The sequence below is a fragment of the Intrasporangium mesophilum genome (genome assembly GCF_054783095.1).
In genome coordinates this window covers 57,672-170,776 of the sequence record NZ_BAAGRF010000003.1, presented here as the reverse complement: position 1 = coordinate 170,776, position 113,105 = coordinate 57,672, and the positions used below count along the sequence as shown (strand labels likewise).

Annotated in this window: 106 protein-coding genes, 2 pseudogenes and 2 riboswitches (2 of these 110 cut by a window edge); of the genes and pseudogenes, 62 read left to right on the top strand and 46 right to left on the bottom strand. The window is 70.4% G+C overall.

Translation table 11 applies throughout. The annotated features are described in order from the left end of the window. Window positions 1–685, top strand: partial view of a metallophosphoesterase family protein gene (locus ACYVLP_RS02130; protein WP_460625690.1) — the 3' portion only. Its footprint begins 101 nt before the window's first position; only the last 685 of its 786 coding nucleotides appear in the window; its start codon lies beyond the left edge, outside the window; it ends in the stop codon at window positions 683–685. 60 nt (window positions 686–745) lie between these two features. On the opposite strand, the gene ACYVLP_RS02125 is transcribed toward ACYVLP_RS02130, so the two are convergent. Continuing rightward, entirely contained in the window at window positions 746–2,110 is a 1,365-nt protein-coding gene (locus ACYVLP_RS02125) for a M20/M25/M40 family metallo-hydrolase (RefSeq protein ID WP_460625689.1), read from the bottom strand. A 74-nt stretch (window positions 2,111–2,184) separates the two neighbouring features. Here ACYVLP_RS02125 and ACYVLP_RS02120 point away from each other — a divergent pair, with 74 nt between their 5' ends. From ACYVLP_RS02120 to ACYVLP_RS02110, 3 genes are all read left to right on the top strand, one after another. Further along, a complete protein-coding gene (locus tag ACYVLP_RS02120; protein WP_460625688.1) occupies window positions 2,185–2,997 on the top strand; it encodes a class I SAM-dependent methyltransferase in 813 nt (270 codons plus the stop codon). Window positions 2,998–3,037: 40 nt separating this feature from the next. Next, a complete protein-coding gene (locus ACYVLP_RS02115; RefSeq protein ID WP_460625687.1) occupies window positions 3,038–3,607 on the top strand; it encodes a protein-L-isoaspartate O-methyltransferase family protein in 570 nt (189 codons plus the stop codon). 98 nt (window positions 3,608–3,705) lie between these two features. Continuing rightward, the gene (locus ACYVLP_RS02110) at window positions 3,706–4,284 is read left to right on the top strand and encodes a DUF3043 domain-containing protein (protein WP_460625686.1); all 579 of its coding nucleotides are present in this window, start codon (window positions 3,706–3,708) and stop codon (window positions 4,282–4,284) included. 136 nt (window positions 4,285–4,420) lie between these two features. Here the strand turns inward: ACYVLP_RS02110 and ACYVLP_RS02105 are convergent, their stop codons facing one another. Both ACYVLP_RS02105 and ACYVLP_RS02100 read right to left on the bottom strand, forming a co-directional pair. Further along, complete coding sequence (locus ACYVLP_RS02105; protein WP_460625685.1) at window positions 4,421–5,785, bottom strand: serine hydrolase domain-containing protein; 1,365 nt, start codon at window positions 5,783–5,785, stop codon at window positions 4,421–4,423. Beyond that, a complete protein-coding gene (locus ACYVLP_RS02100) occupies window positions 5,782–5,997 on the bottom strand; it encodes a hypothetical protein (RefSeq protein ID WP_460625684.1) in 216 nt (71 codons plus the stop codon). The genes ACYVLP_RS02105 and ACYVLP_RS02100 overlap by 4 nt, the downstream gene beginning before the upstream one ends. 47 nt (window positions 5,998–6,044) lie before the next feature. Next, a riboswitch (cobalamin riboswitch) is annotated at window positions 6,045–6,204 on the top strand. Window positions 6,205–6,297: 93 nt separating this feature from the next. Between ACYVLP_RS02100 and ACYVLP_RS02095 the strand changes: the two genes are divergently transcribed. The 6 genes from ACYVLP_RS02095 to ACYVLP_RS02070 are packed head-to-tail and all read left to right on the top strand — an operon-like array spanning window position 6,298 to window position 12,062. Beyond that, window positions 6,298–7,035, top strand: a complete 738-nt coding sequence (locus tag ACYVLP_RS02095; protein WP_460625683.1) for an SCO2322 family protein — start codon at window positions 6,298–6,300, stop codon at window positions 7,033–7,035. 19 nt (window positions 7,036–7,054) lie between these two features. Beyond that, window positions 7,055–8,131 (top strand): energy-coupling factor transporter transmembrane component T, encoded by a 1,077-nt coding sequence (locus tag ACYVLP_RS02090; RefSeq protein WP_460625682.1) that lies wholly within the window; start codon window positions 7,055–7,057, stop codon window positions 8,129–8,131. Beyond that, window positions 8,128–9,750: an ABC transporter ATP-binding protein gene (locus tag ACYVLP_RS02085; RefSeq protein ID WP_460625681.1), complete on the top strand. Its 1,623-nt coding sequence runs from the start codon at window positions 8,128–8,130 to the stop codon at window positions 9,748–9,750. Before ACYVLP_RS02090 ends, ACYVLP_RS02085 begins: the two co-directional genes overlap by 4 nt. After that, window positions 9,747–10,616 (top strand): ECF transporter S component, encoded by an 870-nt coding sequence (locus tag ACYVLP_RS02080; protein WP_460625680.1) that lies wholly within the window; start codon window positions 9,747–9,749, stop codon window positions 10,614–10,616. The genes ACYVLP_RS02085 and ACYVLP_RS02080 overlap by 4 nt, the downstream gene beginning before the upstream one ends. Further along, window positions 10,613–11,209, top strand: a complete 597-nt coding sequence (cobU, locus tag ACYVLP_RS02075; protein ID WP_460625679.1) for a bifunctional adenosylcobinamide kinase/adenosylcobinamide-phosphate guanylyltransferase — start codon at window positions 10,613–10,615, stop codon at window positions 11,207–11,209. The genes ACYVLP_RS02080 and cobU overlap by 4 nt, the downstream gene beginning before the upstream one ends. Window positions 11,210–11,213: 4 nt before the next feature. Further along, window positions 11,214–12,062, top strand: a complete 849-nt coding sequence (locus ACYVLP_RS02070; protein WP_460625678.1) for an adenosylcobinamide-GDP ribazoletransferase — start codon at window positions 11,214–11,216, stop codon at window positions 12,060–12,062. Between the two features lie 46 nt (window positions 12,063–12,108). On the opposite strand, the gene gcvT is transcribed toward ACYVLP_RS02070, so the two are convergent. Beyond that, complete coding sequence (gcvT, locus tag ACYVLP_RS02065; RefSeq protein ID WP_460625677.1) at window positions 12,109–13,227, bottom strand: glycine cleavage system aminomethyltransferase GcvT; 1,119 nt, start codon at window positions 13,225–13,227, stop codon at window positions 12,109–12,111. A 153-nt stretch (window positions 13,228–13,380) separates the two neighbouring features. On the opposite strand from gcvT, the gene ACYVLP_RS02060 reads away from it, so the two are divergent. Beyond that, window positions 13,381–14,856, top strand: a complete 1,476-nt coding sequence (locus ACYVLP_RS02060; protein WP_460625676.1) for a leucyl aminopeptidase — start codon at window positions 13,381–13,383, stop codon at window positions 14,854–14,856. A 261-nt stretch (window positions 14,857–15,117) separates the two neighbouring features. On the opposite strand, the gene ACYVLP_RS02055 is transcribed toward ACYVLP_RS02060, so the two are convergent. Beyond that, window positions 15,118–15,306 carry a DUF5302 domain-containing protein gene (locus ACYVLP_RS02055; protein ID WP_460625675.1) on the bottom strand — a complete coding sequence of 63 codons (189 nt, stop codon included), beginning with the start codon at window positions 15,304–15,306 and terminating at the stop codon, window positions 15,118–15,120. A 142-nt stretch (window positions 15,307–15,448) separates the two neighbouring features. Continuing rightward, complete coding sequence (locus ACYVLP_RS02050) at window positions 15,449–15,796, bottom strand: hypothetical protein (RefSeq protein WP_460625674.1); 348 nt, start codon at window positions 15,794–15,796, stop codon at window positions 15,449–15,451. A 148-nt stretch (window positions 15,797–15,944) separates the two neighbouring features. On the opposite strand from ACYVLP_RS02050, the gene lpdA reads away from it, so the two are divergent. Genes lpdA through ACYVLP_RS02035 form a run of 3 tightly spaced genes read left to right on the top strand, consistent with a single transcriptional unit; the run spans window position 15,945 to window position 20,187 of the window. After that, the gene (gene lpdA, locus ACYVLP_RS02045; RefSeq protein ID WP_460625673.1) at window positions 15,945–17,324 is read left to right on the top strand and encodes a dihydrolipoyl dehydrogenase; all 1,380 of its coding nucleotides are present in this window, start codon (window positions 15,945–15,947) and stop codon (window positions 17,322–17,324) included. 31 nt (window positions 17,325–17,355) lie between these two features. Then, window positions 17,356–19,254, top strand: coding sequence for a 2-oxoglutarate dehydrogenase, E2 component, dihydrolipoamide succinyltransferase (sucB, locus tag ACYVLP_RS02040; RefSeq protein ID WP_460625672.1), 1,899 nt, complete (start codon window positions 17,356–17,358; stop codon window positions 19,252–19,254). A 24-nt stretch (window positions 19,255–19,278) separates the two neighbouring features. After that, on the top strand, window positions 19,279–20,187 hold the full coding sequence (locus ACYVLP_RS02035; protein WP_460625671.1) for a TIGR01777 family oxidoreductase: 909 nt from the start codon (window positions 19,279–19,281) through the stop codon (window positions 20,185–20,187). On the opposite strand, the gene ACYVLP_RS02030 is transcribed toward ACYVLP_RS02035, so the two are convergent. Both ACYVLP_RS02030 and ACYVLP_RS02025 read right to left on the bottom strand, forming a co-directional pair. Beyond that, window positions 20,165–21,667 carry a protein kinase domain-containing protein gene (locus ACYVLP_RS02030; protein WP_460625670.1) on the bottom strand — a complete coding sequence of 501 codons (1,503 nt, stop codon included), beginning with the start codon at window positions 21,665–21,667 and terminating at the stop codon, window positions 20,165–20,167. The genes ACYVLP_RS02035 and ACYVLP_RS02030 overlap by 23 nt on opposite strands. A gap of 63 nt (window positions 21,668–21,730) precedes the next feature. Beyond that, the gene (locus ACYVLP_RS02025; RefSeq protein WP_460625669.1) at window positions 21,731–22,801 is read right to left on the bottom strand and encodes a Gfo/Idh/MocA family protein; all 1,071 of its coding nucleotides are present in this window, start codon (window positions 22,799–22,801) and stop codon (window positions 21,731–21,733) included. Window positions 22,802–22,920: 119 nt separating this feature from the next. On the opposite strand from ACYVLP_RS02025, the gene lipB reads away from it, so the two are divergent. The 5 genes from lipB (at window position 22,921) to ACYVLP_RS02000 (ending at window position 27,608) form a co-directional block, all read left to right on the top strand. Next, window positions 22,921–23,580, top strand: a complete 660-nt coding sequence (gene lipB, locus ACYVLP_RS02020; RefSeq protein ID WP_460625668.1) for a lipoyl(octanoyl) transferase LipB — start codon at window positions 22,921–22,923, stop codon at window positions 23,578–23,580. Between the two features lie 70 nt (window positions 23,581–23,650). Beyond that, the gene (locus ACYVLP_RS02015) at window positions 23,651–24,613 is read left to right on the top strand and encodes an ABC transporter ATP-binding protein (RefSeq protein WP_460625667.1); all 963 of its coding nucleotides are present in this window, start codon (window positions 23,651–23,653) and stop codon (window positions 24,611–24,613) included. Then, window positions 24,610–25,686 (top strand): ABC transporter permease subunit, encoded by a 1,077-nt coding sequence (locus ACYVLP_RS02010; RefSeq protein WP_460625666.1) that lies wholly within the window; start codon window positions 24,610–24,612, stop codon window positions 25,684–25,686. The genes ACYVLP_RS02015 and ACYVLP_RS02010 overlap by 4 nt, the downstream gene beginning before the upstream one ends. A 162-nt stretch (window positions 25,687–25,848) precedes the next feature. Continuing rightward, window positions 25,849–26,874 carry a lipoyl synthase gene (gene lipA, locus ACYVLP_RS02005; RefSeq protein WP_460625665.1) on the top strand — a complete coding sequence of 342 codons (1,026 nt, stop codon included), beginning with the start codon at window positions 25,849–25,851 and terminating at the stop codon, window positions 26,872–26,874. A gap of 5 nt (window positions 26,875–26,879) precedes the next feature. Beyond that, window positions 26,880–27,608, top strand: coding sequence for a DUF4191 domain-containing protein (locus tag ACYVLP_RS02000; protein ID WP_460625664.1), 729 nt, complete (start codon window positions 26,880–26,882; stop codon window positions 27,606–27,608). A gap of 22 nt (window positions 27,609–27,630) precedes the next feature. Here the strand turns inward: ACYVLP_RS02000 and ACYVLP_RS01995 are convergent, their stop codons facing one another. Next, window positions 27,631–28,113 (bottom strand): RDD family protein, encoded by a 483-nt coding sequence (locus ACYVLP_RS01995; protein WP_460625663.1) that lies wholly within the window; start codon window positions 28,111–28,113, stop codon window positions 27,631–27,633. Between the two features lie 177 nt (window positions 28,114–28,290). Between ACYVLP_RS01995 and glnA (ACYVLP_RS01990) the strand changes: the two genes are divergently transcribed. Further along, window positions 28,291–29,715 carry a type I glutamate--ammonia ligase gene (gene glnA, locus ACYVLP_RS01990; protein WP_460625662.1) on the top strand — a complete coding sequence of 475 codons (1,425 nt, stop codon included), beginning with the start codon at window positions 28,291–28,293 and terminating at the stop codon, window positions 29,713–29,715. A 29-nt stretch (window positions 29,716–29,744) separates the two neighbouring features. Here the strand turns inward: glnA (ACYVLP_RS01990) and ACYVLP_RS01985 are convergent, their stop codons facing one another. Together ACYVLP_RS01985 and ACYVLP_RS01980 are read right to left on the bottom strand one after the other, a co-directional pair. Further along, window positions 29,745–30,821: a site-specific integrase gene (locus ACYVLP_RS01985; RefSeq protein ID WP_460625661.1), complete on the bottom strand. Its 1,077-nt coding sequence runs from the start codon at window positions 30,819–30,821 to the stop codon at window positions 29,745–29,747. A 2-nt stretch (window positions 30,822–30,823) separates the two neighbouring features. Continuing rightward, a complete protein-coding gene (locus ACYVLP_RS01980) occupies window positions 30,824–31,333 on the bottom strand; it encodes a hypothetical protein (protein WP_460625660.1) in 510 nt (169 codons plus the stop codon). Between the two features lie 218 nt (window positions 31,334–31,551). On the opposite strand from ACYVLP_RS01980, the gene ACYVLP_RS01975 reads away from it, so the two are divergent. The 9 genes from ACYVLP_RS01975 (at window position 31,552) to ACYVLP_RS01935 (ending at window position 37,364) form a co-directional block, all read left to right on the top strand. Then, window positions 31,552–31,746, top strand: a complete 195-nt coding sequence (locus tag ACYVLP_RS01975; protein ID WP_460625659.1) for a helix-turn-helix transcriptional regulator — start codon at window positions 31,552–31,554, stop codon at window positions 31,744–31,746. A 28-nt stretch (window positions 31,747–31,774) separates the two neighbouring features. Beyond that, window positions 31,775–32,668, top strand: coding sequence for a hypothetical protein (locus ACYVLP_RS01970; RefSeq protein WP_460625658.1), 894 nt, complete (start codon window positions 31,775–31,777; stop codon window positions 32,666–32,668). A 434-nt stretch (window positions 32,669–33,102) separates the two neighbouring features. Continuing rightward, a complete protein-coding gene (locus tag ACYVLP_RS01965) occupies window positions 33,103–33,378 on the top strand; it encodes a hypothetical protein (protein ID WP_460625657.1) in 276 nt (91 codons plus the stop codon). A gap of 1 nt (window position 33,379) precedes the next feature. Then, complete coding sequence (locus ACYVLP_RS01960) at window positions 33,380–33,907, top strand: hypothetical protein (protein ID WP_460625656.1); 528 nt, start codon at window positions 33,380–33,382, stop codon at window positions 33,905–33,907. A gap of 26 nt (window positions 33,908–33,933) precedes the next feature. Beyond that, complete coding sequence (locus ACYVLP_RS01955; RefSeq protein WP_460625655.1) at window positions 33,934–34,365, top strand: hypothetical protein; 432 nt, start codon at window positions 33,934–33,936, stop codon at window positions 34,363–34,365. 176 nt (window positions 34,366–34,541) lie between these two features. Further along, window positions 34,542–34,802: a hypothetical protein gene (locus ACYVLP_RS01950; RefSeq protein ID WP_460625654.1), complete on the top strand. Its 261-nt coding sequence runs from the start codon at window positions 34,542–34,544 to the stop codon at window positions 34,800–34,802. After that, on the top strand, window positions 34,799–35,638 hold the full coding sequence (locus ACYVLP_RS01945) for a hypothetical protein (RefSeq protein ID WP_460625653.1): 840 nt from the start codon (window positions 34,799–34,801) through the stop codon (window positions 35,636–35,638). Before ACYVLP_RS01950 ends, ACYVLP_RS01945 begins: the two co-directional genes overlap by 4 nt. Further along, a complete protein-coding gene (locus ACYVLP_RS01940) occupies window positions 35,635–35,964 on the top strand; it encodes a hypothetical protein (RefSeq protein WP_460625652.1) in 330 nt (109 codons plus the stop codon). The genes ACYVLP_RS01945 and ACYVLP_RS01940 overlap by 4 nt, the downstream gene beginning before the upstream one ends. Window positions 35,965–35,966: 2 nt before the next feature. Then, window positions 35,967–37,364: a hypothetical protein gene (locus tag ACYVLP_RS01935; protein ID WP_460625651.1), complete on the top strand. Its 1,398-nt coding sequence runs from the start codon at window positions 35,967–35,969 to the stop codon at window positions 37,362–37,364. Window positions 37,365–37,389: 25 nt separating this feature from the next. Here ACYVLP_RS01935 and ACYVLP_RS01930 read toward each other — a convergent pair whose 3' ends face one another. After that, window positions 37,390–37,581, bottom strand: a complete 192-nt coding sequence (locus ACYVLP_RS01930) for a helix-turn-helix domain-containing protein (RefSeq protein ID WP_460625650.1) — start codon at window positions 37,579–37,581, stop codon at window positions 37,390–37,392. Between the two features lie 42 nt (window positions 37,582–37,623). Between ACYVLP_RS01930 and ACYVLP_RS01925 the strand changes: the two genes are divergently transcribed. After that, window positions 37,624–37,950 (top strand): hypothetical protein, encoded by a 327-nt coding sequence (locus tag ACYVLP_RS01925; protein WP_460625649.1) that lies wholly within the window; start codon window positions 37,624–37,626, stop codon window positions 37,948–37,950. A 15-nt stretch (window positions 37,951–37,965) separates the two neighbouring features. Here ACYVLP_RS01925 and ACYVLP_RS01920 read toward each other — a convergent pair whose 3' ends face one another. Both ACYVLP_RS01920 and ACYVLP_RS01915 read right to left on the bottom strand, forming a co-directional pair. Then, window positions 37,966–38,607 carry a hypothetical protein gene (locus ACYVLP_RS01920; protein WP_460625648.1) on the bottom strand — a complete coding sequence of 214 codons (642 nt, stop codon included), beginning with the start codon at window positions 38,605–38,607 and terminating at the stop codon, window positions 37,966–37,968. A 69-nt stretch (window positions 38,608–38,676) separates the two neighbouring features. Continuing rightward, window positions 38,677–38,862 carry a hypothetical protein gene (locus tag ACYVLP_RS01915; RefSeq protein ID WP_460625647.1) on the bottom strand — a complete coding sequence of 62 codons (186 nt, stop codon included), beginning with the start codon at window positions 38,860–38,862 and terminating at the stop codon, window positions 38,677–38,679. A gap of 486 nt (window positions 38,863–39,348) precedes the next feature. On the opposite strand from ACYVLP_RS01915, the gene ACYVLP_RS01910 reads away from it, so the two are divergent. Genes ACYVLP_RS01910 through ACYVLP_RS01900 form a run of 3 tightly spaced genes read left to right on the top strand, consistent with a single transcriptional unit; the run spans window position 39,349 to window position 41,470 of the window. Further along, a complete protein-coding gene (locus tag ACYVLP_RS01910; protein ID WP_460625646.1) occupies window positions 39,349–40,953 on the top strand; it encodes a hypothetical protein in 1,605 nt (534 codons plus the stop codon). Continuing rightward, on the top strand, window positions 40,950–41,099 hold the full coding sequence (locus ACYVLP_RS01905; protein WP_460625645.1) for a hypothetical protein: 150 nt from the start codon (window positions 40,950–40,952) through the stop codon (window positions 41,097–41,099). Before ACYVLP_RS01910 ends, ACYVLP_RS01905 begins: the two co-directional genes overlap by 4 nt. After that, a complete protein-coding gene (locus ACYVLP_RS01900) occupies window positions 41,063–41,470 on the top strand; it encodes a hypothetical protein (protein ID WP_460625644.1) in 408 nt (135 codons plus the stop codon). Before ACYVLP_RS01905 ends, ACYVLP_RS01900 begins: the two co-directional genes overlap by 37 nt. Before the next feature lie 98 nt (window positions 41,471–41,568). On the opposite strand, the gene ACYVLP_RS01895 is transcribed toward ACYVLP_RS01900, so the two are convergent. The 5 genes from ACYVLP_RS01895 to ACYVLP_RS01875 form a co-directional block, all read right to left on the bottom strand. After that, window positions 41,569–42,675, bottom strand: a complete 1,107-nt coding sequence (locus ACYVLP_RS01895; protein ID WP_460625643.1) for a Wadjet anti-phage system protein JetD domain-containing protein — start codon at window positions 42,673–42,675, stop codon at window positions 41,569–41,571. Beyond that, complete coding sequence (locus ACYVLP_RS01890) at window positions 42,672–47,162, bottom strand: coiled-coil domain-containing protein (RefSeq protein WP_460625642.1); 4,491 nt, start codon at window positions 47,160–47,162, stop codon at window positions 42,672–42,674. Before ACYVLP_RS01890 ends, ACYVLP_RS01895 begins: the two co-directional genes overlap by 4 nt. 101 nt (window positions 47,163–47,263) lie before the next feature. Next, on the bottom strand, window positions 47,264–48,097 hold the full coding sequence (locus tag ACYVLP_RS01885; RefSeq protein WP_460625641.1) for a hypothetical protein: 834 nt from the start codon (window positions 48,095–48,097) through the stop codon (window positions 47,264–47,266). After that, on the bottom strand, window positions 48,094–49,740 hold the full coding sequence (locus tag ACYVLP_RS01880; protein WP_460625640.1) for a hypothetical protein: 1,647 nt from the start codon (window positions 49,738–49,740) through the stop codon (window positions 48,094–48,096). Before ACYVLP_RS01880 ends, ACYVLP_RS01885 begins: the two co-directional genes overlap by 4 nt. Before the next feature lie 360 nt (window positions 49,741–50,100). Then, the gene (locus ACYVLP_RS01875; protein ID WP_460625639.1) at window positions 50,101–50,235 is read right to left on the bottom strand and encodes a hypothetical protein; all 135 of its coding nucleotides are present in this window, start codon (window positions 50,233–50,235) and stop codon (window positions 50,101–50,103) included. Between the two features lie 374 nt (window positions 50,236–50,609). Here ACYVLP_RS01875 and ACYVLP_RS01870 point away from each other — a divergent pair, with 374 nt between their 5' ends. The 8 genes from ACYVLP_RS01870 to ACYVLP_RS01835 all read left to right on the top strand — a co-directional run bounded on the left by ACYVLP_RS01870 (window position 50,610) and on the right by ACYVLP_RS01835 (window position 64,133). Further along, window positions 50,610–57,581, top strand: a complete 6,972-nt coding sequence (locus ACYVLP_RS01870; protein WP_460625638.1) for a hypothetical protein — start codon at window positions 50,610–50,612, stop codon at window positions 57,579–57,581. Next, complete coding sequence (locus ACYVLP_RS01865) at window positions 57,578–59,824, top strand: MBL fold metallo-hydrolase (RefSeq protein WP_460625637.1); 2,247 nt, start codon at window positions 57,578–57,580, stop codon at window positions 59,822–59,824. Before ACYVLP_RS01870 ends, ACYVLP_RS01865 begins: the two co-directional genes overlap by 4 nt. Window positions 59,825–60,672: 848 nt before the next feature. Further along, on the top strand, window positions 60,673–60,846 hold the full coding sequence (locus ACYVLP_RS01860; protein WP_460625636.1) for a hypothetical protein: 174 nt from the start codon (window positions 60,673–60,675) through the stop codon (window positions 60,844–60,846). Between the two features lie 49 nt (window positions 60,847–60,895). After that, entirely contained in the window at window positions 60,896–61,228 is a 333-nt protein-coding gene (locus tag ACYVLP_RS01855) for a hypothetical protein (RefSeq protein ID WP_460625635.1), read from the top strand. Window positions 61,229–61,379: 151 nt separating this feature from the next. Further along, a complete protein-coding gene (locus ACYVLP_RS01850) occupies window positions 61,380–61,535 on the top strand; it encodes a hypothetical protein (protein WP_460625634.1) in 156 nt (51 codons plus the stop codon). Further along, a complete protein-coding gene (locus tag ACYVLP_RS01845; RefSeq protein WP_460625633.1) occupies window positions 61,516–61,689 on the top strand; it encodes a hypothetical protein in 174 nt (57 codons plus the stop codon). The genes ACYVLP_RS01850 and ACYVLP_RS01845 overlap by 20 nt, the downstream gene beginning before the upstream one ends. A 320-nt stretch (window positions 61,690–62,009) precedes the next feature. Then, on the top strand, window positions 62,010–63,554 hold the full coding sequence (locus tag ACYVLP_RS01840; protein ID WP_460625632.1) for a hypothetical protein: 1,545 nt from the start codon (window positions 62,010–62,012) through the stop codon (window positions 63,552–63,554). Between the two features lie 279 nt (window positions 63,555–63,833). Beyond that, window positions 63,834–64,133: an ANTAR domain-containing protein gene (locus tag ACYVLP_RS01835; protein WP_460625631.1), complete on the top strand. Its 300-nt coding sequence runs from the start codon at window positions 63,834–63,836 to the stop codon at window positions 64,131–64,133. Between the two features lie 75 nt (window positions 64,134–64,208). Here ACYVLP_RS01835 and ACYVLP_RS01830 read toward each other — a convergent pair whose 3' ends face one another. The 3 genes from ACYVLP_RS01830 to ACYVLP_RS01820 all read right to left on the bottom strand — a co-directional run bounded on the left by ACYVLP_RS01830 (window position 64,209) and on the right by ACYVLP_RS01820 (window position 66,084). Beyond that, window positions 64,209–64,580, bottom strand: coding sequence for a hypothetical protein (locus ACYVLP_RS01830; protein ID WP_460625630.1), 372 nt, complete (start codon window positions 64,578–64,580; stop codon window positions 64,209–64,211). Between the two features lie 117 nt (window positions 64,581–64,697). Next, the gene (locus tag ACYVLP_RS01825; RefSeq protein WP_460625629.1) at window positions 64,698–65,282 is read right to left on the bottom strand and encodes a cytochrome c biogenesis CcdA family protein; all 585 of its coding nucleotides are present in this window, start codon (window positions 65,280–65,282) and stop codon (window positions 64,698–64,700) included. Window positions 65,283–65,586: 304 nt separating this feature from the next. Further along, complete coding sequence (locus ACYVLP_RS01820) at window positions 65,587–66,084, bottom strand: C40 family peptidase (protein ID WP_460625628.1); 498 nt, start codon at window positions 66,082–66,084, stop codon at window positions 65,587–65,589. A 45-nt stretch (window positions 66,085–66,129) separates the two neighbouring features. Next, a riboswitch (cyclic di-AMP (ydaO/yuaA leader) is annotated at window positions 66,130–66,308 on the bottom strand. A gap of 118 nt (window positions 66,309–66,426) precedes the next feature. Here ACYVLP_RS01820 and ACYVLP_RS01815 point away from each other — a divergent pair. Next, window positions 66,427–66,870, top strand: a complete 444-nt coding sequence (locus tag ACYVLP_RS01815) for a DUF1810 domain-containing protein (RefSeq protein WP_460625627.1) — start codon at window positions 66,427–66,429, stop codon at window positions 66,868–66,870. Window positions 66,871–66,963: 93 nt separating this feature from the next. Here the strand turns inward: ACYVLP_RS01815 and ACYVLP_RS01810 are convergent, their stop codons facing one another. From ACYVLP_RS01810 to ACYVLP_RS01795, 4 genes are all read right to left on the bottom strand, one after another. Next, window positions 66,964–68,238, bottom strand: a complete 1,275-nt coding sequence (locus ACYVLP_RS01810) for an MFS transporter (protein ID WP_460625626.1) — start codon at window positions 68,236–68,238, stop codon at window positions 66,964–66,966. After that, window positions 68,235–71,267, bottom strand: coding sequence for a bifunctional [glutamine synthetase] adenylyltransferase/[glutamine synthetase]-adenylyl-L-tyrosine phosphorylase (locus ACYVLP_RS01805; RefSeq protein WP_460625625.1), 3,033 nt, complete (start codon window positions 71,265–71,267; stop codon window positions 68,235–68,237). Before ACYVLP_RS01805 ends, ACYVLP_RS01810 begins: the two co-directional genes overlap by 4 nt. A 6-nt stretch (window positions 71,268–71,273) precedes the next feature. After that, the gene (glnA, locus tag ACYVLP_RS01800) at window positions 71,274–72,611 is read right to left on the bottom strand and encodes a type I glutamate--ammonia ligase (RefSeq protein WP_460625624.1); all 1,338 of its coding nucleotides are present in this window, start codon (window positions 72,609–72,611) and stop codon (window positions 71,274–71,276) included. A 183-nt stretch (window positions 72,612–72,794) separates the two neighbouring features. Beyond that, entirely contained in the window at window positions 72,795–75,083 is a 2,289-nt protein-coding gene (locus ACYVLP_RS01795; RefSeq protein ID WP_460625623.1) for an immune inhibitor A domain-containing protein, read from the bottom strand. 251 nt (window positions 75,084–75,334) lie between these two features. Here ACYVLP_RS01795 and panB point away from each other — a divergent pair, with 251 nt between their 5' ends. Next, window positions 75,335–76,255, top strand: a complete 921-nt coding sequence (gene panB / locus ACYVLP_RS01790) for a 3-methyl-2-oxobutanoate hydroxymethyltransferase (RefSeq protein ID WP_460625622.1) — start codon at window positions 75,335–75,337, stop codon at window positions 76,253–76,255. 44 nt (window positions 76,256–76,299) lie between these two features. Here the strand turns inward: panB and ACYVLP_RS01785 are convergent, their stop codons facing one another. Then, window positions 76,300–76,518, bottom strand: a complete 219-nt coding sequence (locus tag ACYVLP_RS01785; protein ID WP_460625621.1) for a methionine aminopeptidase — start codon at window positions 76,516–76,518, stop codon at window positions 76,300–76,302. 77 nt (window positions 76,519–76,595) lie between these two features. Between ACYVLP_RS01785 and map the strand changes: the two genes are divergently transcribed. Together map and ppgK are read left to right on the top strand one after the other, a co-directional pair. After that, window positions 76,596–77,477: a type I methionyl aminopeptidase gene (gene map, locus ACYVLP_RS01780; protein WP_460625620.1), complete on the top strand. Its 882-nt coding sequence runs from the start codon at window positions 76,596–76,598 to the stop codon at window positions 77,475–77,477. A 50-nt stretch (window positions 77,478–77,527) separates the two neighbouring features. Then, a complete protein-coding gene (gene ppgK, locus ACYVLP_RS01775) occupies window positions 77,528–78,289 on the top strand; it encodes a polyphosphate--glucose phosphotransferase (protein ID WP_460625619.1) in 762 nt (253 codons plus the stop codon). A gap of 118 nt (window positions 78,290–78,407) precedes the next feature. Here the strand turns inward: ppgK and ACYVLP_RS01770 are convergent, their stop codons facing one another. The 6 genes from ACYVLP_RS01770 to ACYVLP_RS01745 form a co-directional block, all read right to left on the bottom strand. Beyond that, window positions 78,408–78,782: a DoxX family protein gene (locus ACYVLP_RS01770; RefSeq protein ID WP_460625618.1), complete on the bottom strand. Its 375-nt coding sequence runs from the start codon at window positions 78,780–78,782 to the stop codon at window positions 78,408–78,410. 170 nt (window positions 78,783–78,952) lie between these two features. Then, a complete protein-coding gene (locus tag ACYVLP_RS01765; protein ID WP_460625617.1) occupies window positions 78,953–80,524 on the bottom strand; it encodes a hypothetical protein in 1,572 nt (523 codons plus the stop codon). Further along, window positions 80,500–81,306: an ABC transporter ATP-binding protein gene (locus tag ACYVLP_RS01760; RefSeq protein WP_460625616.1), complete on the bottom strand. Its 807-nt coding sequence runs from the start codon at window positions 81,304–81,306 to the stop codon at window positions 80,500–80,502. Before ACYVLP_RS01760 ends, ACYVLP_RS01765 begins: the two co-directional genes overlap by 25 nt. Before the next feature lie 25 nt (window positions 81,307–81,331). Beyond that, entirely contained in the window at window positions 81,332–81,982 is a 651-nt protein-coding gene (locus ACYVLP_RS01755; RefSeq protein WP_460625615.1) for an MBL fold metallo-hydrolase, read from the bottom strand. Window positions 81,983–82,061: 79 nt separating this feature from the next. Next, entirely contained in the window at window positions 82,062–82,943 is an 882-nt protein-coding gene (locus tag ACYVLP_RS01750) for a hypothetical protein (protein WP_460625614.1), read from the bottom strand. Further along, window positions 82,940–83,530: a hypothetical protein gene (locus ACYVLP_RS01745; protein ID WP_460625613.1), complete on the bottom strand. Its 591-nt coding sequence runs from the start codon at window positions 83,528–83,530 to the stop codon at window positions 82,940–82,942. Before ACYVLP_RS01745 ends, ACYVLP_RS01750 begins: the two co-directional genes overlap by 4 nt. Window positions 83,531–83,641: 111 nt before the next feature. Here ACYVLP_RS01745 and ACYVLP_RS01740 point away from each other — a divergent pair, with 111 nt between their 5' ends. Then, window positions 83,642–84,430 (top strand): DUF5995 family protein, encoded by a 789-nt coding sequence (locus ACYVLP_RS01740; protein ID WP_460625612.1) that lies wholly within the window; start codon window positions 83,642–83,644, stop codon window positions 84,428–84,430. 121 nt (window positions 84,431–84,551) lie between these two features. Here the strand turns inward: ACYVLP_RS01740 and ACYVLP_RS01735 are convergent, their stop codons facing one another. The 5 genes from ACYVLP_RS01735 to ACYVLP_RS01715 all read right to left on the bottom strand — a co-directional run bounded on the left by ACYVLP_RS01735 (window position 84,552) and on the right by ACYVLP_RS01715 (window position 88,459). Then, a complete protein-coding gene (locus ACYVLP_RS01735; RefSeq protein ID WP_460625611.1) occupies window positions 84,552–85,565 on the bottom strand; it encodes an aldo/keto reductase in 1,014 nt (337 codons plus the stop codon). A 99-nt stretch (window positions 85,566–85,664) separates the two neighbouring features. Further along, window positions 85,665–86,060, bottom strand: a complete 396-nt coding sequence (locus tag ACYVLP_RS01730; RefSeq protein ID WP_460625610.1) for a MerR family transcriptional regulator — start codon at window positions 86,058–86,060, stop codon at window positions 85,665–85,667. A gap of 33 nt (window positions 86,061–86,093) precedes the next feature. Beyond that, window positions 86,094–87,506: a pyridoxal phosphate-dependent decarboxylase family protein gene (locus ACYVLP_RS01725; protein ID WP_460625609.1), complete on the bottom strand. Its 1,413-nt coding sequence runs from the start codon at window positions 87,504–87,506 to the stop codon at window positions 86,094–86,096. Window positions 87,507–87,572: 66 nt separating this feature from the next. Next, window positions 87,573–88,112, bottom strand: a complete 540-nt coding sequence (locus ACYVLP_RS01720) for a hypothetical protein (RefSeq protein ID WP_460625608.1) — start codon at window positions 88,110–88,112, stop codon at window positions 87,573–87,575. Continuing rightward, a complete protein-coding gene (locus ACYVLP_RS01715; RefSeq protein ID WP_460625607.1) occupies window positions 88,109–88,459 on the bottom strand; it encodes an SHOCT domain-containing protein in 351 nt (116 codons plus the stop codon). The genes ACYVLP_RS01720 and ACYVLP_RS01715 overlap by 4 nt, the downstream gene beginning before the upstream one ends. Before the next feature lie 571 nt (window positions 88,460–89,030). On the opposite strand from ACYVLP_RS01715, the pseudogene ACYVLP_RS01710 reads away from it, so the two are divergent. The 3 genes and pseudogenes from ACYVLP_RS01710 to ACYVLP_RS01700 form a co-directional block, all read left to right on the top strand. Beyond that, window positions 89,031–89,192 (top strand): annotated as a pseudogene (locus tag ACYVLP_RS01710) (acyl-CoA dehydrogenase family protein); the annotation flags it as partial. A gap of 106 nt (window positions 89,193–89,298) precedes the next feature. Further along, entirely contained in the window at window positions 89,299–90,789 is a 1,491-nt protein-coding gene (locus ACYVLP_RS01705; protein WP_460625606.1) for a hypothetical protein, read from the top strand. 190 nt (window positions 90,790–90,979) lie between these two features. Then, window positions 90,980–92,467: a vWA domain-containing protein gene (locus ACYVLP_RS01700; protein WP_460625605.1), complete on the top strand. Its 1,488-nt coding sequence runs from the start codon at window positions 90,980–90,982 to the stop codon at window positions 92,465–92,467. A 19-nt stretch (window positions 92,468–92,486) separates the two neighbouring features. On the opposite strand, the gene ACYVLP_RS01695 is transcribed toward ACYVLP_RS01700, so the two are convergent. After that, window positions 92,487–93,935 carry a M1 family metallopeptidase gene (locus ACYVLP_RS01695; RefSeq protein ID WP_460625604.1) on the bottom strand — a complete coding sequence of 483 codons (1,449 nt, stop codon included), beginning with the start codon at window positions 93,933–93,935 and terminating at the stop codon, window positions 92,487–92,489. Window positions 93,936–94,146: 211 nt separating this feature from the next. Here ACYVLP_RS01695 and ACYVLP_RS01690 point away from each other — a divergent pair, with 211 nt between their 5' ends. Both ACYVLP_RS01690 and ACYVLP_RS01685 read left to right on the top strand, forming a co-directional pair. After that, window positions 94,147–94,956, top strand: a complete 810-nt coding sequence (locus tag ACYVLP_RS01690) for an LLM class flavin-dependent oxidoreductase (protein ID WP_460625603.1) — start codon at window positions 94,147–94,149, stop codon at window positions 94,954–94,956. 173 nt (window positions 94,957–95,129) lie between these two features. Continuing rightward, window positions 95,130–96,179 carry a hypothetical protein gene (locus ACYVLP_RS01685; protein WP_460625602.1) on the top strand — a complete coding sequence of 350 codons (1,050 nt, stop codon included), beginning with the start codon at window positions 95,130–95,132 and terminating at the stop codon, window positions 96,177–96,179. A 148-nt stretch (window positions 96,180–96,327) separates the two neighbouring features. On the opposite strand, the gene ACYVLP_RS01680 is transcribed toward ACYVLP_RS01685, so the two are convergent. Further along, on the bottom strand, window positions 96,328–97,479 hold the full coding sequence (locus ACYVLP_RS01680) for an acyltransferase family protein (protein ID WP_460625601.1): 1,152 nt from the start codon (window positions 97,477–97,479) through the stop codon (window positions 96,328–96,330). A gap of 263 nt (window positions 97,480–97,742) precedes the next feature. Between ACYVLP_RS01680 and ACYVLP_RS01675 the strand changes: the two genes are divergently transcribed. Next, on the top strand, window positions 97,743–98,630 hold the full coding sequence (locus ACYVLP_RS01675) for a glycosyltransferase (RefSeq protein WP_460625600.1): 888 nt from the start codon (window positions 97,743–97,745) through the stop codon (window positions 98,628–98,630). A 20-nt stretch (window positions 98,631–98,650) separates the two neighbouring features. Here the strand turns inward: ACYVLP_RS01675 and ACYVLP_RS01670 are convergent, their stop codons facing one another. The 4 genes from ACYVLP_RS01670 to ACYVLP_RS01655 are packed head-to-tail and all read right to left on the bottom strand — an operon-like array spanning window position 98,651 to window position 102,943. After that, window positions 98,651–100,330 (bottom strand): GMC oxidoreductase, encoded by a 1,680-nt coding sequence (locus tag ACYVLP_RS01670; RefSeq protein WP_460625599.1) that lies wholly within the window; start codon window positions 100,328–100,330, stop codon window positions 98,651–98,653. Further along, window positions 100,327–101,217 carry a glycosyltransferase family 2 protein gene (locus ACYVLP_RS01665; RefSeq protein WP_460625598.1) on the bottom strand — a complete coding sequence of 297 codons (891 nt, stop codon included), beginning with the start codon at window positions 101,215–101,217 and terminating at the stop codon, window positions 100,327–100,329. Before ACYVLP_RS01665 ends, ACYVLP_RS01670 begins: the two co-directional genes overlap by 4 nt. A 44-nt stretch (window positions 101,218–101,261) precedes the next feature. Further along, window positions 101,262–102,380: an acyltransferase family protein gene (locus ACYVLP_RS01660; protein WP_460625597.1), complete on the bottom strand. Its 1,119-nt coding sequence runs from the start codon at window positions 102,378–102,380 to the stop codon at window positions 101,262–101,264. Beyond that, window positions 102,377–102,943: a dTDP-4-dehydrorhamnose 3,5-epimerase family protein gene (locus ACYVLP_RS01655; RefSeq protein ID WP_460625596.1), complete on the bottom strand. Its 567-nt coding sequence runs from the start codon at window positions 102,941–102,943 to the stop codon at window positions 102,377–102,379. Before ACYVLP_RS01655 ends, ACYVLP_RS01660 begins: the two co-directional genes overlap by 4 nt. A 128-nt stretch (window positions 102,944–103,071) precedes the next feature. On the opposite strand from ACYVLP_RS01655, the gene ACYVLP_RS01650 reads away from it, so the two are divergent. The 4 genes from ACYVLP_RS01650 to ACYVLP_RS01635 are packed head-to-tail and all read left to right on the top strand — an operon-like array spanning window position 103,072 to window position 106,846. Then, window positions 103,072–104,103: an NAD-dependent epimerase/dehydratase family protein gene (locus ACYVLP_RS01650; protein WP_460625595.1), complete on the top strand. Its 1,032-nt coding sequence runs from the start codon at window positions 103,072–103,074 to the stop codon at window positions 104,101–104,103. After that, the gene (locus ACYVLP_RS01645) at window positions 104,100–105,329 is read left to right on the top strand and encodes a class I SAM-dependent methyltransferase (protein ID WP_460625594.1); all 1,230 of its coding nucleotides are present in this window, start codon (window positions 104,100–104,102) and stop codon (window positions 105,327–105,329) included. Before ACYVLP_RS01650 ends, ACYVLP_RS01645 begins: the two co-directional genes overlap by 4 nt. Before the next feature lie 30 nt (window positions 105,330–105,359). Next, window positions 105,360–106,208: a sugar phosphate nucleotidyltransferase gene (locus ACYVLP_RS01640; protein WP_460625593.1), complete on the top strand. Its 849-nt coding sequence runs from the start codon at window positions 105,360–105,362 to the stop codon at window positions 106,206–106,208. Next, window positions 106,208–106,846, top strand: a complete 639-nt coding sequence (locus tag ACYVLP_RS01635; RefSeq protein WP_460625592.1) for a PIG-L deacetylase family protein — start codon at window positions 106,208–106,210, stop codon at window positions 106,844–106,846. The genes ACYVLP_RS01640 and ACYVLP_RS01635 overlap by 1 nt, the downstream gene beginning before the upstream one ends. Here the strand turns inward: ACYVLP_RS01635 and ACYVLP_RS01630 are convergent. Beyond that, complete coding sequence (locus tag ACYVLP_RS01630; protein ID WP_460625591.1) at window positions 106,795–108,198, bottom strand: apiosidase-like domain-containing protein; 1,404 nt, start codon at window positions 108,196–108,198, stop codon at window positions 106,795–106,797. The genes ACYVLP_RS01635 and ACYVLP_RS01630 overlap by 52 nt on opposite strands. Before the next feature lie 176 nt (window positions 108,199–108,374). On the opposite strand from ACYVLP_RS01630, the gene ACYVLP_RS01625 reads away from it, so the two are divergent. Continuing rightward, window positions 108,375–109,094: an SDR family NAD(P)-dependent oxidoreductase gene (locus tag ACYVLP_RS01625; RefSeq protein WP_460625590.1), complete on the top strand. Its 720-nt coding sequence runs from the start codon at window positions 108,375–108,377 to the stop codon at window positions 109,092–109,094. 56 nt (window positions 109,095–109,150) lie between these two features. Beyond that, window positions 109,151–109,276 (top strand): annotated as a pseudogene (locus ACYVLP_RS01620) (hypothetical protein); the annotation flags it as partial. On the opposite strand, the gene ACYVLP_RS01615 reads toward ACYVLP_RS01620, so the two are convergent. Continuing rightward, window positions 109,241–109,579 carry a hypothetical protein gene (locus ACYVLP_RS01615; RefSeq protein WP_460625935.1) on the bottom strand — a complete coding sequence of 113 codons (339 nt, stop codon included), beginning with the start codon at window positions 109,577–109,579 and terminating at the stop codon, window positions 109,241–109,243. The pseudogene ACYVLP_RS01620 and the gene ACYVLP_RS01615 sit on opposite strands and share 36 nt — an antisense overlap. 63 nt (window positions 109,580–109,642) lie before the next feature. On the opposite strand from ACYVLP_RS01615, the gene ACYVLP_RS01610 reads away from it, so the two are divergent. The 4 genes in view from ACYVLP_RS01610 to ACYVLP_RS01595 are tightly spaced (at most 54 nt apart) and all read left to right on the top strand, a layout consistent with a single transcriptional unit that may run on beyond the window. Then, complete coding sequence (locus ACYVLP_RS01610) at window positions 109,643–110,302, top strand: methyltransferase C-terminal domain-containing protein (RefSeq protein WP_460625920.1); 660 nt, start codon at window positions 109,643–109,645, stop codon at window positions 110,300–110,302. A gap of 54 nt (window positions 110,303–110,356) precedes the next feature. Then, window positions 110,357–111,457: a hypothetical protein gene (locus tag ACYVLP_RS01605; RefSeq protein ID WP_460625589.1), complete on the top strand. Its 1,101-nt coding sequence runs from the start codon at window positions 110,357–110,359 to the stop codon at window positions 111,455–111,457. A gap of 6 nt (window positions 111,458–111,463) precedes the next feature. Continuing rightward, a complete protein-coding gene (locus ACYVLP_RS01600; RefSeq protein ID WP_460625588.1) occupies window positions 111,464–112,951 on the top strand; it encodes a lipopolysaccharide biosynthesis protein in 1,488 nt (495 codons plus the stop codon). After that, on the top strand, window positions 112,948–113,105 hold the start of the coding sequence (locus ACYVLP_RS01595; RefSeq protein ID WP_460625587.1) for a glycosyltransferase family 2 protein. 733 nt of this gene lie beyond the right edge of the window; only the first 158 of its 891 coding nucleotides appear in the window; it begins with the start codon at window positions 112,948–112,950; the stop codon falls past the right edge of the window. The genes ACYVLP_RS01600 and ACYVLP_RS01595 overlap by 4 nt, the downstream gene beginning before the upstream one ends.

Below are 113,105 nucleotides of genomic sequence, written 5' to 3'. Positions count from 1 at the left end.
CGGTATCGAGCCGGTCTTCAACCTCGGTGACGTCGTCGGCAAGGGTCCGCGCGGGTCTGAGTGCATTCGCCTGACGCAGGACCGATGCGCCGTCACCGTTCGCGGCAACTGGGACGCGTTCATCGCCCGCGACACTGTCCAGCCTTGGCAGCACGCGCAGTGGGTCCGCGACGGGCTGTCACCGTCGGAGCTCAGCTGGCTCGGAGCGCTGCCGAACGTCCATGAGCTCACGCTGAGCCGACAGCCGATCCGGCTCTTCCATGCCTCGCCCGTCAGCGAGTTCACCCGCGTCTTCACGCCGACGGAGGAGGCGGAGTTCCGCGCGTTCGTCGCCCAGACCGGCTTCACCGGCGACGGCCCCGTGCCGACGATCGTCGGATATGGCGACATCCACGGCGCCTACCTGGCCGTCGACTACGGCATCACGGTCTTCAATGCCGGGTCGGTGGGCAACGCCCTGGACGCCCCCGGCGCGCCCTACGTCATCCTCGAGGGCGAGCCCGACGACCCGGACGACCCGGATCCCGGGGCGGCTGGCCACGTGACGATCGGGTTCGTGCGGGTGCCCTACGACGTCGAGGCGGAGATCGCCGTCGCCGCCGAGCTCGGTATGCCGGGGGTGGAGGCATACGCCCTGGAGCTGCGTGAGCAGCTGTACCGCGGGTCGTCGCTGCCCGTCAGCTGAGGCGCCCCCTGCTGGTGAGGTATGCCGTGGGTGACTCGGGCACGCTGCTTGAGTGGCCGGTCAGCGGGGCAGCGCGCCCAGACGCGCCAGGAGGACGGCCTCGGCGGTGCACACCTTCGCGAACTCGCCGAGGTGCAGCGACTCGTTCGCCCCGTGGGCCCGGGTGTCGGGGTCCTCGACCCCGGTGACGAGGATCGCGGCGTTCGGGAAACGCTCGGCGAACGACGCGACGAAGGGGATCGACCCACCGACGCCGATGTCGACCGGGTCGGCGCCCCACGCGTCGGCGAAGGCGGCGCGTGCCTGGTCATACACGGGGCCGTCGGCATCGGCGGCAAACCCGCTGCCGTGCTCGTCGAGCGCGACCTCGACCCTGGCGCCCCACGACGCGTGCTGCTCGAGGTGGCCCTTGAGCAGCTGGAAGGCATGGGCCGGGTCCGCATCCGGCGGGATGCGCATCGACACCTTCGCCGACGCGGCAGCCACCAGGGTGTTCGACGCCGTCTCGACGGACGGGGCGTTGATCCCGATCGTCGTGATGGCGGGCTTGGTCCAGATGCGGCTGAGGATCGAGCCGGAGCCGATCACGTCGACCCCGTCCAGCAGCCCGGACTCCGAACGCAGCCGGGCCTCGTCGTAGTCGAGGTCAGCGGCCTCCGTCGGCTCGAAGCCCGCGACCGCGACGTTGCCCGCGTCGTCGTGCATCGTGGCCAGCAGCCGCATGAGCGCCATGATCGCGTCGGGTGCCGCGCCACCGAACATGCCGGAGTGCACAGAGTGGTCCAGCGTCCGCACGGTGACGACCACGCGCACCATGCCGCGCAGCGTCGTCGTGAGGGCGGGGGTGCCGATGTCCCAGTTCGTCGAGTCGGCCAGCACGATCGCGTCGGCCTCGAGCTTGTGGCCATGCCGTTCGAGGATCGTCGCGAGCGAGTCCGAGCCGATCTCCTCCTCCCCCTCGACGAAGACCGTGACGCCGACCGGGAGGTTGCCGGCGTGGGCGCGCAGTGCGGCCACGTGAGCCATGACGCCGGCCTTGTCGTCAGCCGCGCCGCGCCCGTAGAGCCGCCCGTCGCGCTCGGTCGGCTCGAAGGGCTTGCTGGCCCAGTCCGCATCGTCTCCAGGCGGTTGGACGTCATGGTGCGCGTAGAGCGTGACCGTCGGTGCGCCCTCCGGGCCGTCGATGTGCGCGATCACGGCGGGGCGGCCGCCTTCACGCACGATCTCGACGTCGAGACCCTCCGCGCGCAGGAGGGCGGCGACGGCCTCTGCGCTCTCGTCGACGTGCTGCTGCGGGAACGACCCGAGCGAGACGCTCGGGATGCGGGTCAGCGCCTCGAGGTCGGCCTGGACCTGCGGCATCAGCTGGGCCACGCGGTCGCGGATGGACTGGATCTGGTCGGGAGCGAGCACGTCTTCGGTCACCCGCCGACTCTATCCAGCCGCCCGTCATCCACTCGAAGGGCGTTGTCGGCGCCTGGCGGTAGGTTCTGCAGGGCATGGGAGAGAACGCGTTCGCGGCAGGTCAGGAGCCCTGGCTGGAGCGGCTGGGCAACCTGCGCAACGTCGTCCGGCAGGAGCTCGTGAGCCGGCAGCTCGACAGGCACCTGCCCCCGGGACCACTCCGGGTGCTCGACGTCGGCGCGGGCCAGGGCACCCAGGCCCTGCGACTCGCCGCCCGCGACCACGTTGTCACCGCGGTCGAGCCCGACCCACGGATGCGCAGCGAGTTCGAGCGGGCCGCCGCCGCGCTGACCGAGGAGCAGCGCGCCCGCGTGACCCTCCTCGCCGCCGACCTGACCGGGCTCGCGACGGTGGCGCGCCCGACGGCATACGACGTCGTCATGTGCCACGGCGTGCTCATGTACCTCCCGGAGAGCGCAGCCGCGATCAGGGCTCTGGCGCGCCACGCGGCGCCGGGAGGCGTCGTCTCCGTCGTTGCGCGCAACGGCGACGCCATGGCCTGGCGACCTGCCGCGCGGCACGACTGGGCGGGGGCCATCTCGATGCTCGACGAGATCGCGCGGGCGGCAGCCGAGGGCCGGGATGCGCGCTACCGCAACGAGATCGGCGTCGACGCTCGGGCCGACACGCTCACGTCTCTCGAATCTGCCTGCGCGGCAGCCGGTCTCACCATGGAAGCGTGGTACGGCATTCGCGTCGCGACCGACGGCGTCGCCGTCGACACCCCGGCCCCGGGTGAGCCAGAGCTGTCGGCCCTCCTCGACGTCGAGGACCGCCTCGGCGCAACCGAGCCGTATCGCCGCCTCGGCACCCTCCTGCACCTCATCGCCCGGCCCCGTCCCAGCTGACAGCCGCCGCAGGACGGGCGAGTGGTGCTTGACTCGGAGCATGGACCCGGTCGACGAGGCCTTCATCGCGGTTCCGCGGGCGCGCTTCCTGCCGCGAGGAGCGCGCTGGCGCGCCGGCCACGACGGTCCGATCCACATCGGCCACGGCCAGACCAACTCCCAGCCCCGCACCGTGGCCGACATGCTCAGGCTGCTGGACGTGCAGCCGGGCCAGCGAGTGCTGGACGTCGGCTCGGGCTCGGGATGGACGACCGCCCTGCTTGCTCACCTCACCGGCCCCGAGGGCGAGGTGGTCGGGGTCGAGCTCGAGCCGGACCTGGTCAGCTGGGGCGCGTCCAACCTCGCCGGGTGCGGTATGCCGTGGGCCACGATCCACGAGGCCGCGCCGGACGTGCTCGGCGACCCCGAGCACGCACCCTTCGACCGGGTGCTCGTGTCGGCTGAGGCGACCTCGCTACCGCAGCCGCTGGTCGACCAGCTGGCCGACCCCGGCCGGATGGTCCTGCCGATCCAGAGCCGGATGACGCTCGTGGAGCTCGACCGGGACGAGCTGACGACGAGCACGCACGGTCTCTACCGCTTCGTCCCGTTGCGGCAGAGGCGGGAGTGACGGTCGTGGCGCGTGCCACGAGTGCCCGTTGGGGCACCGAATGGGCGTGGATTCGGGCGGATTCAGGCTCAGGGGCCCGCGCGGCTTAGAGTGTCCCCGTGTTCGGACGCAAAAAGACCCTCAACGACGAGCTCGCACCCCAGGTCGAGACGCAGACCGACCGATCCGGCGCCAAGGGTCGGCCGACGCCCAAGCGGCGCGACCAGGAGGCGCTCAACAAGCGTCCGCTCATCGTGACCGACCGCAAGGCCGCTCGTTCCACCGACAAGACGGCCCGCCGCGAGGCGATGGCCAAGCAGCGTGCCGGCATGATGACCGGCGACGAGCGCTACCTGCCCGTTCGAGACAAGGGGCCCCGCCGTCGCTTCATCCGCGACAGCGTCGATGCCCGGTGGAACATCGGCGAGTTCATGCTCCCGATCATGCTGATCGTGCTGCTGCTCAGCTTCGTGAAGACCAGCTGGGCCCTGCTCGCGGTGTTCGTCCTCGTCTACGGCCTGATCCTCGTCGCGATCGGCGACGCCATGCTCATGTGGCGGCGGATCCGCAGGCGCGTCGACGACAAGTTCGGCCACTCGGAGAAGGGCGACGCGTGGTACGCCATCATGCGCGCCTTCCAGATGCGCCGCACCCGGATGCCCAAGCCGCAGGTCGCCCGCGGCGAGAGTCCCCGCTGACCGGCGAGCCCGTGTAATGGTTCGGCGCGCGTCGCGCCTGGACCGACGAGCAAAGCGAGCGCAGCGAGCCAGCCGAGGAGGGAAGGCGCGACGTGAAGGCGCGCCGAACACGGCGAGCGGAGCGAGCCCAGACAACTCACAGCAGGTCGGCGAAAGCGAGCGGCTGCCGCGTGACGGCATACGTCGCGAAGTACAGCTTCTCGACCGACCCGTCGGACGCGCGGACGACCTCGAGCACCTCGCCGCGCTCGCGCCCGGCGACGGCGCGGTAGCGATCCGGGCCGTCAGCCGCATACCGCGTCTCGGAGAGCGGTTCGTCCTCGCTGAGGCGCGACCAGAGCTCGCCCTCGCGCACGAAGAAGGTCAGCGGCGACCCTTCGGACCACCACAGCCCGAGCAGCTCGTCGAGCTCAGGGTGGGCCGACTCGGGAACCCACGCCGGGGCCAGGGTCGGCTCCGCCTCGAGGACCGAGTCGACGAGGTCGGTCGCGAGCGTCAGCGGCAGCGCGCCTGAGGTCGTGTTGGCGAAGACGACGGCCGCGAGTCCCTCCTTGCGGCGCACTCGCAGGCCGGCGAGGTAGCCGGGCATGGCGCCGCCATGCCCGACATAGACACGGTCGCCGCGGCGGCCCATGCCGAAGCCGAGGCCGTATGCCCCGCTCCAGCCGTCGACATCGGTCATGATCAGCGGCCGGCACATCTCCTCGACCGTCTCCGGCCGCACGACCCGGTCGTCTGGGTCGGCGACGTACGCGGCGTACCTGGCCAGGTCGGCCACGGTGGACCACAGGCCGCCGAGCGGTGCCGTGGCGTTCAGTGTGAACAGCGGCTCTTCGCGGGCGGTCCCCGCGTACGGGTCGATCTGGTAGCCGAGGGCGCGGTCGTCGGCCGGCTCGAGGCCGGTGCGGGTCATCCCCAGGGGCTCGAGGACCCGCGCTCGCACGACGTCCTCCCAGTCCTGCCCGGTGACCTGCTCGATCACCTGGCCCAGAAGTCCGTAGGCGAGGTTGGAGTAGTGGAACGCGTGGTGCGCAGGAAGGACCTGCTCGGCCTCCTCGACGCCGTCGAGGAACGCGGCACGGTCAGGGGCCTCGAGAATCTCCCAGATATTGCCCACCGGCTCGCGCTGCAGTCCCGAGGCATGAGCCAGCATCTGCCGCAGCGGCACCTGAGCGTGCCTGGTGCCGGGCAGGAACGTCCCCAGCTGGTCGTCGAGGCTCAGGCGGCCCTCGTCGCGCAAGGACATCACGGCCAGCGCCGTGAAGGTCTTGGTGACCGAACCGATCATGAACTGGGTGTCGTCGTCGGCAGCGACCGGCGTCTCGCCGAGACGAGCTGATCCGACGTGTGCCGACCACACGAGCCGGCCGTCCCGCACCACTCCGACGCTGACCCCTGGCGACCGCCACTCCTTCTGCGCGGCGACCACCTGACGGAGCAGCGAGCGCTCCAGCCCGTCGGAGAGCGACCCCGAAGCGGCCGCGGCGTCCACGGCGCTCATTCGGCCGCTCGCAGGCTCATCGGGCCATAGACGACGGCGTCGTTCTGACGGAGCGTGACCGCCTCGACACCCGCAGCGAGCAGCTCACGCCACGACTCTCCGAGGTAGCTCTCGGCATCGCTCTGGGTCGGGAAGCCGCTGGTGGCCAGGCCCTCCCCGGCCATGCTGTTGCCGTGGTTGTCGAGATACAGCCAGGTCCAGTCACCGCTCATGGCGTCACCCTAGTTGGCGCGTCCACCGAGGCCGCATGGGGCGTGTTTGACGGACCCCCCACGGGCGTGCCACGGTTCGCAGTACCGAAGGACGACGGGGCAAGCCGGTGAGAATCCGGCGCTGACCCGCAACCGTGATGCCGCTCGCACGAGGCCCTGCCCCGCCAGGCGACCAGCCGGAAAACCCGCGCCCTTACCGGCTCCTTTGTCAGTCTGTCGTGGAATGCGGACCGGAGTCACCCTGCCGGGCCGACCCGATGGTCGAGGTCCGACACGGTGTCCGACCGCGAGGAGGTAACCGTGTCCCCTGTTCGTCGCGGCCCGCTCCGGGTCGTCCTTGCCCTGCTCGTCGCAGCCTTCCTGGGCGCGCTCACCGTCGCGCCCGCCCAGGCAGCGGCCTACCGGTTCTGGGGCTTCTACCAGCTCGAGAACGGCGCGTGGGTGTTCGCCCAGAAGGGTCCCGACCAGACCGTCCCCGCCGACGGGTCCATCGACGGCTGGCGGTATGCCGTCGGTGACGAGAGCTCGAGCCGCTTTCCCCGCGCGGTCATGACCTTCGAGCAGGTGTGTGGCTCGACGGCGCCGCAGGCCGGCAGCAAGCGGGTCGCGGTCGTCGTGGACTTCGGGCGCCCTGCCGACTCCGAGAACGCCGCGACCCCGCCCGAGCCGAAGGCGGTCTGCGCCGTGGTCCCGGAGAAGGGGACGAGCACCGAGGTGCTCAAGGCCGCGGGCGAGCTGCGGGTCGAGAAGGGACTCATCTGCTCGGTCGCCGGCTATCCGGCCTCGGGCTGCGGCGGCGAGGTCAAGGAGGTCAGCGCCGAGGCGAAGGCCGCTGACACGGCGGTCACCATCGCTGCACCGGCCGCCAGCACGTCAGCCACACCGTCGACGACCGCTCCCGCCGACGCGGCCGCCCAGCCGGCGTCGAGCAGCAGCGGAGGGTCGACGGCGGCATACCTCATCGTCGGCTTGGCCTTGCTCGCGCTCATCGCCTACCTGGTCTACCGGGCGCGGTCTCGCGCCGGCAGCGACGCCTGAGAAGGAGGACCGGCCTCTGATGCAGCTCCGTCCCCGACTCCAGCACCCCGCAGCCTGGTGGCTGTGGGGGCTGGGGCTCGCGACAGCTGCGTCCCGCACCACGAACCCGGTCCTGCTCCTGCTCGTCATCGGGGTGTGCGTGCTCGTCGTGAGCGAGCGCCGCGACCCGGCGACTCCGAACGTGCTCCTGGCGTTCCTCGTCGTCGGGGTGACCGTCGTCGCCTTCCGTGTCGTCATGACGGCCGTGCTGGGCAACGGCATCCGCGGCGACACACCACTGTTCACGATCCCGCAGGTGCCGCTGCCCGACTGGGCCTCGAGCATCCGCATCGGCGGTGAGGTCACGCTCGAGTCGCTGCTGTATGCCGCATACGACGCCCTTCGGCTCGCGGCGATCCTCGCGTGCCTCGGTGCGGCCAACGCTCTGGCGAGCCCGCGACGCCTGCTGCGCTACCTGCCTGCCACGCTCTACGACATAGGCACGGCGGTGGTCGTCGGGCTCACGTTCGCGCCCCAGCTGGTGACGGACGCCCGCAACGTCCGTGCCGCCCGCACGCTGCGCGGGAGGGACGGACGCGGGCTGCGCGAGCTGGCGCGCCTCGCCGTGCCGGTGCTCGAGACGGCGTTCGAGCGCTCGCTGGCTCTCGCCGCGTCGATGGAGTCCCGCGGCTACGGGCGGGCCGTCACGATGACGTCCTCGAGCCGCAAGCTGGCCACCGGCCTCGCGCTGGCCGGCCTCGCGGGCGTCCTCGCCGGCCTCTACGGCCTGCTGGACTCCTCGGCGGGCGGCGTGCTCGGCCTGCCCCTGCTGCTCGCCGGCGCTGCCCTGGCCGCGGCGAGCCTGCTCGTCGGCGCATCGCGCGACCACCGGTCCGGACACCGCCGCGACCGCTGGGCGTGGACCGAGACCCTGACCGTCCTCGCGGGGGCGGTCCCGGGGGCTGTGCTCGTCGTCGCCTCCGCCCAAGGCTGGCCGGGCATCGTGCCGGGCCAGCAGGCCGAGCTCCCGGCAGTTCCGCTGCTTGCCGTGGTCGCGATCCTGGTCGCCGCGCTGCCGGCCTGGCTCACGCCCAGACCCCGGGAGGTGACCCCGTGATCGTCTTCGAACAGGTGTCCGTGGAGTATGCCGGCGCGCCGGGTCCCAGCCTTCGTGACGTCACGCTGGAGATCCCGGAAGGCGAGCTGGTGCTCGTCGTGGGCCCCACCGGCAGCGGCAAGTCGACCCTGCTGCGCACGGTGAACGGCCTCGTCCCGCATTTCAGCGGTGGCACCCTGCGTGGGCGGGTCACCGTCGACGGTCTGGACACGGCGCAGCACCGGCCGCGCGACCTGGCCACGGTCGTCGGGCTCGTCGAGCAGAACCCCTCCTCCACGTTCGTCACTGACGTCGTCGAGGACGAGGTCGCCTACGGGATGGAGACGTTGGGCCTGGACTCCACCACCATCCGGCGGCGGGTCGAGGAGACGCTCGACCTGTTCGGGCTGACGCCGCTGCGCTCGCGGCCCCTGGCCGCGCTCTCCGGCGGGCAGCAGCAGCGGGTCGCCATCGCGGCGCTCTTCGCCGCCGGCCCGCGGATCCTCGTGCTCGACGAGCCGACCTCGGCGCTCGACCCGGTAGCGGCCGAAGAGGTCCTCGCGTCCCTGCATCGCATCGTGCACGATCTCGGAGTGACGGTGGTCCTCGCCGAGCACCGGCTCGAGCGGGTGGTGCATCACGCCGACCGTGTCGTCCTCGTCGACGACGGCACTGTGTCGGCTCTGCTCGATCCGGCCGAGGCGATGAGCCGGTCCCGCATCTTCCCACCCGTCGTGGGACTCTCGCGCCTTGCCGGTTGGTCGCCCACTCCCCTGTCCATCCGTGACGCGCGCCGACGAGCCGCGGCTCTGCGCGAGACTCTCGGCGCGAGCCCTCCCGAAGTGACCGCGACACTCCGCAGTGCCGGTCCGCGTGACGCGATCAGCGTCTCCGGCGCGCGAGTCACCCGCGCGGGCAGGATCGTCATCGACGATCTCGACCTGGTGGTGGCGCAGGGGTCTGTCACGGCCCTGATGGGCCGTAACGGTGCCGGCAAGTCCACGCTTCTCGGAGCCCTCGCAGCGCAGCACCGGCTGGCCTCAGGGCGCGTCCGGCTGGGCCTTTCCGCGATGGACCCGCACGGCGTGCCCGCTCGTGAGCGAGTCCGCACCGTAGGCCTCGTGCCCCAGCAGCCCGAGCTGCTCCTCTACGCTGACTCCGTCTCGGCCGAGTGTGCAGCGGCCGACGCCGACTTCGGCGCCGCTGCCGGCACGACCCGCGGGCTGCTCGACCGGATCTCGTCGGGAATCGACGGCTCCACCCATCCGCGTGACCTGTCCGAAGGCCAGCGCCTCGAGGTCGCGCTGGCCGTCATCCTGGCCGCGTCGCCCGAGGTGCTCCTGCTCGACGAGCCGACGCGCGGGCTCGACTACGGCGCCAAGAAGCGGCTGGGGAAGGTCCTCGCGGGCCTCGCGTCCGAAGGTACGGCCGTCCTCGTCGCCACTCACGACGTGGAGCTGGCGGCGGAGATCGCCGATCGCGTCGTGATCCTGGCCGACGGGGAGATCGTCACAGACGGCCCGGCTCGCGAGATCCTCTCGTCCTCACCGGCGTTCGCGCCGCAGGTGACCAAGGTGCTGCTGCCCCAGACCTGGCTCACGGTCGACGAGGTCGCCGAAGCCCTCGGGAGGACGGCATGACCGGACACCGTGTCATCCCGCTGCGCTGGCCGGCCGTTGCGGCCGTCGCCATCGTCGGCGTCGTCGGCCTGGTCGCCTTCTTCTGGCCGTTCTTCGTCTCTGCCGGGTTCGCGCGCGACCACGGGAACGACGCACCGTGGCTGTTCGCCCTGCTGCTCGGCCTGCTCGTCGTGGTCTGCCTGGCCGAGGTGACTGCCGGACGCCTGGACGCGAAGACGATCGCGGTGCTCGGCGTAGCGGCTGCGGCTGGGGGCATGCTGCGCCTGCTCAGCGCGGGGACGGCCGGACTAGAGCCGATGTTCTTCATCGTCATCGTCGCCGGGCGGGTGCTCGGTCCGGGGGTTGGCTTCGTCTCGGGTGCGCTGGCTGTCACGACCGGCGCCCTGCTCACGGGCGGGATCGGGCCCTGGCTGCCGTTCCAGATGATCTGTGCGGGCGGCATCGGGCTCGGCGCCGGGCTGCTGCCGGGGCATGCCGGGGCGCGCTCCGAGCGCTGGGTCCTTGCCGGGTACGCCCTCGTGACCGGGCTCGCCTACGGCGTCGTCATGAACCTATGGTTCTGGCCCTTCCTCGGCGCCAACGCCCCGACCGGGATGGGCTTCGTGCCGGGAGCACCCCTGTCCGACAACCTTGCTCACTACGTGCTCTTCTACCTGTCCACGTCTCTGGCCTGGGACCTGCCCCGCGGAGCCCTCAACGCGGCGCTCGTCCTTGCAGCCGGACCGGCGCTGCTGCGGGTGTTCCGCCGGGGCGCGCGGCGCGCGGCGTTCGGGGCACCGGTCGAGTTCGCTCCCCCGCCGGTCCCGGTTGCCGTTGGCGGCAGGTCGGAGCCCGAGGCGCCTGGCAGTGAGGAAGGCGCCCGGTGAGTCCCGCCCGGCGAGCAGCGACGACGACCCTGGTGACCGGCCCGGTGCGTAGCGGAAAGAGCCGGCACGCCGAAGAGCTGCTCCGCGGGTCGGCTGCGGTCACCTACGTCGCGACCGGACAGCCCGCCGACCGGTCGGACCCGGAGTGGGCGCGGCGCGTCGAGGCCCACCAGGCCCGGCGACCCGAGACGTGGCGCACGGTCGAGTCGACCGAGCTCGCCGCGGTGATCGACCGTGCGACCGGACCGCTGCTCATCGACTGCCTCGGCACCTGGGTGACCGCTGTCGTGGACCAGACGGGCTGGGACGACCTGGAGAAGGCGGCTGCGGCGCTTCGCACCCGGTCAGCCCAGCTGGTCGAGTCGCTGTGCGCGACCACCCAACCGGTCGTCGTCGTGACGAACGAGGTCGGTTGGTCCCTCGTCGCGACCACAGCATCCGGACGGCTCTTCCAGGACGAGCTGGGCCGGCTCAACGCAGCGGTGGCGGAGGTGGCCGCACGTGTCCACCTCGTCGTCGCGGGTCGCGTCCTCGACCTCACTAATGTCCCTGTCGTCGGGGCCAGCGGCACACCCCGCTCCGCCGGTGGCTGACGCCGTGTCTGCGAACGACGCGCCCGGCGACCAGCCTGGGCGGCTGCTCACGAACGGCTGCCGCCTGGCCTTCGGCACCTTCACGGCCCTGCCTGTGGGCCATCCCCGGCGCGCCGATGTCAGAACGTTCGGCACGGCGATGCTCCTTGCACCCGCGACCACCGGGCCGGCGCTCGTGTCCTGGGTCGCGCTCGGGCTGCTCGCGACGCATGGCGTGCTGCCCGGACTGGTGGCCGGTGCGCTGGCCTTGGCGATCATTGCCCTGCTGTCCCGGGCGCTCCACCTCGACGGCCTCGCCGATCTCGCGGACGGGCTGACGGCCGGCCACGACCCCGAGCGCTCGCTGGCCGTCATGCGCAAAGGCGATGTCGGTCCCGCGGGGATGGCGGTCCTCGTCCTGGTGCTCCTCCTGGACGCCGCCTGTCTCTCAGGGCTTCTCGTCGACCATGCCGGGATCACGCTGGCCGGGTCGGCGCTCCTCGCGAGCCGGCTGGCTCCCGCGATCTGCGCGCGCAGCGGCATACCGGCAGCTCGACCTGAGGGTCTCGGTCAGGCGGTCGCGGGGTCGGTGTCACGCAAGGCCGTCGTGACCCAGGTCGTCGTCGTCTGCCTGCTGGCCGGGGCGGTGGGCTGGCTCACCGTGCCGGCCGCGAACCCGGCCGGACATCTTCGGGCGGCGGCCGCTGGCGTCATCGTGGTGCTCGCGGGGGTCGTCGGCGCAGTCGCCGTCCGCCGCCGCGCCGTGCGCCGGCTTCGCGGGATCACCGGCGACGTCATCGGCGCGGCGATGGAGATCGCCCTGGCCGTGGCCTTGGTGACAGCCACCGTCGTGAACGGCCTTTGGGGCCAGTGAGACTGAGCGCTCACTCGACGAAAGGGCGGGCCACTCGAAGTGACCGTCAGGCTTCGCGGACCTGAACCTCCACGAAGGGCGGCTTGACCACTGTGGCCGCGACCGGCCGGCCGCGGACGTCGATCTCGACGGCGGTGCCGTCGGCCACATCAGGTGCTAGCAGTGCCAGTGCGATGCCCTGCTTCAGGGTGGGTGAGAACGTCCCGGAGGTGACCTCGCCGACCGGCTCGCCGTCTCGGCTCACCGTGCAGTGCGCTCGCGGGATGCCGCGGCCGGTCACAAGCAGCCCACGGGACAGGCGCGCCGGCGCGGCCTTCTCCGCCTCGAGTGCGGCCTTGCCCCAGAACGTGTCCTTCTTCCACCCGACCGCCCAGCCCGCGCGCGCCTGCACTGGAGAGATCTCGAGCGAAAGGTCCTGTCCGTGAAGGGGATAGCCCATCTCAGTGCGCAAGGTGTCGCGCGCGCCGAGGCCACACGGCATACCGTCGTAGGGCTGGACGGCCTCGATGAGGGCGTCCCACAGTGACGGCGCGTCGTCCCACAGCGGGACCAGCTCGTAGCCGCGCTCGCCGGTGTAGCCCGTCCGGCAGACGATGACCGGCCGGCCGTTCCACTCGGCCTCGACGAACGACATGTAGCCGTGGCCCGCGGGCAGTCCGAGCGCTTCGAGGGTCTCGTCCGACTTGGTCCCCTGCACAGCGATGACGGCGTAGTCGCGGTGCAGGTTGGTCACCTCGATGCCCTCGGGCGCGGCGGCCTGAAGACGACGCACGACTTCCGCCGTGTTCGCGGCGTTGGGGATGAGGAAGACGTCGTCGTCTGCCTTGAGATAGACGATGAGGTCGTCGACGACGCCGCCGGACTCGTCGCAGCAGAGGGTGTACTGCGCCTGGCCCGGTTGGATCCGTCGCACGTCGTTGGTGAGACACGCGTTGACGAAATCGGCGGCGCCCGGCCCCTTGACCGAGGCCTTGCCCAGGTGGCTCACGTCGAAGACACCGACCCGCTCGCGCACCGCCGTGTGCTCGGCCACGACACCACCGCCGGGGTACTCGATCGGCATGTCCCAGCCTCCGAAGTCGGCCATCTTGGCGCCGAGGGCGACGTGGCGGTCGTGCAGGGGCGAGGTGAGCGGGGAGGTCGTCCCCGACGTCTCTGTCGTCATGGCCGCCAACCTACCGCCACAGGCATGCACGGCTGGGCTCGTTATCATCGAGCGCCGCCTGCGGCAGACCGTGCCCCACGGTGACACACCATCTGCCCCCTCCGGACGCGCCCACACTCGTGCGCCCGCGAGCACACGACGAAGGAGTCCGACGTGCCCAACCTGACCCTCTCCACCCGATCGGCCGCAGAGACGGCCGGCGATGCGCTCGTCGTCGCCCTCGTCTCCGGTGAGGGCGGAGCGACCCTCGCGGCCGGGCACGGGCTGCCCCGCAAGACGGCATCGCACCTGAAGTCGGTCGTCGCCGACCTCGAGCTCGCCGGCAAGGTCGGCGAGGTGACGACCCTCGCCGCCGTGCCGGAGGTCGCCGCCAAGCTCGTCGTCCTCGCCGGTGTCGGCGAGCTGACGTCCAAGCCCGACTCGACGTCCCTCGAGGATGTTCGCAAGGGCGTCGGCGCCGCAGTCCGCTCGCTGAGCAAGAAGAAGAAGGCGGTCGTCGTGGTCCCGGGCAGCTCGGCGGAGCTGGTCGCCGCTGTCGCCGAGGGCTGCGCCCTGGGTGGGTATGCCGTGTCGAAGGCGGGGACGACGAGCACCGACGCTGTGGCCGCCGTCGCCATCGTCGGCCCGGCCGACGCCGCGTCGCGTCGCGCTGTCAAGCGCGCCGCCGCCCTCGGCGAGGCGGTCGCCTACGTGCGCGACCTGGTCAACCTGGCGCCCAACCTGCTCTACCCGGAGACCTTCGTCGACTCCCTGGCCGAGCGGATCAAGGGCACGAAGGTCAGGCTCAAGTCGTACGACATGAAGCAGCTGCGGGCCGGTGGCTTCGGCGGGACGGTCGGCGTTGGCCAGGGCTCGGCGAACGAGCCGCGGATCGCCGTGCTCAGCTACGCTCCTGCTCGCCCGAAGGCCTCGATCGCCTTCGTGGGCAAGGGAATCACGTTCGACTCGGGTGGCCTGTGCATCAAGCCCGCCACCGGCATGCTCACGATGAAGTGCGACATGGCGGGTGCGGCGGCGGTCGCCGGTGCGGTGCTGGCCGTCGCCGAGCTGGGGCTGCCCGTTGCCGTGACCGGCTACCTCGGGCTCGCCGAGAACATGCCGAGCGCTACCGCGCAGCGCCCCAGCGATGTCGTCACGATGCGCGGTGGCAAGACGGTCGAGGTCCTCAACACCGACGCCGAGGGCCGGATGGTGCTCGGCGACTGCATCGCGCTCGCGTCGGAGACCAACCCCGATGCCATCGTCGATGTGGCGACGCTGACTGGGGCCCAGGTCGTCGCCCTCGCCAACACCGCAGCCGTCATGGCCAACGACGACACCTTCCGCGGGAGGGTGCTCGAGGCCGCCGACCAGGTGGGCGAGGCCATGTGGCCGATGCCGCTGTCGAAGGACCTCCGGCCGGCGCTCGACTCGATCAACGCCGACCTCGCGCACAAGGGTGGTTCCGAGGGCGGCATGCTCACTGCGGGAATCTTCCTGAGCGAGTTCGTCGGCGAGGGCATCCCGTGGAGCCACATCGACATCGCCGGACCAGCGTTCAACGACAAGGCACCGACGGGCTACTGGCCCAAGGGCGGTACCGGCTTCGGGGTCCGGACGCTCGTCGGCCTCGCCGAGTCCTACGCGTAGCTTTTGGGCTCGCTCCGCTCGCCGTGTCCGGCGCGCCTTGACGTCACGCCTTCCCTCCTCGACTGGCTCGCTGGCGCTCGCTTCGCTCGTCAGTCCAGGCGCGACGCGCGCCGAACCACTACATGGGCTCGCTCCGCTCGCCGTGTCCGGCGCGCCTTGACGTCACGCCTTCCCTCCTCGACTGGCTCGCTGGCGCTCGCTTCGCTCGTCAGTCCAGGCGCGACGCGCGCCGAACGCAGTGGGCGCTTGCCTAGGTCTTCCTCAGCCGCCGGACTTGCGCCGGAACATCTGCTGCTGCTTGGCCGGTCCGTGCGCACCGTGGACCTTCGACCGGTCGCCGTCGTCGGAGACGTCCTTGCCGCCGTGGGCGTGCTTCTTGTCCAGGGCTGCCCTGAATTTCGCCTTCATCTCCTCGCTCGGGCCGGCGGCCGCCGCATCCTTGTTCGTCATTCGAAGTACTCCTCGGTGTGGTGGCGCGCCGCTCGCGGCACGGTGGGACGCCTCCCACCCTGCCAACCGACCGGCATACGCGCCAGTACTTTTGCCTTGACAGAGGTTCGACAGGCGCTGGACGAGGGCCGGTCCGCCCCGTTCAGGCGTCCCCGCTGCGCTTGCGGGAGTTCCACTCGCGCATGCGGCTGGGATACCCAGTGTGGTTCACGTCGTAGACGGGGATGCCGAGCTTCTGGCTGATCTCGAAGGCGTCCTTCGGTGACCCGACCGCTCGACGGGTCCACTCGCCGTCCCAGGCGATGAGCACGATGGTCGTCTTCGTGACGCTCGTGGCGGGCTCCACATAGGCCTCGACACCGAGGTGCGACTCCGCGAACGAACGGAGGTGGCTGTCCACGGCCTTGCGGTCGATGTCCATCTGGGGCCCGTCGGAGCGACCTTGGCGGTCGTCGCCCTTGCGACCTCCGCGGCGTGAGAACCAGCCCATGGCGGCACTGTACGTGCTCGACCCGTGGTCGGGCCGTCACTGCGCGGGCAGGCGTGACCTGCCTGTGACGTCGCCCTCGATCAATGACAAGATGCTGTGCAGTTCGAACCCTGAGCTACGCACCCATTCCCAAAAGGAGCGCAACCATATGTCGGCTGGTGCCGCGGACGACTACGACGTCGTCATCCTCGGCGGGGGGTCCGGCGGCTACGCCTGCGCCCTTCGCTCCGCAGAGCTGGGCCTCTCGGTGGCCCTGGTCGAGAAGGGGAAGCTGGGCGGCACCTGCCTCCACGTCGGCTGCATCCCGACCAAGGCCCTGCTGCACGCGGCCGAGGTCGCCGACGTGGCACGCGAGGGCGCCCAGTTCGGCATCAAGTCGACGTTCGAGGCCGTGGACATGTCGGGGGTGCACCGCTACAAGGACGGCGTGGTCACCCGGCTGCACAAGGGCCTGCAAGGCCTGGTCAAGGCGGCCAAGATCACCTATGTCGAAGGCACAGGCGCGCTCGACGGCCCCGACACCGTGGTCGTGGGCGACCGGCGGCTGACTGGACGCAACGTCGTCCTCGCCACCGGCAGCTACCCGAAGTCGCTGCCCGGGCTCGAGATCGGTGGCCGCATCATGACGAGTGAGCAGGCCCTGCAGATCGACCATGTGCCCGCCCGCGTCGTGGTCCTCGGCGGTGGCGTCATCGGCGTCGAGTTCGCGTCGGTCTTCAAGAGCTTCGGCTCTGAAGTGACCGTCATCGAGGCACTCCCCCGGCTCGTCGCGGCCGAGGACGAGGCGATCAGCAAGCAGCTCGAGCGCGCCTTCCGCAAACGCAAGATCGCCTTCAAGACGGGGGTGTCGTTCACCGGCGCCACGCAGACCGGCGACGTCGTGAGCATCTCGCTCGACTCCGGCGAGACCATCGAGGCCGACCTGCTGCTCGTCGCCGTCGGGCGCGGCCCCGTCACCGACGGGCTCGGTTTCGAAGCAGCCGGCGTCACCGTCGACCGCGGCTTCGTGCCGACGGACGAGCGGCTGCGCACCAACGTCCCCACCGTGTATGCCGTGGGTGACATCGTTCCGGGCCTTCAGCTCGCGCACCGCGGGTTCGCCCAGGGGATCTTCGTGGCCGAGGAGATCGCCGGCCTCTCCCCTGCCGTCATCGAGGAGACCGGCATCCCGCGGGTCACCTACTGCGACCCCGAGATCGGCAGCGTCGGCCTCACCGAGGCCCAGGCCCGCGAGCAGTACGACGAGGTCGAGACCTACGAGTACAACCTCGGCGGCAACGGCAAGTCGCAGATCCTGGCCACCCAGGGCTTCGTCAAGCTCGTGCGCCAGAAGGACGGACCCGTCGTCGGCGTCCACATGATCGGTGCCCGCATGGGCGAGCAGATCGGCGAGGCCCAGCTCATCGTCAACTGGGAGGCACACCCCGAGGATGTCGCCGGTCTCATCCACGCGCACCCGACACAGAACGAGTCGCTCGGCGAGGCACACTTGGCCTTGGCGGGCAAGCCCCTGCACGCACACGCTTGAGCCAGTCACTGGGAAGAGGAGAAAACACGTCATGTCAGATCGCGTGACCATGCCGGCCCTGGGTGAGTCCGTCACCGAGGGGACCGTCACCCGCTGGCTGAAGAACGTCGGTGACCGCGTGGAGGTGGACGAGCCGCTGCTCGAGGTCTCGACCGACAAGGTCGACACCGAGATCCCCTCACCTGTCGCGGGCACCCTGCAGGAGATCCTCGTGCAGGAGGACGACACGGTGCCCGTCGGCGCCGACCTCGCCGTGATCGGCGACGGAGCAGCAGCGCCGGGCGGTGGCGACGCTCCTGCCGCCACCGAGGCACCCGCCCCAGAAGCCGCACCCGCGCAGGAGCCGGCACCGGCCGCCGAGGCACCGAGCACCGAGCAGGAGCCTGCCCCGGCCACGAGCGAGCCCGAGGCCGCGGCCGCCGCGCCGGCCCCGGCAGCCGAGGCCCCTGCGGCACCGGCGCAGTCGGGTGGCGGTGGCGGCCAGACGGTGACGATGCCTGCCCTCGGGGAGTCGGTCACCGAGGGCACCGTGACTCGCTGGCTCAAGTCCGAGGGCGAGGAGGTCGCCGTCGACGAGCCGCTCCTCGAGGTCTCGACCGACAAGGTCGACACCGAGATCCCGTCTCCGTTCGCGGGCACCCTGACCAAGATCCTCGTCGGCGAGGACGAGACGGTGCCCGTGGGTGGCGACCTGGCCATCATCGGCGGTGGCGCACCGGCAGCCGCCGCTTCCGCTGCGCCGCAGGCGTCGAGCGCTCCGGCCCCGCAGGCCCCGGCTCCCGCGCCCGCTGCACCCGCTGCACCCGCCCCGGCTCCCGCTCCGCCGGCAGCGCCTGCGCCCGCTCCGCCGGCAGCGCCTGCGCCCGCCGCGGCTCCCGAGGCGGCGGACGCAGCTCCCGCGCCCGCCGGGCTTCCGGCCGACGCCGAGCGTCCCGCTGCGCAGCAGTCGCCGGAGGGCGATGGGTCCGGTGACGCCGCCTCGCGCGACGAGGCTGCGGCATACGTCACGCCACTCGTGCGCAAGCTGGCCAGCCAGCACGGCGTCGACCTCGCGAGCATCAAGGGCACCGGCGTCGGCGGCCGTATCCGCAAGCAGGATGTCCTCGATGCTGCCGAGGCGGCCAAGGCCCCCGCAGCTCCGGCCCCGGAGCAGCCCGTCGCCCCGGCCGCCCAGGCTGCTCCGGCCGCTCCGGCGGCCGCTGCACCGTCGGCGACCGTCTCCCCCAAGCGCGGCACGCGCGAGAAGATGAGCCGGCTTCGCAAGGTCATCGCCACGCGCATGGTCGAGTCGCTGCAGGTGTCAGCGCAGCTGACGACGGTCGTCGAGGTCGACCTGACGAAGGTGGCCCGGATCCGCGACCGCTCCAAGCGCGACTTCGAGGCGCGAGAGGGCGTCAAGCTCAGCTTCCTGCCGTTCCTTGCGCTCGCCGCGACCGAGGCGCTCAAGGCGCACCCGATGGTCAACGCGAGCGTCGAGGGCGACGAGATCGTCTACCACGGCTCGGAGAACCTCTCGATCGCCGTCGACACCGACAAGGGCCTCATCGTCCCGGTCGTCAAGAACGCCGGTGACCTCAACATCGCTGGGCTCGCCCGGGCGATCGCCGATGTGGCCGAGCGCACCCGCAACAGCAAGATCACGCCCGACGACCTGGCCGGTGGCACCTTCACCATCACCAACACCGGCAGCCGGGGCGCGCTGTTCGACACCCCGATCATCAACCAGCCGCAGGTCGCGATCCTCGGCACGGGCGCGATCGTCAAGCGCCCGGTCGTCGTCACCGACCCCGACGGCGGCGAGACCATCGCGATCCGCTCGATGATGTACCTCGCGCTGTCGTACGACCACCGCATCGTCGACGGCGCGGACGCCGCCCGCTTCCTGGGCACGATGAAGACCCGCCTCGAGGAGGGTCGCTTCGAGGCCTGAGCACGGGCCTCCAGGGTTGTGATCATGACGAAGCGCGTCGCCATCACCGGCTCGTCCGGTCTGATCGGCGACGCGCTTCGTCATCATCTGACCGACCGAGGTGACAGCGTGCTGCGGGTCGTGCGCCGGGACACCTCTGCACCTGACGAGGTCGGGTGGGACCCAGAGCGGGGCCAGCTCGAGGAGAGCGCCTTGGACGGCGTCGACGCGGTGGTCAACCTGGCCGGGGTCGGGATCGGCGACCGGCGCTGGACGCCGGAGCACAAGCGCGAGGTCGAGCGCTCGCGCACCGACGCGACCGGCACGATCGCACAGGCCGTGGTCGCGCACCGTGCTCGGACGGGGCGGACGGTCCGCCTCGTCAACGCCTCGGCGGTCGGCTACTACGGCGACCGCGGCGACGAGGTCCTGACGGAGGAGAGCGAGGCGGGGCACGACTTCCTCGCCGGCGTGGTCACCCGCTGGGAGGCCGCCGCCGAGCCGGCGGTGAGTGCCGGCATACCCGTGGCCTGGGTCCGGAGCGGGCTCGTCATGTCGCGCCGGGGCGGCGCCTTCGAGCCGCTGCTGCGTCTGGCGCGTCTCGGGCTGGGCGGCCCGTTGGGGTCGGGAACAGAGTGGTGGCCGTGGGTCACGCTCGTCGACGAGGTCCGGGCGATCGCGCACCTGCTTGACCGGCCGGAGCTGACCGGTCCTTTCAACCTCGTGGCACCGCAGCCGGCTCGACAGAAGGACATCGCCCGGGCCATCGGCTCGGCGCTGTCGCGTCCCGCCGTCCTGCCCGCGCCGCGGCTGGCGCTGCGGGTGGTCGTCGGCGAGTTCGCCGACTCCATCCTGGCCAGCCAGTGCGTCGAGCCGGCAGCCCTGCGCAGCTCGGGCTTCGAGTTCGAGCACCGCGACCTCGACACTGCGGTCAGCTGGCTCGTGCAGCGCTGATCGAGACGATCCGCCAGCCCGCTGCGCCTCGCTCGAGGCGGAACTCCAGCAGGTCACCGCGCTCGGCCGCCCGCTGACGGCGCATGCCGTCTGGGTCGACGACGACGTATGCCGCCCAGCTCACTCGGGCGCGGACGACGGCCACGCGGCCTGCGCCGGACACGAACTTCGCGTCGGCGACCTGGGACCGCAGGCCCTCCCAGCGAGTCCCCGACGCGCGCATCGACGCCACGAGCTGCTGGTCCGCGAGGGCGCTCGGCGACCCGGCGGCATGCACGGCGGCGAGCGCCCCCGTGTCGCGCTGGACGAGCGCGCGGCCACGACGGTCGCTCAGCGCCTGCAGGAGGGCGAATGGCCGGGCCGACGGGGACCCGGGCGCCGACAGCACCGGGTCCGCGCGCGGCGCACCCGACCTGGACGATGCGGTGCCCGAACCGCCCACGGTGGCGGCGGCCCGTGCGACCGGCACGCTCGTCGGCACGCTGCCGGGTGTCGCCGCGCCGGGCGGCACCCTCGCCGCCAGGGCCCAGCCGGCGGCGGCGAGCGTGAGGGCGGCAGCGGCGGCGATGCCTGAACGGCGGGGCCATCGCCACGAGCCCCGGTCTCGCGCCGCCTCGGCGTCCAGACCGGCGGCGTCGTGGCCGGCCGTCTCGGGCAGCCGGTGGGTCAGGGCCGCGGCCGGGTCCAGGTCGAGGACGACCTCGACCGGCTCGGGCACAGTGGCGTCGAAGAAGCGCCGCGGCAGCTCGGCCGAGGTCGGGCGGCAGGCAGGATTCGGGTCGATGCAGGCGCTGATCAGCCCGGCGAGCGCTGGGCCGACATGGCTCTCGATCACCTCCGGGTCGAGGCGCAGCGGCGTGTCCGGGGCCCCGTTGCCCGTGGCGCAGAACCAGGCGAGCGCCCCGAGGGAGTAGACATCGCCGGCCATCGAGGGCTCGTCGCCCGCGCGAATCTCCGGCGCGACGAATCCGGGCGTGCCGTGCACGATCCCGTGCTCCGCGCCGACCACGCGCGTCGAGCCGAGGTCGAGCAGGACGGGCCGGCCAGCAGGCGTGACCATGACGTTGCCTGGAGAGACGTCGCCGTGGAGTCCGCCGGCGGAATGGATCGCCGCGACCGCCTCGCAGATCGGCGTCAGGACCGTGACGGTCTCGCCCGCGCGTAGACGCCCGCGCGATCGCACCATGCCCGCGAGCGCCTGGCCCGGGACGAGGTCGAACACGAGGGCGGTGCGGCCGTCCTGGAGACCGACGGCGTCGCGCAGCGGAACCAGATGCCCGTGTCGGACCGCACGGAGGACATGCTCCTCGACGCGTGCCTGCGCGAGGTCCGCTGCATCCGCCCGCAGATGCGGCACCTTCACGGCGACCGGTCGACCGCCGGGACCGGTCCCGGACCACACGACGCCGCTCGCCCCTTCGCCAATCACCCGCCCGAGGGCATAGCCCGGCACCGTCAAGGGTTGCTGTCGCTCCGTCACCCGTCCATGCAAGCAGCGCCGCGCACAGCCGCGTGGGCGTCATCCACAGGCAGTGGCGTTCGGTCAGTCGGGCACTTCGCCCGGCGTCACGACGTCCACGACCCGGCAGCCGCGGGCGCTGATGCGTGCCGCGTCGATCACAGCCAGCACGTGCACCGCGTCGCGCGGGTCCACCGGCATAGCGGCCTGGGGGTCGTCGGTCGCCAGGGCTGCTGCGACCGCACGGTAGAAGTCCGCCTGGTCGGCGCCCGTCACGACCGGACCGGGCTCACGCTCGTCTCCGCGGACCACCCACCCGACCGCATCCCCCTGGTTGAAGAACTCCGTGAACGAGCTGACGTCGTCGAACTGCTTGCCGATGACGTAGGAGCCAGCCGACCCCAGCACGCGTGCGCGAGGGCCGGGAGCGCCGTTGACCGAGCTCGCCAGGAGGTGGCTGACCACGCCGGAGGTGTGGTGGCACGCCAGGAACGTGTCGTCCTCTGCGACCGTGGTTCGCGAGTCGGCCTCGGCGTAGACCGCCTCGACCTCGCCGTGCAGGAGCACCGCCTGGTCGACGAGGTGCGTGTGCAGGTCGAGCAGAAGCCCGCCTCCCTCCTCCGGGCCGACCTGCTCGCGCCACCGCTGTTTCGGCACGGGCCGCCAACGGTCCCAGCGATACTCGGCCCGCCAGATCTCGCCGACGAGCTCGTCGTCCCGGACGCGGGTGAGGGCCGCCAGCTCGGGGTCGAACCGCCGGTTGTTGAAGACGGTCAGGGGCACACCGTGGTGCGCTGCGAGGTCGACGACATCGAGTGCGCTCTTCGCGTCCACCCCCAGCGGCTTGTCGACCACGAGGGGCAGACCGGCGCCGATGACACGCTCGGCCTGCTCTGCATGAACGCCGCTCGGCGACGCGAGCACGACCACGTCGACTCCGTCGAGCGCAAGCAGCGTGTCGAGGTCGGGCACGACGACCGCATCCGGGTGCTCGGCGTGCACCTCCTCGGCACGGGTCGGGTTGGACGTCGACACGGCCGCGACCGTGAGCCCGGCGCGGACGATCAGTGGAGCGTGGATCCCGCGGCCGGCCGAGCCGTAGCCCACGAGGCCGACGCGAAGGGACGGAGCGGACGTGACGTCGGAAGGCGGCATACCGAGGTTGTATGCCGTCCGAGGCGCTCGCGCAAACGAACCGCCGCCGGGAGGACGCCTGAGTCGGCGCACCCTCGGACGGGTGCGGACCCGTCGCGCGGCGCGCGTACGCTGACGCCATGCGTTTCGTGCACCTCGGGCTCGACCCTGACTTCGTCGACTACGAGCAGGCGTGGCAGGTCCAGCGCGACACCCACGCGAAGGTCGTAGCCGGTGAGGAGCCCGACACCATCTACCTGCTCGAGCACGCGGCGGTGTACACCGCCGGCAAGCGCACCGAGCCGCAGGAGCGTCCCAAGGACGGCACGCCGGTCATCGACGTCGACAGAGGCGGCAAGATCACCTGGCACGGACCGGGCCAGGTCACCGGCTACCCGATCGTCCGGCTCCCGGCCCCGATCGACGTCGTCGGATATGTCCGGACGCTCGAGGAGATGATGATCCGGGTGTGCGCGGACTTCGGGGTCGAGGCCGGGCGGGTCGAGGGCGAGAGCGGGACGTGGATCGCCGCCGACGAGCGGGGTCCGCGTCGCAAGATCGGCGCCATCGGCATCCGGGTGAGCCGCCAGGTCGCCATGCACGGCTTCGCATTCAACTGCAACCCAGACCTGTCGTGGGGAGAGGTCATCATCCCGTGCGGCATTGTCGGCGCGGGTGTCACGTCATTGTCCTTCGAGCTGGGACGGGACGTGCCGGTGCTCGAGGTGCTGCCGCACGTCGAGAAGCACCTGTCCGACCTGATTCCGGATCTCCGGCCGAACGGGCGTGTCTCCGCCTGACGCATCCCGTGCCGACCGCCTAGGGTGTGCCTGACCCAGACCGAACTCATGGGCGCCCAAGGGGGACTCGATGGACGTCGCCGTCCGCACCGTCAATCTGCGCAAGACCTACCTGAGCCGTGGTGGCCGCCGCGTCGCCGTCGCCGGGCTCACGATGACCGTCCCGCACGGCGGGGTGCACGGCTTCCTCGGCCCCAACGGCTCGGGCAAGACCACGACGATCCGAATGCTGCTCGGCCTGGCCAGGGCCGACTCGGGAACCGCTGAGATCTTCGGTCACGAGGTGCCGCGGACCCTTCCTGCGGTCATCGACCGGGTCGGGGCCATCGTCGAGTCCCCGAAGTTCTTCCCGGCCTTCTCGGCGCACCAGAACCTCACGCTCCTCGCGGGTGCCATCGGCACCCCGCGGCACCGGGTCGACGAGGTGCTCGAGGCCACCCACCTTCACGACCGTGCCCGCGACCGGTATGCCGGCTTCTCCCTGGGCATGAAGCAGCGCCTCGCGATCGCGGCCACCCTGCTCAAGGATCCCGACCTGCTCATCTTCGACGAGCCGACGAACGGTCTCGACCCAGCAGGTATCAGGGAGGTGCGGGACACGATGAAATCGCTTGGTGCACAAGGGAAGACGGTGCTTGTGAGCTCACACATCCTGGCCGAGGTCGAGCAGGTCGCCGACACCGTGTCGATCATCGGGCACGGCTCGCTCCTGGCCGAGGGCGTCGTCAGCGACATCCTCGGTGGACAGGGTGTCGCTCAGGTCAAGGTGGGCGTCGCGTCGCCCGACCGCGCACACGAGGTCCTCGAGGCCGAGGGTCTCACCGTCACTCGCGAAGGCCGGCACCTGCTCGTCACTACGGACGACCCATCGGCCGTGACGCGGGCGCTGGCCGGACATGGCCTGTTCGTCAGCGAGCTCGTGCCGATCCGCCCCGACCTCGAGTCGGCGTTCTTGGCGCTCACGGCAGAGGAAGGCCTGGGCAGCGCAGCGGACCGGGCCGCCGGCGGGCGACTCATGGGAGGTGCGGCATGACCAGCATGCTGGCCAGCTCGGACTCACGGCCGCGCTCGGACGTACGGCCGACCGGCACCTCGTTCGTCGGTCTCGTCGGCGTCGAGCTGCGGCGGCTCTGGTGGCGTCGGCTCACCAAGGCCGTCATCGTCGCGGTCTTCGCCGTCGTCGGCATGGCGACGTTCTCGATCTATCAGGAGACGACGCCCGAGAACATCGCCCAGCGCGTGGACGAGTTCCACTCGATGGTCGAGCAGATGCAGCGCGACCAGGCACAGCTCGACCCGGCCCAGAAGGCCCAGCAGATCGCCGAGTGCAAGAAGAGCGAAGCACAGTCGCAACAGGACGGCGCACCCGCGGACTTCGGCTGCGACCACATGTTCGACCCCCCGACGCTGCAGCAGTTCGGGCTTACAAACCTGGCCAAGGACGAGATCATCCGGTCGATCGCGGTCGAGGGCTTCTACGTGTTCGCGTTCCTGGCGTTCGTCCTCGGCGCGAGCTTCGTCGCGGCCGAGTACGCGACCGGGTCCCTCGGCAACTGGCTGACTTTCGTGCCCCGGAGGGTCCGGGTTGCAACCTCCAAGCTCGTCGCGGCGACGCTCGCCGGCGTCGGCATCGCGACGGTCGCCATCGGCCTGGCCTTCCTCAGCGCCACCATGATCACGACCATCAACCGCCCCGACTCGGACCTGGCCCTCCCCGACGGCCCGAGCACCGGGACGATCACGCAGGAGCTCCTGCGTGTCGGGGTGGTGGTCGCACTCGGTGGGCTGGGTGGCGCCGTGATCGGCATCCTGCTCCGCTCGACGGCCGGCGTGATCGGAACCGTGCTGGCCTGGACCGTCGTGGCGGAGGGACTCATCGCCTCGGAGCTGTCAGGAGGGCGCTGGCAGCCGTGGTTCATGCGCACCAACGTGGAGTCGTTCGTCCACGACGGCTCGACGTACTACGCCATGGTCTGCAAGCCGACCGAGTGCATGTCCGTACAGCTGACGAACAGCTACACCCACGGCTGGGTGTATCTCGTCATCGTCAGCGCCCTCGGGGTCGCCGCCGCACTGCTTGCGTTCCGTCGCCGCGACGTCAGCTGAGCATCAGCTGCGCGTTCGGCCCCGACCCCTTCAGCGACAGGCCCGCCACGCGAGGCGCCGGTCGGTGCGCCGGGCCTCGCCGGCCGGCATAGCTCGGTGGTCAGCGGCTCCCCGGCGGGGGCGTAGCCTGTGGGTGCAGCATCACCCGACCAAGGAGAGCCAGTGACTGTCGTCCCCGACGGCCGCCGTCTGCTGCGCGTCGAGGCGCGCAACGCCGAGACCCCGATCGAGCGCAAACCGTCCTGGATCCGGACGACGGCCAAGATGGGGCCGGAGTACGCCGCACTGCACTCCATGGTGAAGACCGAGGGTCTGCACACCGTGTGCCAGGAGGCCGGCTGCCCCAACATCTTCGAGTGCTGGGAGGACAGGGAGGCCACCTTCCTCATCGGCGGCGACATCTGCACCCGGCGCTGTGACTTCTGCGACATCGCAACCGGACGCCCGCGTGACCTCGACCTGGACGAGCCGCGGCGCGTGGCCGAGTCGGTGCGCCAGATGGGGCTGCGATACTCCACGGTCACCGGCGTCGCCCGCGACGACCAGCCCGACGGTGCCGCCGGGCTCTACGCCGAGACGATCCGGCAGATCCACCTGCTCAACCCCAACACCGGGGTCGAGATCCTGCCCCCCGACTTCGGCGCCAAGCCGGAGCTGGTCGGGCAGGTGTTCGACGCCCGTCCCGAGGTGTTCGCGCACAACCTCGAGACGGTCCCGCGCATCTTCCGCCGGATCCGTCCGGCGTTCACCTACGAGAAGTCGCTCAAGGTGCTGTCGATGGCCCGCGAGGCGGGTCTCGTGACGAAGTCAAACCTCATCCTCGGCATGGGCGAGACCGACGCAGAGATCGACGAGGCGATCCGCGACCTGCACGACGCAGGGTGCGACATCCTCACGATCACGCAGTACCTCCGCCCGTCCAAGCTGCACCACCCGATCGACCGCTGGGTCAAGCCGGAGGAGTTCGTGCACTGGTCGGAGCTGGCCGAGCAGGTCGGCTTCAAGGGCGTCATGGCCGGTCCGCTCGTGCGGTCCTCCTACCGCGCCGGGCGCCTCTGGGCGACGGCCATGCGCAAGTGGGGCCGTGAGATCCCCGCCCACCTGGCCCACCTGGCCGAGGCCGCCGAGTCGCCGGCCCGCCAAGAGGCGACGTCATTGGTGGCTCGCGCACAGGCAGCCGTATCCTGAGCACCATGGCACGCAAGAAGGACGGCGACACCGCGCCCGAGGACAAGAAGCAGGGCCGGCTGGCCCAGATCCGCGACGTCTACCGGATCACCAAGCAAAGTGACCCCAATATCGGGTGGTACATGCTGCTGGCGTTCCTGGCGGTGTTCGCCGTGTTCCTCGTCATCGGCCTCATCTTCAAGATGCCGGTGTTCCTCGGCATCTTCGGTGTGCTGTTCGGGATCCTCGCGGCGACGATCCTGATGAGCCGTCGTGCCGAGCGTGCCGCCTACTCTCAGATCGAGGGCCAGGCCGGCGCCGCAGGTGCCGCGCTCACCTCGATCCGCCGCGGCTGGTACACCGACCGCGAGCCCGTCGCCGCCGACGTGGCCCGTGCGGGCGACATCAGCTCTGCCGCGATGGTCTACCGCGCGCTCGGCCGTCCGGGCGTCGTGCTCGTCGGCGAAGGCCCCACGGGCCGCGTGCAGAAGCTGCTCGCCGCGGAGAAGAAGCGGGTCGAGCGCGTCGCACCCGGCGTCCCGGTGACGACGTTGCGCGTCGGCAACGGCGACGACGAGATCCCCCTGTCGAAGATCGCCAGCAAGGTGCAGCGCCTCAAGCCGCAGATCACCAAGGACGAGATGGCGATGGTCAACAAGCGCCTCAAGGCCCTTGGCGGGCTGCGTGCGCCGCTGCCGCCGGGCGTCGACCCGACGAAGGCGCGGATGGACCGCCGCGCCCTCCGCGGGAAGTAGACGACGCGAGCTTTCCGGCCGGTCAGCGGGTGCGCACGATGACCGTGTTGGGCACCTTGTCGTGCAGGCCGCGGCCGTCGCGGTCCCACACGATCGCCGGCAGGAAGAGGCAGAGCAGCACGGTGCGGGTCAGCACCTGCAGCGGCATCGCCCGGCCACCGTCGACCGAGTGCACCTGAAGCCCCATGATCCGGTGCCCGATCGTGTTGCCCAGCGTGCCGACGAGCAGCAGGGTCATCACCGCGAAGACGCCCAGCACCACGAAGTTCTGCCCGCCGGTGGCCGGTGGTTGCGAGAACGGCAGCGGGACGCCGAACAGGCCCTTGGCGATGAGCGAGGCGATCGCCCAGTCGATGAGCACGCCGACGAAGCGGACGCCGAAGCCCGCGATCGAGCCCGGCCCGCGCTCCGGCATACCGATCGCCTGGCCGCGGTACTCACCTGGTTGCTGCGTGCGCGCTCGGGGCCCCTCGAGCCACGAGCCGAAGTCCTTGCGGTCCACCACGGGACCAGCGTAACGAGACGTCAACCGTGGGCTTTGCCTGGGCCTGCCCATCCGTAACACCGGCGAAACATCCGGGTCATGGACGAGAAATCGGCCCTGAGTAGGGTCGGACCCGACAGCACGAGGCCGTCGCCTGTTTTTGCATGCGACGACCTCGACCCACATTCAGGAGGTTGGATGTTCAGCTCAGCTGACGAGGTCCTCAAGTTCATCAAGGACGAGGACGTCAAGTTCGTCGACATTCGGTTCTGCGATCTGCCCGGTGTCATGCAGCACTTCAACGTGCCGGCTGAGACGGTCGACGAGGACTTCTTCACCACGGGCCAGATGTTCGACGGCTCCTCGATCCGCGGCTTCCAGGCCATCCACGAGTCGGACATGAAGCTCGTCCCGGACCCCGCCACGGCGTTCATCGACCCCTTCCGGACCGAGAAGACGCTGGTCATGAACTTCTCGATCCTCGACCCGTTCACCGACGAGCGCTACGCCCGCGACCCGCGCAACATCGCGATCAAGGCGCAGGAGTACCTCAAGTCGACGGGCATCGCCGACACCGCCTACTTCGGCGCCGAGGCCGAGTTCTACGTCTTCGACGACGTCCGGTTCGAGACGAAGCAGAACGCCGGCTACTACTTCATCGACTCGATCGAGGCGGCGTGGAACACCGGCCGCGAGGAGGAGGGCGGCAACAAGGGGTACAAGACTCGCTACAAGGGCGGCTACTTCCCCGTCTCCCCCGTCGACCACTTCGCGGACTTCCGCGACAAGGTGTGCCTCAACCTCGCGAAGGTCGATGTCGCCGTCGAGCGCAGCCACCACGAGGTCGGTACCGCCGGCCAGATGGAGATCAACTACCGCTTCAACACGTTGCTGCACGCCGGCGACGACATGATGAAGTTCAAGTACGTCGTCAAGAACACCGCCTGGGAGGCGGGCAAGACCGCGACGTTCATGCCGAAGCCGATCTTCGGTGACAACGGCTCGGGCATGCACACGCACCAGTCCCTGTGGAAGGACGGCGAGCCGCTGTTCTACGACGAGCGCGGCTACGGCGGCCTGTCGGACCTCGCGCGCTGGTACATCGGCGGCCTGCTCAAGCACGCCCCGTCGCTGCTCGCCTTCACCAACCCGACGATCAACTCGTACCACCGCCTCGTGCCGGGCTACGAGGCCCCCGTGAACCTCGTCTACTCGGCTCGTAACCGCTCGGCGTGCGTCCGCATCCCGATCACGGGCACCTCGGCGAAGGCCAAGCGCATCGAGTTCCGCGTGCCCGACCCGTCGTCGAACCCGTACCTGTCCTTCGCCGCTCAGTTGATGGCTGGTCTCGACGGCATCAAGAACCGCATCGAGCCGCCGGAGCCGGTTGACAAGGACCTGTACGAGCTGCCGCCCGAGGAGCACGCCGCCATCGCCCAGGTGCCGGGCTCGCTTCCCGAGGTGCTCGACGCGCTCGAGGCGGACCACGAGTACCTCGTCCAGGGCGACGTCTTCACCGAGGACCTCATCGCCGCGTGGATCGACTACAAGCGCAAGAACGAGGTCGACCCGATCCGCTTCCGTCCGCACCCGCACGAGTTCGAGATGTACTTCGACATCTGACCCCCGCAGGGCTCTGACCTGCGGAAACGTCAGGTCATCACCCCCTCTGTGCACACTTTGTCCTCACGAGCCGCCAGAACCGCAGCGACGGCGGCTCGTGAGGACTCGTCTGCGTCGGGCCACATGTGCCCGTACGTGTTGAGCGTCGTCATCGCGCTCGCGTGCCGCAGCCGCTTCTGCACGACCTTGACGTCCGCGCCGCTCGCGATGAGCAGCGACGCGAAGTAGTGCCTCAGGTCGTGGAACCGGAAGCCCGCCGGCATACCCTCGACCTTGGTCCGGGCCGCACGCACCTCGCGCTCGAGCACCCATGGACCGATGGGCCGGCCGATCTCGTCCGTGACGATCGTCGAGCCACCCGACCGCGCCACCGCGGCCGATAGCTCCAGCGCGAGCTCGTGCGGGATCGGGATTGGCGTCTTGCTCGTCTCCGACTTGAGGTCGACGTCTGGGTACTGGATCACTGGCGCGATGATGCCGCGCATGAAGTCGACGTCGTCGACGCGCAACGCGACGGCCTCGGACGTCCGCAGGCCCGCGAACGCACCCAAGAGCACCGCGGGACGCACACCCTCGGGCAGTGCGTCGTGCAGTTCCCATACCTGCCCCGTCGTCGCGACGTAGGGCCGTTGCGTGCCCTGCCGCGGTGCCGTCCGTCGGGAGCAGGGCGACCTCGGGATGATCCCGTCGTGCACGGCGTCCGCCATGATCTGCGCCAGGCGTCGGTACGTCGCGTAGATGTAGCTGTCCGCGAGGCCCTGCGCCTTGAGCTGGGCCGTCCACGCCTTCACCTGCGACGGCCGCACGTCACCGAGCCGCATCGGCCCGAACGCCTTGTTGATCTGCCGGACATGCACGCCCGCCTGGCGCACCGTCGACGGCCGCCGAGTCGCGTATCCCTCGAGCCACGTCACGGTCCACTGCTCGACCGTCGTCCGGGCCGTCTTCTGGTCGACGTGTGTCCCGGTCACGAGGGCCGCGGCCTGCTCGTCGAGCCAGTGTTGGGCGTCGATCTTCCGGTCGAACCGCTTGGCATGCTGCCTGCCCGCGTTGTCGCGGTAGCGCGCCTGCCAGCGACCGCCCGGCTGCCTCTTGATCGACGCCATGACTAGCTCCGTCTCCTGGCCGGCGGCAGGTAGCCAGCGTCCCGGGCCCGGCGTATCCGGGTATTGGCGCCATCCCTAGACAGCCCGAAGTGCCTCGCCACGCGCACTGTCGACGTCGCGACTGGCGCCCGGCACGCGTCCCTGCCGCACGTGCGGTAGTGGTCAGGGTCGCCGTGCACCTCTGCGACCTCGCGCAACACGTCAGGCGTGAGCTCAGAGCGTCGCGCACGCTTGACCGCGAAGTCGGCCGCCTTGACGACGTTCGGCCCCTGACCGAACGGCCCACCACCGGGCTCGGTCGCTGCATGGAAGCTCTGCTGCACGAGGTAGGGCACGAGGTGACGGTCCCAACGGCTGGCGATGAAGCGCAGGTGCTCCCCACGCACGGATCCGCCTGCGGTCGCATGGATCGCGAGCACAGCTGCACACGGCGTCGTGCCGTCCTCGCTGAGGTCTACCTCGACATCGAGGAAGTCGAGGCCGTCGGGCACATCTTCGTCGGACTCATTCACGCGGAGACGGAACCGCGAATTGCGTTGTATCTCAACGCCGTTCGGCATGCGCACGACACCATCGCCTGCCTCCGACGTCATCCATTCGACCTGCATCGTCACTTCCTCCTGGCTGTGTCGCGAAACCCACTGGACTACACAGTGCCAAGACTAACCCATGGTTGTCAACGTCTGTCACGCTGTGTTTGGGAAAACACACTTGAGAGGAGCTCCCCATCGTGACGGAGTACATGACAACGGCCGAGGTCGCAGACCTTGTCCGTTCCCCCATCGAGACCGTGAGGTACTGGCGGCACATCGGCACCGGGCCCGAGTCGTTCAAGGTCGGACGGCGCGTGCTCTACAAGCGCGAGGTCGTCGAGGCCTGGCTGGACCAGCTCGCCAACGCGGGGCGGGACAGCAGGCCGGCATGAACGGGGCCGCGGCTGCGGGGGTGCCCGCATGAGCGGCTACGTCAAGGTGGAGCATCGTTCGCTCGGTGATGCCCGATGGCTCGACGCCACGCCCGAGGCGTTCACCGTGCACCTTTACGCGCTGGACTACTGCAACGAGCAGGCCACCGATGGGCACATCCCTGAGAAGGTAGCCCGCCGGCTCTCATGCCCGGTCGACCCGGCCGACATCCCGAGCGCGCTCGGGGAGCTGCTCGAGCTCGAGCTGTGGGAGCGGACCGAGGAAGGCTACTTCTGTCCCGAGTGGCAGGCGTACATCCTCGCTGCCGAGGAGCAGTCCACGACGCGCACGAAGTGGGCCGCGGACAAGCGCCGGCAGCGACTCCACAGTGTCGGCAATCACAGCCTGTGCACGCCGAACTCGAAGTGCCCGGCAGCGAAGTCCACTGGTGGACAAGTGGACTCAAGTCCACCAGTCCACCCCAAGACAAGTGGACGACTAGACCAGACCAGACCAGACCCCGCTAGGGGTCTGGGGTCTGGGGGCGCTGGCGCGCGCTCCGCTGGGGCTACGCGCGCCGCCGCGCCAGAAGCAACGGCCCGCGTGGCTGAGACCGAGTGGGACAGCGAGGACTGGGACACCCACCCGTTCCGGGACAGGGGCGACGGCAAGTGCGCCGGGTGCTGGGACGACGAGGGCGAGTGCTGGACCGGCTGCGGCGCCGGGCCCGAGCGCCACGCCAGCATCGGAGAGCCGATGCCGCACCACGACTACGTGCCGAGCGGATTCGATCCCAAGAAGTGCGACGCGTGCGGCATGCACAAGATGCTCGGCCCGCACCCGGTGACGCAGGAGGAGTCCGAGCGGTGGGAGCGCGCGCAGGCAATGGCAGCAGAGCGCGAGGACGACGAGGACGACGACGAGAGCGAGGCGGCGCCATGAGCTCGAGTTTTTCTGGCCGGCGAGGCGCCGATCAACCCATATTGAAACGCGCACACACACGGTCGGACGTCCGGGTGGTGACCCATGCGTCTCGTCGTTGACTGCCTCAGGTGCGGGAAGACCTTCCAGACGGCCTCTCCGATCGCCAAATGGTGCTCTGAGGCATGCCGCAAGGCCGCCTCGCGGGCCGCGCCTCAGGCGCCGGCCGAGCCCATGCGCCAGGCCTACACGCCCGAGGACGAGGCGCGCATCCGTGAGGTGTGCAGCTGTCCGGGGATCGTCGAGCCTCACCGCACCCGTACCGAGGCCGCGCTGCTGCGCGTGTGGGGCCTCGAGCCTTTGGGCCATGTAGCGCTACACGAACCGCCCGGAGGGAGCGCGCCAACGAGGTGGGTTGATCCGCCCGACGGCCAGCCAAAAAACGCGAGCTCATCGTGACTCCCGAGCGGCTGTCCGCCACGGTCCGCGTGCTGCGGTGGCTGTCCGGCGAGCTGGCGGCCGAGCATCACGCCCTGGCGCACGTGCCGGCACAGCTGGCGAGCGCGCTGCTCGAGGAGCCTGCCGCGGGTGAGTGCCGGACGTGCGGCGGCCCGATGCCGCCACCGTCGCGGACCGGCCGTCCGCGCTCGATGTGCCTGTCGTGCAGTCCTGCTCGCGGAAAAGTCGCGGAAAAGTCCACGGTGACGACGTACCCCAACCAAGGAGAGTGAAGTGGCACGAACCCCCGAGCCCGTCGTGGCGGTCCGCGACTTGATCGGCGATATGTTCCGCGGTCGAGTCGTCACGGACGACGAGGCGCGGATAGTCGCTGACCTGTACCGGGTCGACCTCACGCGCGACTACCGCAACGAGTGGGCCGTCTCGTTGAGCGACGCCTACGTGATCCGCGACCGGGTGCTCGCTGAGCAGGCCGAGCTCGCGGCGAAGGTGGCCGAGCAGGACGCCTTCAACGAGCAGGTCGTCGCGTGGCAGCGAGCCCGCGACGCGTTCTGGCATGACAACTGGATCTCGTTCCTGCGTCAGCAGCCACCGCGGAACGGCGCGCAGGGCGGCCATGAGGCGCAGGTCAACGCCGCCCGGGCAGAGATGTCCAAGATCACCCTTGCGGCCGAGCAGTCCGCGGGCATCCCCAAGGACGTCCTGCTGTGGATGCGCTGGCCGGAGTGGACGTTCGTCTACCGCTACCCGGACCCGAACGACCGGCCCGGCGATCTCGCCTACAAGCCGCCGACGCTCTGAACCACGGCACGATCGGAGAACAGACCATGTCCACCAGCCCTCTCGACCTCATCACAGCGCACGCCGCGGCCAAGGCGGACGACGGCTACTACCTCGCCCGGGCCGAGCGGTCCGAGGTGACCAACCACATGTTGGCCGGCCGCGCGATGGATGACCCGGCCTCGCCTGCGTGGGCGCTGCGCAACATCACGGCCGGCCGCCCGCCCGAGCTGCTGCGCCAGCTGGCGCGCCTGGCCGACGTCGCCTCCGGTCGGTCCGCCACCCCGAGCCCTCAGAAGCGCGCTCAGTCCAACCGCATCGTGACGCCATACCCAGACGAGCCTGCGGAGCGCCGCAGCGTCTGCACACGATGCGGCACTCTCGCGCCGGATGACGCGCTGGTCAATGGGGCCCACAAGTACGAGGGGTGCCGCGGCCCTAGCGGCACCTGGCCGATCGTCCGCACGGACATCCACTAGACCGCTCGACCGGGGGTGGCGCGTCAACCTCACCCGCCCGACCTTGACCGCTCTGCGTCGTTCATGGGGTCGGTGCCCGGGATGGATGGACGGAGAGGCTGTCTCCTAATCCGGCCAGTGACCCGCCCAGCGCGCCGCCCCGGTCGAGCAACCCACAGACAGAAGGGAATCCGCACGTGAACCTCAGCCTCATGCACTACGTCGCCGGCAGCCAGAAGCAGGCCGACGCGCTGGCCGAGCTCAAGCCGTTCGTCGAGGGCCTCCCCGAGGACCACATCGACGTGCGCCTGGCCTTCAACAAGCTCTACGACGCGCTCAACGCGGCCGGCGACGCCTTCGGGGAGCTGTGCCTCCAGATCGACCTGTCGTGCCTGCGCACCGGCCTTGACCTCTACGGCAAGGACATCGAGCCCGACGACGGAAAAGCGTCGTCATGAACCTTCCCAACGGGCTCCAGATGGTGCCCCGCCCGGCATCGAAGGTCGCGTTCTACCCGTCCGTCATCCCGGTGCAGGACGCCGAGCCGGCCGGCTCGGCGATGTTCTGGGTCGACACCTCGACCGCCCCGCCCACCCTGAAGGGCTGGGACGGCGCCGCGTGGGTCGCTGTCGGTGGCGGTGGCCTGGACACCGAGGCTGTCCAGGATCTCGTGGCCGCGCAGCTCGTCGCCGGGTCGAACATCACGCTGACCTACAACGACCCGGCCGGGACGCTGACCGTAGCGTCGTCAGCCGTCCTGCCGGTGATGAGCCCCAAGGTCGGCTCCTGGATGACGGCGCCGGACATCCGCTCGTATGCCACGAACAGCAGCCAGACGCGGTCGTCTGGCAACGGGCCGGCGCTGGGCGTGCCGATCTACAAGGCCATGACGGTCGACGCGCTCGCCTGCATCGTCGACACGCTCGAGGCCGCGTCCACGATCCGGCTCGGCATCTACTCATCCGACTCCGACGGCTACCCCGCGACGCTGCTCGGAAGCGTCTCGGTCGCAGGCACGGCAACGGGAACCATCATCGGCACGTTCGGGGCTCCCATCACCCTCACACCCGGCCTCCACTGGCTCGTGGCGCGCGTGTCGAGCCTGACCACGCTGCGGCTGCGCGGCTGCGTCCCGGCTCACCAGTCGGTTGTCGGTGTGTCGGGGCTCGTCGGCGGGACGAACGTCTGGGTTGGTGCCAACTTCGGCACGTCGTCGGCCCTCAACAACGTCTCGACCTACGCGCAGGACCTGCCGGACCACACCGCGCTGGTCGGGATGAGGCGGTCGGCGTGAGCACCCGCGTGTACGACGGCAACGGCACGCTGGCGCAGCTGTGGGACGACACGGCCCGCACCTACACCGACTTCAGCACCGAGGCCGACACGGTGCGCCCGTACACCGCGCAGGAGAACGCGCGCGCCGACGCTGAGGCGTCAGCGGCCAGCGCCGACGTGAACCGGGCCACCATCGAGCAGGCCCTCGCTGACGCGCTCGCCGGCCTCGACGTCATCATCGCGAAGACGCCCGCGCAGGTCACCGGCTCAGACACCAAGGAGCTCGCGCGCGACCTGCGCCGGGTGATCCGGCTCCTCATCCGACGCTTCGACGGGACGGCCTGACTATGGCGAGCGCGAACCGTGACCTGTCCATCTCCGTCGTCTCCAAGACGGAGAAGTTCGACCTGTCCGACGTCGAGCAGAGCCTCGAGCAGACCGGGCAGGCCGGGGAGACCGCCGGCCGCGACGTCGACAAGGGCCTGTCCAAGATCGAGGCCGCCACCAAGGACGCCGGCCGGCAGGCCGAAACCACCCGGGCCGAGTTCGACCGCTTCTTCGACAAGCTGAAGACCGGCTCGCAGCAGGCCGGCCGCGACGTCGACGCCGGAATGGACAAGGCCCGCAAGGGCGTCGACGACTTCAAGGACGAAGCCAAGCAGTCGGGCCGCGAGGCCGCCGCGTCGTTCACGGGCTCCTTCGACGACGTCGTGAGCACCGTGCGGGAGATCGGCGCCAACGCGTTTGCCGGGTTCGGGGCGCTCGGTGGCCTGGCGGGTGCGGCCGCGGCTGCCGGGCTCGGCGCGATCATCAGCAAGGTGCAGGAGAGCCAGGAGCGCGTCAAGGAGCTGACCCAGTCGTTCCTCGACCTGCGCCGCGACGGCATCGACCCGGCCGCCGATGCTGTCTCACACATGACCGACGAGATGGACGCCGCGGACCTGCGCACGTGGAAGGACGACGCCGACAAGCTCGGCATCTCCTACCAGACGCTGCGCGACGCCTTCGACGGCAACGCCGAGGCCATCGCCGCCGTGCGTGACGCCATGAGCACCTACAACGCCGAGGCGCAGGCACACGCGAACGGCCAGAAGGTGCCGCTCGAGCAGTTCGCCGGCCTGCGGGACCGGCTCGGCGAGGTCGAGACGGGCTACACCAACAGCGCGTATGCCGCGCAGTTCCTCGGAACCCAGACCCAGGCGGCCAAGGACCGCACCGAGGAGATGAGCGGCGCGCTCCAGGGCGTCTCGGAGGATGCGGCCGACATGGCCGACGCGATCGACAAAGGCGCCGACGCCGTCATCAAGGCCCAGGAGAAGCAGCTCAAGGCCACGCTCGACCTCGAGAAGAACACCAAGACGGTCCTCGACCGGCTCGGCCAGGACGCCGTGGACTGGGCTCTGTCGCAAGGTGAATCGGCCGACGAGGCGATGCAGCTGCTGGCGAACGCGCCGCTGGCCAAGGGCCAGCAGATCGTGGCCAACTACCGCAAGCTCGGCGAGCACTCCTCGGAGGCCCATGCCCAAGGCATCCTCGCCGGCAAGCCCGCCATCACGCGGGTGACCGACGAGATCCACGACGACATGCGCGCCATCCTCGGCCGCCGGATCAACACACCGGTTGGGGTCACGGTCGACCGGGGCAGCCTCGCAGCAGCACGCCGAGAGATCGGGAACAGCCTCAACGGGATCCGGGTGACCGTCGACGCCATCGCTCAGTCCGCGATCTTCGGGAAGAACCCGTGACGCGGCGCCGCTTTGCCGGCCCTGCTCATTGCGCCCGCCGTCGACGCGGACGCCGGGAACGGTTCGCCCGCTCGTCCTTGTAGGCCTGCAGGTCGGCCTCGTCGACGAGCCACTGACGGCCCGACTTCGTGGCGCGCAGGTCGCCGCGAGCGCACAGGATCGTCACCTGCCGCGCGCTGGTCCGCAGGTCGTCCGCTACCTCGGAACTCGTGAGCATGCAAGACAGGATGGCAGCGCCCGAGCGGGTACGTTCACACGCATGAGCGACCACGAGGAACGCGCAGCGCTGGCGAGACTGGACAAGGCACAGGACGCCTGGGACGCACACCTGGACCATTCGTTCGTGTCCATGCACGACAATCGAGAGCCACCCGTCGTCGATTCCGATCTTGAGAGGGAGCTTCGGCGCGAGCTGGAGGAGGCCCAGGCCGAGGTTGACCGCCTCAGGTTCCCCACATGCCCTGAGCACGGCACGATGCTGGAGCGCCGCTCGCTTCCCGGCGACCAGCGGGAGTCCGCGACGTCGGCGACCGGCGACGCCCTGGTCTGTCCCACGCCCGGCTGCGAGTACCGCATCGAGCCGTAGCGACACGCGCACCCTTCATCCGCCGTTGGGCCCCTCTCTGGACAGCGGAGGCCATTCCGGCGGGGGTAAGGGGTCACTGGGCACCGATTCGCCGAGACGGTGCTGTGCCAGACGCTTGGTGAATCCGGAGAGGTAACGGCCGAGCTCGCGATGTGCCGGACGGTGCCACGGATCGCGGGGCACCGTGGAGGCACCTGATGGCATGCCGATCCCGGGGATGCGAGGAAAGCGAACCACAGTGTCGTCGGCCCTTTCGCTATGCGTGAGAAAGTCCACGATCACAGCGTGTGCTCGCTGCGCGTCTGCTCGAAGCAACGGCAGCTGCAGCGCGGGCTGGTGCAGATTGAACAGCGTTGCCGCCTCGGTGCTCATCTCGCGACGGTGATTCAGCCGCTGGTCTCTGGACTCCATCCGGGCAATGAGGCCGGCAGCGTGCATCAGTTCAATCACTCCTACAGTGAGCTGCCCGGCCGCCGCCCGAGAGTCGCTGCGCAGCGCCTTCGCCTCGTCGCCCTTCTGGGTCAGGCGCACAACCCACAACGCCACGAGGGCTGAGACCAGCCCTCCTATGACAGCGGCCACCAAGGCGCCTCCGACGCCTTCCCAGAAGATCGCTGCTGTGATTGTCCCGTCGTCGCTCCCCTGTGTCGTGAACATGCCCAAAGCATGCCAGCGCCCCCGTCGGCGAGGGATCGATCCGACGGGGGCGCTGTCGGTAGTCGGTGCTTATGCGCCGAGGGACGCCTCTGCGCGCGCGATCAGCTCGCTGACCCTGAGGCCGTTCCGGGCGCACGGCGCCACGAGGTCGGAGGCGGTAAAGCTCCCCTCGGGCAGCGACTCCCCGAGCAACGCGAGCTCGGCGCGGATGGCCTCGACCAGAGGCTCAGGGGTATCAGGGGTGGAAGGGGTCACACTGTTGATCATGATCGGTTCGCTCCTATCGCGATTCGGTCTAAGGCCTCGCCGGGTCGTTCACAGCGTCCGGCGGGGCCGCTTTGTTGTGCACACGTTGTCCTCAGAAGGACCATAAACACTCAACCGTTGCCAACGGTCGGCAGGGAGCGTTTGTGCAGGTCAGAGCATGAATGCCATTGACAGCCAACGGTTTCCACCTGTGCGGGGAGAGTTCGAGATGTACTTCGACATCTGACGGTCCGGGCCGTCACCGGCCCTGACCTGCAGCGACGCGACGCCCACGCCCGGGGATCCCCCACGATCCCCCCGGCGTGGGCGTCGTGCTGTCCGGCCCGCCCCGGCCTGCGTCCACCCGCAGGTGCCGGGCTGGCCCGACGGGGGGCGGTCCGGCGGTCGAGGCACCTGCGGCATCGAACACCCGGGGCGACGCCCCGCGGGCAGGGGGCGATTGCGCGGATCGGTCCGGGCCGGACCGGTCCGGTCATGACCGCGATGTTCACCTTCCCCACCCGACCACCCGTGCTGGCCGCGACGGCTGCGCCCTCCCCCGCCGACCCAACCCCCGACCCGATCCCCCGCCCGATCCCCGGCCTAATCCCCGATCCGTTCTGCGTCCCGGTCCCGGTGCGCCTCGGGCTCGCCCCGGACGTCGCTGACCTCGAACTCACTGCTCCGATCTGGACCGTGCAGCACATCGCGGCAGCCCTCCACCTGGACCTCGACGCCGCCTGCACCGTCGCGGCCCAGCCCGACTTCCCGCTGCCCCGCGACGGCTTCGCCCCCGATCTATGGCTGCGTGATCACGTCCTCGCCTGGTTCGCCGAGCTGCCGCCGCGCGGCCTCGGCACCGCCCCCGCGGCCTACCCCGGCCCCAGGCCCTCCGCCGCCGCGCGGCCTCGGCACCGCCCCCGCGGCCTACCCCGGCCCCAGGCCCTCCGCCGCCGCGCCCGCCATGTCGTCCGCGCGCGGTCGCCGCGTGGGCCGCCCGGGTCAGGCGGGCACCTACCGTCGCCGGCGGACGCCGTGACCGCCCGCCGCGGCCCGGTCGAGATGGTCGGACCGGTGAGGATCTACGCCCCCACCAGCTCCAAGCCGCGCTACCGGCTCAAGTGGGCCGAGCCCGATGGGTTCCCCGGCGACACGGACCGGACCACTCTGGGCGCGGCGCGGCAGGAAGCCCTCGTCATCGCCCGACGCGTGCAGACCCGGGGCCACGTCGGCGCGACGACGCTGGCCGAGCTCGTCGAGGAGTACCTCGCCTACGGGCGCAGCCCGTACACGCAGAAGAAGTGGGCACGGACGACGAAGGACCAGATCACCGACCACCTGACCCGGATGATGCGCCGGTACGGCTCGCGCCGGGCCATGGACCTGGACCGGAAGCTGTGCGACCAGCTCCGCGCCGAGGCCGGCACCGACAACGGCGTGCGCGCGAACACGACCGACCTGCGGTCCTTCCTCGCCTGGGGGGCCGAGCACCCCGAGCGCTACTTCACGACCGCACAGTCCGAACTGATCCCGCACAGCGCGCTGCGCCCTCTGCCCGCCCTGGCCGGGACCCAAGCACCGCAGCGACGCACCCGCGTCCGGAACGTCGGCGCCGCTGAGCAGTACCTCGCCGAGGAGGACGCCCCGTCCAAGGCCGCCGTCTGCAGCTTGTCTGCGGCCCTGGGGCACCGGCTGCCGGCCTGGGGGGCGCTGGCACCCGAGTTCGCCGCCGCCACCGGCGCGCGGTGGGGTGAGCAGTTCCAGCTCACCGCCGAGGACATCCACCTCACCGGGTGCCCCGAGGAGCCGCTGCCGCACGCCCACGTCCGCGACCAGATCGACGCGGCCGCCACCGCGGCGGACCGCCCGGGCTCTCGAAGGGACGGTGCGCCCCCAAGGGCGGCAAGGCACGCATCGTGCCGCTGCTCGCGACGACGTTCACCGGATACCGTCTGCGCGAGGCCGTGGCCGCGCGGGTGGAGGCGGCCCGGGCCGAGCAGGCGGCCGACGACAACCCGGAGGCGCTGCTCTTCCCGGCCGCGGGGGGCGGCCTGCTGTGGTACACCGGCTTCGCTGCCGATCAGCTGCGCCCGGCGATGATCGAGGCCGGCTGGCCGCTGCAGGAGTGGGTCGAGACCCGGGCGGACTGGGACGCCGACGCGAAGGCGTACACCACCATCGAACGTCAGCGGGTGATGAGCGTGCTGCCGTGGCACGGCCTGCGGCACGCTTCGCCCGCACGATGATCGACCACTACGCCATGCAGCCCGGGCAGCTGATGGCGGTCGGCGGCTGGGAGAGCATCGAGACGGTCAACGCCCGCTACTACCGCTCCGGCAAGGAGCACGCCGCGGCCGCCCTGGCCACGATCGAGCGCCAGGACGCGGCGGGGGCAGCCGAGCCGCCCGCGGCCCCGGTCCTGAACCCGGTGCAGTCCGACGCACCGGCGGCCGCCGCCGACGCCATCCGGGCCGCGATGGCGTTGCTGGAGCGTGCGCTGCCCTCGACGGACCCAGACGCGGGCGACCGCTCGGGTGGACGTCCGGCGCAGCCCACGCTCGCCCACTTCGACCTACGCGGCGCCGTCGACGCGGTCACCACTGCAGGCAGCCCATGACCCAGCCGCCGCAGCACGGCGCGGCGCGGACGAGCGCCCGTCAGAGCGCAGATGGCCCGGCCGGGCCCGGCTTCGTTGGAGCGGGCCATGGTCGAGGGCTACAGCTGCGGCACCCAGGACAGGTCAGCGGCCAGCGCGAGTCGGTTTAGCGCCTCCTGCGGGACTCGCACGCCGGCAGTCAGCAGCTCGGTCACCTGCGCGACGAGGTCCGGCTCCGCGACCCACCCGGCCAGGCGGGCGCTCTGCTCGGCCGGGACGAGCGGCTGCCCGTCCTGACGTGTCCGCGTCGCCAGCAGGCGCCTGTACAGGCTGGTCGCGGGCAGCATCGGCGGCGACCCCTCAGCGAGGGCGGTAGCGGCCGCGTTCAGCGGGATCCGCAGCCCGTCCGCGTCCAGGTCACCGTAGTAGCGCACCCGCTGCACCCCGGGCAGGTCGCCGGCGGAGCGGACGGACGCCTCGAACGCGCCGCCGGCTCCCCACGCGACGTGCCCGACCGGGCCGGGCTCCGAGCGCAGCAGCGTCAGGACGCTGTTGAACGTGTCGGCGTTCTCGACGACGAGCAGGACCGGGCCGGACCCGACATGCATGCTCGGCAGCGGCGGGTGGGCCCGGAAGGTCCGCAGCGTCTCCAGGCTCAGCCGTCCCGGGCCGAACGCGCCGGTGCCCATGAGCTGCTCCAGCGCCTTCTCATGGCCGAACACGAGCAGGGACCGTTCCCGCACGGAGAGCCGGTCCTGCTCGTGGCCGTGGTCGCGCAGCCACGCGTTGACCGCGCGGAGCTGACCTACCTGGGCCACGCTGAGCCCGGTCGCTGTCACGACCCACGCGAGCTCGGGCCGCCACCCGACAGCGCGAGCCATCTCTGCTGCACGGACGGCGGGTGCCACCGCGGCGAGGGTGACCTGCGTCGGCAGCGGCGGGGTCGCGCCCTTGTCGCGCGTGCGTGAGCAGGTGAGCACGCCCGCGTTCTGCAGCTCGGCCAGGGCCGCGGCCAGGTCGGTGCGGCTCTCGGGCCGCCCCGCTGAGGACGGGTCCGACCGGTTCCAGACGGCCCACAGCTCGTCCAGGCGCACGGTGCGCCGCGGCCGGCACGTCTCGAGCTGTACGGCGAGACGAGCCGCGCGCGGCCCGAGGCCCGAGGGTTCGGGGGGCCCGCCCCCTGCCGCCAGGAGACCACCGACGGGAACGTTCGGGGCGGCGCTCACCGCGCCCCTGCCGGCGCGCGGTCACCGGCCGGTGCCGGGCGCTGGTAGACGCGGGTCGCGGTGACGGTCCCTACGGTTAGCCCCGCCGCGGTGTCGGCCGCGGTGAACGGTTCCGGCAGGGCCCGACGGACGATGTCGGCGACCTGGATGTGCTTCAGACCGGCACGCAGGTCCTGGTCGTTACGCAGCCGTACCCACAGCGGGAACGCGGCCGTGACCCGGTCATCCGAGAGGCCGGTCGTGTACACCAGCTGCACGCCCAGGGCTCGGGCGACGGCCTGCTGCAGGTCGAGCAGGTACGCCGCGGACGCTCGCCCGATCGGGTTGTCCAGGAACAGCACCCCGGAGTGCTTCGCGCGCATCTGCCCACGCTCGTTCGCGCGCAGCGCGGCAAGGGTGCAGTAGAGGACGATCGCGGCAGTCAGCTCCTGGCCTCCGGAGAACACCTCGCTCATCTCCTCGATGGGGACTCGCTCCTCGCGCAGGACGGAGTCCGGCTTGAGGACGTCGACGGTGAAACCCTTCGGCACGGACGCGTGGACCGCGGCGAGCAGCAGCGCCATCCCGTCCCGGCCCGGGGAGCTGCCTCGGCTCTGGGCGCCCCGGGTGGCGTACTCGCGGGCGGTGCGGTCCACGACGTCGGCGACGTGGACCTTGATCGAGACGGCGTCCACGTGGGAGAAGCCGATCCGCAGGAACTTCCGCCCACCCCACTCGGCCAGCTCGGCGGGCAGCTCGGACAGGTTCGCGGCCAGCCGCAGGGTGCGCAGCGCCTGGTCCACGAGCGCGGCCAGTCGGTCGGTGATCGTGTTGCGGTGCCGGTCCGCGTTGTCAAGGTCGGCGCTGAGGGTCAGCAGCCGCTTCTGCAGCTCGGTGGCCCAGTCGGCCGACTTGCCCGCGAGGGTGTCCGCGGGGCTCTCGATGATGCTGCGACGCACGAGCGACTTCAGCGACTCGAACCGGTTCTCGTTCGCGAACCGGGTCAGCTGGCCGATCGTCTCGGCCAGGTCCGCCTTGGCCACCTCGGCCTTGTCACGGGTGCTCTTCAGCGTGGCGATGGCGGTCTCGACCGCGGCGGTGGCCTCCTCGGGCGTGCCGGGGTACGCCACCGGCAGGTCACCATCCGGGCGCGGCAGCAGCGAGGTCAGCGGCAGGTGCGCCACGTTGAACGCGGACACGTCCCGCTGGGCCTGCTCGAAGCGGCCCTTGAGGGTCGCGGCGTCCCTCGTCGCCTCGTCGAGGTCGCGCTGCGCGTGGCCACTCTCTTCCGCGGCACGCTCCTGCAGCTCTTGGCCGTGCTGGACGCTGCCGGGCACCCACTCCGGCAGCAGCACGACCCAGCGCCGGCCCGTCTCCGGTTCGGCTTCGGCGACGGCCTGCTCCAGCTGCCCGACGCGGGTGTACGCGCCTTGGGCGTCGGCGGCAAGCTTGTCCTTTCGGTTGCGGGCGTTGGCGAGCGCGACCGCGCGCGAGGCCGGCTCAGCGCCGGCGGGCGTGTCCCGCAGACGCCGGGCCTCGGCCACGTGCCGGGCGTCGCGCTGCTTGAGCGCGCTGTCCAGCTCACGCAGCCGCACCGAGGCGGCCTCGGCCCGCGCGCGCAGGTCCGGGTCGACCGCCATCTGCTCATAGGTCTTCTGGGCCGCGTGCAGCGCGGCCTGCAACTCGGGGACGCTTTGCGTCGGAACCTGCGGCGCGCGGACCCCGCTGGTCGAGACGACCTCGCTCGTGAGCGCCCGCAGACGTTCGGCGCGGCCACGGGCATCGGCTGCAGCCTGGGCGTGGGCGCGGGCGTTGCCCTGCAGCTCCTCCTGGCGCCGGCCGTGCTCGTCGGCCCGCTCGCGTGCGGTCTTGATGTTCCGGGTGAGCTCGTCCACGGACGCGGCCGCCTCGGCGACCTTCGCGAGTTGCTCGGCGAGGACCTTCAGGTCCTTGCTTCGGTCACTGCGGGCACGCTCGGCCTGCGCCGCTTCGGCCACGGCGCCCTTGCTGGCCTCGATGCGCTCCTCGGCGGTCTCGAGGGCATCTCGGGCAGCCTCGAGCACCTGCAGGGCCTCGTCCGCGGCGCTGGCGTCGGTGCCGGCCCGCTCGGTCAGGGTGGTCAGCCGCCCGGGCGGGTACGTGCGGCGGTACGCGGTGAGGTCTGCGGCTGCGGTGAGGGCTTCGTTGCGCTGCTCGGTGACCGTCTCGATGGAGCGGGCCCGGTCCTGCATGCGCGCGTCCAACTGCAGCCGGCGTTCCTCCGCGGCGGCCTCGTCGTACATCGCGGGGGTGGGCTCGATGACGAAGGTCGTCCCGACCGCGGCCGGGAGGGTGAGCAGGTTCTGCCCGGCGCCGACCGCGATCGCCGCGGCCGGAAGCAGCCGCGCGTCGGTGAGGGCCTGGCGGGCGCGGTCGAGCTGGGCGTCGTCGACGAGGACGACTCCGTCGGCGAGCTCGGGGTGCGCGTCGATGAGGGCGGCCCGCTGCGACTCCGGGGCCGCGTCGTTCAAGTACTTCCAGCCGGGGTGCGCGGCAATACCGGCGGTGGCCAGCACCTTCCGGGCCGCGTCGACCTCCGGGCGCGGGGGCAGCAGGCGCCCGTCGCCGAGCGCCTCCAAGACGCGGGCGTCCTCGCCCTGGGCGGAGGTGAGCTGGCCGAGGTGGTCGTTGTCCTCACCGACGGTGTCCCGCAACGCCGCCTGGACCCGCTCGACGGCGTCGTCGAGCTCTGCGCTGCTGAGCGGGTCACCGCCGGCGGCAGCGAGGACCGCGGGCATCTGCGCGAGCGCGCTGGCGCTGCTGAGGGCGGTCTCGAGCAGCTCGCCGGATCGCTGCACGGTCTGCTGGGCCGTCGTGTGGGCACGGTCCGCTTCGGTGTGCTCGCGGCGCGCGGTCACGCTGGCGGTTTCGGCCTGCGTCAGGGCGCTCTGGGCGCTCTCGAGTCGGGCCTGGGAGCGGTCGTGGTCGGCGACGGCCTGTGCGGACAGGTCGGCGACCTCACCGGCGGGCGTGCCGGTGGGGATGAGCCCGTCGCGGATGGCGCCCTCGAGCTGGGCGGCGCCGGCTTCGATCGCCTTTCTGGTGTGCGCGAGCCGCTCCGTCAGGGTCGCTGCGGTCCCGAGCGCCTTCGCCTGCGCGTCGCCCGCCTCCTTCGCCTCACCGACAGCCTTAGCCTCGGCCTCGTGCTCGGCCCCGGCTTCCTCGTCGGCCCGGCGCGCCTCGTCGTCGAGCTTGGCCAGCAGTGCCCCGGCTGCCTCGTCACGGCGGCGCAGCGCGGGCGCAGCGTCCTCGTCCGCTTCCAGGACCTGCGCACCGAGGCGGGCTGCGGTCTCCCGCGCCTGGTCACGCTCGGTCAGCTCGTCGACGAGCTGCCATCCGGCGATCTCGAGGTCGGTGGCGTTGAGGGACTTCTGGATGTCCCCCCGCGTCGTCTCGGCATCGGCCCGCTGCAGGCGCAGCGTCTGCAGGCGGACCTCGTTGAGCAGGATGCGGGCGTTGTCACGCTCGGTCTCACGGGCCCGGACGGTCTCCAGGGCCTGGCCGTGGACCTGTTCCAGCTCGGCGGCGCTGGCCTGGTCCTGCCCGATGCGCGCCTTGAGCTGCCCGTACAGGGCCGTGGCCTCCCGCTCCGCGCGGGCGGCGTCCCGGCGGGCCTCGTGCTCTACCCGGTGGGCGTCGGCGAGCGGTTCCAGACCCGCGATCGCGCCCTCGAGGAAGTCACGCTCCAGGATCATGTCGTCGCGCTGGGCGAGCATGCTGGCCCACGCGTCGAACGACTCGGCGACGACCGTCGCGTCCTCAGGGTCGGTCACGATGCGCAGGAGCCAGTCGATGAACGCCTTCGAGGAGGCGAACTTGAACGCGTTCGCGGCTTCACCCTCATCGACGTTCATCGAGCGCTGGATGTCGAACAGGTCCGGTTCGATGCCGCGCTCACGCAGGTGCTTGCGCCACCGGCCCTGGTCATCGCCCAGCCAGGCGAGCTGGGTGGCCGGGCAGGCGCTGTTGAGGTCCTCCAGGGCCGCCTTGTACCCGTCGAGGCGCACCCGGCGACCCTCGCGTTCGGTCGGCAGGCTTCCCAGGTCGAGGGTGTCACCAGGGCGGAAGGAGTACCACGCTTCGCTCAGGGCGTTGGTGTTGCTGCTGGTCTTGGTGCGGCGCTGGTAGACCTTCGCGGTCACGAGCCGTTCCCCGGTCTTGACGTGCATCCACTCGAGGGCGACGTGCCCGGTGTCCCGGTCGAGGACGAACTTCTCCAGGGAGGCGCCGCCGACGGTCTTGCGCTTGCCGGGCAGCACGACGCTGAAGAGGAGCTTGAGCAGGACGGTCTTGCCGCCGCCGTTCTCGAGCATCAGCAGGGTGAACGGGGACGGCCGGCGGGTGTCGGGCTCCAGCAGGCTCTGGGACGGGATGCGCTCGCCAAGGTCGGACAGGTCGATGGTCACGTCGGTGTAGCGGGCTCCGGAGGGGCCGATGCCCACGAGCCGGGCGCGGTTCAGTTCGTACATGGGTCCTCAGGCTCTTCCGGTGGGGCTCATCTGGTGGGGGCGCGGTCGCAGGCCCGCGGGTGCCCCCCGGGCGGCGTGGGTGCGGGTGGTGCCGGGGCCGCTCACAGCTGGTTGACGTCCTGCTCGGTCCAGCCGATCTGGACCAGGGTGCCGGTGCCGTCGGTGATCTCGGTGATGCCCAGGTCGAGCAGCTCGCTGAACATGCGCCGGCCCGCTTCGATGACCTGGACCCGGTAGCGGCTCGTCGTCGTGAACGTGCCGCCGTCGAGGTCGCTGGAACGGGTGAGCATGCCCTGCTCGGCCAGGAACGACAGGGCCTTGCCGACCATGCCGACGGTGGAGGAGGACACGCGCCGGCCATCGCCAGACCCGGGGGTGGCCGCGCGGCGGGTGTACACGCTCCAGGCGGCCTCGAGGTTCGGGGTGTCCGGGGACGGGTCGATGGGCTCGCCCCGTTCGAGCGCGGACTCGCGCAGCCGGCGGGCGGCCTCCCGGATGAACGCCTCGACGCCGTGGACGTTGATTCGCCCGACGTACGCCGGATTCGCCAGGTCGGCCGGGCGTGGGTACGCGAGGGCGGCCGCGCCCAGGTGCGCGAGCGCGTGCAGGACGCGCTCGCTGGCTTTGCCTTCCCCGCCGGTGCGGCGGGCGTAGTCGCTCATCCGGACCGCGAAGACGCTCTCGTCGGTGCTGGCCACCACCATGCCGTGCTGTTCGTGCACGTCGAGGATGACCAGCTCCTGGCCGAGGGCGATGCAGCGGACGATCTCAGCGAACATGTCGTCGGCGCGGTAGCGGCGCACGAGCTCGGCGTACGTCTCGTCGCGGGCGGGCTTGACCTTCGGGCGCAGCGCGAACGCGACGAGCCGGGCGGCGTCGGTGATGCTGGCCGTGCGAGAGCTACTCGTCCCGATGGTCGTGTCCGTGATCGTCACGCTGCGCCTTCCGTGTTCTCGTCCGGGACGTCAGGAACGTCGGTCTCGACGTTCGAGCCAGTGCCGTTGGCGGTGATGGTGCCGCTGGCGTCCGCGCCTGAAGTATCCGCAGCTTCCGCAGCGGCTTCGGCGGCCGCGTCGACCAGCGGTGCGCGGGTGATGAGCAGGTCTGCGCCGGCGAACTGCGGGTCCTGCAGGCGGGTGCCGTCATCGACCGCGATGAGCACGGACGGCTCGTCGTGGCGTCGGGCCGCACCGATCTCCTGCGCGGCGAGCGCAAGCACGCGCACGACGACCAGCAGCGGCAGGTCCTCGGCGTCCGGGTCCTCCGCCTGCCGGTCACGGGCCTCGGCGAGCATCCCGGACAGGCGCCGGGGCGCCTCCGGGTCCAGGTTCAGCATCTGGCCCAGAGCCGCGTAGCTGGCGTCCGGGAACCGGTCCGGTTCGGCGTCGTCGGACAGCTCCGGTTCCTCGACCTCGTCACCGAGCTCGTCACGTTCGGCCGGCGGGGTGATGAGCGCGTCGAACAGGTCCGCCAACCGGGCGGCCTTCGGCACGCTCAGCCCGGCCACGGTCGTGAAGAACGAGCCGAGGGGATGGTCTGCGTCGCCGACCGGCAGGGCCAGCGCCGGCCGGAGCAGCTGCGCGTGCAGGTCGAGGCTGGCCACGCTCGGGGTGGAGGTGAACGCCTGCCGGTCCTGTTCGGCGCGGAAGCGCCCGCCGGCCTTCTGCAGGCCCACCTGCAACTGCCCGTGGCGGCGCAGGCAGTCCTTGACGACCTCGATGAGCCGGGCGGCCTGCGCCTTGCGGCCGGGCTCCTCGGCGGTGTCGCGCACGTCGGTGAGGTTGACCAGGATGGCGTTCTCCGCCTTGTACCGCTCCTCGATGTGCACCAGGGCGGCCTCGATGAACGCCGGGATGGTCTCGAGCCAGTCGACGTTGCGCACGTCGCGGCTGGTCGCCTCCAGGTGCTGGCGCAGGCTCTCGCCGTACTGGATGGTGCGGTACCGGGCGTTCTGCGCGGCGGCCTGCGCCTCGTCGAGACGGCCGCGTTTGATGAGGATCTCGAGCCGGACGTCAGCGGCGATGTGGGCGGCCTCCAGGTCGACCTCTAGCGCGCCGACAAGAACGTTGACTGCCTCGTTGGACGCGCGCAGGTACAGCTCGCCGTCGGCGCCGAGCGTCTCCTCGAGGATCTTGAAGTCGAACGTGCGCCGGTCGTACCCGGCGGGGCCGGCGATGCCGTACACAGCTCGGAAGCCGCGGTCGGCCGTTCCGACGTTCAGCAGGTTCTCCAGCACCCACCGGGCGACGCGTTGGTGCTCGACCTCGGGCCGGTCGGGTGCCTGCTCGGCGGCGTACGCCGTCAGGTCGGCGTGGACCAGATCGGGACGGGCCCCTGTGTCGAAGTCCATCGCGACGGTGACCAGGTCGATGGCCTGCAGGGCGAGCTCAGCCATCTGGTACACGGTGTAGTCGGCCGTCTGGACGGCGCTCTTCCGCGCATCCAGGTCGTGCAGGGGCCCGGTCGTCGCGAGCGCCTTGACCCGCTGGGCGAAGCCAGCTGCAGCGGTGGGCCGGGTCGCTGTGGATGCCCCGGAGCCTGGTCGTGAGCCGCGGTCCCCGACGGCACTTTCCCCCATGCCGCTCAAAGTAACCGTGACCGGGGACACAGGGCGCCGGTTTGCGCCAGCATAGGTCGATTTGGGGAGGGTGAACCTGCTGTCCTCTCTGGTGCCCTCGGCGCCACGCTTTCTCCGATCGGATTCGAGCCGGCGACTTCAGATGACGACGTCATAGTTGTCGCACGTAGTTCACCCGAGCCAGCACGTCGCTGGCGGGCCCCCGCCGTACCCCGCCCGCAGCGCCCTCGCGCTGGCTGGTCAAACTGCTGGTCAAGCTGGGCCGGGCTCACCCGTGACACGAGCCAAAGGCGGCAGGGCTCATCGGGGCGACCGATCGGACCCGCTTCGCAACGGGTGCGATCCATCCAGCACGGGCGCTCACGTCTGGGACTCGTCGGCCTCGGACAGATGCCGCACGTCCAAGCCCGCCGATCGAGCTCGCAGGACCATGCCGACCTCCCGTGGGACGCCCGCGAGGCACTGCTCGCGATGGTCCGCCTCCGGAGGGGACATGGGCCACAGTGCTTTCCGGCGCCGCCCTGTCAATCGGGCTAGCTGACGCATCGTCACAGAGGGGCCGATTGCGCCCACGGGGGTGGCACCTTGCCAGGCTGGGTAGCCTCGGCTCGATTCCGTCGGCCCATCGTGAAGCGCGGTGGGACGCCAGACAGGCTTGAATCGGGGAGCCCGTCGCCGCGACAGGCACCCTGAGGCGCAGATATGCCCCGAAGACCCGATCTTGTCCCCCCAGACAGGTAGCCTCGCCCCGAACCGCCGAACCGCAGACAGGGCTTCACATGGCTAACAGGGGTAAGGGGCGACGTGACCGTCGCCCCGGGCAGCGCAACTTCCACCGACACGGCCCCGGATGCACCCACCAGAACGCCGTGCCAGGACCGGGACCGTGGGCCACGAGCGAGCAGATCCGCGAGGTCTACGACGCCGACGCCGCCGGCACCGAACTGCTGCGCGAGGTCACCGCGGACGAGGTGTGGGAGGCGCTGCGCACCGTCGATGACATATCCCGCCAGATGCTGCTTTCCGCGATCGGGCTGCACACCAACCGGGCACCGTCGCGCACGGCCGCCGCCCAGCTGCTCGCCCGGCTGCGGACCGGCGCGGCCGACGTGCGCGAGATGCGGGCCTCGATGGAGCCCGCCGTGATCAAGATCTTCGACGGCACGATCGGGCCGGTCGTCTGGTCTCTGCTGCTGGCCGCCGACGACGAGCTGGTGTCCGTCCTGGCCGCCCAAGACCCGGTCATGTCCCTGACCGTGCACGCATTCCTGCGCAACGCCAACCCGACGTTCACGCCGCTAGCGCTGATGGGCGCGATCACCTCGGACCTCGGCATGCCGTCTCTTGCCCTGGGCGTGCTCGCCCTCACCGACCCGGCCGCGAAGCGTGCCTGGGACCAGCTCGAAGCTCAGGGCGCACCTCTACCTCCGGCGCCCGTCCGGTCCCTCGCCGGGCTGAACCAGATCCTGACCGACACAGCCCTCCTGCCGGACGAAGGGCACTCGCACCCGGCGGGGCTGCCGATGAAGCACCAAGGGAACCTTGCCGTGCTGGAGGACTACGACGCGGCCGAGCTTCTGCGGAACTTCTCCCAGCTGCTCTCCCTGGTCGGCGCCGACGAGGACGCGCTGAACGACAGCGACCCCAACGACGCCGAGAACGCCGAGAGCGATGACTACGACGACCTCGACGACTACGACGACGCGGAGTCGCAGGAGATTGTGAACGCTGAGATGGCCCACCAGCGGGCCCGGTGCGCGCAGCTCGTCAGCGAGACCGTCGCGGCGCTGCGCGACGGCGCGGCCGGTGCCGCCTCCCTAGAGGACACGCCCCAAGCGGACGTGGCCGGCTGGGTGTTCGACCTGCTCGGGTACGCCCACATGCTGGACGATTTGCAGAAGGTACCCGCCCTCGACGGAGTGCAGGACTGGGCCTCTGCCCGGGTGTTGTTCGCCGTGACGGCACACCTGACCGGTGAGGTCGCACGACAGCTTGAGTCGGGTGACCGTCCGGACGGGCTGCGCCAGCTCGCAGCGCTGCTGACGGTGCTGAGCAAGCTGGAGCTTCCCGCGGTAGGTGCGGCGGCATGGCTCAACGGACGGGTCCGCGACGCGCAGGCGGCCGAGGAGGCCTCCGCACGCGCCGAGCAGGACCGGCTCTGGCTCACGGAACTGACCACGATCGTCGGCCCGGGCAGCCTAGAGTCCGAGATCGCGACCGTGGCTGCCGCGGCGAACGCGCAGCTGAGCGCAGCCGGTGACGCCGGTGACGACGCCCTCGAGGCGCTGCAGACCCTGCATCACTTCCTGCGAATCTCGCAGGAGAAGGCCGCGGGTGCCCAGATCGGCTTCGACGACCTGTTCAGTAGTGAAGGCGCGGCCCGGAAGGCGTGGCCGCAGCTGGCGGCCCTGCTCAGCGCAGCGGCCTCCGGGTACCTCGCCATGCCTCCGAGCGACCCCTCGGACGTCGCGCCCGGCAGACCCGACCCGGCCGCCGGGACCGACCACCCGGTCGTGACCTCGCCCGACGCGCCCGCACAGCCGATCGTCATCTCGGTTGACACCGACGACACCCTCGAGGGCACCACGGTTACCGGCAACGGCGACGCGGCTCACAACGAGGAGCAGGCGGCGCCCGGCGTGGACGCTCACGAGCAGGGCCCGGGCACCGACGGGAACACCAGCGGCGCCAGCGACACCCCCGCATCCGCCGGGCAGGACGAGGACGGCCTAGCGCCGGATCGGCAGCCGGAGCTCAACCCGGACGCCCCCGCTGGCCCGCCCGTCATCGAGGACGACACCGCCTCCGAGCCCGCCGACCGCGACGACATCGAGCCCGACAAGAGCCTCGCTGACGGTCCAGCCGTCCGCTCCTCCGATGACGACGTCGATGGCCGCGAGGGCCTCGAGGGCGCTGGCGATGAGGATGATCGCGCCGATGATGATGACGACCAGCGCGCCGACGAGCACGATGACCCGAGCACGGACGCCGCGTCAACGGTCGCGGCAGCCCCCGCCGATGGCGCGTTCGACGTTGACCTGAGCGAACTCGACTCCCTCCTCGCCGCCGGGGCCGGCGCAGCCCTGCTGCCCGCTCGTGCCCGCGCCGCCGTGGCAGCGACCAAAGCTAGTGCACCGGTACCGGAAGCGACTCTCCCGGGGACCCCGGCCGGTGCGGACGAGGTGGCCGCACCTGAGCGGGCCGCGTCGAACGGCGCGGACGAGGTGCAGTCAGCACCGCTCGAGGATGCCGACTCGTTCGACTGGAGCAGCGACCTCGTGCAGGACGCAGCCGCGGCCGCGGCCGGTGACCTGCGCTTCGGCCTGGCCGCAGACATCGCGCTGGCCGCCGCGGCGCCGCCTGCGTCCGTCAGCGCCCGACGGCTCGGCGCGTACGCCCACCAGCTGCGCAACCCCAGCGGGCACCTGGCCGCCGCGTTCTCCGAAGAGGCCGCCACCCTCACCCGAGACGCGCTGAGCGAAGACCGGGACGGTCAGCTGATCGCGTGGGCGGCCGCCGCCCGCGTCGCGCTCCTGGCCCCGCACGCCGGGCCCGCCCGCGTGCTCACTGAGCTGGCCCCGTGCGTGGCCGACCAGTCCGGCTTGAGCACCATCGGCGACGCCCTCATCGAGGCCAGCCGCAGCGGCGTCATCGTCCTCCCGGAGGCCGGTGCCGCGCTCGGCACCGTCACCGACGCCGAGCAGGCCCTCGCTGACGCCCACACGCGCCTGAACGACCTGCTCGCGACCTCCGGTCGACGGGCCCTGAATTTCCAGCCCGCGAACGCGATCTACCAGGAGTGGCTGTTGTCCACCGGACCGCTCGGCGCGGGCCTGCTGACCGCGGCCAGCGGCACCGTCGAGGATGTGCCCGCTGTCCGGCAGACGGTGACCGAGCTGCGCGGGCAGGGCACCCGCCGCGCCGAGACCGCCCACCGGCGGTCCAAGCGCAGCAGCAAGATCTTCGAGCCGGTCATGCGTGACCTCAACGCCCGCTGGGAGGACATCCTCGATGCGCTCGAGGCGTGGTGTGACGCGGTGACCCGGGTGCGCGCCACCACCGAGCACGTCTCCACCGGCAGCTGGCAGACCGCCGCGCTGGCCGAGGTCCGCTCCCGGATCTCCGCGACCGTGCGCGAGCAGGCGCTGGAGTCCCTGACGGTCGACGAGGAGAGCGACCCGCGCGGGGCGTTCATCTCCGACGCGGTCACCGAGCTGCTGCAGGAGACGTTCAACGCGTGCGACGGGCAGGCGCCCGACGGGGACGAGCCGACCCCGGCCTTGGCGGTGCACGGCGACCTGCTCCCGCTCGCGGTCGCCGACCTGCCCGCTGAGCTGCGCATCACCGACGCGGCGCAGCTTCGCCCGCACTTGCCCGCGATGCTCGAGCTGGCCGACGAGCCCGCCCCGACGCTCGAGGAGACATACGGGCGGCTCAAGGAGGCCGGCCACCACGACCAGACCGCACTGCTCATCAGCCTGGCCCGAACCGGCAACTCGACCCACGCCGCCGTCCTGGACCGGGACCGCGGCCTAGCCGTCGCCGAGCGGCTCACCCGCCGCGCCGGCGCCCTGGCGACGCTGCGCCGCCGCCTCGACACCCAGCGGATGTCCGGCGGGCTCACTGAGGAGGACTGGTCGACCCTTTCCACGCGGGTCGATGCCCTCGGAGATGAGTCCCGGCGCGACTTCGGCCGGATCCTCCTCGAGAGCCAGCAGATCCACGCCGAGCTCGAGACGCTGCAGCAGGCCCGGATCGAGGAGACCCGCGCCCGGATCGACGAGCGCGCCGCAGCCTCCCCGCTGGTGGCCGAGCAGGCCGAGCGGCTGACCCAGCTCGCCGCTCAGGGCAACATCGCCTCCGCCGAGGAGTACCTCGAGCAGCTCGCCTCCGGTGAGTCCCTCCCGGACGACGATGCAGACCACAACGTGCACCTGGCCCAGTTCTACCCGTCCGTTCCGGACGTCTTCGAGACGGAGCCGAAGACCGGGGAGCAGTTCGCGGCGTTCCTGCGCAATACCGACAACCTGCGTCAACTGGTGTCCCAGCCAGCTGCCGCGGGAGGGCCCGAGCAGGTGCTGCGCGGCCAGGGCCTCACCGGCCTGGCCGCGCTCGTCCAGCGCGGACACGACCTGTTCGGGATGTCCCGCGGCCGCCTCGACGAGGCTCGACGCGCGATCGACGGCCTTCGCGAGCTGCGCCGCAACCCCGCCTCGAAGCAGTTCCCCACCGGCTCCCTGGGGCACGTGCTCGCCCAGGCCGGGTACGAGTTCGCCCGCGCCGTCCCGGACGCCCCGACTCAGGCCCGCCGGCGCTGGGTGAACCTCACCGGCGTCACCGCAACCGGCCGCGCGCTCACGCCTGCGCTCGGCTCCGCGAAAAGCCCGGACGGGGCCAGCCTGAGGGTGCTGCTCGTGTGGGGCGACCAGCAGCCCCAGTCGCTAATGGACTGGGTCCGCGACGAGGCCGCCGACCGGTCCGTGATCGCGGTGTGGCTCGGGACCGCCCTGACGACCGACCAGCGTCGTGAACTCGCCGGGGCATCCCGCGGCCGGCCAAAGCCGCTCGTGGCCGTCCTGGACGAGGCCGCCCTGATGTACCTGTGCGCGCAGCCGGTCCGGACCCTGGCCACCTTCGCGTCCATCGCGCTGCCGTTCACGGCGCTGTCGCCGTACAAGGACACTCCCGGCGTCGCCGCCCCGGAGATGTTCTACGGCCGCCGGCACGAGCTCGAGCAGGTCAAGGACCTCACCGGACCCAGTTTCGTGTCCGGCGGCCGGCAGCTCGGGAAGTCGGCCCTCCTTCGGGCGGCCGAGGCGAGCTTCCCCACCGAGGGGCCCGGCCGGGTCGCGATCCTGCGCAGCATCTACCCGATCGGGCAGGACGGGAACTCCGCCACGTTGTGGTCGGCCCTGTGGGCGGACCTGCACGCCAAGGGCATCACCACTGGACCCCTCCCACACGACGGCATCGACGAGGCCGTCCACGCCAGCATCCGGGCCTGGATCGACGCGGACGGCTCCCGGGCCCTGCTGATCCTGCTCGATGAGGCCGACGCGTTCCTCGACGCGGACGCCGACGGGAACCGGTTCACCGCCGTCGACCGGTGCCGGCGCCTGATGCTCGAAACGCGCCAGCGCGTCAAGTTCGTCTTCACCGGCCTGCACCGCACCGCCCGGTTTGACTCGCTGCCGAACCAGCCGTTGTCGCACCTGGGGCAGATCACCGTCGGCCCGCTCGCGCCGCGGCACGCGCACGAGCTCATCACCCGCCCGCTCGCCGCGATCGGGTTCACCTACCAGGATCCGATCGGCACCCCCGCCCGGATCCTCGCCCTGGCGAACAACATGCCGGCCCTCCTGCAGCTGTTCGGGGCCGCGCTCGTGCGGCACCTGACCTCCCGGCCCCTCTCGCCCGGGATGCCGCCGGACCAGATCACCGACGAGGACATCGAGACCGTCTGGGACGACCCGGTCCTGCGCGCGGAGTTCCGCGAGAAGTACGTCCTGACCCTGAACCTGGACCACCGGTTCCTCGTCATCGCGTACACGATCGCGTACGCCGCCCACATGCACGGGGCCGGGTACGGCTTGACGCTCAACGAGCTGTCCGAGCAGGCCCGCGGCAACTGGCCGGAAGGGTTCGCCGCCTGCGGCGCCGACGACTTCCGCGCCCTGGTCACCGAGTGCGTCGACCTGGGCCTGCTCGCCCGCGACGGCAACCGGTACCGGATGCGGACCCCCACTGTGCTGCGCCTGCTCGGCACGCAGGACGAGGTCATCGACACCCTCGCGACCGCGTCCGAGCGGCTCACCGTGCCCACCCCCGGGCTGGCCCGCTCGTTCCGGCGCCGCTCCGGCGAGGGCCGCTCTCCGCTGACCGAGCGGCAGCTGGCCGACGTGCTCGCCGGCCTGGGGCAGACGACCCTGATCACTGGGTGCGAGGGCACCGGCCTCGGGTGTGTCGCGAACGCGCTGCAGGACGCGCTCAGCGCCCGGGACGTCTCCACACAGGCCCGGGCGCTGCAGGTGCTGCCGACCGCCCGGATCGCCGACATGCTCACCGCCGTCGAGCGGGCCGAGCCGCGCACCGTCGTGTTCGTCGACGCCCGCGGCGTGAACCCGGCCGCCCTGACCGGGCTCGCCGCTGCCGCCGACGACGCCACCGCCGGCACCCGGGTCGGGGTGGTCCTGCTGGCCGACTCGCCCAGCGGGGCGGCCTGGCCGGAGGTGACCCGGCGGGTGAGCCTTGCCCGGGTCGACGTGCCCGGACTGCGGCTGCTGTGCGACGACGCGGGGCTGCCGTTCCACGACGATGCGAGCGTGAGCCTGCTGCACCGGGCGACCGGCGGCTGGCCGGAACTGGTCGCGCACGCCCTGACGCTGCCGTCGGGCAACTCCGGCATGACGGTCGAGACGATCCTGGCCGAGGCGCAGCGGCACGCGCAGGCGCACCGACAGGCGCTTGTCCGCAGCGTCTTCCCCGCCCGGGCTGCGCTCCTGGCGACGATGTTCGACAAGGTGGCCGAGCTGACCGAAGACAGCGCCGAGGACGCCGCAGCGATCGCCGAGACGCTCCTGCTGGACCGGGACCTGTTCGCCCTGCTCGCGCAGGCTCGCGTGGTCACACCCGTGCCGGGACCGTGTCCGGCCACCGGGACCAGCACGCCGGCGACGGTGCGGGACGGGGCCGACTCGGACCGCGGCGACATCGACGAGCTGCTGCAGACGCTGGCCGATCTGGACCTGGTGATGACCGCGCCGGACGGTGCCATCCAGGCCGAGCCGGTCCTCGCCGCAGCGCGTGCCGCGGCGCGACCGCTGGCGGGGGTCCTGTCGTGACGACCACGACCACGTGCACGCCCGCCAGCATGACGGAGCCGTCCGGACGCCCCGCTCCCGACGACACGGCCGCATCAGCCGGCCCGACAGCACGGAGCGGGCCGGCCGCGTCGCGGCTGCCGGGACTCGACGAGGACGCGGCGACCGTCGTCTCGGCCGCCGCCGCGGTGATCGGCTCTCGCCCAGGGGTCGACCTGGACCGCGCCGGCGTCCTGGCCGACCGGACCAAGGTCGACGGGGTGCTGGACCTGCTCCTGCAGGTCGCTGCCCTGCGCAAGGCGACCGCCGTCCGCTCCCCCGCCGCCGCAGCCTCCGCGCTGCTCGACCCGGACCCGGACGTCGCCGCCGCTGCTGCCCGCGAGCTGCGCGAACGTCTCGACCAGGCCCGCACCGACGCCAGGAACTCCCGCCGCGCCGCCCGCCGCGCCGCGCGCCCGGACGCGGCGACCAAAGCCGATGCCCGATCCCGGCAACGCGAACGCGAGCTGCGCGACGCCCGCGACAAGCACCTGCAGCGGGCAAGCTCGCTCGAGCAGGCCAGCACCCGGCTGAAGGCACAGCTGGCCGAAACGCAGGAGGCACTCGCCGACACCACCCGCCAGCTCGAAGCGGCGCACGCCCGCGCGGCCAGCGCCGCCGCCGCGGGCGTGCCCGCCCTCGCGGCCCGGCTCGCGCAGCTGCTCGCCCCGCGCGCCCGTCCCGGCGCGGTCACCGACCCCTCCAGCGAACGGACCGCCGGAGAGCCCCGGCTGGTCGACCCGGGGCACGCGGCGGTCACGCCCGCGCTCGACGCGGACACCCTGACCCGGCTAGCACGCAGCGCCGGCCTCGGTCTCGAGGCGGCCTCCCGCACCCTTGAGTGGCTCCCGCGGCTGCTGTCGCTCATCGCAAACCCGCCACGCGAGCACCTGGCCATCACCGACCGGGCCGTGACCGTCCACGTTCTCGGCGCGTACGACGAGGTCGCCGGATCCGCCGTCCTGCTCGGCGCCGGCGACACCCGCGTCCTCGTCGACGCCGGCACCCGCGCCGGGGACGGCGGCGGTCCCAAGCGAATCAAGGAGGCGCTCACCGGCCCGCTGGATGCCATCGTTGTCACGCACGCGCACATGGACCACGCCGGGTGGGTCCCCGCGGTCCTCGCCGAGCGGCCCGACGTGCCGGTGTACGCCACCGACGCGACCGCGACCCTGCTCGAGACGATGCTGCCCGACAGCGCCAAGGTCATGCAGCTGCAGGCCAGGGAGACCGGCACGCCCGCCCCGTACGGGCAGCCGGAGGTCACCCGCACCCTCGCGGCAATGCGCACCCTCGACTTCGGCCAGCAGGTGCGCATCGGCGAGCTAGATCTGGAGCTGTTCCCCGCCGGGCACATCATGGGCGCGGCCTCGGTCCTGGCCCGCGCCGGGAACCAGCGCGTCGTCGTGACCGGCGACGTCTCCGGGCCCGGGCAACTGACTGTCGGCGGGTGGGACCTGCCCGCCGCGGCACGCAAGGCCGACCTGTTCGTGATGGAGTCGACGTACGGCGGGCAGACCTCCACGCCGCGCGTGCGCGCCGTCGACGAGTTCGTCCAGACGGTCACCCGCGCCGTCGAGCGGGGCGGGCGCGTCCTGGTGCCCTCGTTCGCGCTCGGGCGGGCGCAGGAGATCGCGATGATCATGTCGGCGCACCTGCCGCAGGTGCCCGTCCTCATTGACGGGCTCGCCCGGGACGTTTCACGCGTGTACGACGGACGCCCCGGCCCGGACGGCGCGGCGCTGCGCGTGTTCTCCCCGCAGGTGCGGGCGGTCGCGCCGGGTCGCACCTCCGAGGAGATCCGCTCCTTCCGCTCCGGGGTCATCATCGCCACGTCCGGGATGATGACCGGCGGCCCGGTCCTGGCGTGGGCCCGGTCCGTCCTGCCGGACCCGAACAGCGCCCTGCTCGTCGTCGGCTACCAGGACGCCCAGGCGCCGGGACGACGACTGCAGGAGCTGGCCCAGGACGGCTCCGGCGCGTTCACGCTCCCGGCCCGGCCGTGGGAGGAGCCGGTCACGGTGGCGGTCAACGCGCACGTGGACACCTTCCACCTGGGCGCGCACGCGTCCGCGCAGCAACTGCTGCGGCTGAGCGCTGAGGCCACCCCCGAGCAGCTAATGCTCGTGCACGGTGACCCGAACGCGCAACGCGAGATGCGCCGGCTCCTGTCCGGGCGCAACCAGCGAATGGTTCGCAACGACGCCGTGCTCACCCTGACCTGACGGGCAACAACAACAGTCGCCGTGTGAGGCGCTGCCGCCGGCGGACAGGTCGAGATCCTCGAGGAGCCCTTGGAGCCGACGGGGATCTGGCCCATGCAGCGGTGGTGCGTTGAGACTCCTCGAGGGCCCAGACCGCTGCCTTGCTCGCCCACCACGATGGTCAGGTCCCAGACGACGTGGGCCTACTCGGACACCTCTACCTGCCCGACGTGCTCATGAACCCAGAGCGCGCTGGCAGACTGCTCTTCCGGCAGGGGCGGTGAGGAACGCGCGGACCTACTTCCCCACCTTCCCCCAATGCGCTGGACGGGCAGCGCGGGTCCGGCGTACCGTCAAAAGGCGGCGCTGACCTGCAAGAACTGAGGTGGCAGCGACCCATCCTTCGAGGCGTGATCACATGGTTCGAGATGTACTTCGACATCTAAGAACACGCGATCCGCCGACCTGCATGTTTGCGCCCACCGTGTGCTCCTAGTCCGCAGGTAGTCCGCAAGTCATCGGGTTCCTCCGCGAGTCCGCCCGCGCCGCCAACACCACCGCCACGGCAGCACGGGCGGACTCGTATGCATCCAGCCATGTGGCCATACGTGTTGAGCATCGTCATAGCGCTCGCGTGCCATCGACGTTTCTGAACGACCTTGACGTCAGCGCCTCCCTTCCGCCACATGCCATCCAGGCACATCCCCGCAAAGTCGGAGGCTCAGTCCAGGCATCTTCCAGCATGCCCCAAGGGGAGCAGGATTCCGTGGAGCATGGACAACAGGGAGAGTGTTCAGGGTCAAGAACCGACGCCAGCCGAGCGCGAGGCCGACAGGCTCAGGAGAGTTTGGCGGTCGAAGCTGCGGACCGTGAGCCGGCTCTACGCCGAGCTCGAGCGCGCCATCCGTGACGCCGAGTTCGCGGAGCACGCATTCAACCTCGCCCAGCGTGCGGCGAAGAGCGACCGCGCCCAGGCCATGGGCCTCGCGCTCGCCCTGATCGGCGCGCTCGGCGGCGATCTGCAGCTGGCTTTCCCTGAGTGATGTTCTTTTGCGGCGGCCGACGACGGCCTGTCAGGATATCCTGACAGCCATGGGACACGGCAATAGAAGCAAATGGCAGGACGGACGCCGGGCATGGGCGCGCCTGAACCATTGGTATCTGGGACATGACGATCCCGTGCCGGACGAGACTCCAGACCCGGCAAGTGTCCGCACGATTGTGGCCCACTCGCTCAGTGACGTGGCGTTGGTCCGCCACCTCCTGGATGAGGTCGAGATGCGCATCGTTCGATGGGCGCGTGGCCGAGGCGTCTCTTGGACCGAAATCGGCACGCCGCTCGGGATCAGTCGTCAATCGGCATGGGAGAAGTGGCGGGATCTCGATCCCATTGACGACGCGCGGGCGAGCGGATCACGTTCCTGACGATCCTATTTGGACCTCGTTGTCGAAGGTTGTCGCACGGACGTGGCACGGTTCAGCGGATGAGAGATGGTCTCGCGTTTGTCTCAGCGTGCCTTGTTCTGCCGGGGTCCTCGGTGCAGTTCGTCTTGCCAGCCCACCATCAGGAGCACACGTGATCTGCTGCCAGTTCATTCTCAAACCCGGCACCTACGACGAGGACTTCCACCAGCTCGACGAGCAGATCGACGACTTCGCCCGCAACCTTCCCGGGTTCGAGCGGGTCGAGAAGGGGCTCGCCCCGGAGGGCGGTGTCACCAACGCGATGTAATACTTCGCTGACCAGAAGTCGGTCGCCATGCTCGGCCCGGTTCCAGAAGCACCGCGAGGCCAAGGGGCAGGTGCAGCGCTGGTACGACGGCTACCGGATCGTCACCAGCGAGGTCAACGCCACCTACGGTGACGGCCGCCTGCCCCAAGCGTGAACGCCGAGCGGCACAACATTCGACCAGTTGGCAGGTTGTTGCGGTCCACGTCGCCGACGTGTCGCGACACCTGAGCATCTGGTCGATTGTCGTGCCGCCGGGCGCCGGCGGCAGCCATGGGCTCACTACAGGATCCAGCCGCGGTGGGAGCACGTTGGAGACTGGCTGCAGAATCCGCTCCAGATCCATCACCGGCTGGATTCTGTAGGCGGCGACACCAGACAGGCCGCGATGAGGCAACCTGGAACGATGCCGAGTGTTCGCCCGGAGTCGGCTGCGAGCGGGCGAAGCAGCGGCATACGGCCCCCTAGGCTACGCGCGTGGCTCGTCTACAGAAGCGGACTATCCCGGCACGCCTCGGCTGGGGTCTGGTCGGGGTCGGCACCCTCGGGCTGCTCCTCCCCTGGATCTTTGCGCCGGTGCTGTCCGACGAGCGCTACCACTACGCGGCGGCGCCGGCGCGGATGAACGACAACGTGCTCGGCGTCCTGCCGTGGGTCATCAACGACATCCAGTGGCGGCTGGAAGCCGGACGGATCGCGCCCGTCGGCGCTCTCGAGCAGCACGTGACGTACCTGCTCGGCATGCAGCTCGCCTTCGCGTCGGGTCTGCCGCTGTTCGTCGTCCACGGGCTCATCAAGTGCGCGCTGCTCGCCGCCGTCGTCGGCTCCTTCGTCCTGCTGGTGCGGCAGCTGAGGCGCCGGAACGGCACCTCCCTCGACCGAGGCACCCGGCGCCGCCTGACGCTCGTGTTCACCTTGTTGCTCGTCCTCGGCATCACGACGACCTCGCCCGGGCGCAACGGGTGGACGACCTTCGTCGTGCTCTGCATCGGCGGCATCGTCCTGATGTTCCTCGTGGGCGCCGGAGCGCTGTGGGTGCTGCACCGCTGGGACGCCTGGGGCTTGCGCGGGCGGATTCTGGCCGGAGTAGGACTCCTCGTGCTCGGCATCGCCGTGATGCTCAGCTATGAGCTGCACTGGGCCGCCATCCCGTTCGCCGTCGTCCTCGTTGCGACGATCGGGCCGGCGCGACGGCGTTCACGCGCCGTGATCATCGGGCTCCTGGCGGGAGGTTGGCTCGCGGCTGTCGTCGCGACTCGCCTGATCATCGGGGCCAATGTCCGCGACGTATACCCCGGTCTGTCCGTCGACCTCTCGGGCCCGGTCGCCAAGGTCTTCGGACTCCAGCTGCTCAACGCCGTTCCCGGCACCGGCGTGCCGTACGCCTTCCACAACGTCGGCGGCGGACTCCCCGACCCGTGGCCGTTCACCGGGACCGGGTGGGTGTGGGGTCTTGTCCTCGGCCTCGGGCTGGTCGTGGCCCTGCGTGGCGCGAGCCGGAGGCCGGCGCTCCCGGCGGTCGAGGATTGCCAGCCACTCCTTCGTCTGGCAGCTGCGCTTGGCACCTCGAGCCTCGCCGCCGCAGCGATCCTGTCTGTCTCCGCGCAGTCGCACGAGATCGTCCGTTTCCCGGGGGCGACGTACCGCGGCACTCCGTGGATCTGGGCGTGCGGGGCCGGGCTGCTCGCAGTCTTCCTCGTGCTCCCGCGCGAGCGCACGAGGCTGACCGACCAGACGGTGGTCCGGGGGCTCGCTGTCGTCGCGCTACTGGCCGGCATCGTGGTGTGGCCGGCCAACGTCAGCGAGGTCGCCGTCGCCCGCCAGAACGACGGGGTGATGATCTGGGAGCGTGCTCAGGCTGAGCTCATCACGGGAAGCAGCGACCCGGTTGCCGTGGCGCACCGATGTCTCATCGCCGACCAGGCGAGAACGTGGGCGGCGTCGAGCAGCTACCGCCGGGCGTACCTCCAGCTCTACGAGCAGGCCTTCGTCCACCAGTGGCACCGCCCGTGGTGCGGCTGACTGCGGCTGAGTGCGGCTGACCCGGAGCAGGGCGTATGCCGCCCGCGTTGCCATCCCGGCAACGCGGGCGGTCCCATCTGTGTGGCAGCGACGCCGGAGGCGCTGGCTTGACCTCACGGCGTCGCTGCCTGGGCCATACCCGGACGGCCGTTGGTTGTTGCTGGCGGTAGTCGTGAGGCAGCACCCAGGTTCGGCTCGGGCTGCAGGCGTAGTGTGGGTTGATTGCTGACGCGGTCTAGACCCGGCTTTGCGTGGCATGTGACGCCCGGAGGTGAACCGATGGGAGGACATAGAGGCCCGTGTCGGGACTGGGACGCAGAGCAGGACGAGCGTGACCAGCTCGCGCACCAGGTCCAGCTGCTTCGGAACCAGACGATGCATCTCGAGCGTGCGCTCGAGACCAGCCGCAGCATCGGTGCGGCCATCGGGATCGTGATGTCGACGGAGAAGGTCACCCGCGAGCGTGCCTTCGACATGCTCCGCACGGCCAGCCAGTGCCAGAACCGCAAGCTGCACCAGATCGCCGACGACGTGGTCGAGGTGGGGACTCTCGAGACGGAGGCGAAGATCCCGGCCTGAGCGCCAAGCACGCAGCCCGGATCGCTGCCTCAAAGGGCGGCCGGTCCGGGCTCCCTCGGCGCGCAGCGCGTGCAGTCAGTCGTCGCGCTCCCACGGGGCGTCCTCGCCCATCTTGGCGTAGTACTTCGCCAGGTGGCTCCTGACACGGTCTCGGTCGGAGTCGGGCAGGTCGACCCCGCCACGCGACCCTTGCATGACGGCCGCCGCCGCCATGACACCCCTCGGCACCGCCTGGAGGCGTCCGCCCACCACATCGCAGATGAGCAGCTTGTATGCCGTGAAGTTGTCCTTGTTGTCCGAGTCGTACCAGACGTGGGCAGACCGGTACTTCTCGTTCGGCTCGTCCGTGGCGTCCGCCCACTTCCGAACGCGCTTCTCCGCGGCGGCTCCGTCCCATCCGTGGTCGCGGTCGGCCAACGGCAGGTCCTGGAAGCTGGTCACACTCATCGTCCTCGGCTCCTTCACCTCGCGGTTCTGGGTCATCGGGCCGGTCCTGCGTGCTCCGGCAGGCCCGGCCGTAGGTGCCCATACCCGCCCGACGCGCATCCCAGCGACTCAGGTCTCTCACGACCGCTTCTGGCCAGTCAGCGCCGTCACACGAACAGGGTTGGGAGCCGAACGCTCAGCCGCAGCCAGCCCGACACCGGCCCAGACGCCACCCGAGCCGGACGCCTGCAGCGGCGACACCATCGCCAGGGCGGCCGAGAGAGTTGGCCCCACACATGGTGACCAGCCAAGGGCGAACACTCCCCCGAGAAGAGGCGCGCCGAGCAGTCCTGTTGGGGGAGACCACCCAAGCCTGCGTGAGCTCTGGAGCCGACCGCCATGGCCGACAAAAGCCGCAGCCATCACCAGGACCACGGTGCCAGAGAAGACCTCGACGCCTCTCGAAGGCAGCTCGATCGACGCCAGGCCCCGACCCATCGCCCACGCCCCGAAGACAAACACGGCCGTGAAGCCGAGAACGAAGAGCACCGCGCCCAGGACCGGGCTGCCGCCGCGGCGGCTGACTCCACCGTCTACCGCAACCCCGGCGACGTAGCCGAGGAACCCGGGCACGATGGGCAGGCCACAGGGCGATGCGAAAGACAACATGCCCGCGACCAGGCACAGGAACCCGGTTCCGATGACGTTGCCGTCCGTGAGCACGACGACGCCCTTTCCCGAAGTCGATGCGCGCTGCGCGCCTCATCGAGTGAGACGCGCATCCTTCCGGACCATGTCGGGAACGACCGAGCGCGACCTGAGCGTCGGGTAGGCAGAACTGGGGCGACCCGAGCGTCTGGTTGCAGACTGGCGCGGACCCTGGTTGCAGGGTCCGCGCCAGCTGTTGTCGACCGGGTTTGGGCGGCCAGCAGCCCGCAGCAGGTCAGAGCGTGCGGCAGGTCAGAGCCTGCTGCAGCTCAGAGCCCGCAGCGAGCCGGTGCCCGCCGAAGGGTCCGTGCCCGCTGGGTCAGCGGACGCGGCCCGCGACCCAGGCCGAGGTCCAGATCCGGGAGAGCTGGACCCGCTGGCCAGGACGGGGTGCGTGCCAGATCTTGCCGTAGCCGGCATACACACCGACGTGGTATGCGCGACCGGACCGCATGAAGAAGATCAGGTCACCCGGACGCACCGATGACTTGGCGATCCGCATCGTGGCCAGACGCTGCGCGTTGGCCGTGCGGGGGATGTTGCGGCCGAGCACCTTGTGGTACGCGTAGTAGACGAGGCCGGAGCAGTCGAAGGCCGACGGCCCCGACGCGCCCCAGCGGTACGGGTCGCCCTTCTGAGCGGCCGCGATCCGAAGGCCACGGGTGCCCAGGGTGAGCGTGGCCGTGGGCTGCATACGGACCGTCTGCGGGGCCGCCTTCGCGGGAGTTGCCGCAACCGCCGCGGTGGCGGGTCCGGACACAGAACCGCTGCTCATCCCGGCGATGAGGCCGGCGGCGAGCAGCGGGGTCATGAGCATCGAACGAGCAATCAGACTGCGTTTTTTTGTCGTCGTGGACATGGGTTGTTTTCCTTCCCACGCCTCCGAGGTGAGCTGTCGGGTTCGGGCGGAAGATGCCCGGCCGCTCTCGCGGCTTCACCCCAAGGACCAGTCCTCTGACGGGCCCACATGTGGGTCCCCCGCTCCTGCCCTGGTGAATCGACTGTGCTCCACCGGCGGGCAGGATTCGGCGTACCGGTGTTTCGCCCGAAGGATCCGGGCGAGCTACTGCGCCGTCGAGGGTAACAACACGATCTCGGATTATGGAAATCTGTGTGTTTGATGTGCGCCAAGTGGCCCCGATGGTGTAATGGACAAATCGTGACCGATGACCCGTTCGACCTGGCTCGGTTCGTCTCCGCGCAGGACCGCGGGGGCACCTACGCTCAGGCCCTCACCGAGCTCCGCGCCGGGAGCAAGCGGAGCCACTGGATGTGGTACGTCTTTCCGCAGGTTGCCGGGCTCGGGCAGAGCCCCACCTCCCGGCTGTATGCCGTGTCGGGCCTGCCCGAGGCACGCGCCTACCTCGCCCACCCGGTCCTCGGACCGCGCCTCACGGAGTGCGCCCGTGCGGTCGATGGACTCACGGCACGCGACGCGACGTCAGTGCTCGGCTCGATCGATGCCGTCAAGCTCCGCTCGTCGATGACACTCTTCGAGCGGGCAGCCGAAAACCCTGACACAGCAAGCCTTTTCGCCAGTGTCCTTGACCACTACTTCGCCGGCCGCCGCGACGACTGGACCCTGGGAATCCTCGGCTCCTGACGCAGCGCACCGCACCCGGCAACGCACCGAGCAGCCCCAGACTCTGCCGGCACCCTCCGCCGGCGCCGGCGGCTGAGCGGCATGTCGCGCCGGTCAGGTGGCGTGCGAGGAGGACGCATACGCACGGTCGACCTCGGTGAGCACCCGGCGATGCGGCCACCTGGCCGACAGCAGGGCGACGAGGGCGAGGCACACTGCGGCGCAGATCGTGACTCCGGCGTACGGGCTGGTGTGCTGCCCGACCCAGCCGGCGGCCAGGAACGAGAGACCGGCGGCCGCTATCGACACGGAGCCGGCCAGGCTGAAGATGCGGCCCCGCAGCTCAGGCTCGGTCACGAGCGCGAACGTTGCCTGTAGCGGCACCATGAACGCCTGCATCATCCCGCTTGCGAAGAACAGCGCCGCGATGACGATGATCGGCGGGTGGAACGCCGTCGCGAGCAGCGGGAGCGGCATGGCGAGCGCGAGCGGCACGATCGAGCGGTTCTGGCGCTGCACGTCAGGTCGGCCGATGAGCACGATGCCGATGACCGCGCCGGCGATCGGGGCGGCCATGAGGACGCCACCCCACCCACCCCAGCCGTTCTCCCCCGCGATCGGGATCGCGAGCGCCTCGGGAGCGGCGATCCCCAGGCTGGCGACAGCACTCAGGGTCACGAGCCGGGCGAGCACGGGGTGATGGGCGAGATCACCCGCGGCGGTGAACAGGTCATGGGCGAAGCCGCGCAGGCCCTTGCCACGCTGCCCGGTGACGGGTCGCAGCTCGACCACCACGAGGATGACGATGGCGGCGAGCACGAAGGTCACGAGGTCGAAGAGCAGGCCGGTCTCGGGGCCCAGGAGGGCGACCAGTCCTCCGCCGATGGCGAGCCCGAACGCCTGGTTGCACTGCTCCGACATCGCGCCGAGGCCGACCGCGCGCGCGTAGAGACGCCGGTCCTCGAAGAGGTCGGTGAGCAGGATCATGTTCGAGGCCGTCGCGGCGCCACCGATGAGCTCCAGGGCGAAGAGAGCGACGAAGACGCTCCACAGGCTGGAGTCGGCCACGACCAGGACCATGAGGCCGAGCACGCAGGTGGCGCGCAGCAGGTACGACCAGATGAGCACCCACTTGTACGGGAACCGGTCGACGATCGGCCCGACGAGGCTGCGGCCGAAGAAGCTGGGCACGAGGCTCACGGCCAGCGTGGTGGCCGTCGCCAGCGGTGACCGGGTGCGCTCGAACACGACGGCAGCGATCGTCACGCGCGCGATGTAGTCGCCCCACATGGACAGCGCGTTGGCCGCGAAGATCGGCAGGTACCGCGGAACCCGGAGCACGGCTGCGTAGGTGGGCGCACTGCCGTCGTGCCCCTGACTCGGATTCACGTGACGACGCTACCCCGAGGTGGTGAGTCGTAAAAGTTGAAATCGGTCGCGTGACGAGACCGTCGCGCGACCCGTAGCCAGAGCTCCCCCAGGGAGGCCGCTTCGCCTGCCGGCCGGCCCATGATGCGGCCGATGCCGTCGGCATCCCGGACGTCCGCAGGCACGACGTCGGTGGGGCGCCCGCGCCACAGCACACCGGCGTTGCGCATGAGTGCTCCGAGACGCCACGCCTCGCGCAGGGCCTTGACGTCCTCGGCTCCGATGAGGCCCTCGTCACCGATGGCTGTCAGGGCGGCCATGGTGCCGGTCACCCGAAGCGACGGACGCTGGTGCGCGTGCTGCAGCTGTTGCAGCTGGACCGTCCACTCGACGTCGGTGAGCCCGCCCGTCCCGAGCTTGAGATGGGTACGCGGGTCGGCGCCGCGTGGCAGACGCTCGCTCTCGACCCGTGCCTTCATCGTGCGGATCTCGCGGACCCGCGTGGCGTCCAGCCCGTGCTGAGGCCACCGCAGCGGGTCGATGAGCTCCCGGAACTGCGCGGCGAGCGACTCGGGTCCAGCGATCGGGGTCGCCCGCAGCAGTGCCTGGAACTCCCACGTCAGGGCCCACCGCTCGTAGTACGTCCGGTAGGAGTCGAGGCTGCGCACGAGAGGGCCGTTCTTGCCCTCGGGGCGAAGGTCCGCGTCGATGCCGAGGGCCGGGTCGGGCCCGGTGCCCGCGAGCAGCTTGCGCAGCTCCTGGACGATCGAGGTGGCGCGGGTCTGGACGTCCTTGTCCTGCGCGCCCTCGTGGGGACGGTGCACGAACATCACATCGGCGTCGGAGGCGTAGCCGAGCTCTCGGCCACCGAAGCTGCCCATGGCCACGACGAGGATGTCGCCAGAGAGCGGTCGTCCGTCACGGCGCTCCGCCTCAGCCACCGTCGCGTCGAGGGCGACCTGGATCGTTGCCGCCGTCAGGTCGGTCAGCGCGTCCCCGACGCCCCGGAGGTCGATCGTGCCGACCAGGTCGGCCATCGCGATGCGCAGCAGCTCGTGACGCCGGATCGCCCGGACCGCGGCGACCGCGTCGGCCGCCGTCTCGCGCCGCCGCGCGGCCGACTGCATCGTCGTCGTGAGCGCCTCACGACTTCTCGGGGTGAGGCCGCCCGAGTCGCCGAGGATCGACACGCTCTCAGGTGAGCGCACCAGCAGGTCGGCGACGTACCGGCTGCGAGCGAGGCAGTGTGCAAGGCGCTCAGCGGCCCGGCCTTCGTCGCGGAGCATCTTGAGGTACCAGTGGGTCGTGCCCAGCTCGTCGGACACGCGACGGAAGGAGAGCAGGCCGGCGTCCGGGTCGGCTTCGTCGGCGAACCAGCCGAGCATGACGGGCAGCAGCGTCCGCTGGATCGCCGCGCGGCGGCTCACACCGGTGGTGAGTGCCTCGATGTGCCGCATGGCGCCCGCAGGGTCGCGGAAGCCCAGTGCGAGCAGGCGCGCGCGGGCGGCCTCGGGGCTCAGCCGGGCCTCGGTTGGGCTCAGCTTCGCCGCGGCTGCGAGGAGCGGGCGGTAGAAGAGCCGCTCGTGGAGCCGGCGGACCTCCCGGGCGGACGCCATGCGGTCGGCGACGACGGCCTGCTCCGGGTGCGTTCGATGTCCCATCGACCGGCCGAGGCGACGCAGGTCGGGCTCGGTCACCGGCATGAGGTGGGTCCGGCGGAGCCGGTGGAGCTGGATCCGGTGCTCGAGGCACCTCAGGTGGCGGTAGGCACGGTCGAGGGTCGCGGCGTCCTCGCGCCCGACGTAGCCGCCCTTCGCCAGGGCACCGAGGGCCTCGAGCGTCGTGGCCGAGCGCAGGCTGGTGTCGGTGCGTCCGTGGACCAGCTGGAGCAGCTGGACGCTGAACTCGACATCCCGGAGGCCGCCGGGTCCGAGCTTGAGCTGGCGGGCGGCCTCGTTGGCGGGCACGTTCTGCTCGACCCGGCGCCGCATCGCTTGGACGTCCTCGACGAAGTTCTCGCGGTTGGCGGCCTCCCACACCATCGGCGAGATCTCGGCCTTGTAGCGCAGCCCGATCTCCTTGTCCCCGGCCGAGACCCAGGCCTTGAGCAGCGCCTGGAACTCCCACGTCTTGGCCCACCGCTCGTAGTACGCCTTGTGGCTGCTGATGGTGCGCACGAGGGGCCCCTGCTTGCCTTCCGGACGCAGGGCCGCGTCGACCGGCCACAGACTGCCCTCGGGGGTCGGGGTGGAGCAGGCACGCATCGTCGCTGTGGCGAGCGCCGTGCCGACGCGCAGGGCGGTGTCCTCGTCGAACCCCTCGGCGGGCTCGGCGACGAAGATCACGTCGACATCGCTGACGTAGTTGAGCTCGCCGCCGCCCGTCTTGCCCATGCCGATGATCGCGAGCCGGCACGCCTCGTGGCCGTCGCCGTACTCCTCCCGCGCGATGGCCAGGGCCGCCTCGAGCGCCGCCTCCGCGAGCTCAGCGAGCGCCTCGCCGACGACGGGCATCTCGGCGAGCGGGTCGGTCGAGGTCAGGTCGAGGGCGGCGATGCGCAGCAGGCCGCGCTTGTAGGCGACACGAAGCGCGTCGACGGCCGTGCGGTCACCGCGCTCCTCCGTCACGGCACGCACCAGCTCCTCGCGCACCTCGTCCCCCGTATGCCGTGTGGCCCGGGCCGTGTCCAGCCAGTGCTCCGGGTGCCGGACGAGCTCGTCGACCAGCGCGCTCGAGGCCCCGAGGACATGCGCGACGCGATCCCTCCCGACGCCATCGCTGGCCAGCTCGGACGCAAGCGCGGTGATGCCCCAGTCCGCCGGATCGCCTTTGGCTGCAAGGGACTCCGCCACTCGGACCAGCCCGAGGAGGGCCTGGTCAGGGTCCGCGCTATCGCCGAGGGTCGCGAGCAGGGCGTCCAGTCGGCCGTCCGGCGCGGTCGCGCGGAACGGCAGGAGCGCCGGGTCGCCGAGCAGTGCTGCCGCGCGTGCGGGGTCGGCGAAGCCGAGCCGTGCGAGCTGGCCCTCGGTCGTCGTGGTGCGTGATGACACGGTGCGTCAGAGGCGGGGCAGGTAGCGGTTGAGCTCGAACTGGCTGATCTCGTGCCGGTAGTCCAGCCACTCCTGTCTCTTGTTGCGCAGGAAGAAGTCGAAGACATGCTCGCCGAGCACCTCGGCGACGAGGTCGCTCTGCTCCATCACCTCGAGTGCCCGGTCGAGCGAAGCGGGCAGCGGCTTGATGCCCATCGCGCGCCGCTCGGAGTCGGTGAGGCTCCAGACGTCGTCCTCGGCCTCCGGCGGCAGGTCGTACCCCTCTTCGATCCCCTTCAGTCCCGCCCCGAGCAGCACCGCGAAGGCGAGGTACGGGTTGCAGGCGGCGTCCAGCGACCGCACCTCGATGCGGGTCGACTGCCCCTTGTTCGGCTTGTGCATGGGCACCCGCACGAGCGCGGAGCGGTTGTTGTGACCCCAGGTCAGGTGCGCGGGTGCCTCTCCACCGCCCCACAGGCGCTTGTAGGAGTTGACCCACTGGTTGGTCACCGCCGTGATCTCGGCGCCATGGACGAGCAGCCCGGCGATGAACTGCCGCCCGACCTTGCTCAGCTGGTAGGGCGCGCCGGCCTCGTAGAAGGCGTTGGCGTCCCCCTCGAAGAGCGACAGGTGGGTGTGCATGCCCGAGCCCGGGTGCTCCGAGAACGGCTTCGGCATGAAGGTCGCATAGATGCCCTGGGTCAGGGCGACCTCCTTGACGACCGTCCGGAAGGTCATGATGTTGTCCGCGGTCGACAGGGCGTCCGCGTAGCGCAGGTCGATCTCGTTCTGGCCGGGTGCGCCCTCGTGGTGGCTGAACTCCACCGAGATGCCCATGTTCTCGAGCATGGTGATCGCCGCTCGACGGAAGTCGTGGCCCGTGCCGTGGGGCACGTGGTCGAAGTACCCGGCGTCGTCGACAGGGACCGGGCGGCCGTCGGGCCCGCGCTCCTGCTCCAGCAGGAAGAACTCGATCTCCGGGTGCGTGTAGAAGGTGAAGCCGAGGTCGGCGGCCCGGCCGAGCGCCCGCTGCAGGACATGGCGGGGGTCGGCGAAGCTCGGCGAGCCGTCGGGCAGGGTCAGGTCGCAGAACATCCGCGCGGTGCCCGGCGGGTCGCCGCGCCAGGGCAGGATCTGGAAGGTCGAGGGGTCGGGCTTGGCCAGCATGTCGGCCTCGTAGACACGAGTCAGGCCCTCGATGGCCGAGCCGTCGAAGCCGATGCCCTCGGCGAAGGCTCCCTCGAGCTCGGCCGGCGCGACCGCCACTGACTTCAGGGTGCCCAGCACATCGGTGAACCAGAGGCGGACGAAGCGGATGTCGCGCTCCTCGATGGTCCGGAGCACGAACTCTTCCTGACGGTTCATATGTCGATCCTGCCGCATGCGTGTTGCAGCGACGTTAAGAGTCACAAGGTTTGGGACGCGCGCTGTGGCGAAGGCCCGGTATGCCGCCAGGGACCTGACGGCATACGCAGCGGGCGTGCGTGGGCCCCCGGAAGGAGGGGTCTTCCGGGGGCCCACGCGGTCACGCGGTGTCGTGCCTGTCGGTCACTTGAACTGGACCTTGACCTGCAGCTCGTTGCCGCCGTCGGCGGTCTTGGCCACGGTCATGGTCGTGCCCGAGCCCGCCACCTTCGTGGACGCCCCCGGGTTGTCCGCGGACCAGTAGCGGTTCGGGTCCGAGTCGTTGAACGTCGGGATGGCGGGCGACGACGGGACGTCCGTGGCGACGCCGTTGCGGTGGAAGGTCACCGCGTCGGTCGCCTCCTGGCCGAACGTCGCGTCGAACGGCTGGCGACGGTTGCCGAGCTTGACGTTGCCGTCCAGCATGATCGGCGCCGGACGAGCGTCGACCGGCAGGACCTGGCCACCACCGGGGTGGGTGGCCGTGTTGTTGTCGCCGAACTCGCCGTTGGCGAACCACACGAGCATGCCGTTCTGGTACGGGAACCGCTCGACCCAGTCTGCCTTCGTGCTCCAACCGAAGTTGTACGGGCCGGTGCGGAGCGTGTCGTCGTATCCGCTGTAGGTGCGGTTCTCGGCGAGGTACATGTCCTGGACCTGGCGCGCCGTCGTGCCGTCCATGATCGAGAACCCAGCCGCCTTCCACGCGCCGGCACCCGACTCGATGTCGTCGGTCGTGCCGGCGACGCCGTCGAGGGTCACGGTGATGTCGTCGATGAACGGGCCCTTGTAGTGCACGCCGCCGTCGGTGTTGTAGCGGAAGCGGAACTGGACCGACTTGCCGGCGAACGCCGACAGGTCCCACGACTTCTCGGCCCAGCCGAAGGTGCCGTTGAGGGCGGAGCCGACCTGGGTCCAGGTCGCGCCGTTGTCAGCGGAGACCTCGGCGAAGAGGTAGTCGTAGTCCTTCTCCATGTCGCCCTGCACCCACGCCGAGACCGAGGCCGACGTCTTGCCGGTGAGGTCGAGCGTGCGAGTCATCGTCGTGTTGAGGTTGTCGGCCGAGCCACCCCACCATTCGGCGGAACCCGAGTGCGGCGTGTTGTACGCCGTCTTGACCGTGCGCGACGGAAGCGGGACGACCAGGGCCTGGTAGTTCGTGTTGCTGGCCTTGTCGGCCGGGCCCAGCTTGACCGTCATGTCCGTGCCGAACGGGACCGTCTTGTAGTCGAGCCAGCCGAGCTGCAGCTTCTCCCACGGGCCCATGTAGCCGGGCGTCGTGCCGATCGAGTCGGTGCCGTGGTTGAGCCACGAGCCGCCGCTCATCAGCGTCCAGAAGCCGGTGCCGTTGTCGCCACCCGCCGTGTCGTAGAGGTCCGGCAGGCCGAGGTCGTGACCGAACTCGTGCGAGAAGACACCGAGGCCACCGTTCTCCGGCTCGGTCGTGTAGTCACCGATCCACATGCCGGAGGTGCCGAGCTGCACACCGCCGAGCTTGTTGAAGTCGGGGCCGGTCCTGCCCGCCAGGTTGGAGAAGGCGTACCACCGGTGCGACCAGATCGCGTCGACACCCTGGGCGCCGCCGCCGGCCTCCTCGCCCTCACCGGCGTGGATCGCCTGGAAGTGGTCGATGTAGCCGTCGGGCTCGTTGTAGTTGCCGTCGCCGTCGTAGTCGTAGCGGTCGACCTTGTCGAACTGCGCCAGGTACGCCTTGATGTCGGCGTCGCTCTTGCCGGCGGCCTTCTGCGCGTCGTACCAGGCGGTCGCCGTGTCCTGGATGTAGTTCCAGTAGCCGTCGGCGTTGTTCTTGGCGCCGTAGCGGGCCTCGTTGTAGCGCACCTTGACCCAGTCGGACACGTCGCCCTTGGCGAGGAACCGGCCGTTGCTCTGCTTGAGGTAGAAGTCCTTGAACGACTCCCCCTCGCCGAACATCATGTCGATGTAGTGCTGCCGCGTGAAGTCCGACGTCCAGTTGGTGGAGTTGTCGTCGGTTGCGTTCCCGTCCCAGTTCCGGTCGGGCGCCGGGATCTGGTTGTGCACCGGCCCCGGCGCCGTGCTGAATCCGGCCTTGGTCTCCGAGCCGAAGTCCGTGAGGATCGTGAAGATGTCCTCCTCGCGGTTCACGGGGTAGTTGATGTAGCGGGACGCACCGTTCTTGCTCTTGACCTCGATCACGCGGTTGCCACCGATGGTCGTGGTCGTTGCCTCGCCCTTGACGAGCTTGGTGACGGCGTCCTTGCGCTCGGCTGCCTGGGCCTCGGCGAGCGGGTTGGGCAGGTTGTCTGGCTGCGAAGCCTGCGCCTCAGCAGGATCACTGCTGACGGGCGCCTTCGCGACTGGCGTTGCCTGAGCCTGCATCGGGACGGTCAGCCCGGTGACGACGAGCGCCCCCACGGCCAGCCCCGACACAGCGCTCCACTGACGCTTGTTCAAGATCTGTTCCTCCTGTTTTGCGACGCCGGATCCGGCGCCTGGCGTATCAGAGCACAGACCGTGGGCGAAAAGGGGATAAGAGCCCAGACTTTGCCAAATCCTGGAAAAGCCGCTGATGTCATCAGATGTCAGTGAGATGTGGTTATCCCACGTGCGCCGACGCCCGGGCGCGGGCTCGGCCACGCGGCCCTGACTGGCGGTCACTCGCCTGGGCCGCCGACGGCCCGAAAGGGGCGGTCTAGGATCGCGGCATGTCCGACGACGCAACGAGTGAGCAGCCTAGCCCGTATGGTTCGGGGTCGCGCGATGTGACATCCGGGGGCTCCGACCCGGCCGGTGGGACGGGGTCAACTGGCAGTGGTCCCAAGCCGATTCGCAAGGTCCGCATCCCCCACCTGCATGGCTGGAAGGCCGAAGGACGCAAGTGGGCGATGCTCACGGCATACGACATGTACGCCGCCCAGATCTTCGACGAGGCGGGGATCCCCGTCCTGCTCGTCGGCGACTCGGCCGGCAACAACGTGTTCGGCTACGAGACGACCGTGCCGGTGACCGTCGACGAGCTCGTTCCTCTCGTGCGGGCGGTGTCGTCAGCGGCACGCAGGGCGCTCGTCGTGGCGGACATGCCCTTCGGCTCGTACGGCGCGAGCGTCGAGCAGGGCTTCGCGAGCGCAGTTCGGTTCATGAAAGAAGGGCTGGCGCACGCCGTCAAGCTCGAAGGCGGGTCCGCGATGGTCCCCCTCGTGCACACCCTGACCACCGCGGGGATCCCGGTCATGGCGCACCTCGGTTTCACCCCACAGAGCGAGCACCAGCTCGGTGGCTACCGCGTGCAAGGGCGCGGCGATGCGGCCGACGTCCTCGTCGAGGAGGCGCTGGCTCTCCAGGACGCCGGTGCGTTCTCAGTCGTGCTGGAGATGGTGCCGGCGCCGGTCGCGGAGCGGGTCACCAAGGCACTGGCCATCCCGACGATCGGGATCGGAGCCGGCAACGGCACGGACGCCCAGGTCCTCGTGTGGAGCGACTTCGCCGGACTGCGGGGCGGCAAGGCGCCGCGCTTCGTCAAGAAGTACGCGGACCTGCGCGGCACCCTCCTGCAGGCGGCGCAGGCGTATGCCGCCGACGTCGAGTCGGGCGCCTTCCCGGATGCGGAGCACTCGTTCGAGTCCTGAGCCCGGCACCGCCGGCGGCACCCCTGGTGAGGCCGGTCGCTACGTCAGTCGTCGATGTCCTCGTCGTCCCAGCGGGTGCCGGAGGTCCCCTTGTCGCGCCAGGCCCGATCCTCCTCGTCCCACTTCTCGGTGCGGGCATTGGCTGTCTCGATCGCGCGCCGAGCCTCCTCCTCCGTCGCGTAGGGGCCGAGCACCAGCTCGCCGCGGCTTCGGTTCTCGTCGGTCTCCACCTTGCCGGTGTCGACGTTGTACCAGTAGCTCACTGTCGCCTCCTTCTCCACGGTCCGCGTCGTGAGCGCCCCACGTGGACGGGTCCCCACGACGACCTAGACTCCACCGTATGCCGTTGCTCCAACCCAGGGTGTCTCCGTACCCCCTCAGTCCGCGCCGTGCCGTGCCGGCCTCGATCGAGCGGCCGCACTACGTCGATGTGCCCAACCCCCGCGAGGACGGCGACCTGCACGTCAAGGACGCCGAGACGATCGAGAAGATGCGCATCGCCGGGCGGGTCGCTGCCAACGCCATGGGCGAGGCGGCCGCGCACATCGCGCCTGGAGTGACGACCGACGCTCTCGACGCAGTGGCACACGAGTACCTCCTCGACCACGGCGCCTACCCGTCCCCGCTGGGCTACAAGGCTTTTCCCAAGTCGGTCTGCACGAGCGTCAACGAGGTCATCTGCCACGGCATCCCGGACGCGCGCCCGCTCGAGGACGGCGACATCGTCAACATCGATGTCACGGCATACATCCACGGGGTCCACGGTGACACCGACGCGACCTACCTCGTCGGCGACGTCGACGAGGAGTCGCGCCTGCTCGTCGAGCGCACCCGCGAAGCGATGCTCCGCGGCATCCGCGCAGCCCAGCCCGGCCGTGAGATCAACGTGATCGGGCGCGTCATCGAGAGCTACGCGAAGCGCTTCGGCTACGGCGTCGTCCGCGACTTCACCGGCCACGGCATCGGCCTGGAGTTCCACTCCGGCCTCATCGTCCCGCACTACGACGCAGCACCCCACTACGACACCGTCATCGAGCCCGGCATGACGTTCACCATCGAGCCGATGCTCAATCTCGGCACCCACGAGTGGGAGATGTGGGACGACCGGTGGACGGTCGTGACGAAGGACGGCAGTCGTTCGGCACAGTTCGAGCACACCATCGTCATCACCGGCGACGGCAACGAGATCCTCACCCTCCCGGACGCGGCGCCGGCCCCATAGCCAGCTCGACAGCAGCAACCCACCACGTCCTCGACAAGGAAGCAGGGACCATGGGCAAGAAGGGCACGCCCCTCGGAATCGACATCGGCGGCAGCGGCATCAAGGGGGCGCCCGTCGACCTCAAGAGCGGTGAGCTCGCGGGAAAGCGGCTGAAGATCCTCACGCCCCAGCCGGCCACCCCCGACGCCGTGGCCGAGGTCGTCGACGAGATCGTCGACTCCTTCGCCGACGTGACAGGCGACTCCCCCATCGGTGTCACGGTGCCTGCGGTCGTGATCCGCGGCACGGTGCTGTCGGCTGCGAACATCGACCCGACCTGGATCGCGACCGACGCCGAGGCGCTGATCAAGAAGCACACCGGGCGCGCGGTGACCGTCCTCAACGACGCCGACGCCGCCGGTCTCGCCGAGCTCTACTACGGCGCCGCCAAGGGAGTGACCGGCCTGGTCATCCTCACCACTCTGGGCACCGGCATCGGGTCGGCCCTGATCCACGACGGCCGGCTCGTGCCCAACTCCGAGCTCGGTCACCTCGAGATCGACGGCTACGACGCGGAGGACCGAGCAGCCTCGTCGGTCAAGGACAACGAGCACCTCACGTGGGAGGAGTACATCGAACGGCTCCAGCGTTACTACGACACCATCGAGAAGCTCTTCTCTCCGGACCTCATCGTCGTCGGCGGCGGCATCTCCAAGGAGTCCGACGAGTTCCTGCCCAAGCTCAAGCTGCGCTGCCCGATCGTGCCGGCCCTGCTGCGCAACCAGGCGGGCATCATCGGTGCGGCCAGGCTGGCGGTCGACCTCGCCAGGTAGGCGGCCCCACCGACACACGCCCGAGCGCGAACAAACCCAGATCGAGCCCGTATCAGGCAACTGCTCGACCTGACCACCCGAGTCGAGTGGTCGCTTGATGCAGGGGCAGAGCAAGCGGTCAGAGGGGGTAAGGGCCGAGACGACCCCAGGCGAGGAACGCCGCGAGCACCATGAGCAGTCCGGTGCCGAAGGCGAGCGAGAACTCGTGCCGGCGCACGTGAATGGTGACCGCCCCGGCCATCAGGACAGCGAGGCCCGCCGCCGCCAGCGGGGTCAGCCAGACAGCGGTGCCGAAGGCCGTCGGCAGGACCAGCGCGAGGGCCCCCAGCAGCTCGAGGGCACCGATGCCCCGGACGGCGGGCGTGCTGAAGTCCTCGACCCAGGTGATGCCCGAGCGCACGAGGTGGTCCTTGGACTGTGTCAGCTTGAGGAGCCCAGTCGTCCCGAACACAGCCGTGAGCAGTCCGGCGACGAGCCACAGGACGAGGTTCATGGGCGGGCCACGCTTCCGACGACGCGACAGGTGCTCTGAGCCTAGGCGCGCGCGGCGGGATGACGGTCACTTTCGTGCGCGTGCTCCCGCAACACACCCGGAAGTCGCAAACTCCAGGCGGTTGCAACCGGCAGGCTCTTGCGGTTACCGGGTGTGTTGCGCGGCGGGAGTCAGTTCTTCTGGAGAGCGGCGAGCAGCTCGGGCGCGCGCTTGTCGTAGAGCCGCGCGCCCATTCGGATCCCGGCCGAGGCGAACACCCCACCGAGCGCCACCCCGAGCACGGCGGCGGGCCAGGAGGCCCATGACGTCCCCTGCCAGGCGAACCACCCGAGGGCCACCACGGGTGCCGCCAGCAGAAACGTGCCCAGGCTGGCGATCGTCTGGGACAGCATCGTCACCCCGGCCGCGCCGGGCGGCGCGCTGAAAGGGCTCTCTCCCGAGGCCGGCACGGGGTACGGCATCGCGACGCTCATCACGCTCGAGGCACCGTATCCGGCGCCGAGCAGGACGGCCGACAGACCCACCGCGCCGGGCAGCAGGTCCCAGCGGTCGCCGATCCAGACACCGGCGACCGTGTAGATCGGCAGAAGCACGGCAGCGATCAGCACACTGGGCACCAGACGACCGCGTCGGTCCGCTGCACCGGACACGCCTGATGCGAGGTGGAGCCAGAAGGCGTCCCCCTCGTAGGCCACGGAGTTGTGCTCGCTGAAGCCGATGAAGAACGCGAGCACCGGACCCATGACGAGAGGCGTCCACTCGACGTCGCCGAGGAAGAACGGGATGAGCAGGGCCAGGGGCAGCACCGGCGTCATGGCGAGGTTGATCTGGTAGCGCGGGTCCCGACGCCAGTAGGTGGACACCCGGGCCGCGATGGCTCCCGTCGGGGTGTCCGGGAACCTCGGGAACAGCCCCAGGTCGCCGGCCGCTGCGGTTGCCGAGTCCGACCGGGAGATGGCACGGGGGTTCTCGACCTGCTGACGCAGCACCCGAGCCCACAGTCGGCCGACGACGAGCAGCAGACCCCCGGCGAGCACGAGCCGCACCATGCCGACGAGCCAGTCGCCTGCCGCGACGTCCCCCGGCGCCGCCCACGCCCATCCGAGCGGGGTCCACGAGACGACCTTCGCGACCGACGCGGCCAGGTCGGCTTGGCTCGAGCCGACGTTCGCCACGATGGAGATGGCCGGCCCGATGAGCACGAGCAGCGCGAGGCCCACCACAGCCACGACGTCCCGGCCGCGGCGGCTGGACACCGCGTTGGTCGCCAGTGCCGAGACCCATCGGCTCGTCGTGATCGCCGTCAGCACCCCGAACGCCGTCGCGACGACACCCACGATCGTGGACGCGACGGTGTGCGACCAGGCCACGACCACGCCCGCCGCCATGACCAGGGTCGCAATGGAGGGCAGTCCCACCAGAGCCGCCGCGATGAGGCCGACGGCGAGCGTCCGTGGCGGTATGGCGAAGGTGGCGAACCGGCCCGGGTCGAGGGTGGGGTCGGAGCCGAACGAGAACAACGGCAACGCGGTCCACAGCACGATGCCCGCGGCGCCGGCGAGCGGGATGACGACCTGCGCGTCGGCGAGGGAGGTCCGGAACGAGGCCAGCAGGATCGCCAGCCCGATGACGAGGAAGCCGAAGTAGACGATCCCGACGACCGCACCGATCGCCTGGGCGCGGCTACGCCGGAACATGTTGCGCAGCAGCGACAGCTTCAGTCGGACGAGGTGCGCAACCACGACAGTCCCACCACCTCGGTCGACCCACCGACGAGGTCGACGAAGCGCTCCTCGAGGGAGTGCCCGCCGCGCACGTCCTCGAGCGGGCCCGCAGCAAGGACAAGGCCATCGGCGATGACCGCGACATGGCTGCAGATGCGCTCGACGAGGTCCATGACATGGCTGGACAGGACCACGGTCCCGCCGGCGGCGACATAGTCGGCCAGGATCGAGCGAATGGTCGCAGCGGACACCGGGTCGACGGCCTCGAAGGGCTCGTCGAGCACCAGCACCCGCGGCGCGTGGACGAGTGCGGAGGCCAGCGTGACCTTCTTGGTCATGCCGGCTGAGTAGTCCACGACGAGCTTGCCCTGCGCCTCGGAGAGTCCCAGGGCCTCGATCAGCTCGGTCGCCCGCTCCGACGCGAGGTCACGTGGCATCCCGCGCAGCAGGCCGGCATACGTGATGAGCTGCAGGCCGGTAAGCCGGTCGAAGAGCTTGAGCCCGTCCGGAAGCACCCCGAGGAGGCGCTTCGCCTCGACCGGGTCGGCCCACACGTCGCGGCCGAGGATGAACGCCTGGCCCGCGTCGGGACGGAGCAGTCCCGTCACCATCGACAACGTGGTCGTCTTGCCTGCTCCGTTGGGCCCGACGAGCCCGAAGAACGAGCCACGTGGGACGTCGAGATCGATGCCTTTGACGGCGACGACATCGCCGAAGCGCTTGCCGAGGCCGCGCATGGCGATCGCTGGCCCGTCGGCCGGACTTCCATGTGGCGCAGGCAGATCCGGGTCAGTGGTCATGGTTGTTCCCCCAAGTGGCGGTGCGTCAGAAGGTCGCGGACTCGTCGTCGCGCAGGTCGACGAAGGTCAGCCCCGCGACGCCCGAGAACTGCTCGATGTGGCCGGCATACATCCTCCGGCCGACGTCGGAGAGCAGGGCGTCGTGGATCGGTACGAACGTCTTCGGTGCGATCCGCGCCACGAACGCGATCGAGTCGCGGCTCGCGGCCCACGGGGCGTTCAGCGGGTGGGCCAGCACGTCCACCTCGCCCGGCTCGCCGTCGTAGGCATCGCCGGGGTGGAAGAGCGTGGGCTCGCCGTCGGCCCGCAGCACGAGGCCGACGTTGGGGATGCGGGGCATCGCGTCGTGGTTGAACGCGTGCAGCTCGCCGACCGGGCTCACCGACACGTCGCCGACGGCGAAGTCCTCCCCCTCCTTGGTGGGAGTGGCCGAAAGCCCTTCCCCGCGAAGCTTCTCCGCCGTCTGGGGGTCGGTGTGAACCGAGGCCGACGGGTTCCCGCGAAGGAGCGTCGCCACCCGTTCAGGGTCGAAGTGGTCGACGTGGTTGTGAGTGACGAGGACCGCGTCGAGGTCGCGCAGGTCCTCGAACGACGAGAAGCTGCCCGGGTCGATGAGGATCCGGCGGTCGGCGGTCTCCACGAGCAGGCAGGCATGTCCGAGATGAGTCACGCGCATGAGCCCACCTAATCACGCCCACCCGGGCCGCGGGACGACGGGCACCGCGCGTGGCCACCGGGTACGCCGTCTCGCCTCCTCAGGGCCCGGAGGTGGGCTCGCTGGGTGCGCCACGGAAGGTCACCATCAGCGCGATGGCGCCCGCCAGCGCGACGAGCGCTCCCAGCAGCAGGAGCCAGCCCATCGGTCGTCCCGCGATGAACTGCGCATGGGCTCGCAGGGCGGCCACGAGCATCAGCACGACCATGACCGCTTCCACCTCGGCCAGCAGACGCAGTCGCACCCAGCGCGCGTCCCAGAGGACCCCGACGGCCGCACCAGCAAGCACGAAGATCGCGCCGATCACTCGGCACGTCAGCGGCGTCAGGAGCCACGGCCAGACCGGGATGACGGCGGATGGCGCGACGAACATCGTCGCGCCCAGGACGAGGCCCCCTGCCCCGAACGCACCGACGCCCCATCGGGCCGCGGGTCCGAGGCGCGGCTCGTCCGGGGCCGGAGGTCGGGCGGTGCGGCGGTTGACCCACCAGGCTCCGGCCACGAGGAAGGGCGCCGTTGCGTACAGCGCCGACCAGATCCAGAAGGCTGGACTGCCGTGGTTGAACCGGTCCCAGTGCAGCACCGTCGCGATGGCAAGGAGGGTGGCGAACCCGGTCACGGCGACCAACCCGTTGGCGACTGCGGCCCAGCGACGCTCGCGCAGCACGCGGACGAAGAACCAGGCGCCGCCAAGGTATGCAGAGGCCAGCACCATGGACGTCACCGTCGGCCGGATCGTCCAGGCCCAGAGACGGTCGGTGTCGCCAGGGAACCCGTAGAGCAGGACGAACGCCACGAGCAGGAACGGCGTGATCAGCACCGACAGCCACCGCGTCGTGGGCAGCACACGGTCGTCGCGAGGCAGCTCCGACTGCGGCGCAAGCGGCATACTCCCCTGCGGTGCGCCGCCGACGGCGGTCACCGGGACACCGCGTCGAGCAACGCGCTGTAGGAGGCGACGAGCGACCGCCGCTCGGCCGCGAGGAGCGGGTCGTCCAGGCGGCAGCCGGCGGCCACCCAACGGTCCGAGTAGTCCATCGCGTCGACGCGCGCGCGAGCGGCCGGATGAACGGCGTCTCGGTGGGATCCATATACGTACGAGTAGAGGTCGACCAGCGCGCCGACCAGCGGGTCGTCCGAGCCGCCGCCGTGCTGGTGCTCCCGGTGCACCCGCCACCACTCGACCTCGAGCGCGGCGGCGCGCCGTGGGTCGAGCGTCAGTCCGGCGTCCGCCATGACGAGCGCGTAGAAGCGATGCATCAGGTCTCGTGCCTGGGCCGGGTCGTTGTCCGGGTACGGCGCCCACGCCTGGTTCGCCCGCAGCACGAACCATGCACCGGCGACGGTGGCGCGCCGGTTCATGCCGAAGCCTTCGTGAACCATGCGGACCGCTCCGCGCAGGAAGGTGATCCACTCACGCCGGTAGTAGGCGGCCCACGTGTCGGTCTCAGCGTGACCGATCGCGACCGCGTCGAACGACGTCGGTCCCCGCCTCGCCCGCTCGTGCATCGCCCCTCCATACGCCGGTCACGAGGCGGCAGGTGCGGATTCGCCTGACGCCGCGCGACCCTGGTCCCAGAATAGGAGGGGCCGGACCGCGGGGTGAGGAGATCGCGGACGATGACGACGGGCGACGGTGGACGGACGGTCGGCGATGTCGTGCGCGCCATGCGGGAGCGCCTTGCGGCGATGCCGCCCGACCGGCTCGCCCAGCGCGACTTCCTCGCGACCTACCTGCGCACCACGGAGGCCATCGGCAAGGCCATCGACGGGGCGGCCTTCGAGGACCCGGCCTGGGTCGAGGTCTGGGATGTCGCGTTCGCGGACCTCTACCTCGAGGCACTGGATGCGGATCTCGCGGGCGGGCAGGGTGTCTCGCGCCCGTGGCGCCTCGCTTTCGCCGTGCCGCAGGACCTGCCGGCCCTGCGCAACGTGCTCGTCGGCATCAACGCGCACATCAACTACGACCTGCCGCAGGCATTGCTGGCGGTGATCAGCGACGACGACTTCACCGACCCCGTCCTGCTCGCCAAACGTCGCCGCGACCACGAGCGCATCGACGGCGTGCTGTCCAGCCGGGTGGCCGCCGAGGACTCCGAGATCGCGGCCCGGACCGCCAAGAGCGTGCTCGACCGGGTGCTGACGCCCCTGAACCGGCGGGCATCTGAACGGTTCCTGCGCGAGGCGCGGCAGAAGGTCTGGCACAACGCGGGCGAGCTCCAGGTCGCCCGCCTGGCCGGCCCGCAGGCGTATGTCGCTCGGCTGGCTGAGCTGGAGGTGCTCAGCGCCGCTCGGATCGCCGACCTGCTCGCGCCGGGTCAGGTGTTGCTTCGGCTGGCCGTCGCCGGCTTCGGTGTGACTCTCCCACCCGCGGTCGGTGTCTCCCGCGACGAGGTCGCTCCCGGCTGACGCGCCCGCCTGCTCGCCCGGCACCCCGGCGGGACGGCCCGGCTAACGACGAGGCCGAGCGCGGCCGGGCCTCGGTGTCGTCATCGCCGAGGCCCGGCCGCCCGTCTGTGGTGGAGGATGCTCAGGCGTCGATGCTCGACATGTCGCCGTAGCGCGCACCCGCGACCGCATCTCGCGGGACAGCGGCGTCGAGTGCCGCCAGGTCCTCGGCCGACAGGGAGACACCGGCCGCGCCGACGTTCTCCTCGAGGTACTTCACGCGCTTCGTGCCGGGGATCGGCGCGACGTCGTCACCCTGCGCCAGCACCCATGCGAGCGCGAGCTGTCCGGGCGTCGCACCCTTGGCCTCCGCCAGCTCCCGGACGCGGGCCACCAGGGCGAGGTTGGTCTCGAGGGCCTCGCCGTGGAACCGCGGGAAGTATGCCGTGCGGCGGGAGTCGTTGGCCTCGAGGCTGTCGGCGGTGATGGCGCCGGTGAGGATCCCACGCCCGAGCGGCGAGTACGGCACGAGGCCGATTCCGAGCTCGCGGATCGTCGGCAGGATCTCGTCCTCGATGTCGCGGGTGAAGAGCGAGTACTCCGTCTGCAGCGCGGTGATCGGGTGCACGGCGTGGGCCCGCCGGATCGTCTCGGCCGACGCCTCGGACAGCCCGAGGTGTCGCACCTTGCCGGCGGCGACGAGCTCGCTCATGGCACCGACGGTCTCCTCGATCGGCACGTTCTTGTCGACGCGGTGCTGGTAGTAGAGGTCGATGTGGTCGATCCCCAGGCGCTCGAGCGAGGCATCGGCGGCCTGGTGCACATACTCCGGCCGGCCGTTGATGCCGAGCCGGGTGCCGTCCTCGGCCCGCTCGTTGCCGAACTTCGTGGCGATGACGATCCGGTCGCGCCGGCCGGCGACGGCCTTGCCGACGAGTCGCTCGTTGGTGAACGGGCCGTACATGTCGGCGGTGTCGAGGAAGGTGACGCCGAGGTCCAGGGCGCGATGGATCGTCGCGATCCCCTCACCCTCGTCGCCGGTGCCGTAGAACTCCGACATGCCCATGCAGCCGAGGCCCAAGGCGGAGACGGTGAGCGGGGAGGCGGTCCCAAGGGTGCGTGCAGGAAGGAGGCCAGCGTTGTCCGGTGAGGTCATGGCATCGAGTCAAGACCTTGGAGTGCGCTCGAAGTCAAGGACCACCATCTCGAGGACGTCGGGGCCTGGCCGTCCACGGGCCTTCGGTGCCGGCCGGTGTCAGGCGCTCAGCCGGGCGAGCTTGTCCTGGTAGATGCCGATCTTGTTGTCGATCGCGCCGAGGTGCTCGGTCACCTCGGCCAGCTGAGTGAGCACTCGTGCACGGTGAGCCTCGAGCAGGGCCAGCCGCTCGAGCTCGTTGCCGTCGCCCTCACGGCAGAGCGCCGCATAGGCCTTGACCTCGCGGATCGGCATGCCCGTCGCGCGCAGCCGGGTCAGCAGCGCGACCCACGTCAGGTCACGCTCGGTGTAGACGCGGTGTCCCGAGCTGGACCGGGCGACCTCGTGGAGCATCAGCCCGTCACGCTCGTAGTACCGCAGCGTGTGGGTGGTCAGGCCCGTCTGCTCGGCGGCCTCGGCGATGGTGAGTCCGGCTGTGGGAGCGATGACTGTCACCTGGCCATGCTCCGACTTCGAGCGCACTCGAAGTCAAGAGCTCGCGCCGACGGTGCTGCCGCTCGCTACCTGCTGGGCGCAGCGGAGGATCGCATCCGCAGAGACGTCGATGTCGTGCTCGGTCGTCGTCGCGTTCGAGACCGACACCCTGATGAGGCGCCTGCCGTGCCACGTCGTCGCCCCCACCCAGCACGTGCCGTCGCGCTGGACGGCGTCGACGACGGCGTCCGTGGATGCGGGGTCGCCGACACTGACGAGCACCTGGTTGAGCACGACGTCGTTGTGGATGATCGCGCCACCGGCCGCCAGGCGGTCGGCCATCCGTCTGGCGAGGTCGCAGCTGCGGTCGACGAGGCTCGCCAGCCCGTCGGTCCCTAGCTCGCGGAGCGCCGCCCAGACCGTGAACCCCCTTGCGCGCCTGGACGACTCAGGCACGATGTCGCCGAGCGTATAGTCCGATGTGCTGCCCGAGCCCGTGAGGTATGCCGCGGTGTAGGACAGCGCCGAGGCGTGGTCGTCCGGGTGCCTGCAGAACGCGAGGCCGCAGTCATAGGGGACGTTGAGCCACTTGTGCGCGTCGCACCCCCAGGAGTCGGCTTCCTCGACGCCCGCCACGAGGTGCGCCGTGCGGGGGCTGGCCGCGGCCCACAGCCCGAAGGCGCCGTCGACGTGGACCCAGGCGCCGGCCTCCCGCGCCATCGGGATGGCCCGGTCGAACGCGTCGCACGCGCCGGTGTTGACGTTGCCCGCCTGCAGGCAGACGATCGTCGGCCGGCCCCGGTCCCGCTCGAGAACGGTCCGCAGCGCCTCGACGTCGATCGACCCGTCCACTGCTGCAGGGACAAGCTCCAGGCTCGCCGTCCCGAAGCCGAGCAGCCGCAAGGCGCGGTCGATCGTCGCGTGTCGCTCCTCCCCCGCCACGACGCGCACTCGCGGTGCGCCGAACAGGCCGTCGCGGGCGACGTCCCAGCCGGCATCGACGAGCACCCGGTGGCGACCGACGGCCAGGCCAACCGTGTTGGCGCCTTGCGCCCCGGTGACGAACCCGACTGTCGTCCCCGCGGGCAGCCCGAGAGCCGCGGCGGCCCACCGCCCGGCCTCCCGCTCAGCGGCAGCCGCCGCCGGTGAGAGCACCTCGTTGTACGCGCACTGGTCCCAGCCTGTCGTGAGGATGTCCGCCGCCGAGGAGGCTGGAGACGCGCCGCCGATGACGAACCCGAAGAAGCGCGGACCGACCGTGCCGACGAGAAGCGGTCCGGCGCGCTCCGCCAGCTCGCGGCATACGTCATCGGCGTCCATCGGGTCGCGCTGGAGCTCCTGGTGCGTCAGCGCTGAGGTCGCGGCCGGGGCGGGACGCGGGTGGACGGGTCGCCCGGCAACGGTGTCGCGGTGGTCGGCTGCGACCTGCGCAGCCCATCGGAACAGCTCTCCCAGCTCAGCGCTCATGCCCGAAGGCTCCTCCGGGGCTCCCTCCTGCACAACCACTTTGCGCAAGTCCCCCGCCAGGGGACATCACTGGTCCAGGCCCGCTGCCCTCGCCTTGACCAGCTGGTCGAGCAGTGCGACGTCCTCGGGCGCCAGCCAGGTCTCGTCTAGGGGGCGTGCCCCGGCGCCGCGCAGCGCGGCGACGAGTGGCTGCGCCCAGAGGTGCTCCACCAGCGCGACCGCCGCGACACCTCCCGCCGGCACGGACTCGTCGAGTGACCACGATCCCTCCTGGGCCGACGTGTCGCCGGGCCGGGCGTCGCTGTCTACGGGAGTCCCATCCGGCGCGTCGGCCGGGACTCCGAGCAGTGCGGCCGCCACGCGCCCGCGCCCGGGGTCGGAGCCCGGCGGTGGGGCTATCGTGTCGAGGCTGCCGTCGGCGGCGCGGGTCACGAGCAGCACGTCGATGAGACGCACGACCCCCGCCTCGGTCAACCGGTTGAGCTCAGCGACGACGTCGCCCGACACAGCCGCCTCGTCGAACCCGACCACGAGCACCTGCACCGGGCCGGCGACCCCGCGCGCTGCTGCCGCGTCGCCACCCTCAGGAGGCTGGGGCGCCGTCACCCGCGCACCCGGTTGCGCAGCTGGACGAACTCGTCCTGCGTGATCACCCCGGCGTCGAGCAGGTGCTGCAGCGACGCAAGCGCGTCGGGAGCGGGCGAGGTGCGTGCTGCCGAGACAGGCGGGCCGGACGGCGGTGGCAGTGACGACAGGGGCGGCTGGCCCGGCGGCGAGGCAGGGGGTGCCGGCGGACGGGGCCGGGCTCCGAAACGCGGGGTCGCCCGAGGTCCCGGGCCGCCGGTGTACGGGTGCGCCGCGGCATACGCCTGCTCGGCGGTGAACCGGCCCCCGTAGTACGGCACGTCTCCCGTGATCCCGACACGCTGCAGCTGCCTAGGCACCAAGATCATGCGCGGCTCCCTTCGGTCGTGGGCACCAGCATGCCGCACGCCGACCCGCCGTATGCCGCATCGACAGATCGAGCGGCGCGGAGGGGCGGGTGCCCACTGGACGGGCACCGGTGAGCGGGTGATGCGGATGCCCACCGCGTGGCTCACGAGGTGGGCATCCACACATCCGGCCCCGTCGACCGGCGAGGCCCCGGCCAGACCCCTCCACGAAGCTGACCGGGACCTCTCACCGCAACGCCTTGGGAGGTGCGGCTGCATATGAGACGTCCACGCCCGCGGATCATGACAGCCCTGCGTGAGAAATCTCTGACCTCGGCTCTCTGAACGGCGCCAGCGCCGCAATCCGGACCGGCCTCGTCGCGCGGCGCAGCGTCCGCTTGTCACCACGGACCGCGACCGGCAGCCGATGTTGTGCGTAGGGCCAAAGACGTGTCCCGGCTCTGGCCGAAGACTGAGAAGGCGGGTCCCCTCCGCGGACCACGACCGACGTGCGACACCCACGGGCAGCCGACGAGCAGCCCACGAGCAGCCCCACGAGCAAGGGAAACCAGTGAGCGCCACGACCGACGCGGCCACGGCGCGAGAGCTGATGGGCGGCAACGGAATCCTCATCGACCGCAACGTGGGCCGGTTCGTCGGCGATGCCGAGGCGATCTACTCCTACGAGGGCACGCGGGAGATGAACACCCTCATCGTCGGCCGCGAGATCACCGGCCTCAGCGCCTTCGTCTGAGGCGGCGGCGCGCCATGAATGCCGCGTCCCGACCGTTCTGCGTGGCTATGGTCGAGGGGAACGGACCGACCTGACTGGCACCTCGACCTCAATGAGCGGCCCCACCATGACGACGCAGCCCTCAGCTCCCGCCGCCACCACCGGGCGTTCGCGCTGGCTGCCCTCCTCCCCTGACCGCCGCATTCTTGTGGTCGGGGTCATCACCTTCGCGGTGCTGCTCACCCGGGGCGTCGCTCAGGCGGTGACCCCGTTCATCCGCCAGGACGACTGGCCGTTTCTTCTGCCGGCCAACACTCCGGGTGTGATTCCAACCCGCTACTACGACATCAGCGAAGGGCGGTGGCTCAACTCCGCGTGGTGGGTCGTCGTCGGCCAGCACGGCACGCCGACGACAGCCGCCCTCACGTATGCCGTCGGGTATGCCGCGCTCGTCGCGGGCATGTGGCGGGCGCTCCACCGCTCCGGAGTCCGGCCCGGGCCCGCGGTCGATGCACTGCTCGGGGTCGCGCTCTTCGCCTCGGCCGTATGGGTCCAGCTTCTCTACTGGCCGGGCACGCTGACCCCGTCGGTCCTCATGGCCGCCACGGCCCTGTGGCTGCTGCCGTGGGCCGCACGCACCCGTCTGAGGCTCGGGCTCTGGCTCCTCGTGGGTGAGGTCGCCGCGGTGCTGACCTACCCGCCGGTGGGCGTCGTCCTGCTGGTCTTCGCCGTCGTGCTCCTGCGTGACGCCCCCTGGCGCCGGGTGCTCGCCGTAGCGGGCGTGTGGATCGGGGCGTTCGCCCTCGGTGTTGGTGTGGCCTACTCCCTCAACTGGGTCCTCAATGGCCAGTTCGGCCTTCAGCTCGCTGCGTGGCGCCGCTCCAACCCGCTGACCTCGCTCGACGCCCTCCGGGACAACACCGGGCGCTGGCTGGCGGCGGCCGGGACCCTCTGGGCCGCCCAGTGGTGGGCCGTGCTCGTCGGCCTCGCCGCGACCCTCGTGGGCTGGCAGGACGCTGCTGTCCGTCCACGTCTGCAGCGCCTTCTCGTCGCCTTCGGCATCGCCTACGGTCTCGACGCTGCCCAGACCCTCGTGAGCGGCGTCGTCACCGACGCCCGGGGCCAGCTCTGGACCTGGTTGGTCGCGGTGCTGCCCGTCGCGCTCCTGCTCGTCGGGCAGCGGCGGCTCCAGGCCGGCGACCTGGGCGGGCGTGGTCTGCCGCGCCACCGCATCGCTACCGGGCTGCTCGCCGTGCTCGCTCTTGGTGGGGTGCTTGCGTGGCGCACCGACATCGGCGAGCACCAGGCGACGCGCATGCAGTATGCGGCGATCGCGGCAGCCGCCACGGCGCACGATCCCGGGACGGTCGCGCCAACGGTCGTCGTCTACCAGGACCCGGCGGTGAAGGACACCCGCTCCGGCCAGATCATGGCCAGCACGTTGTTCATGGCCGTGCGCCAGGAGCAAGGCGGTGTCCAGCCCCGTTGGTGCAGGGGCGTCGAGTGCCGCGAGCTCGCCGCACGCGCTGGGTCCGGCTCGGTCATTCCCATCGGAGGTGTCGGCCGGCCGGCGGGGGTCGTCGGCATCGTCGTGCCGCCACCGCCCGGCTGGATCTGACGACGATCGCCGCGCATGCTTCTCCCCGGATTGTCACGCCGCGGTCACCGGGCAGTCACAGCGGAATCTCAGCGGACACGAAGGGTCATCGCTCCGGTCACGTCCCGATAACTCCCGCGGTCTGGCGCAACGATCCACTCCTACGGTCGGTCTCAACGGACATCAGGAGGACGAGGCAAGGGGCATCGCCATGGGAGCACCGAAGCACCGCAAGCTGGTTCCGCACGCCGCCATCGCAGTTGTGACCGCCCTGGCCGTGGCCGCGTGTGGGGGTGGTGGGGCTAGCGACGGAAGCGGCAGCGGGTCGGTCGGGCCAGGCTCAGGCCAGCGCCACGTCGCCCCGAACGCGCCCGCGACGCGCGACGTCACCATGACCGACCCGCATGCTGACGCGCTCTCGACGTTTGCGCTCGACATCGACACCGGGTCCTACACCCGGTTCCGCGACGCGGTGAACCAGGGCAGCGCGATCACACCGAGCGAGGTACGCACCGAGGAGTTCGTCAACTACTTCGAGCAGGGCTACCAGGCTCCACGCGAGGGACTCGACGTGAGCATCGACGCGGCCGTGTTGCCGTTCAGCGCCGGTCACCGCCTGGTCCGGGTCGGCATCCGGAGCGCGGACGCCGACAACGAGTCGCGCTCCGACGCGGACCTCGTCCTGGTCGTGGACTGTTCGGGGTCGATGGATGAGGCGGGCAAGATGGACACGACGAAGGTCGCCCTGCGGACCCTGGCCTCGTCGCTGCGGCCGACAGACCGCGTGGCCATGGTGTGCTACTCGACCGAGGCTGAAGTAGCCCTCGAGCCCACCATGGCCTCGGACCGCCTCGCGATCGACAGGGCTGTCGACTCCCTGCACCCGCAGGAGTCCACCAACGCCGAGGCCGGCCTGACACTCGGCTACAACCTGGCCCGATCCATGCACACCGAAGGGCGGATGTCGCGCGTCGTGCTGGTCAGCGACGGCGTCGCGAACGTCGGCGACACCAGCCCCAACGGGATCCTCGAGCGGATCAGCACCCAAGCGCGTGCAGGGACGAACCTGATCTCGGTCGGCGTGGGCATCGAGACCTACAACGACCAGCTCCTCGAGCAGCTCGCAGACCGGGGCGACGGCTGGCATGTCTACATCGACACGGCGGCCGAGGCCGAGCGAGTGTTCGCAACCGGGCTCACCGGCTCCCTCGTGGTGGCTGCGCGCGACGCCAAGGCACAGGTCGAGTTCGACCCGAGCCAGGTGTCGGGTTATCGGCTCCTGGGCTACCAGAACCGTGACGTCGCGGACCAGGACTTCCGCAACGACGCGGTCGACGGTGGCGAAGTCTTCGCCGGCCACTCCACGACCGCGCTGTACGACGTCGAGCTGCGCGAGGGTGCGCGCGACCTGTCGTTCGTGAAGGCCACCGTCCGCTACCTCGACGGCAGCGGCGAACCGGTCGAGCGCACCCGGCAGCTTCGGGACATCGAATGCGCCCCGACTGTGGAGCAAGCCGCACCGCGCCTGCGTCAGGACCTGGTCGTCGCCATGCTGACCGACCGCCTCACGGGCGGTCCGTGGTCAGCCCGGATCGGACCCGACGACCTGAGGGAGCAGGCGGCCGCGCTGACGGCTTCGCTCGACGGTGATCGTGACGTGGCCGAGCTGGTCCGTCTGGTCGACCGCGTCACCCGCTGAGCCGCGGCCGGCCGCATCGTCAGTGCGAAGGCCCGGTGCGCGCCGCCGGGGCGTCCGACACGGCGCCGGCCAGGGCAGGCCCGTCCGGCAGACCCTGGGGCTTGCCCGGCTGGTAGAGCCACACATCGAAGAACCGACGCAAGTCCTGTCCGCTCACACGCTCGGCGAGAGCGATGAACTCCGCGGTCGTCACCGTGCCATAGCGGTGCTCGGCATACCAGGTGCGCAGCAGGGTCGTGAACGGTGCGTCGCCGATCCGTTCGCGCAGCGCCTCCAGCGTCATCGCACCTCGCTCGTAGATCGTGCCGTCGAAGAGGTGCTGAGCGTCTCCTGGGTCACCCGGTGGTGGGTTCCAGAACGCGGTCCGCTGTGCAGGGGTGTTGGCAAGCTGCTTGAAGCGCTGGGCCGCCGACTTACCACCCTGCCGCTCCGTCCAGATCCACTCCGACCACGTGGCGAAACCCTCGTGCAGCCAGATGTCCGGCCACGAGCCAAGGGTGACCGCGTCGCCGAACCACATGTGAGAGAGCTCGTGCAGCAAGGTGACCTCGTCCGGTGCGTCGTCGAACACCGGCTTGGTCTGTGTCTCGAGCGAGTAGCCGAGCTGGGGAGCGTCGTCGACGATCGCACCGACGGTCTCGAAGGGGTAGGGCCCGTAGAGGTTCTCCAGGAACGACACCATCGCGGGAAGCTTGCGCAGGACCGCGGACGCCGAGCTCGCCTGGCGGGGGTCCACCGCGACGTACGTCGGTATGCCGCTGGGCGTCGTGCCGGTGGTGACGTCGAACCGGCCGAGCGTGATCGTCGCCAGGTAGGGCGCCATCGGGTAGCTCTCGCGCCAGGTGAAGGTGGCCAGCCCGTTCGCGGTCGTCCGGCTCTGCAGCGAGCCGTTGCCCACTGCCGTGATCCCGGACGGCACCGTCATACGGATCGTGAACGTCGCCTTGTCCCGAGGGGTGTCGTTGGCGGGGTACCACGCCGGCGAGCCCTGCGGCTCACCGACGACCGCGGCGCCGTCGGCGGTGTAGACCCAGCCCTCGCTCGAGCCGTCCGGGTCGGTGACCGTCTGGGGCTGACCGGCATACGGCACGACGACCGTGAAGGCGTCGCCGCTGCGCAGGGCGTGAGTCGGGGTGATCTCGAGCTCCTGGCCATCCCGCGCGACCGACGCCACGGCGCCATTGACGGTGACGGCGCCGAGCGCGAAGCCGCGCAGGTCCAGGTCGAACCGGCTGAGGCTCTGAGTCGCACGGATCGAGAGGGTGGCCGTGCCCGAGAGCAGGCGGCTCTGCGGGTCATACGCCAGGTCGAGACTGTAGTTCGTGACGTCGATGCCGCCGTTGCCGGCCAGGGGGAAGAAGGGGTCCCCGACGCCGGGCGAGCCGACCGTGCCGGCGGCCATCGCGGAACCGGCGCTCGCTGCCAGTGCCAGCGCGGCGATGGTGGCGGCCCTGCTGCCTCTCCCCATGGCGGCTCCCTCCCGGTAGTCCGACGCTAGCCCCGGCCGGGGACCCGGGCAAGGGTGCCGAGGACGTCGACTCCTGCAGCACCACCACATCGTTCGGGCCGCGTTGTCGCAACAGGGTCACCCAGCTCGTTGAGTGAGTGATGACGCCGTAACGTCGGAGCCTGCTGCGCTGAAGAAGCGGGTGGCGCGCCTCGGTGAAAGGAGTGCAGATATGACCAGACCGTTTCGATTCGGAGTCGTTGCCCCGGTGATGACTGACCTGCCGACGTGGCGGGACCAGGTGCGCCGCATCGCCGACTGCGGCTACTCGACGCTGCTGATGCCCGACGTGCCGCAGTGGCAGCCGGCACCCGCCCCGACGCTCGCGCTTGCGGCTGCACAGGCTGACCTGCGCGTCGGCACCTGGGTGTACGCCTCCCCGCTGCGCCCGGCCTGGAGCGCCGCGTGGGAAGCACACTCGCTGTCGGTGCTCACCGAGGGTCGCTTCGAGATGGGGATCGGTACAGGGCGGCCAGGGATCGAGGACGAGCTCCGCCGGCTGGAGATTCCGGTCGTGCCACCCAGCGAGCGACTGGCCCAGGTGCGTGAGACGGTGGCCACGCTGCGTGACCTTGACGGGCCCGACGTTCACACGCCGGTGGTCATGGCCGTGCGGGGTCCGAAGGCACAAGCGCTTGCCGTCGAGGTCGCCGACACGGTCACCTTCGCGATGTTTCCGACCGACACCCGTGCGGGCATCGCCGGGCTGGCACGCGACTTCCGCGCCGTCCGGGACATCGAGCTCGCGCTCCATGTCCCGGTCGTCGGCGATGGTGTCGCGCCCTTCATGGCATCCCCGCGCGACACCGATCCGGCCGCGTTGCGCGAGGCGGACTCGCTGGCCGTGCTTCCGGAGGAACCAGCCGCGGCCATCGAGGAGATCCAGCGGCGGCGCGAGGAGATCGGCTACTCCTACTTCGTCATCGGCTCCGACTTCGCCGAGGGGTTGGCCCCGGTGGTGGCCGAGCTGGCCGGCCAGTAAGCCGAGCAGCGCGACAAGGGACCTCGACAATCGACCACGTGGCGATGTGTTGCGGGCCCGACCGCTGGTCCTGCTCGACAAACGCACATCTGGCCGATTGTTGCGTTTACGACCGGGCCGGTCTCGTTTCCCGTTGCGGCCCGCGCCACCCTGCACGGTGGGAGCATGATCACATGAGCGCAAATGGCAAGTCTGACGGGGCGGTGGACGTTAGCCCCCGAACGGCGATCGATCATGGACCGCATGTCGAGTCGCGGGCCGAGACCTACTGGTTGACGTACGAGACGCTTCGCTGGCTTATGGTCGCACTTGCGGGGATGCTGCTGGCCGTCACGGTCGGGACCGCGGTGTGGACGGGCCATTTGCCGGGATCGATCAGCGACTATTATGGAGGTACCGTTCGCGACGTCTTCGTGGGCGTGTTGTTCGCGGTCGCGGCATGTCTGGTCGCATACCGAGGATCGACTCCTCTCGAGGACTTCGCCTTGAACGGCGCCGGCTTCTACGCTCTCTTTGTGGCCCTGCTGCCCACCACTTTGGAGAAGAGCCTGACACCGCCGGAGAGCCCACTGCCGGACTCTATCTCCGCCGACGAGATCAAGAAGTACCTCATGGTGACGTATGCCGCTGTGGTCCTGCTGCTGGTGGCGCTCGCGGTCCTCGAGACCAAGATCGCGAGCCGCAAGAAGCTCACTGACACCGGCGGCGGGAGCAAGGCATTCGTCGTCGCGGCGGTGACGGTGCTGGTCCTCTTCGTGATCGGGGCCGGTGTCGCCGTGTTTACGGGTCACCCCGCTGATCATTTCACCTTCAACGCGAACGTGTGGTCAGGGTTACGGCTCCATGACTACGCGGCATTCCTGCTCATCGCCTCCTTGGCCGTCGCCGTCTGGACTCACGCCATCTCCGGGGATGAGTCTAGCCAGTCGCGGTTGCCCGACTCGCTGCGCTGGTCGACCTCTGGGCCCAAGGCTGCGTGGGAGCCGGAAAAGCAACTCACCCTCGAGCCGACCAGCACGACGCCTCAGTTCACCTTGTTCTACCGCACTATTCTGATTCTGATGACAGGTGGCGCTGTCATCGTGTGGCTCATTTCCGCGAAGGTGTGGCCCGAACACACAATACTCATTCTGGAATGGTTCGAGATCATCCTGTTCATGGCATTCTGGATAGCGGAGACGCGACGTGAAGGTAAGGCGAGAAGAGGCGAGCTCGGGAGCTGACTCGCGAGCACCTGTCGGCTGGATTCACGCATTGCGTGGGTCACGCCCCCAGCGAAAGGCGCTGCGCAGGAGGTTGTATGAGCTGGACGCGACCATGGAGCTCACGCAGGCCCGAGGTCATCGCTCGCTACCAGCACGGTCGGCCGGCTCAGCTCTCGCCCGCCGCCGGTGACGCCAGAGGCGGCGGGCCAACACCCTGAGCCGCGGTCGGACCAGGTCGGGTGGATGGTTCCCGTCGGCTGACGGCGTCACCGAGGCGGTCCTTCAGCCGCAGCGCGGGCAGTTCGACGAACCGACGGGACGCCATCGCCAGCACGATGGCGATGGCCGCGCCCAGCGACCGTCCCCACACCGTCCATCCCACGTAGGAGGTCACGACGAGGATGCACGCCGAGTTGAACAGGTACAGGGCGTAGCTTCGGTCGCCCAACCAACGCAGCGGCGACCACTCCAGGGCCGTCCGCAGCCGCGACGGGACCGGCCGTGAAGCCCACCAGACCACCCACGCCGCCGCGGATGTCAGAACCGGGATCCCCACCAGGTAGGTCAACGGCGACTGGTATGTCCCTGGGTTCAGCGACAGTCCCGCGATCACCACGACCGCGAGAGCGGTCACGAGAGCCGGCGAACGTGGCGCCCAGCCAGCGTGCCGCGCGGATGCCGCGAGGATCGCGAGCAGGGCGCCGGTCAGCAGGCACTCAACCCAGACCGTCGGCAAGGTGTAGAAGAACCACCCGAGGGACATGCCCTCCACGACCGTGGCCATGCGCAGCACCACCGCGGCCGCGATGAGCCAGAGCATCGGACGCAGCCTGCTCCCCGCCGGGCGGCGCAGCAGCAGCACCGCCATGACCGGCCAGACGAGATAGAACTGCTCCTCGACGGCAAGCGACCAGAGGTGCTCGAGCTGCGGCGCGAAGTCATACCCGAGCCCGGCGGTGAGGTCCGTGACGTACAGAAGGCCCTGCCAGGCTCCGGTGGCCGCGTTCGCCGTGGTGACGCCGCTGCCCGGCACGAACGACATGACGATCACCAGCACCAGCAGCATGACCAGCGCAGGCACGAGCCGCAGGAACCGCCGCACGTAGAACCGGCGCAGGTCGACTCGGCCATTCGCGCAGGCATCTCCAACGAGCACGGACGTGATCAGGTAGCCCGACAGCACGAAGAAGATCAGCACACCGGCGAGCCCCGCACCCGTCGCGCCGACCACGTGCGCGAACAGTACGAGCGCGATCGCCGTGCCGCGGATCCCGTCGAGGGCTGCAACGCGCCCCGCCCGCCCTCGGGCGCCTGTCATGCCGCCGAGTGTGCCCGACCCGCCCCGATCCGGCGCCCGAACGGTCGAAACCCGCAGGTGCCGGCGTCACCGCCGCGCTGACCCGGGCCAGGTTTCGACCAGAACGCTCGAGGCGTTCAGATCCGGTACGGATCGTGTAACTTGGACGCGATTCCCCGTCGCACGGGACGGAACGGAGACGCGCTGTGGCTCGCGCCTACATGCGGCCGCACGACGACGGCCCCGACGGTCAGACTGAGCCCGCCGCGAGCGGCAGAGGTCCGATGAACGTGAACCATGTCGTGCTGACGCGGTTCAACCTTCCCTCAGCGGGCTACGAAAGCCTCCTGCGAGAGAAGGAGGGTTGGCTGCGCTCCCGTGTCGAGCTCTTCGAGCGCTACTGCCTGCCGTCCATGCGGGCCCAGCGTGGCGCGGACGCCGCGTGGATCATCTACTTCGACCCCGCGAGCCCCGCGTGGCTCAGGGACTGGATCGAGCGCACGAACCAGGGCGACTTCCTGCCCATCCTGCGCGCGACGGTGTCCTACGAGGACCGGATGGCCGACATCCGCGCTGCGGCCGGAGACCTCGGCGACACGTTGATCACGAGCAATCTCGACAACGACGACGCTGTCGCAAGCGACTTCCTCGCGCGGGTGCAGGCCGCCGCGGCTCCCGGCGTCCGCACGGCGATCTACCTGGCGGACGGCCTTATCGCGCAGGGGGGTCGGGTGTACCACCGCGTCGACCGGGACAACGCGTTCTGCTCCGTGGCAGAGCCGTGGGACGTTCCCGGGGACGAACCGGCCACGTGCTGGCTGAGCGCTCACAACCGGCTTGGCGAGACCATGCGGGTCGTGTCACTGCGCGGCCGACCCGGCTGGCTCCAGGTGGTGCACGGCGCGAATGTGAGCAACCGGGTGCGGGGACGCATGGTCTCGCCGACCAGGTACCGATCGCAGTTCGGCACGCTTCTCGACGACTTCCCCGAGCCCAGCGCACTGCGTCTGGCCCGCGATCGTGTCCTGTCGGGTCCGCTCCGTGTCGCGCGCGAGACCGGCCGCGCGGCGGCCAAGCGCGCGACGGTCGCCCTGCTCGGTCCGGACGGCATCGATGCCCTCAAGGTCCGGGCCGCCCGGCTGCCTGGTCGGAGCCACAAAGAACACGAGTGATCGCCACCCGGCACGATGCCTCACGCGTCGGCGTTGCTCTTCTCTGGAACGGCCGGTGAGGAGCCCGACCGTGCCGCGAGGTGGTGTGCCAGCCGCACCGCGAGCACCGCCGCGAAGAACGTCGGGTTCGCCTCTGCCGACGTCGGGAACACACTGCTCGAAGCAATGTAGAGGTTGTCGACGCCATGAACGCGGCAGTCCCGGTCCACGACGCCCTTCGACGGATCGTTGCTCATGCGAGTGGTTCCGATGCTGTGGAAGCCATCGGTCGACTGCTCCCATGCGAGCGCACGGATCTCGGCGGCGTCGCGCGCGAGGTACTCGATCCGGCCGATCCCGGCCTTGCGCAGCTCGGTGTCGAGGAGCTCGTGACAGCGCAGCAGTGAGTCGATGTCGTCCTCGAGGTATCGATAGTCCACCTCCAGCACGGCCGCACCATCGGCGTCCGTGCGGACCGTCAGTCGACTGTCCGGACTCGGCAGCTGCTCCGCGTGGTAGTGAAGTGCGTACCGGCCGCCTTCGTTGAGGAGGATGAAGCCTGGCTTGCGCACCGACGAGCCGTACCGCCGATAGATGATGTCGAGCACATCCGCGAGCGCACGGAACGGCCTGCGGAGGATGTTCACGATGTGCTCTCGGACGGCATACGGGCGAGGACCGACATGGCGCAGTCGGATTCCCTCCGCGAGGACGCGTCGACCGATCGGCGCAAAAGCGATGCCGAGGAACACCGCCGAGAGTGTCGGGTTGCGGTGCTCGTACTCGTAGAACGGCGGGTTGTCGAGATAGAAGGCCGTGTTGAGGACACGGTGACGTCGCTGGGCTTCCTCGGTGAGCGTGAAGCGCCGCCGGATGTACGAGTCGAAACTGTCACGGGAGAAGTCGAGATCGACGGCGCGCGCGGGGTCGTCGAGAACGATCTCGGCGATGCTTCCCGTGGCATGGCCCATGTAGTAGCGGCCGAGGGGTCCGCCGGCGCCCCCACACACGTTCGGGCTGCGGCGCTGCAGTTCCAGAAGAAAGCGTGTCGTCTCGAGGCCACCCATTGCGAGCACGTATGCCGCAGCCCGGAGCCGGAGCTTCGCGCCCACCCGCTCGACGACGACATTCGCGACCGAGCCGTCGTCAGCGAACTCGATGTCCTCGAGGCGGCTCCTCAGCAGGACATCGACGCGCGGGTGGTCGAGGACGCGCTTGCCCAGCCGCGGACCAAGTCTGGGCTGCCGGGCCCAGCGCTCGAGATTCGACATCCTGAAGTCCGCCAGGCCATCCCAGTCGGGCTGGCCCGACTCGAACACGGCGCCACCGCAGTCCAGGTGGCGGGCAGCCGGCCAGTAGCAGGGGCCGACATCGTCGATGCGTATGGGCCATGAGCTGTCGGGAACATAGTCCCGCTCCTCGAAGTCGATCGGCTCGAACGCGACGCAGCGCCCGCCCCAGAGCCACGATGTGCCGCCGATGCCCTGTCGGGTCGTGAGCTCGAGCGGTGCGTGACGTGCCGGATCAGCGATCTCGGTGCGTTGTCGCGGACCGGGCTCAACGTTGCGCCTGGCCGAGCGCAGGTCGCCCGCGTCCACGAGCAGGACCCGACTGCCCGCGTCGGCGGCCTCGAGCGCGAAGGCCAGACCAACGGGACCTGCGCCGATCACGCAGCTGTCATACGACCCCGACGGCGCTCTGCCGGGCGCCAGAACGGTCATGGGGCAGCGACCTTCGTCGGCCGGCTGGATGCGTCTCGTTCCCAGGCGCGCTGGCTCCTGCGCAGAATCCTCTCTGCGCGGCGGCGCGACACGACGGTGAGAACCACGTACCACGCCACGTCGACGGCATCCCGGGGTGTCCGCACCGCCGTGAGGAGCCCGCGACCCCGTGAGCGGGCGTGCGAGGAGATACCGAGCTCGATATACCCGCGCCGCTGTCGCGTGAGCACGGCGAGCAGACCCGTCAGGTCACGGGGCGTCCGTACGCGCATGGGCGCGGTGGCGACAACGCGCTTCTCTGCCTCGACGAAGCGGCTGTCGAACCAGGAATCGTCCGCGGTCACCGGCGGGAAGCGGCCGAAGCGCTGATGCCCCTCTCGCGTCGTCGCGTAGCCCCCGGCCCCCCACAGCCGGGACGGTGGCGCGGGCACTCGGCTGCGCGCACGGTAGTAGGCACGCACGGGCGCCGTCGCGCCGATGGTGTCGTAGACGTAGTAGGGCCTCGCGGCAAGGACTCCCGGCTCGGCCAGGGCCTCGAAGACCGCGAGCACGGTGCTTGGGGCGACCTCGATGTCGGCGTCCAGATAGAGTCGCGGCCAGGCAGCCGCGGCCTCGTCGCCCAGGTTGAGTCCGGCGATCTTGGATGCCTGTTCTGTCTCGGCCACGACGACACCGGCGAACCGCCGCGCGATCTCGGCCGTGTCATCGGTGCAGCCGTTGCAGGCGACGATGATCTCGAACCCGTCCACGGCGACCAGCGGGGCAAGTGACCGCAGGGTCCTGCTGATCACGGCGGACTCATTGTGCGCGGGGATGATGACGGCGCCCCGGGCAGCCGTGGGCAGCGCCTGCGGCGCAGCCGTCCGGAAGTCCGAGGTCCTCGTCACCACGGCCCCGTCGTCGCGCGTGCCGTGAGGGATGGACGTCCGGTTCACGCGGATCGCCGAGCCGGGCCGGTTCTGTCCTCACCGACGGACTGACGCTTCGGCTTCGCTCCCATTTCGTGACGCGAGGTCGCCCGCCGAAGCCACTGTGCTGGTAGGTATTTCGCACGCATGGCCGGGCGCTCGACGGCAAACCAGCTGGCAACGGCGAGAGGGACGGTACACAGGATGCTCGCCGATGCGAACAGACCCGGGGACAGGCGAGCCAGACCGGCCACGACGAGAAGCTGTTGGACGGGGAACGCGTAGAGGTACATCCCGTAGGACACGTCGTTCCGTGAGCCGATCCTCTGTATGCCGCGTGGCGCGGTGGCGCCGACCCACAGCAGCAGGTAGGCGAGCGGCAACGGGAACAGGACCTCGCCCTGGCCGAGGAGTCCCGCCGCTACCAGCACCACGACGCACGCCACCGCGCCGGCTGCCACCAGGGGCACCCGGTCGGCGAACCGGAGCAGCAGGACCCCGGCGAGGAAGTACGGCACCAACAGGGTCACTTCGAACGGGATCCCTGAATGGGGCCCGACGACATGGAGGTATGCCGACGCGGCAGTGGCCAGGACGAAGGCTGCAGCGACGATCCAGCGCCGCCACAGGATGGACAGGCAGAGCACCAGTCCGATCAGGACGTAGCACAGGAGCTCGTAGCGCAGGGTCCAGAGAGAGCCGTTCCATGCGGCGTACGGCGCACCCGCGAGTGTGGCCGGGTCCAGCTCTGTCGGACTGGAGGTGTCGGCATACGTGAGGACGTAGTCGAGCGCGTTGGAGACGGTCCAGCCGCTCCGCGCCCAGCCACCGACCCGGGCGGCGACGAAGGCGGTGAACAGCAGGCACACCCAGAAGCCGGGGAAGATCCTGAGGAACCGCCTCCATGCGTAGCCGGCGAGCCCGGTCTTGAGCCGGGAGGCCGTGATGAGGTAGCCGCTGATCGCGAAGAAGCCGCCGACCGCCAGCGTGCCGAGCCCGATGCCACCCCACTGCGGGTCCGGGCCATGGCCGCTGATCGGGAAGGTGTGGGACACGATGACGAGCGTCGCCAAGAAGAGCCTGATCGCGTTGAGGCTGTTGGCCCGCAGATCAAGCCGGTCCGCCAGAGACGGAGCTCTCACGTCTCGGCCCATCTGACGCGCGGGAGCACGATGCCGAGCTCGGCCAGGGTGGGCGCGGCGGCATCGCGCTCGGACTGCAGAGTGATCGGCAGCGGCCACTCGATGGCGAGCTGCGGGTCGTGCACCGAAATGGTGATGTCATCCGCGGGATCGTGGTCACGGTCAATGCGGTATGTAATGTCCGAAGGATCCGAAAGTGCTTGAAAAGCGTGAGCACACCCGGCCGGGATATAGATCGACATCTGGTTGTCGCCATCCAGGCTAAAGGTCTCACACCGGCCGTAGGTGGGCGAATCCGGGCGCAGATCCACCGCAACGTCAAAAACCGCGCCAAATGAGCACCGGACCAGCTTCGCCTCGCCCAGTCCCCCACGCAGGTGGAGCCCACGCACGACACCCGCACGCGAGCGGGACACGCTGTCTTGCCGAAACCCTTGCGGCTCAAGGCCCGCGGCCCTCGCCACCTCGACATCGAAGACCCTCGTGAACGAGCCGCGAGCATCTAGGTGTGATTTGGGCGTAAAAAGCAGGATCCCTGCGATGGTCCCGTGAGCAACGTCCATGCTTGCTCCTCACATCGAATGCCGTGAGCGTATGGCCAAGTCCCGTCGAGCGAGCCAATTTCCCGCGAAATCACAAGTGAGGAAAGACGGGAGATGTCACGATGAGCCCACTGTCGAAAGGGCGACGCATGAGAGTGATGGTTACCGGCGACCGGGGTTACATCGGCGCCGTGATGGTCCCGGCGCTCCAAACCGCGGGCCACGAGGTCATCGGCTTCGATGCGGACTGGTACGCGGGGTGCGACTTCGGAGACGTACCCGACGGCTACGAGCAACGGATCGGCGACATCCGCGACCTGGTGCCCGAGGACCTTGCGGGCGTCGAGGCCGTGGTGCACCTCGCGGCGATCTCGAACGACCCGATCGGGCATCTGGACCCTGCGGCGACGTACTCGATCAACGGTGATGGGGCAGTGCATGTCGCGCGGGTCGCCAAGGCTGCAGGCGTCTCGCGGTTCCTGTTCTCCTCCTCGTGCTCTCTCTATGGCGCGGCGGGCGACACGCCGGTGACCGAGAGCGCGGCCTTCAACCCCGTGACCCCGTACGGGGACAGCAAGGTCATCGCCGAGCGCGGGATCAGCCGCTTGGCCGACGACTCGTTCAGCCCGACGTACCTGCGCAACGCGACGGCATACGGGTCCTCCCCTCGCCTGCGGGCCGACATCGTGGTCAACAACCTGACCGGAACGGCATACACCCGCGGGGAGGTCCTTCTCGCCTCCGACGGATCACCGTGGCGACCACTCGTCCACGTGCGGGATATCTGCGCCGCATTCGTCGCGGCCCTCGCGGCCCCGCGGGACGTGGTTCACGACGAGGCCTTCAACATCGGACGCGACGAGGACGTCATGCAGATCCGCGAGATCGCCAACGAGGTGTCGCGACACCTCGGCGCGCCGGTGACCTTCGCACCCGGCGCCGGCCCCGACGTCAGGAACTATCGCGTGGACTTCAGCAAGGTGCGGGCGATCCTGCCCTCCTTCCACCCTGAGTGGACCGTGGCGGACGGCATCGCCGAGCTGACCCAGGACATGGACGACTTCGACCTGACCGCAGAGCAGTTCGAGGGAGCTCGCTTCGTGCGTCTGGCACGAGTGCGGGAGCTCGTCGCCGAGGGTCGTCTCATCGACGACCTGCGTCTCGCAGAGGCAGCTCGGTGAGCGAGCGACGCTGCCGCCTTTGCGGCAGCGAGCTTCGCCACACCTTCGTGGACCTCGGCATGTCGCCGCCCTGCGAGAGCTACCTGACCGCCGAGCTCGCCGACCAGGCCGAGACCTTCTACCCCCTGCACGTCCGGATCTGCCATGCCTGCCTGCTCGTCCAGCTGCCTGCGTACATCGCCGCGGAGGACATCTTCAGCGACTACGCATACTTCTCCAGCTACTCGGACTCGTGGGTGGCGCACGCCGAGCGGTTCGTCGACGGCGCTGTCGACCGCCTCGGCCTGGGGCCGGACTCGTTCGTCATCGAGGTCGCGAGCAACGACGGCTACCTGCTTCAGCACGTCGTGCGCCGCGGCATCCGATGCCTCGGTGTCGAGCCGGCTGCGAACATCGCCGAGGCCGCGATCGCCAGAGGCGTGCCGACCGAGGTGCTCTTCCTCGGCCGGGAGACGGGTGAGAAGGTGGCCGACACGCACGGACCCGCCGACCTCGTTGTGGCCAACAACGTCTTCGCGCATGTGCCTGACATCGTCGACTTCGCCGAGGGCCTGCGCGCCCTCGTCGCAGACGACGGCCGGGTCAGCATCGAGATCCCCCACCTGCTGAGGCTCATCGAGGGCAACGAGTACGACACCATCTACCACGAGCACTACTCGTACCTCACGTTGCTGACCACGGCGCGCGTCCTCGCTGCCGCCGGTCTCACCGTGGTCGACGTCGAGGAGCTCGGCACGCACGGCGGCAGCCTTCGCACCTGGTCCGCGCCGACCGAGAACGCGCCGGCGCCGTCCGCCGAGGTGGCGCGTGTCCTGGCGCTCGAGGCCGCGCACGGCCTGCACAGCCTCGAGGGTCATTTCGGCTTTGCCAGTGCGGTTGCGCAGGTTCGCAACGATCTCATCGAGTTCCTCGTCGGGGCGCAGCGCTCCGGCGCCACGGTGGTCGCTTACGGAGCGCCTGGCAAGGGCAACACGCTGCTCAACCACTGCGGCGTCAGGCCGGACCTGCTGAAGTTCGCGGTCGACCGCAACCCGGTCAAGCACGGGAGGTTCCTGCCCGGCACGCATATTCCAGTCCAGCCGGTCGAGGCGCTGCGGGAGGCGCGCCCCGACTATGTGCTCATCCTCCCGTGGAACCTGCGCGACGAGATCAGCGCGCAGCTGACCTACGTGCGCGAGTGGGGCGGAAAGCTCGTGGTGCCGCTGCCCCGTCTCGAAATCCTCTGATCTCGGGGTTGAAAGTAGGAGTTGAGATTCATGAAGGTGGTGCTCTTCTGCGGCGGGCTCGGGATGCGAATGCGCTCAGGCCCGGAGTCCCTCCCCAAACCGATGATGCCGATCGGGAGTCGGCCGGTGCTGTGGCACGTGATGCGCTACTACGCCCATTTCGGGCACACGGAGTTCATCCTCTGCCTGGGCTATGGGGCCAAAGCGGTCAAGGACTACTTCCTTGACTACCGCGAGACCGAGTCGAACGACTTCGTCCTCTCCAAGGGCGGTGCGAGCGTAGAGCTCCTCGGCAGCGACATCAGCGACTGGCGGATCACCTTCGTGGACACCGGCTTCGACACCGAGATCGGTGAGCGCCTGCGCCGGGTGCGACCCTACCTCGAGGATGACGAGGTGTTCCTGGCCAACTACGGCGACGTCCTGACCGACGCACCGATGGACTCGGTCATCGACGACTTCCTGGCCTCGGACGCTGTGGGGACCCTCCTCGCGGTTCCACCTCCTCAGTCGTTCCACGTCGTCACGGTGGGCGAGGAGTCGAGGCTGACGGGATTCGTTCCGGTCGGCGAGATGGACCTGCGCATCAACGGAGGCTTCTTCGTGCTGCGTCAGGAGATCTTCGACTTCCTCAACGAGGGAGAGGACCTCGTGGCGAACGCCTGCGCGCGGGCTGCCGAGGCCGGGCGGTTCAGGGCCGTTCGCTATGACGGGTTCTGGGCGCCGATGGACACCCTCAAGGAGCGTGCGTACCTCGAGGACCTGCTCCGGGAAGGTCACGCGCCGTGGGCGATCTGGCGCAACTCGCCACCGTCGCACCCGACGCCCGGGGACCTTGTCGTGCCGGTGCTGCATGAGCCGCTGCCCGACGTGAGCTGATGGTGCTGCCCTTTCGGCTCATCTCGCCATTGAGTGTCCTGTGTCTGGGCGCGCATCCCGACGACATCGAGATCGGCTGCGGCGGAACGCTGCTGACGCTGGCCCAGAGGCCGGACGTGTCGGTCGTCAACCTGGTCCTCACTGGGTCTGGAGGGCGAGAGGACGAGGCGCGGGCGGCCGGTGAGCTGTTCGCTCCCGGCAGCCGCACAACCGTCCTCGGTCTTCCGGACGGCCGCCTGCCGTCCGTCTGGGGGGCGGTGAAGGAAGCGCTGGAGGACCAGGCAAGTGTCCTCAGGCCGGACCTCGTCCTCTGTCCGCGGGTCGATGACGCACATCAGGACCATCGGCTCCTCGGAAGGCTCGTCAGCACGGTATGGCGAGACAGCCTCGTGATGCACTACGAGATCCCGAAATGGGATGGGGACCTTCGCCCGGTCAGCCACTACGTGCAGGTCGCGCCGGAGCTGGCCCACCGGAAGGCGGAGCTGCTCGACCGCGCGTACCCCTCTCAACGGGGCCGCGACTGGTGGGACGCGGAGACGTTCCTGTCCCTCATGCGGATTCGAGGCGTTGAATGTCGCGCTCGCTACGCCGAGGGTTTCGTCGTGTCCAAGGCGGTCGTGGACGTCGGACCGTAGGAGGCCTCGAGGACCAGGACCCAGTCCGGGTCGCCGCCGGAGTTGGCGCCGGGCGGACTCACGGTCACCTGCACGGCTGCGCCGCCGGGCAGGTCGACCGGAGCGCTGGCCCCACTGACCGGGTCACGCCACACGGCGCTGGTGAGGGGCCCGGCGAGTGCCGACAGGTCGAGGAGGAGCTTCGCGCCGTCCGGGTCGTAGGCCACGGCCAGAGTCCGGTCCGTCGCAACCGACGACACGGTCGGGTCCGCGGCCGAACCGCTGCCGACGAGGAAAGAGCCGGAGTCCGGGCGCAGCTTCCACCAGTCGACACTGCCGAGAATGTGCGCGAACTGCGTCATACCCTTGGTCCCAGGAGAGTCGAACTGCTCGGTCCACCCACTCGGTGCGGGGAACAACCCCGGACCGTCGAAGTGCCACATCGGGTTGTTGCCGAACACATGGCCGATACCGCCGCACAGGACGGTCTGGTAGCTCTGCCGCCTCAGGTCGACCGGGGTGGTGTTGTGCTCGTTCTCGTACAGGCTCTCGAGCAGGAAGAACGGCTTCGTCCCGTCGCGGTATGCCGCGCTCGCGGCATCCATGGGGCGTTTGTACGTATAGATGTTGTCGATGGAGAACCACGGTCGGTCACCCCACGCGGGCGTCACCCGTGAGTCGACCCTGCCGTTGTACGTCTGGAGCGCGTGGGGGTCGGTCTCGGCAACTCCCTCGGCGAGCGCGTCGACCAGCCCCGGGTCGGGGACGTCGTAGTCGCCCCCTTCGACCCAGATGATGTTGTCGAAGGCCCGGAACCGTTGTCCGACAAAGCGTCCGTACGCGTGGAGCGTCTCCGCGCCCGACCTCGCCATCTCCTGGTACCACCCCTCGCTGCCGCCGTCGTAGCCGGCATACGCCGGGGTCATGATCACGAGGAAGCCCCACGACCTCGCCAGCGACACCATCCTCGCTGCGCTGTCGAAGTATGCGGCGTTGGGACGGGAGAAGTCACCGGGAGCCAGGAACGGCGCCTGGCGCTGGGCGTTGGCCGGCGCGTTCGAGGCGAACTTGTGCTCGATGAGGTTGACCATGATCGTGTTGAAACCGGCCTCCCGCCGCAGGCACAGGTACGTGCCGAAGGTCTGCTCGTCGAGCTGGGCGATCACCGACCACGCCGCATCGCCCACCATGAGGAACGGCCGCCCGCTGCGGTCTACGAGGTGCCGGCTCGCGTGCTCGACCGTCAAGGGAAAGGCAGTGCTGGCGCCCGCCGTTTCGGAGGGGCTCTGCAACGAGCAGTCGATGGCGCTGGTCGCCGCCATCGGCACGGAACATCCGGCGACCACAATGCCGATGGCGAGCACGGCTGCCACCAGGGATCTTCCAGCTGACATATGGGTCGACCTCCGGCTCGAAGAGGCATCCATGGACGCCCCGTCAGGGTAGAAGCCGCGGCCGCGGCCCGGAGGTGTTTGCGCAAGACGGCCGAAACCTGCGCCACTCCTGGGAATTCGCCGTGAACGGTCGCGATCTTCCTTAGGCTGGCGTCGTGGGGGGGGCCCACCCGTATGCCGTCGCTGTCGTCACCGGTGCATCTCAGGGCATCGGCGCTGCGGTGAGCCTTCGACTCGCAAGGCAGGGCTATCTCGTGTGGGCGGTGGCCCGCAGCCCTGAACAGCTCGAGCGCATCGCCGAGGCAGGTCCGCCACGGCTGATTCGCCCGTTTCCCATGGATCTGGCTTCGTCTGAGCTCGGCGCTCTGGAGCTGGCGCTCGTCGAGGCGGGCCACCGGCTCGGCGCGCTCGTTCACTGCGCCGGGGTCATCGTCACTGGGTCGCTCCTCGTCGACAGCTCCAGGGACATCCAGCGACTCATGGACCTGAACGCCTTCTCGCCGCTCCGACTGACCGCGCAGCTGCGCGGACGACTCCGTTCGGGCAGCACCGTCGTATTCGTCAACTCCACCCAGGGACTGGCGGCCTCCGGGGGGACGGGCGCCTACGCGGCCAGCAAGCATGCGCTCAAGGCGATGGCGGACGCGATGCGAGCCGATCTGACCGGTAGCGGAATTCGGGTGACCACGATCTATCCCGGCCGCACGGCCACCCCGATGCAGGCACAGCTCTACGCGGAGCGCAACGAGACCTACCGCCCCGAGCTACTGCTCCAGCCAGAGGTCGTCGCCCACCTCGTGCACACCGTGGTCGCCCTCCCACCCGGAGCCGAGGTCACCGACATCACCGTCCGGAGCGACATCAAGTCCTACTGACCGCGGTTGTCGTCGATCCCCTTCGGCACGGCCCCTCCATCGGGCAAGATCTCCCTGTGCAGACCCAGGCCGGTGAGCCGTTCCGCTGTCGGTCGTGCGGCTCAGACCACATCGGCCTCGTGCTGAACCTCGGTCCGGTGCCGGCCTCAGACGTGTTCCCGCTCATCGACGACCCGGATCCCGACCGCCGCTTTCCACTGGAGCTCGTGCGATGCGAGCGGTGCACGCTGCTGCAGCTGGGCCCCGCCGCAACGCTCCAGCCCGAGGCGCCGACCGCCGTGGAGTCGGCGACCGCGGCGGCCCACGCAGAGCGCTCGGTCGCCCAGATCCTGCGCGACGAGGGCCTGCAGGCAGGGCGATCCGTCATCGAGCTCGACTCCGGCCACGGGAACTCGTGGCTCGCAGCATTGACGCGCGCCGGGCTGGTCGAGCGCCGCTCCGACGAGCGTGCTGACCTTGTCGTGGACCTCCACCACCTCATGCATGAACCGGTCCTTGACCCCGTGCTCGAGGCACACCGGGGACGGTTGTCTCCCGGTGGAGCCCTGGTGCTGGAGTTCTTCTATGCGCGCCGCCTTCTCGAGGACCGTCTCATCGACACCATCCGACACGGACACTTCCTCTACCTGAGCCTGACCGCGCTGCTACCCGCCCTCGAGCGTCACGGCCTGACGGCGACCCGCGCGGTGGAGGTCGACGTCTATGGGGGCAGCCTCCGCGTCACGGCGCGCGCCAGCCGGGATCATCCCCCGGTCGAGGCGTCGGTGGCCGCGGTCCTCGATGCGGAGCGCAGGGCGGGGTTTTCGGGAAGCCACGCGACGGTGGCCTTCGCTGCCGACGCGCGGACCGTGGCGGACGACTTCCGTCGGCGGCTCGAGGTCATGGCAAGCAGCGGTCTCAGCGTCGCAGGCTACGGGGCCCCGTCGAAGGCTACGGTCCTGCTCTCCCTCGCCGGCGTCGACGAGCGTCTCCTGCCGTTCACCGTGGATCTCTCACCGGCAAAGGCCGGGCGTCGGATTCCGGGCGCACGGGTACCGATCTACCCGGTCGACACACTTCTGGAGAAACGCGCCGAATTCGTCGTCATTCTCACTTGGGACATTGCGCACGAAGTGACAAGTTACCTCAAAAGGCTTGCCGGTGAAGGAAACTGGCATCCCAGGATCTATGTCCCGTTGCCACGCCCACGCGAATTCCAGCTCATTTGACGGCGCGTTCGGGATTTCCCTGACGGCACATCCACCAGCACCTATCGTGTCCGCATGACCGCCGCTGATGTGCAGGCTCGCGTGCGAAGCGAGTTCCATCGGGGGGACCGTGTGCGGCTGAAGAGTGTCGACGAGATCGTCGGCACGCTCGACGCCGACGGGACGCTGGACCGCCTTCCCTTCATGAGGGAGATGCTGCAGTTCGCGGGGCGCGACCTCACGGTCGCGGCACGGGCTGACAAGACGTGCGACACCATTGACATGACCGGCCCGAACCGCAGGATGACCGGGACGGTCCATATCGTCGGCGCCCGCTGCGACGGGTCGGCTCACGGAGGGTGTCAGGCGTACTGCAACCTCTTCTTCAAGGAGGCCTGGCTCGAGCCGGCGCCACCGGCTGAGGAGACCGGCCGTCCCGAGCTCGACGGTCCCGAGCTCGACGGTCCCGAGCTCGACGGTCCCGAGCTCGACGGTCCCGAGCTCGACGGTCCCGACGCGGGTCTTGCCGACCGACCGATCTCGGCTCCGTCCGTGGTCCAGCGCGACACCCTCCCGATGGAGGGCGTGGACGAGTTCGCGGTGACGGGCGCGGACACCTACCGCTGCCAGGCGACCGAGCTGATCAGGGCCTCGAGCCCGCTGACCGGGCGCTCGCACTACCTGCGCGACGTGTTGACCCGGAACGTGCCGATCTCGACCATCCTCAGAGCCATTCCGTATGCCGTGGTCAACCGCTATCAGCGCGCCTCGATGAAGCTGCCGGCGGCTTTGCGGCTCTTCGACGGCCACCGGCTGCCGCGAGTTCGCGGCGGTGTCGTCGACCGCCAGTGGCCACCGACCGAGCCCTTGGACCTTCAGCCGGGGGACCTCGTCGAGGTGCGCAGCCGGGAAGAGATCGAGGCAACGCTCGACAGCAACCAGAAGAACAGGGGTCTGTGGTTCGACGAGGAGATGCTCGCCTACTGCGGCCACCAGGGAAGGGTCCGGCACCGCGTCGAGCGGCTCATCGACGAGAAGACGGGCCGCATGCTTCGGATCACGCGTGACCTCGTCGTCATCGAGGGCATGTCCGGTTGTGCGGGCCTCTACCACAGCCTGTGTCCCCGGTCGGTCATCGCCATGTGGCGTGAGGCCTGGCTGCGCAAGATCGACTGACGCGACATGGCCGGTCGACTACGAGGCACGGCGCCGACGGACGGCATCGCCGTCGACACGACCACGATCGCGCGGGGGACGCGGCATACGGCCGTCGCCCAGGTGATCACCCAGGTCGTGCGTCTCGCGACGAACGTCGTCCTGGCCCGCCTCCTCACCCCGGAGGACTTCGGGGTCGTGGCCATCGCGCTCGTGGTGACGATGCTGCTCGACCAGCTCAAGGATCTGGGAACGGGATCGGCGATCATCCAGCGCCAGACCGTGGACGACCTCCTGGTCAACAGTGTCTTCTACCTCAACCTTGCACTGGGGATCGTCCTGGCAGGGGGCATGTTCCTGCTCGCCGGTCCGGTGGCTGCGGCCATGTCCAGCGTCGCGGCGACGCCTGTGCTCCAGGCGTTCTCGCTCGTGACGCTGATCACCGCACTCGGCCAGATCCACCATTCGCTGCTCCGCCGCGACCTGAGGTTCTTCGAGATCGCACTGGCCACCAGCGTCACGGCGGTCGTGACCGCGGGTGTGTCGATAGCAGGGGCCTTGGTCGGAATGACCTACTGGGCGCTCGTCGCGGGGAACATCGCAGGGGCACTGGTGGGCACAGCCATGGTGTGGGTCTTCGACCGGTGGCGTCCGTCCTGGCGCTTCAGCTGGGCGAGCCTGCGTTCCATCTGGAGCTACAGCTTCCACCTGTTCCTGTCGAACGTCCTGTTCGTCGTGTTCAACCAGGTCGACAAGGTCATCGTCAGCCGTTTCCTCGGCCCCGCCGCCCTGGGTGCCTACACCCTGGCGCAGCGCACCGTGGCCGCGCCGGTCGCCTCCGTTGCCTCCGTCGTGAACGAGGTCGTGTTTCCCGTCTTCTCGCGTCGCCAGGACGACCATGCAGCCCTGCGAAGCGGATTCATCCGTTCCTCATGCGCTACGGCCGTGGTGACGTTTCCGTTCGCGTTCGGGCTGAGTGCGCTCGCCGGACCCGCGGTCGACGTCGTCTTCGGTGAACGCTGGCAGGCGGTCGTGCCGGTGCTGTGGTTCATGGCCCCTGTGGTCGCGGTGCAGTCGGTGACGCTCAGCTCGAGCCAGCTGCTCCTTGCCAAGGGCCGTAGCGACTGGTCGTACCGCTGGGGAGTGGTCTACTGCGTCGTCCTCACTGCGCTCGAGCTGTACGGCGTCCGGTGGGGTCTGGTCGGAGTGACGGCAGCGTATGCCGGGGGCGTGCTCCTGCTCACACCCTTCAGCCTCATCATCGCGTTTCGGCCCGTCCAGCTTCGGCTGCGCACGTACTTCCGGGCACTGGCGCCGCACCTGGCCATCAGCGCCGTCATGGTGGCCAGCGTCCTTCTCGCCAGCCGCGTCACCAGCCAGGCCGGGGCAACGCCCCTGGTGCAGCTGGCGACCGGTGTGGCGGTTGGCGGGATCGTCTACATCGTCGCGCTCTTGGTGGTCCGACCGCCCGCACTGAACGACCTGCTCGCTGTGCTGAGGGCACGCAAGCGATGACCTCCGACGACCGCTCCTGCGCTGTCAGCGTGGTCATCCCTGTCTTCAACCCCGGCCCTGTCCTGCGGGACCAGCTGGAGGCGCTGGCCGGGCAGCGCGGCTTTGAGGAGCCCTGGGAGGTCGTGCTGGCGGACAACGGCTGCACGGACGGATC

Coding starts and splice junctions, on each gene's coding strand:
- ACYVLP_RS02120 (WP_460625688.1), top strand. CDS start 2,185: ATGGGAGAGAACGCGTTCGCGGCAGGTCAGGAGCCCTGGCTGGAGCGG.
- ACYVLP_RS02115 (WP_460625687.1), top strand. CDS start 3,038: ATGGACCCGGTCGACGAGGCCTTCATCGCGGTTCCGCGGGCGCGCTTC.
- ACYVLP_RS02105 (WP_460625685.1), bottom strand. CDS start 5,785: ATGAGCGCCGTGGACGCCGCGGCCGCTTCGGGGTCGCTCTCCGACGGG.
- ACYVLP_RS02100 (WP_460625684.1), bottom strand. CDS start 5,997: ATGAGCGGTGACTGGACCTGGCTGTATCTCGACAACCACGGCAACAGC.
- ACYVLP_RS02090 (WP_460625682.1), top strand. CDS start 7,055: ATGCAGCTCCGTCCCCGACTCCAGCACCCCGCAGCCTGGTGGCTGTGG.
- ACYVLP_RS02080 (WP_460625680.1), top strand. CDS start 9,747: ATGACCGGACACCGTGTCATCCCGCTGCGCTGGCCGGCCGTTGCGGCC.
- gcvT (WP_460625677.1), bottom strand. CDS start 13,227: ATGACGACAGAGACGTCGGGGACGACCTCCCCGCTCACCTCGCCCCTG.
- ACYVLP_RS02055 (WP_460625675.1), bottom strand. CDS start 15,306: ATGACGAACAAGGATGCGGCGGCCGCCGGCCCGAGCGAGGAGATGAAG.
- ACYVLP_RS02050 (WP_460625674.1), bottom strand. CDS start 15,796: ATGGGCTGGTTCTCACGCCGCGGAGGTCGCAAGGGCGACGACCGCCAA.
- lpdA (WP_460625673.1), top strand. CDS start 15,945: ATGTCGGCTGGTGCCGCGGACGACTACGACGTCGTCATCCTCGGCGGG.
- sucB (WP_460625672.1), top strand. CDS start 17,356: ATGTCAGATCGCGTGACCATGCCGGCCCTGGGTGAGTCCGTCACCGAG.
- ACYVLP_RS02035 (WP_460625671.1), top strand. CDS start 19,279: ATGACGAAGCGCGTCGCCATCACCGGCTCGTCCGGTCTGATCGGCGAC.
- ACYVLP_RS02025 (WP_460625669.1), bottom strand. CDS start 22,801: ATGCCGCCTTCCGACGTCACGTCCGCTCCGTCCCTTCGCGTCGGCCTC.
- lipB (WP_460625668.1), top strand. CDS start 22,921: ATGCGTTTCGTGCACCTCGGGCTCGACCCTGACTTCGTCGACTACGAG.
- ACYVLP_RS02015 (WP_460625667.1), top strand. CDS start 23,651: ATGGACGTCGCCGTCCGCACCGTCAATCTGCGCAAGACCTACCTGAGC.
- ACYVLP_RS02010 (WP_460625666.1), top strand. CDS start 24,610: ATGACCAGCATGCTGGCCAGCTCGGACTCACGGCCGCGCTCGGACGTA.
- ACYVLP_RS02000 (WP_460625664.1), top strand. CDS start 26,880: ATGGCACGCAAGAAGGACGGCGACACCGCGCCCGAGGACAAGAAGCAG.
- glnA (WP_460625662.1), top strand. CDS start 28,291: ATGTTCAGCTCAGCTGACGAGGTCCTCAAGTTCATCAAGGACGAGGAC.
- ACYVLP_RS01985 (WP_460625661.1), bottom strand. CDS start 30,821: ATGGCGTCGATCAAGAGGCAGCCGGGCGGTCGCTGGCAGGCGCGCTAC.
- ACYVLP_RS01970 (WP_460625658.1), top strand. CDS start 31,775: ATGAGCGGCTACGTCAAGGTGGAGCATCGTTCGCTCGGTGATGCCCGA.
- ACYVLP_RS01955 (WP_460625655.1), top strand. CDS start 33,934: ATGTCCACCAGCCCTCTCGACCTCATCACAGCGCACGCCGCGGCCAAG.
- ACYVLP_RS01945 (WP_460625653.1), top strand. CDS start 34,799: ATGAACCTTCCCAACGGGCTCCAGATGGTGCCCCGCCCGGCATCGAAG.
- ACYVLP_RS01935 (WP_460625651.1), top strand. CDS start 35,967: ATGGCGAGCGCGAACCGTGACCTGTCCATCTCCGTCGTCTCCAAGACG.
- ACYVLP_RS01930 (WP_460625650.1), bottom strand. CDS start 37,581: ATGCTCACGAGTTCCGAGGTAGCGGACGACCTGCGGACCAGCGCGCGG.
- ACYVLP_RS01925 (WP_460625649.1), top strand. CDS start 37,624: ATGAGCGACCACGAGGAACGCGCAGCGCTGGCGAGACTGGACAAGGCA.
- ACYVLP_RS01920 (WP_460625648.1), bottom strand. CDS start 38,607: ATGTTCACGACACAGGGGAGCGACGACGGGACAATCACAGCAGCGATC.
- ACYVLP_RS01910 (WP_460625646.1), top strand. CDS start 39,349: ATGACCGCGATGTTCACCTTCCCCACCCGACCACCCGTGCTGGCCGCG.
- ACYVLP_RS01905 (WP_460625645.1), top strand. CDS start 40,950: ATGATCGAGGCCGGCTGGCCGCTGCAGGAGTGGGTCGAGACCCGGGCG.
- ACYVLP_RS01890 (WP_460625642.1), bottom strand. CDS start 47,162: ATGTACGAACTGAACCGCGCCCGGCTCGTGGGCATCGGCCCCTCCGGA.
- ACYVLP_RS01880 (WP_460625640.1), bottom strand. CDS start 49,740: ATGGGGGAAAGTGCCGTCGGGGACCGCGGCTCACGACCAGGCTCCGGG.
- ACYVLP_RS01875 (WP_460625639.1), bottom strand. CDS start 50,235: ATGTCCCCTCCGGAGGCGGACCATCGCGAGCAGTGCCTCGCGGGCGTC.
- ACYVLP_RS01855 (WP_460625635.1), top strand. CDS start 60,896: ATGGGACACGGCAATAGAAGCAAATGGCAGGACGGACGCCGGGCATGG.
- ACYVLP_RS01835 (WP_460625631.1), top strand. CDS start 63,834: ATGGGAGGACATAGAGGCCCGTGTCGGGACTGGGACGCAGAGCAGGAC.
- ACYVLP_RS01830 (WP_460625630.1), bottom strand. CDS start 64,580: ATGAGTGTGACCAGCTTCCAGGACCTGCCGTTGGCCGACCGCGACCAC.
- ACYVLP_RS01820 (WP_460625628.1), bottom strand. CDS start 66,084: ATGCTCATGACCCCGCTGCTCGCCGCCGGCCTCATCGCCGGGATGAGC.
- glnA (WP_460625624.1), bottom strand. CDS start 72,611: ATGAACCGTCAGGAAGAGTTCGTGCTCCGGACCATCGAGGAGCGCGAC.
- panB (WP_460625622.1), top strand. CDS start 75,335: ATGTCCGACGACGCAACGAGTGAGCAGCCTAGCCCGTATGGTTCGGGG.
- map (WP_460625620.1), top strand. CDS start 76,596: ATGCCGTTGCTCCAACCCAGGGTGTCTCCGTACCCCCTCAGTCCGCGC.
- ppgK (WP_460625619.1), top strand. CDS start 77,528: ATGGGCAAGAAGGGCACGCCCCTCGGAATCGACATCGGCGGCAGCGGC.
- ACYVLP_RS01770 (WP_460625618.1), bottom strand. CDS start 78,782: ATGAACCTCGTCCTGTGGCTCGTCGCCGGACTGCTCACGGCTGTGTTC.
- ACYVLP_RS01760 (WP_460625616.1), bottom strand. CDS start 81,306: ATGACCACTGACCCGGATCTGCCTGCGCCACATGGAAGTCCGGCCGAC.
- ACYVLP_RS01755 (WP_460625615.1), bottom strand. CDS start 81,982: ATGCGCGTGACTCATCTCGGACATGCCTGCCTGCTCGTGGAGACCGCC.
- ACYVLP_RS01745 (WP_460625613.1), bottom strand. CDS start 83,530: ATGCACGAGCGGGCGAGGCGGGGACCGACGTCGTTCGACGCGGTCGCG.
- ACYVLP_RS01740 (WP_460625612.1), top strand. CDS start 83,642: ATGACGACGGGCGACGGTGGACGGACGGTCGGCGATGTCGTGCGCGCC.
- ACYVLP_RS01735 (WP_460625611.1), bottom strand. CDS start 85,565: ATGACCTCACCGGACAACGCTGGCCTCCTTCCTGCACGCACCCTTGGG.
- ACYVLP_RS01725 (WP_460625609.1), bottom strand. CDS start 87,506: ATGAGCGCTGAGCTGGGAGAGCTGTTCCGATGGGCTGCGCAGGTCGCA.
- ACYVLP_RS01715 (WP_460625607.1), bottom strand. CDS start 88,459: ATGATCTTGGTGCCTAGGCAGCTGCAGCGTGTCGGGATCACGGGAGAC.
- ACYVLP_RS01705 (WP_460625606.1), top strand. CDS start 89,299: ATGACGACGCAGCCCTCAGCTCCCGCCGCCACCACCGGGCGTTCGCGC.
- ACYVLP_RS01700 (WP_460625605.1), top strand. CDS start 90,980: ATGGGAGCACCGAAGCACCGCAAGCTGGTTCCGCACGCCGCCATCGCA.
- ACYVLP_RS01695 (WP_460625604.1), bottom strand. CDS start 93,935: ATGGGGAGAGGCAGCAGGGCCGCCACCATCGCCGCGCTGGCACTGGCA.
- ACYVLP_RS01690 (WP_460625603.1), top strand. CDS start 94,147: ATGACCAGACCGTTTCGATTCGGAGTCGTTGCCCCGGTGATGACTGAC.
- ACYVLP_RS01685 (WP_460625602.1), top strand. CDS start 95,130: ATGAGCGCAAATGGCAAGTCTGACGGGGCGGTGGACGTTAGCCCCCGA.
- ACYVLP_RS01680 (WP_460625601.1), bottom strand. CDS start 97,479: ATGACAGGCGCCCGAGGGCGGGCGGGGCGCGTTGCAGCCCTCGACGGG.
- ACYVLP_RS01675 (WP_460625600.1), top strand. CDS start 97,743: ATGAACGTGAACCATGTCGTGCTGACGCGGTTCAACCTTCCCTCAGCG.
- ACYVLP_RS01670 (WP_460625599.1), bottom strand. CDS start 100,330: ATGACCGTTCTGGCGCCCGGCAGAGCGCCGTCGGGGTCGTATGACAGC.
- ACYVLP_RS01655 (WP_460625596.1), bottom strand. CDS start 102,943: ATGGACGTTGCTCACGGGACCATCGCAGGGATCCTGCTTTTTACGCCC.
- ACYVLP_RS01650 (WP_460625595.1), top strand. CDS start 103,072: ATGAGAGTGATGGTTACCGGCGACCGGGGTTACATCGGCGCCGTGATG.
- ACYVLP_RS01640 (WP_460625593.1), top strand. CDS start 105,360: ATGAAGGTGGTGCTCTTCTGCGGCGGGCTCGGGATGCGAATGCGCTCA.
- ACYVLP_RS01635 (WP_460625592.1), top strand. CDS start 106,208: ATGGTGCTGCCCTTTCGGCTCATCTCGCCATTGAGTGTCCTGTGTCTG.
- ACYVLP_RS01615 (WP_460625935.1), bottom strand. CDS start 109,579: ATGCATGAGGTGGTGGAGGTCCACGACAAGGTCAGCACGCTCGTCGGA.
- ACYVLP_RS01605 (WP_460625589.1), top strand. CDS start 110,357: ATGACCGCCGCTGATGTGCAGGCTCGCGTGCGAAGCGAGTTCCATCGG.
- ACYVLP_RS01600 (WP_460625588.1), top strand. CDS start 111,464: ATGGCCGGTCGACTACGAGGCACGGCGCCGACGGACGGCATCGCCGTC.